Source organism: Streptomyces similanensis, from assembly GCF_039543625.1.
Lineage (GTDB): Bacteria > Actinomycetota > Actinomycetes > Streptomycetales > Streptomycetaceae > Streptomyces > Streptomyces similanensis.
The window spans coordinates 143,029-258,371 of record NZ_BAABKC010000049.1 but is presented as its reverse complement, the minus strand read 5'-3'; the positions used below and the strand labels follow the sequence as shown (position 1 = coordinate 258,371).

Below are 115,343 nucleotides of genomic sequence, written 5' to 3'. Positions count from 1 at the left end.
GTCGGTCAGCGGGATGGAGACGGCCATCTATTGCAAGTTGCTTTTGACTTGGAGGAGTTGGGATCGCGTGGATTCCTTAGCCTCGATCTTGCATGACGGTCCGCCGACGGAGTCGGTGGACCGTTTCGCTTTCGGTGGCTGATGGCGGGCATTCCGATGGCCCGAGTGTCGCCTCGGGTGGGCGCCGGGTTCCACTGCTCCGGGCTGGGTCCTCTTTTCGTAGAGACGGGCGAACCCGCTGGTCAGCCGGGGTTGGGTAGGAGCGCGAGCCGTTCAAAGGCACCGGTGATCTCATAGGTCCAGGGCCAGTGGCGGGCGAGGCGGAGGATGCGGCGCCGACCGGTGGTGACGAGCTGGGCGACCGCGGAGAACAGGCGGAATCGCAGCCGGCGGGGCTCGAAGAGCCGGGCCTGGCCGGTCAGGGCGAGCATGGGCATCCAGGCCAGCAGGTCGAGCGCGATCTGGACGATCTCCAGCCAGACCTTGTTCTGGGCGGTGTGGTGCAGGGGCAGGTCGCGCAGTCCGGTCGCGCGGGCGGCCCGGATACGGTCCTCGGCCCGGGCCCGCAGGCGGTGGCGGAGCTCGAGCTCGGCGATCGGCCGGTCAGGGGTGTCGGTGGCGAAGCAGGTGATCCGTATGCCGTCCGCGTCGGTGATCCTCAACTGGGCACCGGGATACGGCCGTTCCTTGCGGACGATCAGCCGCATGCCCCTCGGCCGGCCCGCGAGCAGGTCGCCGGTGAGTTCGGCGACCCAGGCGCCGTCGCGGACCTCGCCGTCCGTTTCGACGGCCGGGGCCCAGGCCGATACCGGGATCCTGAGGACGTGGCTGTGGATGGCCTCGGTGATCACCATGCCGACCGAGCAGGACAGCCAGCGTCCTCGCTTCGCGAGCCAGGCCACGAAGTTGTGGGTGCCGCCGGCGGAATCCGTGCGGATCCGCGTCTGCCGCCCGCACCGGTACTTCTTCGGCGGCCGGGCCAGGGCGAGCTGGGCGGTGGTGACATGGTCGGCGGCCGTGTTCGAGCCCGCGTTCCCCGAACGGAGGAGGGCCGCGACGGGTTCTCCGGTGCCGCCCGGGCCGTGGTCGACGAAGGCCGTCAGCGGGTGACGGCCGTAGGTCTTCTTCCCGGTCGCGGCCGCGGCCTCCTTGTCGGAGTGGGCGATCACCAGGACGCCGTCGAGGTCGACCGTGACCTGTCCGTCGGCGTCCGGGGCGTTCTCCCCGGCCAGCACCCAGACACGCTGCCGGGCTTCGGACCGTGCGGCCCGGATGGCCTGCAAAGGTGCCTCGCCGGAGGCCGCGAGGGTGTCGATGAAGCGGGAGACGGTCGGGTCGGAGGCGACCGGGCAGAAGAGGGCCGGCTCGCACCGCAGCATCGCGACGTCTGCGAGGCAGTCCCCGCCCAGCGCGACCGCCAGGGCAACATCCAGCAGGATCTTGCCCGGATCACACACCGCCCGAGCCTTCCGCCACGGCGTCAGTGCCGCGGAAATCGCGGTATCCAAGCCGGCCTTGCGGACGGCCCCCACCAGCAGCACGCCCCCGGCCTGCGAGACCACCGCCCGGCCACCGCCCTCGATGCGGACACGCGGGTACGACCCGATACGCTTCTTCACCTGGAGAGTGCTTCTCTCCGTGCAGCCAACAGGACCCTAACGAGCTCGTGCACGGTAGGCGGTGAGGCGTCGAGGACTGCGGCGGGACTCAGTGTTCACATCTGCCGTGCGGAGGTCAGGTCCGCAGTTTGCTGGTGGGACAGCAGGCCGGCAATGGCTTGGACCGTGTCGCTGATGTGCTCGCGGCGGCCGAGGTGGCGGGCCAGTGCCCGCCAGTTCTTCAGGTGGGCGATGCCGTGCTCGACGCGAATGCGGCGTGAGGAGTGCGCCTTGCGCTGGCGCTCGTGCATCTCCTCGTACCAGTTCGGGGCGTTCTTCTTGAACTTGCGGTGCGGTGGCGTCACCACGCGCCCGCCGGTCTGGGCGCCCAGACCCTGGTAACCGGCATCCGCGAGGATCTCCAGTGCGGGCCCGCCGTCCAAGGGCCTGACCAGCCCTAATTGGCGGGCGTGGGTGATGTCTGCGCAGCTGCCGTGCTGAGCCGGACTGCAGTAGAGGACGCGTCCGTCGCCGTCCGTGACGACCATGGTCTTGACCGCGTTCTGCTTGCTCTTGCCGGAGATGAACTTGTCCCGGTCCGTGCGCCCGGCGCCCGGCGGCCGGGCGCCTGACGCGGATCTCGGTTCCGTCGATGATGCCGGTCGTCCCGCTGGTTCCGAGGTGGTCGACGACCTCGGCCAGTGTCCGCAGCCGCACATCCGGGCTGATGGTGCACCCTCGCTCGGCGAGCAGTGGCCGCACCTCGCCGATGGCGCGGGTGATGGTGGAGCGGTCCACACCGAACCAGCAGGCCAGCACGTCATGAGTGACGGCATGGCGCAGATGCACGAGCGTGGCCAGGAGCCGGTCGACGAACACCAGCCGGTGCTTCGCACCCGCGCCCACAGCCCGCTTCCGCGGCCTGGACGCGAGCTTGGCCTGGTGTCGGTCGTGCCACAACGGTCCCACCTCAGCAACGAGTTCAGCGATCACGTCAGCCGACAGGCCCGTGATCCTCCGGTCGCTGATGATCGCTGTACGAGACGCATTCCCCACCACACGACCATGATCGACGATCAGCAGCCAGACGCCTCACCGCCTACCGTGCACGAGCTCGTTAGGGGGATATCCCCAGCGCGATCGTGGGGTGTGCCGGATCGCGCCCCGTCAGAGGGCGAAACTAGCGTTCGGCCATGCCTTCGACTCTGCGAAAGTGCCTCGCCATGGCGGTGGGTGTCGCTACGTTGCTCGCCGCCGAAGTGACCACTGCCGTCGCCCGGCCCGCTGGCCCCTCTCCCATGGAGCAGTTACGCCAGGACACCGAGGCGATCCACGCTCTCGGTATCAGTGGTGTGCAGGCCCGCATGATCACGCCTGACGGTCGGCAGTCGGTCGCCAGCAGCGGCACCGCCGACCTGATCACCGGCCGCCCGGTCTCTGCCGACGGCTACTTCCGTATGGCCAGCACGGTCAAGACGCTGGTCGCCACCGTGGTCCTCCAGTTGGAGGCCGAGGGCAGGCTGTCCCTGGACGACGCGGTCGACCACTGGCTGCAAGGAGTAGTGCAGGGCAACGGCAACGACGGCAGCCGGATCACCGTCCGTCAACTGCTCCAGCACACCAGCGGCATCCACGACGACCTGCCCGGATACACCACGCCGGAGGAGTACTATCAGCAGCGCTACGACGTCTACAGCTCCGAGCAGTTGGTCGCCCGCGCCATGGCCCATGCGCCGGACTTCCGGCCCGGCGAGGGCTGGGGGTACTCCAACACCGGCTACATCCTGCTCGACATGATCGTCCAGAAGGCCACCGGCCACCCCGCCCACCAGGAGATCGAAGACCGCATCCTGCGCCCTCTCGGCCTCGACCAGACCCGGTGGGGCGGCACCTCGGCCACCCTGCCCCGGCCGCATGCCAGGGCATACCAGCTCTTCGGCCCCGGTTCCGTGGTGGATGTGACCGAGCAGATACCGGTGGAGCACGAGAGCCTTTCGTTCGTCACGACCACGCGGGACCAGAACCGCTTCCTCCGCGCGCTGCTCGGGGGCCGCCTGCTACCGACGCGGCAGCTGGCCGAGATGAAGCAGACCGCGCCTGTGAGCGGGGAGCTGCAGCAGTCGTGGCCCGGCGGCCGATACGGACTGGGCCTGGTCGAACGCCCCCTGAGCTGCGGAGGAACCTACTGGAGCCACGAGGGCGGGGACGGCGGCTACATCACCCTCAACGGCGTCACCGCCGATGGCAGGCGAAGCGCCGTGGTCGCCATGTCCGAGGCACGCGGCGACACCCCGGAACACATCCTGGAACAGGAGAACGCGGGCAGCGCCCTGATCGACCACGCACTGTGCGTCCGGGCCCCCAGCATCCCGTGAGCGAAGGCGTCGTCACGGTGGACGGCGAGCACCACAGCTGTTGCATGTAGCACTACCCAGACCAATGGCCCCCACCTGTGCCGGCACCAGCGTTACCCACGCAAGAACACCTCACATCCCCAAAGAACCCATGTCCTCCAGGTGGCACGGGTGGAAACGGACGCCGTGGTCCTCCGTCGCCGACTGGACGTGCACAGGCAGGGTAACCAGACCGAACGAGACCGCGCCGGACCAGATTGTTCGAGGCATACAGACAGCCCTCTCACCAGCCCCGAGCACCTCCAGGCTACGAGCCCGCCGCCACCGCAGCACCCGCAGGCCCCAACCAGTCCATGCCCAGGGTGCACCGCGGCGACGGAACCTTCCAGCACAAGGTCGGCCATCTCGTCCCGTGCTGAACGTGACGCCACCCTCCGATCCTGCTATGCCCGGCCCCGTGCCGGTGCGGGTCGTGCTGCCCGCAGCGGGCGCGATGACAGTGCCCTGGGGCTGGTCACAGGTATGTCAGGGGACCGCATTCCTTGAGCGGTGTGCTGTTACCGCGGCATACCCGGACCCATGTCGTACCCAGCCCTCCGGTCTTCTCGAAATACACCGGAGCCGTCCCGGTCCCGCATTGGGTGCCGATCTTGAAGGGTGGGGTCACGGTCATGTCGACCGTCCACTGGATCCAGACTGAGTAGCACTCCGAGCCGGTGTTCCGGAGCTCGCCCTCAACGGCGGTCTTCGGGTTGATGATGCTTTCGTCTTTCAGCGGGCGAGTTGTGCCCGAGGCGTTGACGGTGGCGTAAGAGGCGGACCATCCGGCCCCGCTCTGTTCACTTGCCCGGTTCTCGGCGGAGGCCGAGGAGACCCCGAGGACCAAGGCCGCCGAGAGGAGCGAGACGGCTGCCACAGCTCTGGTTTTTCCGAACACAAGGTTCCTTTCGGTTGACGAGTGTTATCGGCCAATCAGGCGGCGGTGACGCGTCCGCTGCTGATCTCCGGGTCTTCGCCCTCTGGGGCCAAGTCCTTGGAACGCGCGGGTGCGGGGGCGGTCGTGTCGTTTTTGCGGGAACGCAGCAGGACTGTGAAATCGGGGTCGTGGCCCAGCGGGGCCAGCAGGAGCAGCAGGCCCGCCGTCATGGCCAGGGCGAAGCTCCAAAGGCCCATGACGATGGCGATGCCCAGGTGAAACAGGATTCCGATCGGAAGCAGGATCCAGCGCACCTTCTGAGGGAGGAGCAATGCTGCCGCCAGGGACAGTTCGATGACCAGGGGGAGCCACGTCATCAGTGCGACCCCGAGTGGGTTCTGGACGACTGCGTTCAGTACGGGGTGAAGCCAGTCGGCCGCCCCGAACGCATAATTGTTGATCCAGTAGTACAGCGCTGTTCCGTCGGCCCACTCGGCGTGCGGCAGCTTGGCCACGCAGGCTTGGAAGTACAGCACCGACATCTGGAGCCGGGCCAGGACCAGGGCGCTGGTGCCGAGTAGCGCCAGGTACCGGCGGTGTGGCTTGGTGCCGGTCTGGTCGCCGGCGGTCCGGTCGGTGTTCGCCTGCCAGTGCCAGCGGCGGGTGTCGCCGAGTGCGACGAGGGCGATGAGAAGGCTGAGAAGCCAAGTGATCTGGTCGCCGCCGTCGGGGATGGCGATCCCTGTGAACACGCTGAAGGCGATGTAGGCGTGGGGGATGGCGGTCAGCGCCGGACGCCAGCCGCTGGCGACGAGCAGCAGGACGAGGCAGCACAGCCAGCGGACAGTGTCGTAGTCCTGTGTGGGGACGAGACACCATGCGCCAGCTCCGGTGACGCCTTTGCACAGCGGGTAGTGGCCGACGGTGGCGACTTCGCGGAACAGGGTCGCGGAGTCACTGAAGGCCAGGGTGCCCAGGGTGCCCAGCGCGAGCAGCGTCCTGGCCAGGCCGTATCCGGTGGTCCATGGGGATGGGATCTTGAGTTGGGGCATCAGCAGGTCACCCTCAGCACCATGACGCGCTCGGGAGTGTGTGTTTCGTCGACGAGGTCGCGCCAGGCCCACGGGGTGGGGCGCTCCTGCAGGAAGCCGACCGTTCCACACAGGGAAGGCTCGGGTGAGGTGCTCTTGATCGTGCGGACCGGCGCACCGAATTCGGTGAGGCAGCTTTCACGGTCCCGTTTACAGGGATGCCAGTCGCCCTTTTTGGCCGCGGAGAGTACCATGGCAATTTCCACCCCCTGTGCTCGCGAAGCCCGGTCGAAACCGAAGACATTCTTCGGCGACGAATGAGGCGTCATGGACAGCGGCTGCCAATGCCCGGATCGCTTTCCGTAGGGGACGACTTCCACATCACGGGGTGACTTCGTGAAGAAGGCCCATCCCTGCGGTGCGACATTGACGACGGTATGCCGGGCTTCCTTCTGTGCCGGCAGCGTGATGGCGTTCTTGGGTAGCTGCTCCTGCGCCACGTAGAGAATAGCAACGGCCCAGACGACGCAGACGGCAGCGATGGCCCGCCGTGAAACCGTGACGGTCCGGCCGCTGCTTCTGGTGAAACTGTCGCGGACTTTACGCAGTGAATTGTTCATGACTGTCGCGGCGTCTGCCCGGCCCTGGCCGGGCGGCCCGCGGGAAGGGCGAAGAGTCTGCAGCCTCCTCGCTCCTCCCGCAAGGCTCAGGCCTTGAGAGCCTCCGTCACCTGGGCCACGGCCTCGTCACGGGACAGCTGCGAGCCGTCGCCGGAGGTGGGTTCCGGGCTCCAGAACCAGTTCTTGCCCTTCACGAAGTTGGCCCCGACCGCGATGGTGACCGTGACGACGGCGCCGGCCGCGGTGACGACGGCCGCGACATGCACCACCGCGGCGCCCACGGCGACGGTGACCCCGCAGAGCTGGCCGTTCTCCACCGGAGTGGCGCCGGCGTCCGCCTTCTGCGCGACGGCCAGGAGCATGTCCTGCGCATCGACGACGGCCTGCTCGACCTGACGCGGGTTGCCGCTGCGAACGTTGTCGCTGAAATGGGCGAAGAAGTCCGGCGACTTCTTGTTGATCAGGTCTATGACCGCGTTCGCGGCGCGGATCTCCTCGTACGAGTCGTTGTCGAGGTGCTGACGAGCCTCGGCGAAGAGGTCCAATTTGGCGAGCTCCTCCCCCACCTTGCCCTGCGCGAAGAACAGGCCGCGGAACACGTTCTCACCGTCGTCCTTCGCGGAAACGGCGGTTTCCGCTGCGGTCGACACGGAGGCCTTCGTGGCCGGTTCCGCGGTCGCAGCGGGAGCGGCTGTCAGGCATACCGCGGCTGCGGTGATACCGGCGACGGCGAGCATTCCGCGCTGTTTGATACTCACTTGGATCCCCTCTTTTGGATTGAGTGCGCCGGAGGGGAATGAGCGCATAGTCAGTGCGTCCCCCCGGCGCCTGATCTTTCCGTAGAGATCCTCACATGATTCTTACCTGATTCCAACCTTTCTGTGGGTTGGATCACACGCACGCTACGGAATGTTTAGCTCCGATTCCCCTGAGATGATTAATTTTCAGCCACCATTCTCCGCACCGGAAAAACGCCTCATGGTCAGCGCGATTGAGGTGTACTCAGCGCGTTTAGCAGAGCAGCGCCGCGCTCAGCGTCGTCGATGCTGACGGCGAATTCCTTTCCCTCGCTCCTCGTGCGGATGACGAGGCACTGACCGCGGCGCAGCATGACCGTGGTGCCCAGCCCGCTGAGGCGGTACCCCCAGCCGCCCACCTGTGCGGGAGTGCGGTCCTCGGTACGGGCGGACTCGATGTCCGCCGCGTCCCAACGGCGCACGGGCCAGCCGAACGGTCCGAACGCCACCTCCAGACCCCGCTCCGACACACGGGCCTGAACGGCCGCGCAGCCGGCCACGGCAAGGGAGGCGAGCGCGAAGGGGATGAACAGCGCTCCGAACTGTGCCGGTTCGGCAAGCCCGCTGACGAGAGCGATGCCCGCGGCCACGGCTACCAGGCCGGTCATCGCGGCCAGCAGCTGGAGCCAGGGATTGACCGTCCGGGACAGCCATACCATGCGCTGCCCTTCGGGTATCTGCAGAACCGGCCCCTGCGGGCGTTCCTGTGCGGCGGGAGCAGCGGCCTGCCGTCGGCGAACGGTCACCAGCCATCCGGCGATACCCCCGACCACCGTCGCCACGAGGGTGGCCACGAGCCAGGGGGTGGGCTGATGCGCGTCGTGCCAGTCCGCGCGGTCGAGGTTCGCGCGGACGACGGACGCCTGTGCGCCGATCAGGAGCGCACCCGTGGACAGCAGTGCGGTCGCGGTCCAAGCCTCTCCTGGCGCAGGGGAGGAGCCTGCGCCGCGCCGGAGCATCAGCAGGACGACAGCCGCCAAACCCAGCCAGATGAGCGCGGGGAAGGTGGATGCTGCCCACAGTGGCATCGAACCGTCGGGCGCACCATCTCCGAGCTTCCAATGGGTGGCTAGTCGGTCGGGCAGGCGTCCACTCGCGCTCCACGGCAGGGCGGCGATCAGTGCGGCGGCGCCCACCGTCCACGCCACGCCGCCCCAGCGTGCGCCGCGGGAGGGCGCTGTGCGGTCGTTCACGGTATCCCCCTGATCATCTCGATGAGTTCGGTCCTGCTGTAACCCAGCCGGGCGGCGTCCCTCACCAGGCCGTGCACTCGCTCCAGCAGGCCCGACCGCTGGTCGGCGCCCTCGGCCACGGTCACTCCACGGCCCCTGCGGAACTCCAGCAGCCCGTCGTCCCTGAGACCGCGCAGGCCACGCAGGACCGTGTTGACGTTGACGTCGAGCACCTGCGAGAGGTGACGTGCCGACGGGAGGCGGTCCCCTGGCAGGCACTCCCCCTCGGCGATGGCGCGACGGATCGCGCCCGCCACCTGCTCGTGCAGGGGCCGAGTGTCTCTCTTGTCCAGACGCAGCAACATGGTGCTAATGACGATAGCACCATTGAAAGAATTGATGACATGCTGTTCCGGCCAGGACAACACTCCGGGTAGGGGTCCCTGGCCCCACCCGCCACCGGCAGCACGGGACTGGATACAGCGGCCGGCGCTCTGGTCGACCTCCTCAGTGCGTTCGCCCGCCGCCAGCACCAGCTCGCCGAGCAACTCCTCACCGGCCTCGACCTGCGCGCCACCCACCTCACAGTGAGGATCACCGAGCTCGTCCGCGACGCGGGCACCCCGCCCGGACTCGAAGCCGCCCGCGACCTGCGCGCCGAGACCCGCGATGCCGGCATCACCGCGGCCGAAGCCGTCCTGGAACTGGCCCCGGCCTTCCACCACGCCGTCCTCGGCGAGCAGGACAAGGCCTGCGCCGTCATCGACCGCCTGCACGAACTCGCCCGAACCGGCGACTACGCCTACTACGCCGACATCGCCCACTTGGCTTCAATCACGAGTCCTGGTTCTGGCGCAGATTCCGTGCAGCGGCCACTGTGAGTGACAGGTGAACGTCTCAGGACGACTTCGGAAGTCGCCCGAAAATCAACCGTCTACCCGGTGGTTGGGCTGAAAGTCCGGGCCATGGAAGAGGTCGTGCTCCGGCTGAAGGAGCTGCTGTTCCCGTCGATCGCGGACATTGCGGTGCTGTCGGTAGACGTGAATATCGAGATAGTGCGTGTTGAGGCGCAGTGCACCACGGTCGGCGCCGCCTGCCCCGGGTGCGGGACCTGGTCGACCCGGGTTCATAGCTCCTTCCTGCGGTCTCCCGCTGACGCACCGAGCGCCGGACGTGGAGTCTTGCTCCAGTTACGAGTTCGGCGGTTTCGGTGTCGCAGCACCATGTGCGCCCGCCGGACCTTCGTGGGGCAGAAACCCGGCCTGACCCGCAGGTATGGCCAGCGCACCGAGCGGCTGCGCTCCACTCTGGCCGCAGTCGGGCTTGCCCTGGCCGGACGGGCTGGCGCCCGGCTGGCTTCCGTCCTCGGCGTATCCATCAGCCGGAGCACGGTCTTGCGCCTGGTCGACGCGCTGCCTGAGCCGGAGATACCACCCCGCGAGTAGTTGGTGTCGACGAGTACGCCACCCGCAAGGGCCGCCACTACGGCACCGTCCTGGTGGACATCGAAACCCGCCGTCCGATCGATCTGCTCCCGGACCGGAGGCATCCAGCCTGGCCGCCTGGCTCGCCCAGCGACCCGGCATCGAGGTCGTATGCCGGGACCGAGCGCCGTTCTTCGCAGAAGGCATTTCGGTCGGAGCACCGCAGGCGGTCCAGGTCGCAGACAGGTGGCATCTCTGGCACAACCTGAGCGAGGCCGCCGAGCGGAGCGTCGCCCAGCACCGCCGATGCCTGCACGTTCTGACGCCGACAGCGCCTCAACCTGAACATCCGGCCGTCCCTGCCGCAGACTCGGCGGTGTCACCTTGGCCACGAGGACACCGGTTCGCCGACCGGACCCGGTCCCGGCACGCCGCCGTCCACGCCCTGCTGGAGCCAGGACACAGCCGACGCTCGGTCCAGCGGCAGCTCGGGATGACCTGGCGCACCGTGAAACAGCTCGCCGATGCCGTAACGCCGGAGGAACTGTTCACCGGGCAGCGGCAGAACCGACCCTCGGTCCTCGATGACTACAAGCCCCACCTTGATGACCGTTGGAACGAGGGCTGTACCAACGCGTGGAAGCTGTGGGAGGAGATCGTCCCGCTCGGCTACAAGGGCAGCTACCAGCCCGTTCGCGCCTACCTGCACGACAAGCGCACCGGACCACAGCCAGTGGCCGCCCGACCGCCCTCACGTGTCCGATTCACCGACCCCGAACTGCGGCCGTCTACGCCCTCCTCGCACCCACCGACACCGCCACACCGAGCGCCACTGCTGAAGACATCGCCGCCCGCGAGGGCCTGGACCTGGCGGCCGACCTGGCCGCAGTTCGCCGGCGCACCGCCCGTGCCGCCGTGTCCCGACGGCGCTCGGAGGATGGAGGCCGCCGCCGCGAAAACCGGCGTGCGCGGGAGGACTACGCCTTCGAGGTGCTCAGCCGCCGTGCAGGACACCCGCGCCGGGCCGAACTGCGGGACCTGGCGCAGGCATGGACTCGAGTGGGGCTGTGGCCCGCGGAGATGGAGGCGTGGATCGGTGCCGTCGGCGTCAACGGTGCCGCGATCGCCCGGGACTGCCTCACGGCGGGCATCGCCGTGTCTGCGATGGACATCGTCTTGGACGGCATGCGCGTCAAGCAGCGCCTGCGGGGCGGAGAGCCGGCCTTTTCCGTCCTGGCCCGCGTCACAGCCTGCGGGCGCTCACTGTCCGACTGAGCTGCAAGGGGTCTCGCAGGGTGCCGCCCCGGGGAGGGCGCTGAGGGGGTGCGGCGTGTCGCTGGGACGCAGCGGTGCGTGAAGGGCGAACCAGCGGCGCAGTCTCAGGGGCGGGTGCCGGTGACCGGCGCGGGTGAAGTTTCAGGCTCGGGCGGCCAGGGACGTGGCGCGGTCGTCGGCGATGGCGGCCGTCCACAGGGCGGCCACAGCGGTGCGTCCGCAGGCCCGGACCGCGGCGGCATCACAGGCTAGTTGTATTGCCCTGTGAGGTTGGGGACGCGGCTGGCGGGTGGTTGCCCTTTCAGCGCAGTGTGTCCGCGGTGGTGATTGTAGGTGTGCAGCCATTGCGGGAACGCTTCGCGGCGTTCGGCTTCTGAGCGGTAGGGGCGGGCGTAGGCCCATTCGTCGAGCAGGGTGCGGTTGAAGCGTTCGACCTTGCCGTTGGTCTGGGGCCGGTAGGGCCGGGTTCGTTTGTGGGCGATCCCGGATGCTGCCAGGGTGTCGCGCCAGTCGCGTGAGCGGTAGCAGGAGCCGTTGTCGGTCAGGACCCGTTCGACGGTGATCCCGGCCTGGGTGAAGAAGGCGTGGGCCCGCTGCCAGAAGCCGGTGGCGGTCTCCTTCTTCTCGTCGGTGAGGATCTCGCTGTAGGCGAGGCGGGAGCGGTCGTCGACGGCGGTGTGGAGGCAGCTGTAGCCCAGGTTGGGGCGGCCGTGGACGGTGCGGGGCCGGGCTCGGTCGCGGTGCGCGGAGCTGTTGCGGCTTTCCTGGGCCCTGCCGTGGGCCCTGTGCCCGCCGCCGTCGGGGATGTTGCCCAGCTTCTTGATGTCCACGTGGACGAGTTCGCCCGGCCGGTCGCGTTCGTAGCGGCGCACGACTCGGCCCGTGGTGCGGTCCAGATGGGACAGGCGGGCCAGGCGGTAGCGCGTCAGCACGCGGTGCACGGTGGAGGGCGCCAGGTGCAGGAAGTGCGCGATGCGGGCCGGCCCCCGCCTGCGCAGCAGCCGGACCTTGATGATCCGTCGCTCGGTGCGGGCCGGAGTGCGCCGGGGGCTGTGGCGGGGCCGGCTGGAGCGGTCGCTCATACCGGCCGCGCCGAGTCCCCGATAGCGGTCGGCCCACCGCTGGGCTGTGGTCGGCGAGACCTGGAAGCGCTCGGCGGCCCTCCGTAGCGGCCAGCCCTCCTCGACCACGCAGCGGGCCAGGCGCAGGCGGCCGGTCTCGGTCAAAGGTGCATTACGGTGGACCACGAGGGCCTTTCTGTCGGTGTTGACGTCGCAATCCACACCGAACCGGAAGGCCCTCACCTGTTCAAGATCCCTCAGCCGAGACCTGGCTCACCCGTCCACAACCTCCCCGAACAGAACAGCTGGTGCCGCATCAGACAACGTTCGCCTCGTTGTGACGCGCCGTCCGGGTGCAGGCCCGGACGGCGCGCGTCGTCGATGCTGTCCTGGTGGCTGAACGGGTGCGGGCGCGGGAGATTGATGACGATGAGGGCCAAAGGCTGCTGCGGATCATCCGCCGGGGCACCGGGTCCGTGGTGACCTGGCGGCGCGCCCAGATGGTGCTGCTGTCCGCGCAGGGCATGACCGTCGACAAGATCGCGACGGTGACGTTCACCAGCCCGGATCGCGTCCGCGACGTCCTGCACAACTTCAATGCCGACGGTTTCGACTCGCTCTACCCGAAGTACAAGGGCGGGCGCCCCAGGACGTTCACGCTGCCCGAGCGTCGCGAGATCAAGAAGATCGCCAAGTCCAAGCCGGCCGAGCACGGCCTGCCCTTCTCGACCTGGAGCCTGGTCAAGTTGGCCGACTTCCTGGTCGCCGAGGGGGTGGTCGACGACATCAGCCACGAGGGCCTGCGGGTCCTGCTCCGCAAGGAGGGCTTCTCCTTTCAATGCGTGAAGACCTGGAAGTCCTCGAACGACCCCGACTACTCCGCGAAGAAGGTTCGGGTCGAGCACCTCTACGCGATCGCCGACGGCGAGGTGGCACCCGAGAAGGGTGAGCCCGAAGTCATCTTATGCATGGACGAGTTCGGCCCACTCAACCTCCAGCCCCACCCCCGGACGCCAGTGGGCCGAGCGGGCGGCAAGCACAAGAACCCCGACCGCGAGCCGCGGCCCCGCCGCCGTGCGACCTACCCCGCCCGCACGGCGTCCGGCATCTGTTCGCCGCCTACGACCTGGGCAATGACCAGCTCTACGGTCACATCAAGAAGACCAAGAACCGCAGCAAGTTCCTGGAGTTCTGCCGCTACCTGCGCTCTCTGCACCCCATCGGGAACCGCATCGCGATCGTGTGCGACAACTACTCCCCGCGCCTGACCACGAAATGGTGCCGCCGGGCCGCGGACTGGGCCGAGGCGAACAACGTCGAGATCACCTACACCCCGACCAGCTCCTCATGGCTGAACCGGATCGAGGCCCAGTTCACCGCCCTGCGCTAATTCACCCTCGACGGCACCGACCACCCCACCCACAATGCTCAGGGCAGCATGATCCGCCGATACATCATCTGGCGGAACAAGTACGCCCAGGACGAGCGCCTACGCGCGGTCGTGAACAGGGCGAACGTCGCCTGTGGCGGCCGCACCACGACGGAAGCACGCTGCCCACAGGAACGTCACGCCGAACAGTGCCGACTCAGGGGGCTCTTCCCGCATGCGGCGCAATTCCACCTCCACCAGGTCAGAGAAGATCCAGCGCAGCGGTTCGGGAGTGTAGGCGAGGCCGCCCTGCAACTTGCGCTCACGGTAAAGGTCCACATCCGTGAGTTCCGACCCCATTCCCCCCTCGTCGGCAGCGAAGCTGGTGAGCGCGAGAAGGCCGCCAGGGGCGAGGACCCAGTCGAGGAGGACCAGGTAGCTGACCCGGCGATGCGGCGGCAGGTGATGGGAGCACCCTGAGTCGACGACCAGGTCGTACGGGCCGCTCAACTCAGCAGCGAGGAGAGCGAAAGCTTCGCCACACAGAAAACGGACGTTGACTCCAGCGTCGTGAGCCCGGTTCTCACCCCAGCCGACGGCCGCCGGGGAGAGGTCGACGGCGTCCACGTCGAGACCGCGCGAGGCGAGGTACACGGCATTGCGGCCCGCCCCGCATCCCGGGTCCAGGGCCCGGCCGGGAGCGATCAGGCCCTGGTCGAGGTAGGCGGCCAGATTCTCGTCCGGCTTCGACACGAAGAACGGAATCGGCCTTGACCGGTCGGCATAGAAGCGGTCCCTGAAGCCCTTACCGTCGCCCGTCACCAAGCGGCCGGCCTCGGATTCAGATGCGAAGAGCCCGTCCAAAAGCGCGAGAACGTCCTCGACGGTGCGTACGATCCGGTCCACCCGGCCCTCCTTTCGACCGATGTCGATCGTAGGAGCGAGAATGACAAAAGACCAGGTCATAAGGCATAAGAGGTTGTCTCACGTGGCAAGTTTCGCGAGATTCTTGGGGCAGGTCAGGGCGGCGGCCATGGCCGGGCCTCGGCTCTGCCAGTCGTTGCAGACCGCGTACGTGATCTTGAGAACTGGGGAGGCCCGTGGCAGGCTCGTGCCGCATGATCGATGCATTCGCGAAAGACAACCTGCACGGGAGACTGCGGCGGGACCGCGAGGCGCTGCTCTGGAAACTTGACGGCCTGTCCGAGTACGACGCCCGCCGGCCTCTGACGGCGACCGGGACCAACCTCCTCGGCCTCGTCAAGCACGTGGCCACGGTCGAAACCAGGTACTTCGGCGAGGTCTTCGGCCGTCCTTCACCGAAACCGCTGTGCCGGTGGCAGGACTCCGACGGCAGCGATCTGTGGGCCACCAAGGACGAAACCCGTGAGCAGATCATCGGGTTCTACCGGCGCACGTGGGAACACTCGGACGCGACGATCGAGGCGCTTGCCCTCGACGCCTCCGGCCGCGTGCCGTGGTGGCCTGAGCCCTATACCGACACGAACCTGTTCGCCGTCATGGTCCATGTCCTCGGCGAGACCGTCCGGCATGCCGGGCACGCCGACATTCTGCGCGAGGGTCTCGACGGCCGGACCGGGCTGCGCCCCGAACACGAGAAGCAGATCGGTGAGGAAGCCCGCGCGGCCTACTGCGCGAAGATCGAGCAGGCCGCCAGGTCGGCGGTACCAAGCGAGGCGTAGAGGTTGTCTCACGTGACGTGATGTTCGTGCGGCATGATGCCGGGCGTGGGTGCTGACCTGTCGAAGCGTCTGGTTCCTGATGAGCTCTGGGAGCTGGCTGCCCCGTTGTTGCCGTCGTTCGCTGCTCGTCCGCAGGGTGGTGGGGCCGCCCCGCGTGACGAGCGGGCCGTGTTCGCGGCAGTGGTGTACGTGCTGACCAGCGGCTGTGCTGTCGGCATCTGCCGCCGACGTTCGGCACGTCGCCCGCCACCGCGCATCGCCGCTTCACGGTATGGACCGAGGCTGGCCTGTGGCGTCGGCTGCACCGGGCTGTGCTGGACGAACTCGGGGCCCGGGGTGAGGTGGACTGGACCTCGGCGATCGTCGACGCGGCCTCCGTTCGTACCAAAAGGGGGGATCGTTGACCGGGCCGGTTCGAGCTGGACATGAACTTCCACCTTGCCCTCGCCGCCGCGGCGGCCACGGTGCCCGGTCCTCGTACGGCGTCCGACTCGCAGGACCCTCAACCGGCACCGTGTGGCACGACCTGGCCGGAAGCCTGAGCGCGGGGCGGAGCCGTCACACTCCCGCCCGGCACCCGGCGAGTACGGACCAAGAGCCTGCTGCAATGGCCCGGTGTACATCTTTGGCGGCCAATCCCTGCGGGCTCACGGATCGTGCCGGTGGACGGCGACCACAGCGACGACTGCTGCGGCGAGGGGCCAAACCGCGTATACGATCCACGACCCGCTGGTGGTCGCCGGGTAGGGGGCCGATTTGAAAGGGTCGCCCATCTGGACCAGTCGTTCCCAGGCGCTGCGGGGCAGTGCGTGAAGGATGGCGGATGACCAGCGGTGGCGGTCGTTGAGGAGGAACGGCAGCAGCAGAAGGATTCCGGTGAACGTCACGAGGGTGGTTGCGGTGTGCCGGATGAGGGTGCCGAGGCCCATGCCGACGAGCGCGCACACCGGAGCGAGCAGGGCGGACGCCGCGACGGCGCGGAGCGCGCCGGAGTAGCCGAGGGACAGGCCGATGCCCCGACCCGACAGGATGGCCTGTGTCACGCCGAACGAGGTTCCCGCGACGACAGTGCCGTAGACGAGCATGACTGTCGTCACGACGGCCATCTTGGCCGCGACGACCGATCGGCGGGCCGGTACTGCCGCGAAGGTCGTGCGGATCTGTCCGGTGCTGTACTCGCCGACGACCGTCAGGGCGCCGATGCTGCCGGTGGCGAGGATCAGGACCATGCAGGCGCCGACGGTGAAGGCGTCCCGCATGGCCCAGATCGGAACGAAGAGGGCCCGGATCCCTTCGTTGTAGGTCGGCCAGTTGTTGTAGTCCGCGACGGCCGCACTGATGTTGATGGCGATGATGATCAGCGCGCTGGCCCCGAACGCCCAGGAAATGGACCGCAGCGACCAGAGTTTGATCCACTCGGCGGCGAGGAGGTCCCGGAAGCGGGCGGCGCGCACGGCCGTCGAGACGGCCGTCTGCTGTGTGGTGGTCGAGGTCATCGGGATTCTCCTGCGAGGTATTCGACACTGTCGGCGGTGAGTTCCATGAACGCTTCCTCCAGCGAGGAGGTACGGGTGGTCAACTCAAGGAGCACGGTGCGGTGGTGGGAGGCGAGTTCCCCGATGCGGGCCGCGCTCAGGCCGGTCACGGTGAGCCACTCCTCTGCGCCCGAGGCGTCCGGCTGTACCGAAGCGCCCTCGGCTTCGAGCACAGCTGCCAGCGCGGTGGGGTCGGGTGTCCGCACGGTCACGCTCTGGCGGGTGCCGCGGGCCGCGAACTCCGTCACGCTCTCGTCGGCGACGAGCTTGCCCCGGCCGATGACGATCAGGTGCTCGGCGGTGTTCTGCATCTCGCTCATCAGGTGGCTGGAGACGAACACGGTGCGCCCCTCGGCGGCCAGTCGCCGGAACAGGCCGCGTACCCACCGCACGCCCTCCGGGTCCAGGCCGTTGACCGGCTCGTCGAACAACAGCACCGGAGGGTCGCCGAGCAGGGCCGTGGCGATGCCGAGCCGCTGCTTCATGCCCAGGGAGAAACCGCCGATGCGACGCCGGGCCGCAGGAGCCAGTCCTACCTCCTCAAGAACCTCGTCCACCCGCCGCCGCGGGATACCGTTGCTGCGGGCCAGGGCGGTCAGGTGGGCCGCTGCGCTGCGACCGCCGTGGACGTCATGGGCGTCGAGCAGGGCACCGACGTGACGCAGGCCGCGCGGGTGGTCCCGGAACAGGTGACCGTCGACGGTGGCGGTGCCGCTGGTGGGTTCGGTCAGGCCGAGGAGCATGCGCAGTGTGGTGCTCTTGCCGGCGCCGTTGGGACCTAGGAACCCGGTGACGTGCCCGGGGCGCACGGTGAACGTCAGGCCGTTGACGGCGGTGGTCCTGCCGTATCGCTTGGTCAGTTCGTTGACTTCGATCACCCGGCCAACGGTGCCGGGGAGAGCGTCCGTCCGGCATCGGCCCGTCGGCCGCACTCGCGGGAGGGCTGGTATCCCGTGGGCGTACGCCCACGGGCCAATGTTCCGCCGCTGATCAGGCGATTACGATCGCCCCATGTCCGCCAAGCCGCGTCCCCTGCTGTCCTGGCACCCGCGGCCGGCCGCGCGGGCGGCTCTGGCCTGGTGCGGGGCGATCGTCTACCCCTTCGCGCTGTTCCTCGCGGCACGCGGCACACCTTTCGACTCTCCCGGCTTGCCCTTCGTCTCGGCGGCCGCGGTCACGGTCCTGCCTCTCGCACTGCTGCGCCGCCGCCCGCTGCCGGCCCTGGCACTGATGCTCCTGGGTACGTACGTCACGGCGACGACCACCCCGTTCTGGCAGGTCGTGTATCTGCTGGTTCTGGCGAACGACCTCGCCGCCGGATGCATCGTGGCCACCCGGCCTCGCCGCATCGCGGTCACCGCTGCCGTCACGACGCTCGGCGTACAGGTCGCCTTCGCCGCACGCCTCGGGACCGGGACGGACGGCTTCGCCCGCACGGTCGTGGTCCTCGTCCTCGCGCTCGCCGCCGCCTGGATGACCGGCCATTCGATTCGCGAACGCCGAGAGCACGCCGCGGCACTGCGTTCACAGACCGCCGCCCAGGCCGCCGCTGCCGAACGCCTCCGGATCGCCCGTGAGCTGCACGACATGATCGCGCACAGCATCGGCGTCATCGCCATCCAGGCAGGCGTGGGCCGCAGGGTCATCGACACACAGCCGGACGAAGCCCGCAACGCGCTGGCCACCATCGAAGACACCAGCAGGGAAACCCTCGCCGGGCTGCGGCGCACCCTGGGCGCACTGCGCCGCACCGAACCGGGCCCCGGGGCGCAGGCCGCACCGCGCGAGCCTGCCCCGGGGCTGGCCGACCTCGACCGGCTGACCTCCTCGGCGAAGGACGCGGGCATCCATGTCGACATGCGATGGCTCGGAGAACGACGGCCCCTGCCCCCCGATATCGACCTGGCCGCCTTCCGGATCGTCCAGGAGGCCCTCACCAACGTCGTACGCCACGCGAACACCCCCGACTGCCGTGTCACCATCGGCTACCAAGGCGGTGAACTGACCCTAGAGGTCGCCGACGACGGCCGCGGCGGTCCCACCTCCGGTGCCGGATACGGCATCACCGGAATGAGGGAACGCGTCAATTTGCTACGCGGCCAGTTCACCGCCGGGCCGCGACCCGAGGGCGGCTTTCGCGTGGCAGCCCGGCTCCCCCTCTCCGAAGGAGTGCACATCTCATGACGGTCCGCGTCGTGCTCGCCGACGACCAACCACTGGTCCGCAACGGCCTGCGTGTCCTGATGGCCGACGCCCCCGACATCGACGTCGTGGGAGAGGCCGGAACCGGCGCCGAAGCGGTCCGTCTGGTCCGGGACACCGAGCCCGACGTGGCGGTGATGGACATCCGCATGCCAGGCATGGACGGCATCGAGGCCACCGGGCTGATCACGGCAGCCGCTGGAGCGACGCGCGTCCTTGTCCTCACCACGTTCGACGATGACGATTACATCTACGGCGCTCTCCGAGCGGGTGCGAGCGGATTCCTCGTCAAGGACATGGCACTGGACGACATCCTCGGGGCGATCCGCGTGGTCGCCGCCGGAGACGCCCTGATCGCCCCGAGCGTCACGCGCCGCCTGATCGCAGAGTTCGCCGCCCGCCCCGAACCAGCCCCGCACCCACGACCGGTCGGGAACATCACCCAGCGGGAACGCGAGGTACTGACCCTCGTCGGACGCGGCATGTCCAACAGCGAGATCGCCGCCCACCTCTACATCAGCGTGGCCACCGCAAAAGCACACGTAGCGCGACTACTCACCAAACTCGAAGCCCGCGACCGGGTCCAACTCGTCATCACCGCCTACGAGATCGGCCTCGTAACGCCACCTCGCTGAACACCAAGCACCTCAGTTGCCGTAACCCGCCGACCGAAGCGACGTGGCCCGAACTCTCATCAACGGTCCTTTGCGCGAGCAAGATCAACAGCAGGCCACCGAAGCTTCGCCGGACCCGGATTCGTTCTCAGAACCCGCCTTCGCCCGCACTTTCGCGCTGAGTTCGCCCTCACGCGAAGTCGTAGCGGGCGAAGTCCGACACCGGGCGGTAGCCGATGCGCTGGTAGAGGCTGTTGCTGGTGGGGTTGGCGAGGTCGGTGAAGAGGAGGACCTCCGTCGCACCCGCCGCCGGCGCGGAACGGCTCACCTGCGCCGTGACGGCCCCGGCATATCCGCGTCCGCGCAGATGGGCGGGGGTGTAGACCCCCAGCACCCGGACCTGGCCGGCGACCTCAGGGGACAGCCCGGCCATGGCGGCGGGGGTGCCGTCCGGTGTCTGCCAGAGCAGCACGTCGCCCCGCCGGATCCGCCTGTCGGCCCAGTCCTCCGCGCGCTGGCCGGCCCGCTCACCTATGGCGGTGTGGAACTCCCCGAACCACCGGCCCAGCAGCTCGCGGTCGCTCCCGTCCGCCGTCCGCGCGTGTCCGGGCGTGGCCGGCCGGGGGGCGGTGAGTTCACCGAGGCGGTAGAGCCGCATCCGCCGGGCGAGGACGGCGCCGGTGCCGGTACGGCGCTGCCAGGCCACGGCGAACGCGGCGGCGGTGTCACGGTCGGCGTTGACGCCGGGCAGCTCGTGCCCCGCCCCGGCCAGCCGGTCGGCGAGGTCGTCGGCGTCCCGTGCGGTGAGGGCGGTGAGTGTCAGCGGGTGCGGCGGGGTACGGATGAAGACGGCCCGCGCGCCGGGCCCGCCGCCCTCGCGCAGGACGCCGAACTCAGGTGGCCGGTCGCCGTAGAGGCCGGCGCCGGCGGTGCGCAGGTTCTCCGTCACGGTCAGGGGGACGGTGTGCTGCACGGGCCGCGAGTGCAGGAACTGCCTTGCCCGCGCGAGGAAGTCGTCGAGATCCGCGGTGAGGTACCAGCCGTCGGAAGCCATGCCCCATGATCCCGCCCGCCGCGCACGGTCGTCCGGCTGCAAGGCGCGGGCGCTATTCGGCGTCGGAACGCTCCCTGCGGTCCCATTTCCATGTCCAGAACGCGTGGAGACGGTGGTCGTGCTCGAAGCCGGGCAGGGAGAGCGGGCCTACCCGTTCGATCGCCTCCCCAGTGCGCGGGTCGTCCCGCAGAAGGAGACCATAGGCGGCGTTGAGCCGCGTCCCGAGGTCGTCTTCGTCGAGCAGGGCGAGGAGGGCGTCGGCGACCGCCGCTGTACGGGCCGTGCTGTGCGCGACGGCCTCCGCGGTACAGGCCCGCACATCGGCCACCGGATCCCGGAGCAGCCCGACGATGATGTCCGTGAACTCGGAGCTGCCGTCGTGAGCCGCGGTCAGCGCCCCGCCAGCTTCGGCACGTACCCCCCAGTCCTCGTCCCTGGCAAGCACTAGCAGGGCGGCCCGGGCCGCCGCGCTGAGGGAAGGGCGAGGGGTGTTCCAGCTGAGCAGCAGGCCGGGGACCCGGGCTCGGACGCGCGGGTTCGGGTGACCGGCGTGCCGCAGCCCCACTGCCTCAGATTCCCGGTGCGGCGTCTCACTCTGCGGACACCCGGGCCGGGCGCCACGCCCGAAGGCTGTTCGAAGCCGTGCACGCCTCGACCCACACAGGCCGGAGTCACAGCTCCGTTGCCCGGGAACTCGGCCTGGACCGCCGCACCGTCCGCAAGTACGCCCGAGCCCGTACCTGGCAGGAAGTGATGCGCCGCCTGCCCCGCAAGCCCTCCACCTTGGACCCCTACCTCGCCGACCTGCAACAACGCTGGGGCGAGGAACAGCACAGCGCCAAGATCCTGCACGAGGAACTCGAGACCAAGGGCCATCTCGGCCACTACCAGCGAGTGAAAATGGCCGTCGCGCCTCTACGACGAGGTCTGCCGATGGACACGCCCCACGAGCGACCGCCCTCCCCACGAGAAGCCGCCCGCTGGATCACCACCCATCCGCCCCGCCGAAGTCCACACATCAACGACCGCCTGCCCCGGCTCCTCGACCACTGCCCTGAGCTCACGCACACTCACGACCTGGTCCGTCGATTCGCCGACATGCTCGACAACCGCGACGCCGCACCCCTCCCGGACTGGCTCGACGAGCTTACGAACAGCGGACTGGCCCCTCTCAAGGGCCTCGCCGGAGCCCTGCGCGAAGACCGGCATGCCGTAACCCAGGGCATCACCACCCTCTACGACTCTGGGGTCAATGAAGGCCGCATTACCGATGCCAAGCTGCAAAGACGCCTCATGGCCGGCCGGGCCGGGGTCCCACTCCTCCGCCACCACGTCGTCCTGATCGCCCACCTCCGCCGACGCTACGCGGACCGGCCCACCGTGTCACCGTGTCACCGTGTCACCGTGTCACCGTGTCACCGTGATGATCTCCGGCTACGAAAATCTTGCCAGAGCCACGTTCACGTGTACGCCGACACCTGGTGGTGAGGGCGATCTCGTCGGCGTGACCGCCGACGTACTCGGCCGCCTCGGCGCACACGGTCCGCCACAGCTTGTCCTCTTCGCGGGCGAACATGTTGTCGTCGAGGAAGCTGTGCGGGAACGTGATGGCGTCACGGATGGGCGTCGGGTTGGAGGCGAGGTAGAAGTTGGACAGGTGCACGAGGTCGGGTGACAGGAGGAACTGCGCCCACACGGACTCGCAATCGCCTGGGTCGTAGGGCTGGGGTGCGGCATCCGCCGTGACGCGCGGGCGACTCGCGAAGTCGGAGTCGACGAGGTGTGCCGGGTTCGTCAAGGACACGATCACTCCTTGGGAAGGCGGTGGACCTGCATCGATGTGGGCGCGGACCACGGCCCGGGCCTGCCGTCGTAGGGCAGGGACCGGGGCGCCCTCAGAAGACCTCGGAGCGGTCCGACACCGGGCCGGCCCGCTCAGCGTCGTCGCTCCGCCGTTCCTCGACGCGGTGCGCGTCCGTGGTTCCGGCGCCGTCCCGCGGGGCGCCGACGCGCCGGCAGGCGTCGGTCGCCCAGACGATCAGCGCGCAGGTCGCGAACGCTACCCCGAGGAGGCTGGAGGCGCCCCAGCCGTGGGAGGAGAAGACGGAGGTGGTGGCGGCCGCGCCGAGGGCGGAGCCGAGGGAGTAGAAGACCATGTAGCCGCCGATGACGCTGCTGGTGCACTCCGGGTGTGCGGTAGTGAGCATGTGCTGGTTACTCACGTGCACGACCTGGACCGCGAAGTCCAGCGCCACGATGCCGACGGCGAGCAGCCACAACGACCAGGACAACTGCGCGGTGGCGGCCCAGGAGACGATGAGCAGCGCCAGCGCGAGGCCGCTGGCCTTGACCGCCCGTCCCGCGTCCGCCCACCGTCCGGCGCGTGCCGCGCCGAGCGCGCCGGCCAGTCCGGCGATGCCGAACAGTCCGATCTGGCTCTCGCTCAGGTGCCAGGGCACATCCGCGAGCGGCAGGGACAGGCCACTCCACAGGGTGCCGAACGAGGCGAACAGGAAGAACGCGATGAGGCCGCGCGTCAGGAAAAACCGCTCCCTGAAGAGGCCGCCGAGCGAGACGAGGGCCTGCCGGTAGCCGGCGGGCCGGCGGGTGTCGCCCTCGGGTGGCAGGGCGCGCCAGACGAGGGCCGCAAGGGCGAGAGCGAGCACGCCGAGCACGATGTACATGCTGCGCCAGCCCCACGCCTGCGCGAGCACGCCGGTGACGAACCTCGCGCCCAGGATGCCCACCACCACGCCGGAGGTCACGACACCGATGGTGCGTCCGCGCTCGGCGGGCGGTGAGACCGTCGCGGCGTAGGCCACCGTGGTCTGGACGACGACGGCGAACATGCCGGCGAGGGCGAGCCCCGCGAAGGCCGTCCAGGCGACCGAGGCCGCTGCCGTCACGAACAGGCCGGCCGCGGTGACGGTCATGTGCACCGCGATCAGCCGGCGCCTGTTGGTGACCACGTCGCCGAGCGGCACGAGCAGTACCAGACCGACCAGGTAGCCGAACTGGCCAGTGGAGACGATCCACCCGGCGTACTCCGCCGACACCCCGAGGCTGTCCCCCATCAGCGGCAGCACCGTTTGCGCAGAGTAGATGCTCGCCACCGCGACACCGCACACGGTCGCGAGGAGTAACCGGCGCCAGACGTCCATCGCACTCCCCATCGAAATAAGTAGCAAAGTGAAACTGTTTCGACCGTAGGGCATGATGGTCTCAATCCGCAACTCATCGGGAGGTGTCATGCCGAGCACTTCCACCGGCCTGCCGAACGCCGTCTGGACCGATCCCGACTGCCCGGTGGCCCGCACGCTCGACCTGGTCGGCGACCGGTGGAGCCTCCTGGTCGTGCGGGACGCGATGGACGGGGCGCGGTCCTTCACCGAGTTCCAGCGACGGACCGGCATCGCGCGCAACATCCTCACCGACCGCCTGCGCAAGCTCACCGACCACGGCATCCTGACCCAGCGGACCGCGCCCTCGGGCCGCCGCCGGCAGTACGTGCTCACCGACGCGGGCCGCGCCCTCTTCCCCGTCCTGCTCACCCTCCGCCAGTGGGGGGAGCACCACGCCTTCGCGCCCGGCGAACCGCACTCCACCCTGGTCGACCAGCACGGCGCACGCGTGCCGGAACTGAAGCCGACCGGCGCCGACGGCGTCCCGCTGGACGCCGACGCCATCCACGTGCGGAAGACCGGCGGTCCGCCGCCCGGATGAGGCGGCGGCCGCCCGCGGGACGCTCAGGACACGCGCACCGACGCGGCGTGCCTGGCCCGTTCACGCGCGGCCCCCGCGGGCCAGACGACGTCCACGGCGATTCCGCGGGCACGGGCGTAGGCGATCATGTGGGCCGTGGCGTCATGGCCGCTGGACGGTGAGCCGTCCCAGACGGCCAACAGCCAGCTGCACCCGGCGACCAGCCGTTCGTCCGCGCTCACACAGGTGTCCCGGCCCAGCGGGTCGAACGGCAGCTGAGGTGACCCCGGCGGTGTGGACACACTGACAATGGATCTTGCAGATCCGAGGAAGGGTGTCCTGGTGGGACGGAAGTCTCCGTACCCGGAGGAGTTCAGGAACGATGCCGTCGCGCTGTACCTCTCGGCGGGCGGGAAGCGCACGTATGCAGCGGTCGCGGCGGACGTCGGAGCGACCAGCGAGACGCTGCGGAGCTGGGTGCGCCAGGCCGACGAACACGCCGGCCGCGATCACGGTCGCGGCGAGCAGAGCGTGGAGGGCCGGGAGGAGGAACTGGCCCGGCTGCGGGCGGAGAACGGCCGACTGCGCAAGGCCGAGAAGGAGTGGGAGCTCGAGCGGGAGATCCTGCGCCGGGCGGCGGCCTATTTCGCCAAGGAGATGAAGTGAAGACCCGCCGCTGGGACTTTGTCTCCGCCCATGCCGAGACCTTCGGCGTCCAGCGGATATGCCGGGTCCTTCGGGTCTCGCGCTCGGGCTACTACCGCGGTGGCTCGCCGGGGCGAAGACACGCCAAGAGCGGCAGGGCCGCCGACGACGCCCTGCTCGTGGAGATCCGTGAGGTCCACACCGAGCACAAGGGAACCTACGGTGTCCGGCGCGTCCATGCCCAACTGCGCGGCTTCGGACGCACCGTCAACCGCAAGCGCATCGAGCGGCTGATGCGACAGCACGGCATCGAGGGACGGCACCTGCGGCGCCGCAAACGCACCACCGTCCCAGGCCGGCTCGCACCGCCCGCCGCGGACCTCGTCCAACGCCGGTTCACCGCCGCCCGGCTGGACGAGAAGTGGTGCCACGACATCACATACGTGCAGGTCGGCGGGACATGGTCGTATCTCGTCTGCGTCATCGACATCTGCTCACGCCAGGTGCTCCGACTGGGTCTTTGAGAAGTGCCGAGATGGGCGGTTCGCCTGCTGAGTGCCGGTTGTGGTGGCTTGTTGACTTCTGTCGACGTCCGCCCGGGACGCAGAACAGGCATGGCCGCTGGTGATCACGTGGGTGTCTAGTCCGTATGAGCACCGAGCGAGTCCATGCCTGCGCACCCATCTTCCCGCATGCCCTCATGCCCTCATGCCTTCGGCGGTTGGGGGGCGCCTCCGGCCCAGCCCCGCTGGAGGCAGCCGTTGACCTGCGAAGTTATCTGGCCACGGTGCCTGATCCACGGGCCCGTCGCGGCATCCGGTATCCGTGGACGGCCCTGCTCACCGCTGCGGCCGCCGCTGTTCTGGCTGGCGCCGTCTCGCTCACGGCGATCGGTGAGTGGGTCGCCGACGCGGCGCAGCGCGTCCTGGCCCGGCCCGGGTTCCGGCCCGACCCGCTGACGGGACTGGTCCGCCCGCCCCATGCCACGACCGTCCGCCTCGTCCTGGCCGCCGCCGACGGTGACGCCCTTGACCGCGCCATCGGACGCTTCCTCCGGGAACGCCAGGCCCCGGCACCGGACGGAAGGCCATCGCCACCGACGGCAAGACACTCCGCGGCTCCCGCACCGCCGGCCGGACGGCCACGGCCCTGATCGCCGCCATGACCCACAGCGGCCAGGTCCTCGCCCAGCGGCAGATCGACGGCAAGAGCAACGAGATCCCGGCCTTCGCCCCGCTCCTGAACGACATCGACCTGACCGGCGCCGTCATCACCGCCGACGCCCTGCACACCCAGCACGACCATGCCGCCTACCCGCACGAACGCGGGGCTCACCACCTGGCCGTCGTCAAGCGGAACCATCCCGGACTCCATGAGCGCCTCCGCCGCCCTCCCTGGCGCGACATCCGCCTGGACCACATCGAGCGCACCCGGGCCCACCACCGCGACGAGATCCGCCGTCAGAAGACCGCCGCCTCCGCCCACATCGACTACCCGCACGCCCGCCAGGCCCTCCAAGCCGTGCGCTGGAGACGCGACCTGGGCACGGGCAAACTAACGATCGAACGGATCCACCTGGTCACGAGCCTGCCGCCCGGCGCGGCCGGCGGCAGCGAACTCACGGCCCGGATCCGCGGCCACTGGCGCATCGAGAACCAGCTCCACCACGTCCGGGACCGCACCTTCCAGGAGGACGCTTCCAAGATCCGCACCCGCAACCTGCCCCGCGTCATGGCCGGCCTGCGCAACCTCGCCATCGGCATCCACCGCCAGGACGGCCACACCAACATCGCCGCCGCCCTCCGCCGCACCGGCCGTGACCACCAGCGGCCCCTCACCGCCCCCGGACTGACCTGACGAACCCGGACACAAGATCACTTCTCAAAGACCCTGGGGTTCGGCGTATCCGTCGGCACCGCCCACGCCTACACCACCGCTGTCGTGCGACTCCTCGCCGACCGGGCGCCGGGCCTGCTCAAGACTCTCCGCGAGCACGACCCGGACTGCGTACTGCTGGACGGCACGCTCAGCGAGTGCGACAGCCTGGTGACGGACGCGCCGACTACTCCTACAAGCACCGACGCCACGGCGTGAACGTGCAGGTCGTCACCGATCCCGAAGGCCGGCTTCTGTGGATCTCGCCGGCCTTGCCGGGCCGCGCCCACGGTCTGACCGCCGCACGCACCCACCGCATCATCCGAATCCGCGAACGTCAGGGCGTCCCGATCGTCGCCGACCGCGCCTACATCGGCGCCGGCCCCTGGACCACCACCGCCGTCCGCCGGCCGCCCAACGGTGAACTCACGCCGACCGAACGGACGCTGAACCGCGCTCTCGCCCAGACCCGCGCTCCCGTCGAACGAGGCGTCGCCCGCCTGAAGTCCTGGCGGATCTTCCGCCGGAGCCGCTGCAGCCCGAATCGCATGACAGCCATCGCCGCCGCTGTCCTCACCCTGGGCAACGCTGAAGAGGCTCACTGACCGACATCATCGCAACCGGCCGGATCAAGCAGATCTGGACGGTTGGCACCGAGGTCACCCACAGGCAAGATCCAGCCATATTTCGTTGAGTCGATATCGGCCACATCCTCGCTCTGCGCACAGCGGACACACAGAAAATCCATGGGATGTCGGGCTGTCCGGGCAGCGGTCGCCGCTGATCCGACCGGCAGAGGAGGCCGGCCAGGGCCGACAGTCAAGATCAAAGCCCTGTACGGGCACGAGGGGACCCGCGTAAGGTGGCGCCGCGCTTGGCGGGAACCTGACCATTCCACTTCGGGCCGGGCGCATGTCACTCAGCGACCGGGGGACTGCCGTCGCTCACGGGGAGGAGGGGTGGTTCGTCATGCCACGGCATCGGGGAACCACGCACGTCGACTCGGCCGGTGCCACGAGGCCCTGAACTCCTTTCAGGTCCGTGTGCATCGCCCTCGCCCGTGCGGCCGTTCGACGGCCCTGGCGTCACCCCGCCGAACGTAGAAAGGGATGCTCCTTGCACCCCAGACCGTGGTTCCGCATGCCCGGATCACGCAGATCCGGCCGAGCGGGCGGGCTGACCGCCGCCCTCACCACCGCCGTCACCTCCCTCACCGCGCTGGCGTTGTTCACCGGTCTCGCGGTGCAGCCCCAACTCGCCGCGGAACTGGCCGGCGCCCACTCCAGCGACCGGCCGGACGACTGGTTCGAGACCACCGGCGACGAGCAACTGCGCTTCGACCAGTGCCTGATGACCGACGCGCTGCGCCTCGGCGGCACGGGCATGTACAGCTTCGCGCAGAACGCCCTCAACCAGACCCCGGAGAAACTGCGGGAACTGGCCACGCTCGACGGGGCGTACAACGGCCCGCTGCACGACGCCTACAACCGGGACAAGGCCGCCACCACCGCCAACTGGGAGCGTCTGTACGCCCGTGAGGCGGCGTGGGAGAAGCCGCTGAACGGCCTGCCCGATCCGGGCGGCTTCACCCACACCGGGTTCCACTGGGTGCGCGGCGGCGAAGAGGGCGGCGACTTCTACGACCAGACCGGCCTCGGCAAGTGGGCGAGCCCCGACTGGAGCGACAAGTTCACCTTCTACGATCCCACCCCCGAGGCCGACGCGAAGACGCTCAAGGCCGTGGACGACCTGGGGACCCCCCTCTACGGCCAGGACCCGGATCCGAGCCTGCCCTCCGACCAGTGGAACCGGGCGCTGAACGAGCGCGACGCCTTCAAGTAGCTGCACGGTTTCGCCACGGAGGACGCCGGCGCCGACAACGCCCGTCTCTTCCTCGCCTCGGGCGGCTGGCCGCGTACCGCGCCGGAGCCGGGCAGCACGGAGTACCGGATGGCGGTCGAGGACCTGAAGACCCGCTTCGCCACCTGTGCCTGGCGTGACCCGATCGACCCGAACAAGACGCTCCGCCAGGCGGAGGACGTCGCCGCGCAGGAGTGGCAGCAGGAGATCTCCTCCCAGGCCACCCAGCGCAACCAGATCCTCAACGCCAACCGGGACGCGACCGCGGCTCTCACCAAGGGCGCCGAGACGATGGCCGAGATGCTCGGCCAGTCCTGGATCGCCGACCACCTCACCCGCTGGCAGGACTACTGGAGCGCCGGCGGATTCGGCTGGATCGGCGACGGTCAGCTGGAGATCCAGGTGCCGGGGGCCAGCGGCAAGTGTCTTGATGTGGCCGGCGGCGCCAAGACCAACGGCACCCCGGTGCAGGTTTACACCTGCAACAGCGGCGCGGCCCAGAAGTGGCAGCTGTGGGGGTCGGAGAACGGCGGCTACCGCCTGATGAACCCCAACGCGAGCATGAAGTGCCTGGACGTGGCGGGCAGCAGCGGCGCCGAAGGCGCCAAGATCCAGATCCGGGACTGCGCTTCCACCAAGACCCAGTTCTGGGCCTTCGACGTCCGCAACCCCGGTGCGCTGCGCAACACGGTGACCGGCAAGTGCCTGCACCTGCCGACGTTCGACAACAGCAAGGACGCCGTGCAGTCGACCTGCAACGGCTCCAGTGCGCAGAAGTTCCGTGTCGTGCCCAAGACGCACACCGGGGACGGCACGCTCTCCTACCCGACGAAAGCCAACTTCGACCAGGCCAAGGCCGGCGTCACCGCCGCGCAGACCGCGGCGAAGTCGCAGCTGGCCATCCTCAAGACGCAGCTCGCCACCGCGCAGAAGGCCGCGACCACCTCGGACACCGCGCTGCAGGCCGCGTACGGCGTCGCGGACGCGGGCGGTGCTCCCCGGGGCCGTGGTCTGCTGGTGGGGCAGCAGAAGGACCAGGTGACCAAGGGCGCCGCCGCCGCGCTCCAGGCGCTGGAGAAGGCCGGTGAGACGGCGGAGGCCGCCACCCGTGCCTCGGCCGGTGACAGTCAGACCATCGCGCAGCGGGCGCTGGCGCAGGCCGCGCAGTCGAAGGCGGAGTTCCGCAAGAAGGCCGCCGAGGCGGCCGAGTTGCAGGCCAAGGCCGCGGCCGACGCGGCGAAGATCCATCGGGACAACGCCAAGAAGGACAAGGAGACCGCGGAGGCCAAGCTCGCGGTCGCGGTGCAGGCGGAGGCGGACGCGAAGGCGGCCGCGGCCGACGCGCACGCCAAGCGGCTCGCCGCGGAGGCCGAGGAGAAGACGGCCAAGGCGGAGAAGGAGAACGCCGCCGCCAAACGGGCCGAGGCCGCCGACCACCGCAAGAACGCCGAGTCCGAGGCGACGAAGGCGAAGGACGCGAAGGCGCGGGCCGAGGCCGCGGAGAAGACCGCCGGGGACAGGCGGGACGACGCGGTCAAGGCGAAGGACCACGCCGCGGCCATGCGCGACGACGCCCTGGACGCCGAGCAGAAGGCCCAGGCGGCGCGGGCGAAGGCCGCGGCCAAGCAGTCCTACGCCGACTCCCTGGACTCCGGCAGCGCGGCCGACGCGGCCCGTGCCGCGGCGAACGACGCCGACAAGGCGGCCGACGACGCCGAGGCTGCCGCGACCAGGGCGCGTTCGGAGGCGGACGCCGCGACCAAGGCTGCGGCCGACGCCGACGCCGCGGCCACCCGCGCCGAGGCCGCCGCGAAGCGGGCCCGCTCGGACGCGGACGCCGCGCAGGCGGACAAGCTGAAGGCCGACGCGGCCGTGCGGACCGCGACGAGCGCCGTCGCCGACGCCATCCAGGCGTCCAAGGACGCCTCGGCCGAGGCCAGGGCCGCGGTGAAGCTCGCCGACGAGGCCGAGGCGCACGCCAAGGACGCCAAGACCCAGGCCGACGCCGCGAACAAGGAGGCCGTCACCGCGGTCGCCGCCGCCGCGAAAGCCGCCGGTTTCGCCCATGTCACCGCCCAGGCCGCCGTGGACGCGGGCAAGGCCGCCGAACAGGTCGCCGACCCGGCCAACGACGCCGTCCAGCTCGGCTCCCCCTATGTCGACACCGACTCCGCCGCCGCTCTGGTCGTCCTGACCGGACAGGGTTCCAAGACGATCGCCGAGCAGCAGCAAGCGGTCGCCGACGCCCACGCGAAGAACGCCGCCGCAGAGGCCCAGGCCGCCAAGAACATCGCGGACCAGGCCAAGGGCGACGCCAAGGAGGCCTACACGCACGCGGCCAATGCCGCCAAGTACGCCGCCGACGCCCGCACCTACTCCAAGGAGGCGCTCGGCTACGCGGCCGATGCCGCCAAGGCCGCGTCCGCGGCGGCGGCGTCACTGACCCGCACCATCGGCTACGACAACCAGGCCGCCGCCGACGCCGCGGCGGCCGACGAGGCGGCCGGCAACGCCGAGGGCTACGCCAAGCAGGCCCGCGACTCCGCCGACGCCGCCGAACTCGACGCGGCGGCGGCCCGCTCGGCGGCCGCCCAGGCCGAGCAGGACGCCAAGGACGCCCGCGCGGCGGCCGACCGCGCCGACACTGCCGCGACCGAGGCCGAACAGGCGGCCAAGGACGCGGCCAAGTACGCCGAGGAGGCGCAGGCGGCGGCCGACCGCGCCGAGAAGGCGGCGAAGGCCCAGCAGATCGGCACCGGCACCGTCCCCGACGGCAACGGCGGCTCGATCGGCAACGTGTTCTACGTCGTCGACCACATCGAGAAGGTCGGTGACCCGCAGGTCGTCAGCAAGACGGACGGCTGCGACGGCATCATCGACAAGCTGTTCTACCGGGGCGACTGCACGATCACCTCGAAGATCCGGTACGTGGCCGTTCTCGACCTGTATCTGTGCAGCGCGCAGGACCTGGACCCGCAGAAGTACTCCTGCCCGGCCGAGGCCACGGACTACATCGGACAGATCCGGACCAAGGAACTGTCCCAGACGGTCACGCACACCATCACGATGGAGGAGTACCAGAGCAACATCGACCCGGTCGACATCCTCTTCGGCAGCTGGATCAAGTGCGCCCAGAAGCTCACCCCCGGCGGGCAGAGCGGAAGCTGGGGCGGCTGCGCGTGGGCGGCCGTGGACGTGGCCTCGATGTTCGCGGGCAAGGCCGTCCGGCCCATCGCGGACGCGCTGCGCGCCGTGGACGCCGCCTTCGTCACCGGCGTCGGCGTCCGGGACGCCCTCCAGGCGCTCAAGGCCATCGACGGCATCGACGCGGTGACGGTCGCCGCGATCGAGCGCGAGGTGTCGATCTACGAGGAGCTGGTGACCGCCTGCAAGGTCAACAGTTTCCCCGGCGCCACCCAGGTGGTCCTGGCCGACGGCGGCCGCAAGGCGCTGCGCGACGTGCACGCCGGCGACCTGCTGCTGGCCACCGACCCGGCGACCGGACGCACTCGCGGCGAGCCCGTCACCCGTACCTTCCGGCACAGCGCCCAGGACCTGATGAAGGTGACGCTGGCCGACGGCGGCCGGCTCACCAGCACCCCCGGGCACCGGTTCTTCGTGGCCGACCGCGGCTGGACCCTGGCCTCCGCCCTGCGCCAGGGAGACGTCCTGCGCACCCCGGGCGGCGCCCGCACCGTGTCCGCGGTGGCCGAACGGCACGAGACGACGCCGCGGACGGTGTACGACCTGACCGTCTCCGGTCTGCACACCTTCTACGCCGTGGCGGGCGACAGCCCGGTCCTGGTCCACAACTGCGACGACCTCGTCGCTGACGCGCAGAAGTTCTCCGGGCAGGCCCACACGCTCGACGAGCACACGGCCGGGATCGTCAGCCCGCAGCGGGCCGAGGAGCTGGCCGAGGCGAAGACACTCAAACTCGGCAGGCCCACGCCCAACAGCCTGTTCGTCGACCAGCAGACCGCCCAGCAGGTCGTGGACTACGCGCTGGCCAACAACGCGAACCGGATCAAGAACTGGCTCCAGAAGAGCACCAGGTCGGATCTGCAGTTCGAGGGCACCTTCGGAGCGAGGAACTCGCTCGGCAAGGTCTACTATGCGGACGGGAGCGCCGCGACGGAGGCGGGCAACAGGTTCTACATCAAACTCGTGCGCGCCAAGGGCCACAAGGCCGGTTTCTACGTCCAGACGTGCTACCCGAAGTAGGGAGGTGGGTTCCGATGGCACGCTTCGACCCGTTCGACTTCGGGGTGACGAACGTCATGGGCCTCTTCCATCAAGACTGGATCTACGACGGGGACACGGCTGCCGACGTCGTCGCCAAATACCTCGCCCAGTCGCAGGACGAGGAGGTTCTGGCCGTACGCCGTGACGCACGGCTCCTCGCCGTCCTCTCCTCCGCGACGCTGGAGGTGTTGTGGGAGGCCGGGTCCCAGTACATGCCGGCCTTCCACCTTGTGGGCGGCGGAGCGGAGTGGACGCGCACGGTCGTCGGTCTGTGTGATGCCCGGCTGTCGGCCGGCGCCGAGGTGCACGCGCTCACGGGGGCGGACGCCGAGGAAGGCGCCGCCTGCCTCGACGCGGTCGTCGCCGAGATCGAGGCGGTACGGCTCCTCCCGGCCGAGGTGCGCTCCGCACTCACCGAGTGCGCGCGCCGCTGCAGCCCGGACCTGGCGTTCCGGGTGCTGCTGAGAGCCATGAGATGCGCCAGCCCCGAGGTCTCGCTGACCCCGGCGCAGTACGCGAGGATGGAGGCCATCGGTTCGGCCCTGCAGTACGGCGAGTTCGTCGTCGACACGGTCGAGTACCTGGTCGAGGAAGCCTGACGCGGAAAACCCCGGGGGCGGACGGAGCACGACTCCGGCCGCCCCCCGGCGGCATGTCCGGCGCGCGGTCCGGCTCCCCGTGGCGGAGCACGACCACGGCCGCGGCCTCCTCACCCGGCTCGGTGTGCGGGACACCCAGCACCGCGGCCATGCCTCCGGCCGGGTGCTCGTGGAGCACTTCCTCTGACGTACGGTCGCACTTATGCCGCGCACCCTGGAGTCCCGGTTGGTGGCCCCGTGGAAGACCGTGACCGGGGGCCTGGGCGGAGCGCGGAGGCTTCAGGGAAGCGAACTCAGCTGTCGCGGGTGAAGGTGACGAGGTCGCAGTTGTCGGGGTCGCCGACGAATGCGTAGAGACGTGGACTCTCTCGGCTGCCGCTGACCATGAGACCGTCCCCGTAGTACCTGCCTCGGACATCGCTGTCCCAGTAGCCGCTGATCTTGTGAAAGCTGAAGGAGACAGGCCAGTCCGCGTCGTTGGCGACGGTCAGTTCCCAGGTTCCGCTTCCGGTCCTGCTACGCGGGTCGACGGTGGCGCCCTCCAGGTCTGTGGGCCACCCGACCGTCGTGAACGTCCCGTCACTCTTGAGGATCAAGCGTCCGGCAGAGTTCCGGTAGGCGCCGACCATGTCCCGCGTGCCGAGTCCTTCCGGCCGTTCACCCGCCCCCGGACATGAGGAATTCGGGCTGCCGTAGCAGCCGGTCGTACTCGCTGACGTCACCAGGATCAGCGCGCATGCCAGGCCGGACAACCGTCGGTTCACAACTCACCCCCAGGACAGTTCAGTTGTTTCAGTGTCCCAGTGAGCCGCTCAAGCCGTGTGTGCGGTATCCGTCGCCGACTGCTTCCAGAAGGCCCAGGCTTGGTCCTCCGGCGCCCGGCGCAGTGAGCGGCCCCGCCGGGACACCGTCCGGCGGGGCCGCTCGTCGTGCTGCCGTTAGTTGCTGCGGCCCGCGGGATCGTGGGCGACGTCGTCGTGGCTCTCGCTCTCGTGGGCCGGGAGCGCGGCGGCGGAGCCGGTTCCGGCTGCCCGGTCACCGTGCCCCGGCCACCAGGCCGCGTGCCCGATGAGGGCGGTGAGGCTGGGCGTGAAGAACATCGACATCACGAAGGCGGCGACCGCGATGCCGAAGGAGACGGCGAAACCCATCTCCGTGAGCAGCGAGTTGCCCGCCAGCATCATCGTGGCGAAGGTGGCCGCCAGGATGAAGCCGGCCGCGGCGACGGTCGGCCCGGCGTGCCGGAGTGCCATGCCGGCGGCCTCGCGCGGCTCGCGGCCCTCGCGGGCCTCCTCGCGCAACCGGGCGATCATGAGGATGTTGTAGTCCGTGCCGATGGCGACCACGAAGAGATACATGATCACCGGCAGCATGAACATCAGGCCCGAATGCCCCTGGCCGTTCTGGAAGATCCAGACGGTGGCACCGAGGGTGGAGCCGAAGCCCAGGCCCACGGAGGCCATCAGGTACCAGGGCGCGACGACACTGCGCAGCAGCAGTCCCAAAATGATCATGATGAGGATCGCTGCGACGGGGAAGACGGTGCGGTAGTCGTGGTTGACCGCGGCGTCGATGTCCTTGTAGATCGAGGACATGCCGCCGACCAGGGCCTCGGTGCCGTCGGGGGCGTCGGCGTGCGCGACGTCGCGCACCCGGCCCACGGCGTCGATGGCCTTGTCCGTCGATGCCTCGTACTTCAGCGTGACCGTGAAGTCCGCGGTGGTGCCCGTCTTGTTGACCTGGTTCATCCGGGCGTCCGCGACGCCGTCCACGGCGCCGAGCTTGCGGGCGTAGGAGTCGAACGCGCTCCGGTCCAGCGGCTTGCCGTCGGCGCTGGAGAGGTAGACGTCGGTGGGAGCGGCCGCGCCCGCCGAGTACGCCTTCTGCATCTCGTCCTGGGCGACCATGGACTCCTTGGTCTTGGGCATGGAGCCGGACGCCAGGTCGAAGGTGGCGTGGAAGTTCAGAATGCCCAGCGACAGCACGACCAGGACGAGTCCGGACAGTCCGGCGGTCAGCGCCGGGCGGCGCTGCACGCCGCGGCCCAGGGCGGCGAAGCGGGCGTTCTCCGGTTCCCGCTGCCAGGACTTGGACGGCCAGAAGACCTTCGGCCCGATGAGCGAGACCACGGCCGGGATCAGGGTCAGGCCCGCGATCAGCGTGGCCGCGACCGCGATGGCGAGCGCCGGTCCCATCTGCTTGAGGAAGCCGAGCGTGGACAGCACCAGTGCGAGGAAGGCGATGATGACCGCCCCGGCGGCCGAGGCGATGGCCTCACCGACCCGGTCGACCGCGTTGATCATGGCCAGCTTGGGTTCGTCGCCGGCGCGCAGACGTTCGCGGTAGCGGAACATCAGGAACAGGAAGTAGTCCGTGCCGACGCCGAAGAGCACGACGATCAGGATCGACGAGATCGAGCTGTTGGCCTGGAGGCCGAACAGCTTGGTGGCGTAGGCGATCAGCCCGTTGGCGACGGCCGACACCAGGCCGATGAGGATCAGCGGCAGGATGGCGAGGATCGGCGCCCGGAAGATGATCAGCAGCGTCACCAGGATGATGACGAAGGTGCCGATGCCGATCAGTGCCTGTCCGCGTTTGGACGAGTCCTGCTGGTCGAGTGCCTGGGCCGCGGAGCCGCCCAGTTTGACCTCCAGGTGTGTGCCCTTGGCGAGTTGCTTGACGTCGTCGCGCAACACCTGTGCCGCGTCGGCCTGTTCGGGCTGACCGGCTTTCTTGCTGTCCATCTGTACCAGGGTCAGGTCGTACCTGCCGTCCTTGGACGGCTGGCCGGGGACGACCTTCTGCACCTGGTCGATGTGCTTCTTGCCCAGTTCGGTGGTGATCCGGGCGACGTCCTTCTTGTCGGCGTCGGTCAGCCGGCCGCCGTCGGTGCGCTGGTACAGCGCGATCGCGGACGGCGTGAAGGCGCTGGGGAACGCCTTCTGCTGCAGGTCCGCCGCCTTGATGGACTCGTAACTCTTCGGCAGGAAGCTGCTCTCGTCACTGTTCGAGGGCAGGCCGGGAGCGGTGGCGACGATCGCCACCGCGGCGATGAGCCAGGCCACGATCGTCCAGACCGGATGTCGGACGACGGCGTTGCCTATGGTTCGGAACATGCGGGGGGTCCTCCTGGACAGGAAGATCACCGCAGCCCGGGGAGCGGACCCCGGCATCGGCGACCCCGGCCGACGCGCGTCCAACGCACCGGCCGAATGGTTGTCTTAGGGTCACATGGTAGTGACCGCGCGACTGGATCATTCCAGCAGGCGCGCCCTGGCACGACCGGATATCAAGTGCTCGCCGCCGGTGGTCCGGACTGAGTGCCGGACACGACCGCGGTCGCGGCGGCAGGGGACTGTCGGTGGCTGGTGAAAGGATCACCGGCATGGGTTTCGTACGCACTACTCCGCCGCGGCCCGTCGAGGTGGCCGCGGTCTTTCCCGAGCTGGCTCCGTCGGCGCGACCCGCCATCCGGCTGCATCCGCGTCCGGGGTCGCCGTCGATCAGGGACAGCTCGGTCGGCGGGCCGTTGCTGTGGCCGGCGCAGGAGCCGTGGCCGCACTGCGAGGACGCGCACCTGCATGTGGACACTGGTTTTCGCCAGTCACCGACCGAAGTACGGCTCCAGAGACGCCTGCAGTCCCGGTGGCGTCCCGACGACCGGCCTCCCACGTTCACGCCTGAGGAGGAAGCGCTCAAGGAGCGCAATGCCGCCTGGCTCGCCGAACGGTTCGACGCCGGCCCTCCATGGCCCTCCGAATGCCCGGTTCCGATGGTGCCCGTGGCGCAGCTGTTCCTGCGGGACATACCCCTGTTGCGGCCGCCCGGGCAGGCCGATCTGCTGCAGATTCTCTGGTGCCCGTACGAGCACGAACCGGATAACAAGCCGGCGACCGCGCTGTTCTGGCGGGCGGCCGCGGACGTCGTCGACGTCCTCGCCGCCCCGCCGGAGCCGTACGAGGCGGACTGGCCGGGGTATGTGCCAGAGCCGTGCGTGCTGGCGCCGGAGGCGATCACCGAGTACCCCAACAGCCTGGATCTGAGCCCGGAGCTGGCGGAGATGCTGGCGGACTGGAGCAGGTGGCAGGCGGCCGGCGCCGGTGTGGACGGCTCCTACGCGGAGTCTCCGTGCGACTTCTACTCCATTCATCTGGGCAACGCGCCCGGCTGGAAGGTCGGCGGCTGGCCCCCTTGGGGCCGTACCGACCCGAATCCTCGGTACTGCGCTGTGTGCCAGGTGCCGATGGTGCCGCTGCTGACGGTCGCTTCCTGGGAATGGGACGGCGGCGAAGGGCACAGCTGGGCGCCGGAGGAGGACCAGGCCGCCGCTCTGGCCGGCTCCCACTACGCGGGCCAGGATCCCTCGCAGCCGACGAAGGTGGAAGTGGGCAGCGCGGACAACCTGCAGATCTACGTCTGCCCGACGTCCCCCGAACATCCGCACACCGACCTCGTCCAATGAACGGCCGCCCCTGTCGCGCACCCTCCCGTGACCGGGGTGGCGGCGATGCGGGAGCCGGTCAGCGGGGCCACTTCCACGACATGCCGTGCACGCCGGGTGGACACTTGTGCAGCAGCATGTGCGAGGTGTGCGACACGTCCAGGGCGACACGGCGCTCGTAGCGCGCGGGTGTGTCGATCTGCTCCTTGAAGTAGCGGTGGCAGCTGGTCGGCAGCGCGTCGGGGTGGAAGCAGATGTGCAGCAGGTACTCGTGCGGGCTGGTGCGTACGCGCCGCTCGTAGTGCGGGCATTCCGCCGGTTCGGGGCCGTAGCGAAGTGTGTAGGCGATCAGCGCGCTCTCGTCGCGGGCCAGGGGCCTGCCGAAATGGATCTCCGCGACGACGGTCCGCAGATCCGGCAGCCGGCGTACGGGGCCGAGCCGACCGTAGTGAGCGGTGAGGGTCGCGGTCTGCGCGGCGATCTCGTCGTGTACGACGGTGATGTGGCGCGCCCCGTCCCGTGTCGCCCGTATCACCTGCTTCACGGCGACGGCTCGGCAGCGGCGGCGCGCGTCGATCCGCACCGTCTCGTGGATGGACAACGAGACGAAGTCGTTGTTGAACTGGGCGAATTCGGCGCCCAGGGCGCGTTCGACGTGGGACCGCTCTCCGTACACCTGGCGCGAGGCGTCCAGTCCAGGGGCCTCGCTGGTGGTTCGGCCGCGGGGGCGACTCGGTCCGATGAGGGATCTCAGGGTGCCCGCCGGCAGATCGAGGATGGTTTCGAGGGCGTCCACGGCGCGCAGGGAACGCGCCTGTTCGGGCTGGCTGCGCCCGCGTTGCCAGTAGCTGAGGGTGGCGAGGCTGACGTTGATTCCTTGGGCGGCCAGTCGTTCTCGGACCCGGTCCAGGGAGAGTCCTCGCTGCTGGACGCAGTCGCGGAACACCGCCGCGAACGGGCCGGCGGTGTCCGCGGCGGTCTCCCGCCCGGCAGCGGCGGGGACCCCTTCGGTGGGTCCGACCGGGTCCGGCCTTCTCATGGGGCCTCCGCATCGCTGGTGCGCGTCGTGTGGTGCGGGATCATACGCGCGGGGCGGGCCCGCCGTGAGCGGACCCGCCCTCTGCCTTGCGACCCGGTGGTCAGTTGGTGTTCAGCGTCAGACCGTAGTACGACAGGGCGTCGTCGAGGGGCTGGAAGTACGACGAGCCGCTGGAGTTGGTGCCGCCCGAGCACTGCTGGTCGGTGGGGCCGCCCGAGGTCATGCCCTGCGCCTGGTTGCCGGAGATGTACGCGCCGCCGCTGTCACCGCCTTCGGTGCACACCGACGAGCTGCCCAGACCGGTGACCACGGTGTCGGGACCGCCGTGCTCGTCGATGTAGGTGACGGAGACGTTGTACGACTTGACCGCGCCGCAGGTCCAGCCCGTGGTCTGGCCCGACTTGCACAGCGAGGCGCCGGAGGCCGCGCGCTTGCTGCCCTTGACGGCGATATTGGCTCCGGTGCCCCAGGTTCCGACCTGGGTGGCGATGGAGTCGTCCGAGTCGACCTGGGCGAGGCCCATGTCGACGCTCCGGGTGCCCAGCTTGTAGCGGCTCGCGACGCCCTTCGCGAAGTGCGACTTGTTGTTGTACAGGTCGGTGAGGTCGGCCACGCAGTGACCGGCGCTCACGAGGTACTGACGGCCCGAGGAGTCGTGGGCGCCGTAGCCGACGGAACAGACCCAGCTGCCTTTGTTGTTGGTCCAGGTCATGGGGCTGCCCGGGTAGATCGTCGACTGGGGGCCGAGGCTCTGCCCGTCACGGACGACCCGGACCGCGCTGCCGTGCGAGGCGGCCGCCTTGAGGAACGACTTCGCCGCAGCGGACGTACGACTCGGGTCGACGTGCACGGTGACGGTGTCGCTGGGCAGGTCCACCGACCACGAGGCGACGCCCTCGGGCGCGTTGCGCAGGGCCTGCGTGTCGAGTGACGCCTTGATGCGGTTCAGGGCGTGCTCGCCGCGCTGCGGTACGCGTGCCGCCAGGCCGTGCTGTCTGACCTGCGCGGCCGCGGCAGCCGAGGAGACGTTCACCGTCAGCTTGCCGTCCGCGGTGAAGTAGGCGCCGTCGGTCGCCACACCCGCGTGGTTCAGCTCGCCCAACTCGGCCTGCTGGGCTGCCTGGTGGTCGAGCCGGGCCACGGCGGCGGTCTCGCTGACGCCGAGGGAGTGGGCCAGGGCCGCGACCATCGCCGGCTGGTAGCGGGGCGCGGTGGGGGAAGGGGCGGCCTGAGCGGTGGCGCCCGTGGCGACAGCCGCCGACAGCAGCGTGCCTGCCGCGGTGGCCACCAGGGTTATCCGAGAAACGCGCACGACTTTCCTTTCTGCATGGGCATGTCATGTCCGCATATGGGGTTCCGGCGGGTCTCCTTGAACAGGAGGCGGCCGTCTGCGGTACGCGAGATGCCGGTCCAGCGGCGCAATGGGGGGTGCCGCTGCCCCGAACTCTGACCCATCCTCCGGCGCCGGTTCAAGAAGCGGTCACCGATCCTTTTTCAACAGGAAGCGGAACACTGTTGAATTCAGCGGTGACCGCGGTGGGCATCCTGAACTGAAGGCGAAAAAACGGATAAGGGCGCCGCGTTTTTTACGTATCCGGAATCCGGCGGCACGGTATTGTGCGCGTGCCGCCCGACGCCGTCCTTTTCCTTTGACCGCTGCATCCTCCTGGGAGAACTACGGCCGGTCTCTTGACCACGCCGCTGCCCGAGGCGTGCTCAGTCCGGCAGTTCCCACAGCAGCCGGTAGTACATGACCGGCAGACGGCGACGAGGAGCCCGGCGGGCGCGGCGGGCCGAGCGGGTTCGGCGGTCCGTGGTGCGAAGGCGGAGCGCCGGCGGGACATCGGGGCCGACGGCGAACTCACCGGTCCTCCGCCGCCCGTGGCGCGCTGGTCTCGTGGTCGCGGGTGAACTGGACGTTCGCGGCCGTGGCCGGTGGGGTGGTATGGCGGCCGGGGCCGGTCGGGGCGGTCAGCGCAAGTCGGTGTCGTGGCTGAGCCGGTGGTGGTGGGCGTCGTACTGGTCGACGGCGGTGATGGTCCGCCCGTCGGGGACGGGCGCGGCCCAGGCGCGGTAGACGGTGCCCGGGACGGTGACCGTGGCCGCCTTGACCTGCGTACCGTCGGACAGGGACACCACGCCGTAGGCGACGGCGGCTTCGGGGTTGGAGACCAGCAGGCGGGTGCCGCTGAGGCCCTTCTCGTGCAGGCCCCACAGGCCCATCTCCCCCGACGCCCGGGGGTCCTGGGCGCCGTTGACCTGCTGGCAGTCGGACCAGGGGCCGCCCTGGTGGTCGATGCGGACCCCACCGATGACCATGCGCTGGCACAGCAGCGACGCGCTCGGCGCCGTGGCCGCGCCGGGTGGCGTGGGCGGCGCGTAGTCCTTGGGCAGGGTGCGGTGGAACTCCAACGCCACCGACCAGCGGTGGCCGTCCGTCGTCCCCTCGGCCACCCGGGCGCCGACCGTGTCGGGAGCGGGGGCGGGTGTGGGGGTTGCGGAGCGGGTCGGGAGGGGCGAGGGCCGGTCCGCGGCGCCGACGGCGTCGGGCGCCGGCTTCAGGAAAGGGACCGCCAGGCCGACGCCGAGGACGCAGGCGGCGCTCGCCACGGCGGCCGCGGCCCGGCGGCGTTTCCTGCGGGCGCGCGCGGCGGTCAGGATGCGGTCGACGGGAGCCTGGGACGCGGGATGCGCGTCGCGTGATCGGGCGGCGGCGGCGCGCAGCCGGTCTTCTTGGTCGTGGTCAGGAGTCATCGTGCCTCTGCGGGGCGGCTGGGGCGGTGGGTGCGGGCGAGAGCCGAGCGGCTGCGCAGTTTGGCCAGGGCCCGGGACGCCTGGCTCTTCACGGTGCCGACCGAGCAGCCGAGGAGGTCCGCCACCTCCTCGACGGACAGGTCCTCGCAGTAGCGCAGCACCACGACCGCGCGCTGCCGCTCGGGCAGTTCGGCGAGCCCGCGGGCCAGTGCGTCGTGCACCTCCGAGCCCCCGGCACCGGCCCCGTCGTCGTGGACGGGACCGGTGTCGGGCAGCGACGGGAGAAGGAGGTGGGTGATCCTGCGGCGGCGGTACCGGCTGCGGTTGGTGTTGACCAGGGCGCGCCGGACGTAGTGCTCGACGCGCTCCGGTTCCAGGCGCCGCCAGTGCGGGTACACCTTCGCCAGCGTGGTCTGCACCAGGTCTTCCGCCTCGTGGAAGTCGCCGGTGAGGAGGTACGCGGTGTGGGTCAGGGACCGCCAGCGGGCGGTGACGAACCGGGTGAAGTCCGCGTCCGGTCCGCTGTCCGCGGCCCTGCGGTCACTAGGCTGCACGGCAGGATGCGCCCGTCCTTCGTCTCAGTGGTCAGTGCCAGTTGGTGTCGTGGCTGAGCAGGCGGTGGCGGGCGTCGTACTGGTCGACCGCGGTGATGGTCCGCCCGTCGGGTATGGGCGCGGCCCAGGCGCGGTAGACGGTGCCGGGGACGGTGACCGTGACCGCCTTCACCCGCGTGCCGTCGGACAGGGACAGCACACCGTAGGCGACGGCGGCTTCGGGCTTGGCCACCATCAGCCGGCTGCCGCTGACGCCCTTCTCGTGCAGGCCCCACAGGCCCAACTCCCCCGCGACGCGGGCATCGTGGGCGCCGTCGACCGGCTGGCAGTCGGCCCACGGGCCGCCCTGGTGGTCGATGCGGACGCCGCCGATGTACATGCGCTGGCACAGCAGCGACGAGGCGACGGGCGTCGTCCCGTCCGGGAGGGTGGGCAGGGTGTAGCCCTTGGGCAGCGTGCGGTGGAACTCCAGCGCCACCGACCAGCGGTGGCCGTCCACCGTGCCGCGGCCGATCATCTGCGTGACCACCTGCGGCGGGCGCGGCGTCCGCTGGTGAGCGGAAGCGGTTCGTGCGGCGGCGGAGGCGGGCGCCGACGCCTTGTGGGCGGCCGGGCCCGGCGTCGCCGCGATCGCGGAGGCGCCGAACGACATCCCGCCGAGAGCGGCGACGGCGACGGCCGCTCTGGCCGCCTTCCTGCCAGGACTGAGAGCCATGGAGTACTTTCCCTTCGGAGCTGCCGCCCGGCACCGCGCCGGGCGGTCCTCGACGGCCGACACGCTGGGCCCGCGTGCCGGCCTGCCGCGATCACCGGGACGGCGTCGCGGCTCGGACATCCGCTCGTAGGTACTCCCGAACCCGCGCGGTGGGTTGCACGACCGCGCGAGATCACTTCACACGGACCGATTCGTCACGGTTGCGGGGTGTTTCCTCGTTCGTGTGAAGGGGCTCTGGCTCCCTGTCTGTGAAACGCGGCCCTTCGGGTCACTCCCCCTCGCGCAGCTGTGTCGCCAGGGAGGTCAACGGCTTGGCCTCCTCGGTGTGGCCCAGCGCGGTCAGGCGGGTGACCGCCGCGTCGAGGCGGGGGAGGGCGGGTGCGGGGCGCTTCAGGTAGATGCCCTCCACCGCCCCGGCGAGCCGGACGCACTCGGCCCACTCACCGGCGTGTCCCTGCTCCTCCCCCGGTTCGCCGAGCAGGGCGAGCGCCTCGTCCAGGGCGGTCAGGGCGGCCTCGTACTCGCCCGCGTAGGCGTTGACCCGTCCGTGTTCGTAGGCCAGTGCGCTGTCCAGGGAGCGGTCGCGGGCCTCGTAACCGGCGGCGCGGGCCTCGTCGGCGATCCGGCCGGCGTCGGCGAGGTGGGCGAGGGCTCCGGCCAGGCCCTCCGCGCCCTGCTGCTGGGCCTGGAGCCGGGCGAGTTCGCGCAGACAGCTGCTGAGCTGCTCGTAGCGCGGGGCCAGGGCGTGGGCGGCGAGCGCCTGCCGGGCGGCCTCGCGGGCGCGGTCGAACTCGCCGGACTCGCCGAGCAGTACGGCCGTCTCCGCGGCGATCATGGCGTGGCTCGACGGGTCGTCGTCCCAGCCGGCCGACTCCGCCGCGAGGGAGACGAACTCCGCCGTGGCGGCCTTCAGGTCCTCGCCCGCGTGCAGCGCCCGGGCGCGGGTCAGCCGCAGCTGCGCGACCAGTCTGTCGTCCAGCTCGCCGGCGACGACGTCGGGTTCGAGCAGGAGCGAGTCGAGCAGGGCGATGCAGTCCTCGACACGGCCCAGGTCCAGGGTGAGCTGGGCGGCGTTGCTGTAGGTGCAGTACGCGGCGGTGCGACTGCCGCGACGCAGGTCCAGCTCGGCCGAGCGCGTCAGGTGCCGCAGCGCCTCGTCCGGGCGCCCCAGCCGCATGCAGGTCTGGGCCAGCAGGGCGTGCACGCGACCGGTGTCGGTCGCGTGCGCCGGCCAGTCGGCGGCCAGCCGCAGCGCCTCGGTCAGGTCCGCGTGCGCGGCCTCCGCGTCCCGGAGACCGAGGTGGATCTGGCCGCGGAGCACGAGTGTGCGGGGCAGGTGCCAGGCGGGACCGTCCGCCCGCAGCCGCTCGACGAGGGCGTCGGCCTCGGCGACGGCGGCGGGCAGGTCACCGGTGAGGGCGTGGGTGCTGGCCCGCAGCAGCCGGGCGCCGGAGACCTGTCCGACCTCGTGCCGGACGGCGTGTTCGTGCAGCAGGTCGACCTCGGCGAACGCCGGCGCCGCGTGCTCCTCGTTTCCCGAGGTCTGCAGGCGCAGGCCGAGTACGCTCGCCCGCAGCCTGAGCAGACGGGCCTCCTGGCGCGGCGCGAGGTCCGGTGTCTCCTCGTGCAGCCGCACCATGGCGGCGTGGGCGTCGGTGAGCGCGGCGGCCTTCTCGGCCGGGTCGGCGTCCTCGCCGGCCTTCTCGGCGGTGGCGAGCAGCGCGGCGGCGCGGGCGAGCGCGGCGGCGCCCGGCAGGCCCGCTTCCTCGTAGCGGGCGGCGGCCTGCTCGTACAGGGCCGTGGACCTGGCGAAGTCGTCCCGCTCCCCCGCCGTTCCGGCCTCGTCGGCCAGTAGGTCGGCGCGCAGTCGTGCGAGCGGGCCCACGGCCGGGTCGTCGGGGTGGGTGTAGTCGGGGGCGTCGAGCAGGGTGCGCAGCCGGGCCCAGCGGGCCTTGGCGTCCGGGTGACCCTCTTCGTCCAACGACCTTGTCCGGACGATGAGTTCGGTGAGCGATTCGGGGAGGGCGGCGGGCGCGGGGGTGGACGTGGCCGCGGTGGGCGCGGGTGCGGCCGGGGTCACGTCTTCGAGGGTGCGGACGCGCAGGGTCAGTTCGAGCGCCGCCAGGAGCGGGGCGCGTTCCAGGCGGGCCCGGCGGCGGTCGGCGTGGGCCGTGGTTCCGTTGCGGGCGTCGAAGCGGGCGGCGAGGTCGTCGGCGCGGTCGCGGACCTCGGCGCGCAGGGCGGCCGCGGACCAGGTGCGGCCGGCGTATCCGGCGGCGGGCAGCTCGCCGTGGCCCAGGAGCTCGACGCGCTGGAGGAGGACCTCGACGCCGGTGAGGAAGCTGAGCAGGTCGAGCGGCGAGTCGACCTCGTCGAACAGGTTCCGGTTCTCCGCGAGCAGTTCCAGGCCGCGCGCCTCGTTGCCGGTCAGTGCGCAGAACTCCAGGTGCCGGCCGACCTCTCCGGACATGGCGGGGTTGCGACGGCAGGCGCGGTACCCGGTGAGATGCAGCGTGCGGGCCTCGTCGGCGCGGGCGGCGCGCAGCAGGGGCAGCAGCGCGTACGAGGCGGAGCGGGCCGGCTCCTCCTGGCAGGACTGCTTTCCGGCGAGGACGGGCTCCCAGGTTCGCAGCGCCCGCTGGTCGTCGCCGGCCGTGAGGTGGTGGCGGGCGCGCTCGCAGATCTCGCAGGCCTCGCAGTCGCTGTACGGGGTGCGGGCGCGGGCCGCCCACAGTTCGTAGGCGGCGGTGGTGTCCTCACCCAGGTGGTCGGCCAGCTGGTAGACCTGCCCGTAGTAGGGCTGGAGGCCGAGGCCGGCCTTCTCGTACCGGTCGCGCATCTCCGTCAGCCACTGGCGCAGGCCGGACAACGGGACCTCGGGCAGGGCGCGCAAGGCGTTGGCCACCCACTTGAACCGCCAGAAGAGCTGGTTGCGCTGCCGCTCGTCGAAGACGTCGGGCTGCTCGTCGAGGAGGGTGAGCAGGCGGGCGAAGACGACGGGCGACTTCCGCGGTTCGGAGCCGTAGGTGTACGCCTCCTGGAGTTCGAGGAGCGCGTCGATGAGCGGCTCGGGATCGTCGAACTGCTCGGCGGCCTCGGCCAGTTCCTCGGCGGTGACGGTGCGGGTGCGGCCGTAGGGGCGGCGGTCGTTCTCCCGGAGCTCCTGGTACAGCTCGTCGGTGGTCTGGGGTGCGGTCGGCATCGTCAGCTGTCCTTGCGGAGGGCGTGGGCGAGGAGGTCGAGGAAGGAACGGTTGATGAGGCTCGACTCGGCGGGCCGGAGCGGGCGCCGGGACAGCATCGCGGCCTGTCCGTAGAGGGCTTCGGCGCTGGTGCGGGCGAGTTCGGGCTCGTCGATGGCGACGGCGGCGCGGACCAGCGGGTTGAGCTGGTTGAGGATCAGCTGGGCGCGCGGCTCCTGCCGGCTGAGGTGGCCGAGGATGTCGCCCCACAGTCCGCCCTCCTGCTCACGGGCGAGCCGGGAGCGGGTGCGCTCGTGCCGGGCCTCGCGGCTGTCGACGAGGAGCGCGGGCGCGGAGGCGGGCTGGAAGGTGCGCAGCGCGACGTCGCAGTCGAAGACGGCGAGGGCGTCCCGGGCCCGGGCGAGGTAGGCGGCGGCGGCGAGTTCCGTCTCGCGGTCGACCGGGTCGAGGTGGGCGGTGAGGGTCGCCGGGTCGAGGTCGGCGACGACGGCCTCCGGGCGGATCTCGGGGAGCCGGTGGACCAGTTGCCGGTCGTAGGTGTAGCCGCCGTTGACGACGCCGAGCCCGGCGGCCGAGGCGATGGCCGCGACCTGGCGGAACTCCTCCACGCTGGAGGTCACGAGCACGGTGCGGTGGGTGCGCGCGAACTCGTCGAGGGTGGTGTGTCCGTCGGTGGTCTCGAACGGCAGCCACGGCAGCAGCATCCGCAGTATCTCGTCGTCGTGCACGGCGAGCGACTTGACGGCCAGGTGGTGGACCTGGAGGAAGCGGGAGAGGAGTTCGGGGTCGCTGGCGGCGGTGCGGGCGATCCATGCCCTGAGCCGTTCGGCGAGGGCGTCGCGGACCGCGGCGAGCGTGTCGTCCTCGTACAGGGACTCGCGGGACGCGGTCGGGCGCAGGCTCTCGGCGTCGATGACGCAGCGGACGAAGAACGCCCACTCGGGCAGGATCTCCTCGGCCTGCTCGGACAGCAGCATGCCCTTGACGTGCACCCGGTGGCCGTGGCGGCGTCCGGCGGGCACGGCTTCGGACAGTACGCAGGCGATGCCCTTCAGGCCCACGGCGGGCAGGTCGAGCTCGATGGTGTCCAGCGGCTTGAAGCCGAGGACGTCCTCGCCGTACGCGGCCAGTGCGCGCGAGCGCGTGCCCGGCGTCGGATAGGTACGGGCCCAGGGGGCGGGCTCGGGGTTGACGGGGTCGGCCGGGCGGTCCCTGCCGTCGTCGAAGGTCACCGGGTGCCGCAGCAGGGAGCCGAAGTGCTGTGCCAGGGCGTGCACTTGGGTCGGTGCGGTCCACTCGGCAGCGTCGGCGCGCGGCGTCAGGGTGACGGTGGTGCCGGGCCGGGGCCGGGCGGAGGCGGGCAGGGTGCGGACGCGGTAACTGCCGTCGCCGCGTCCTCGCCACTCGACGGCGGGTGCGTCGGGGGTGTGGGCGGTGCGGCTCACCACGTGGATCTCGTCGGCGACCAGGAAGCAGGAGAGCAGGCCGATGCCGAACTGGCCGATGAAGTCGCCGCGTTGCTCGGCGATCTTCCCCCAGCCTCGAATGGGCTCTTCCTCGGGTCCCCCGGTGGTGCGCTTGCTGCTGCGGCCGATGGTGGCGAGGAAGGTGTGCACGTCGGCCTCGGTGAGACCTACGCCGTCGTCCTCGACGCGTACGACCGAGCCGTCGGCGTACAGGCGGATGCCGAAGGCGTCGGCGGGGGCGTCCGGTTCGAGGCGGTGCCGGGCGGTCAGGGCGTCCACCGCGTTCTGCAGGAGTTCACGCAGGTAGACGCGGGGGCTGGAGTAGAGGTGGTGGGAGAGCAGATCGACGAGGCCGCGCAGATCCACCTGGAAGGCGCGGTCGGCGCCGGTCGGGTTCGCGGGGGTGTCGGGCAGAGTCATCTCGGAGTCCGGGGTCGGGTGTTTCGACGGGCGACGGGCGACGGGTGACGGGTGGAGCGAGGTGCTTTCGGGCCGCGGGTGGGTGGGGCGCCGTGGGACCGCGGGTGCGGTGCGCGCTGCCGTGGAGCCACGAGCGCGGCCAACTGCCGTGGGCTGTCGCCGGCTGCCATTGGCTGTCGTGGGGACGCTGAGCGCCGGAGGTTCACCGGCGGGGTGATGTGCCGTGGGGGCACGGGCCCGGTGGCGGCTCAGGCGTGTCGTCGGAAGTGGGCGTACATCTTCTCCGGCTGGGCCATGAACTTCCAGGGCCATGCGGTGTACGCCCCGTCCAGTTCGTGGAAGACGCGCGGGGCCACGACGCTCTCCTGGGCCAGCGACAGGGCCATGGCGAAGATGTTGAAGTCCTCCTGCCAGCCGGGGCGCCGCTCGTAGGCGGGGTGGAGGATGCTGTGCCTGGCCGCGTCCTTCAGCTCGTTCTGGATCGCCGGGGTGTCGAGGCAGTCCTTGTCGTCCGACTCCACCCAGTCCTCGATGTGGGCCAGGGCGACCACGCAGCCGAGACGATGGCCCTCGGGCGCGGCGGTGACCGCCTCCCGCGCGAACTCCATGGCCTGGCCCGGTTCGCCACTCCACCGGGGCTGGAGGTACGACACCCACTCGATGTGGGTCTCCAGGTCCAGCGGGTCGCGGCGCAGGGCCGCGTCGAGCCGGGCCTCGTTGACGTCCAGGCCGAGCGACATGCCTCGGCCGGACGTGAGGAGGCGGCGCCACGGCGTGACCCACTCAGGGCGCAGCTCGGCGGCCTCCAGGAGCTGGTCCTCGCCGATACGGAGCCGCTGGTAGAAGACCTGCCACTGTTCCCGGGAGACGTCGACGGCACGTGCGCTGGTGCGCGCCTCCCAGCCCCAGAGGACGTGGCGCGCCCCGGATATCAGCAGGGCCGTCGCCCGGTACTCCTTGTCCTCCTCGGCGGCCTGGACGATCCAGTCCTGCACCCCGTCCACGTCGGCCAGTTCGGCCAGAACCCGGTGCTGACGGCCGAGATCGAAGGGGGCCAGGCCGGCCTTGACCGCCTCCCAGTCCCCCGCCTCGGCCGCCTGCACGAGCGCGAGCACCCGCACGTCGCCGAGCGCGTCCACTGGGTACACGCCGTTCTTGCGCCGGGCGGGCAGGGCGTACGGATCCACCGCCGGTCTCTTCTCGCCCCCGCCGAACAACTTGCGGAACATGCCACACCCTCCCCTGGTTTCGCATGATCGTCCGGTGCAGCATAAGCGGCCCCACCGACACTGTCGTCACAGGGCCTTCACGATCGCTCCACGGGCTCACGCCGACACATGCGATGGTCCGGTGCGCGGTGGGGAGAGGGCGCCGTACGAGGCGGCGGCCGCGTGGCGCGTGGATTCCAGCGGTGCGCGTGCGCCTGGGTCTCGGTGCCATGGCACCGGGTGGCACTGCCGGGACTTCGGGCGTCCCGGCATGCGAAGACCCCGTCTCCGATGTACCGGAGACGGGGTCTGGATGGAGCGCCGGGCAGGCCTTGCACCTGCATCTCCCCGCAGGAAGCGGGACGTCTTTCCTTGGACCACCGACGCGCGACCGGCCCACCGGACTTCCGGCGGCCAGATCGAGATCAACTATAGCGCACGTGTTCGCAGTCGGGCCCCGAGGAGCCTGCGCCCCACCAGAGGTAATTCGTAGGCGGCCCTGGTCGACGGCTGCCTACGCTCCCCCCATGCCGAACTCTGAACTACAGCGGATCAACTCCTTCCTGTCGGCCTTCGCCCGCCGCCAGGCCGCGCGCGTCGTCGACCTGCCAGGCGGATTCGCCGTACATGACGATGCCTTCGCGCATTCCCACGCGAACAACCAGGTCGTCATCGACGCGGCCGTTGCCCCCGAGGCGCTCGTCTCCATCGCGGAGGAGGCGCTGGGGCATCTGCCGCACCGAATGGTCTCCGTCCTTGACGACGAAGTCGGAATGGCGTGCGCAGAGCGGCTGACCCGGGCGGGCTACACCCACTCCACCTATCTGGTCATGCTGCACGCCGGCCCGGCGCCGGCCGGCGGGCCCGCGGCGGAAGTGGACCTCGACACGATCCGCGTCCCACTCACCCGGCGCTGGCGGGGCTTCCTTCCGGATGCCGACGACGAGGTCATACGCCACCTCGTCGACCGACGCGAGGCGCGTCGCCGCGGGGCCGATGTCGTCCACTTCCTCGGTGCCCGCACGGAGGAGGGCGAGGTCGCCTCCTGGGCCGACCTCTATCTGGACCCGGCAACCGGAACAGCCCAGATCGAGGACCTGATCACCTCGGAGGCCCACCTCGGGCGCGGTTACGCGGACGCCGTCCTCACCACCGCCTTGGGCCTGGCCATCGGCAACGACTGCGGAACCCGGTTCCTGATCGCCGACGCGACGGACTGGCCACGACACTGGTACGAGCGTCGCGGCTTCTCCGTCATCGGCCACTCCCACTGCTTCGAACGGAGCTGATCGTGAGCAAGGACTGGGGCAGCGGGACCGAGCGGGTGGGGCAGCACGTCCACCGCCCGCTTCCCCCTTGCGGGTGCCGGTCCGAGCCGCTCACAGCCTGGATCGGAAGAGGGCCATGTCAGTGGCTGCCGGCAGGGTGCGGGCATGACGGATGAACAGGGCGCCCGCATGACGGGGATCTTGAGCGGGTTGCCGACGGCGGCCCGAGAGCTGCTGGTGGAGACGGATTGGCACTCCCTCCATCACGCCTACGGCCCCGCCGAGGACATACCTGTCTTTCTGTGCTCCCTCGTGGACGAGGACCCCGGGGCGCGGTTCGAGGCGCTGGCCGCGCTGGACACGGCCGTGTCGCATCAGGGCTCGCTGTACACCGCCACCGCGCCCGTGGCGCTGTTCGTCGCCGCGATTCTCGATCATCCCATGGGCTCTGCCGAGCACGAGGGGTACTTTCCGTGGGACGGTGGGCCGCCGCGCACCCTGCGGGCCGCCCTGCTCGGCCGGCTGGGGGAAGTGGCCGCGTCGGCCGCCTACGGGGAAGATCCGGTGCGGGACCGAGCCGACTGGCAGTGGGAGCCCTGGCACGACGCGGCGCGACGCGAGCACGACCCTGACGAGCGCGCCGCACTCCACGCGTGCCGGAGCATACGCCCGGCCCTCTACGACTCCGTCGAGCCGTTCCTTTCCTCTGCCGACGCCCACGTTCGTGAGGCCGCGCTCGGCGCGGCACTGCCGCTCCTGTGCGCCCCAGGGCTCACCGACCGGGTGCCACGGGCCGTCGCGCTGCTGCGGGCCCGGCTGGGCACCATGGAGACCCGGCGGGAGCGGGCGGGTGTCGCGCGGGCGCTCGGTGTGTGGGGGACGGACACCTCCGATCTGCTCGCCGACTCCGATCCGGCCGTGCGGGTCTGCGCCGCGCTCGGTCCCGCCCAGGTCGATCGGCCACGCGCTCTCGCCGTCCTCCTCGACGCGCTGCGGGAGCCGCGGACGACGGACGGCTGGTTCTCCGAGCCGCTGCCCGGGCTGGACGGGCGGTTCCGGTTCACCGTGCTGCGTTCCGCGCTCGCCCTGGCCGAATCGTTCGAGGAGGTGGCACCGGTGGCTGTCGCCATCGTGGCCTCCCACACGTCGATCGTTGACTTCGAACGCGGGCCGATCCTGTTCAGAGCCTTCCCCGGTGGCTACGACCCGGCCCGCCCGCTCACTCCGGCCCAACGCGATCTGCTACGGGCCTTCGTGCGCACCGACGGCGCCACGGGCGGCATCGCCGGGAACGGGTCGTGGTTCCGTGCGGCCGGGCTGCCCGGGGATCGGGACGGCGTCGTGGCGTTGCTCTGACATCGCCCGCTGTTGCGTCGTGCCGGGCTTCGGGGGCATGGTGAGTTGCCCCATGAGGCAGCGTCGGTGCGTCGTGTGGCCCGCCCCGGTAGTAGGGCGCGGGCGCACTCGGTCGAGATCGCTGGGTCGTCGCTGCCGGCGCCGTCAGGGTTTCGGCTGTCGTGGTCCGACCAGGCCCTGGTAGAGGGCCAGTCGTTCCTTGGATCCTTCCTCCGTCTCGGCCAGTGCGGCGTCCCACTGCTTCTTGACCTCGTCCAGGAAGACGCGCCAGTCCCCGCTGGCGTGGCGCTTGCCCAACTCGGCGAGTTCGACGAGCCGTTCGTTCTTGCTCAGTCCGCCGGAGCCGACCTTGTCGCCCTTGTGGCCGTGCAGGACGGACTCCGGGTTGGCGGTGGCCTCGGTGGAGCGGAAGTCGTGCTGGTAGCCCACCGGACTGGTGGCGTGGGGCGCGAGGGTCTCGATGCCGATCTGGAGCGAGCCGTCCTTCCGCGTGGTCGGCCGGTGGTGGACCAGCAGCATGTGGCCGTGCGATCCGTCCGGCAGCACCACGTCGCCGTTCCAGTCCTTGGAGCCGAGACCGCCGCCGGAGATGTTCTGGCCCCACAGGTCCGGGCGGTCGGCGCCGACGGACACCATGTTGGTGAGCGACGCGACGGGGCCGCCCTTCTCCTTGAAGGTACCGGGTTTGCCCTCCTTGTTGGCCCCGATGGAGGTCCGGTGCGTGGCGAAGCCCCGGTCGACGACGTCTCCCGCGCGGGTGTTCGTCCGGTCGTCCTGGGTCACTCCCAGGAACTCCGGCAGCGCGTAGGCCGGTGCGCTCGCGGAACTCAGCGCGGGGATACGTATGTTGACCCGTCCGCCGTGGGCGAGGGCACGGATGACGTCCTTCTCGTAGTCGGCCACGTGCGCGCCGGCCTTCGGGTCGTACAGCTTCAGCCCGTGCTGCAGGATGAGGAGCACTCTGGTGAGCATCTCGCGGGCGCGTGCGTCCTGGCCCACGAAGTCCGGCGCCGTGCTGCCGCCCTTGTCCTTGCCCTTGCCCTGTGTCGGGGCCGTCTCGGGGATGCCGTCCGGGTGCAGGCGCTCGGACGCGATCCCGGCCGGGTACAGGGTGTCGACGGCCGTCGCCCGGATCTGCTGGTCGCGCTCGCGCTCCAGTTCCCGCTTCTCCTCCGGCGCGGTGGCGGGTCCCTGCGTGAGCATGAACCGGCCGAGCGTGTAGTCCGGCGAGATCGGCGTGTCCCGGCCCGCCTCCCGTACGGTGGGGTGGTTGGCCCGGACGGCGAGGGTGGCGGTGAGCACACGCTTGCCCGCGGGAAGTTTGAGCCAGTCGTCGAAGCGTCCCTTGGTGTAGGTCGCGGCCTGCTCGTAGGTGCCGATGCCCACCTCGTCGAGCCACCGCGCGTTCACTTCGGAGAGGTGCTTGATGTCGGCCAGTTCCTGGTCGTTGAACACCTCGCCGCGCATCACCCGCCGGTCCAGGGTCTTCCTGAGTCGTGCCGGCCCCGCGGTCATCCACTGCTCGGGCCACCAGGTGCCCGGCGCGACGACGTTCTTCTTCATCTTGCTCTGGGTCGTGTGCTGCTCGATCGACTGGCTGAGCCGGGCGATGAGCTCCGCGCCCGCGGGCTGCGGCGCGACCTGGTCGGGGGTTCCGGTCTCCCGGTCGGCTCCAGTGGGCGGCGAGGTGGTTCCTTCCGTGGCCACCCGCTGGAGGTGGCGCACCCAGGCACTGCTCATGGTCGTCGGCGGCTGTGTCCGGCGCGCACCGCCCGGTGTCCGCTCGCCGGCCTTCGGGCGCTCCCGATCGACGGAGTGCACAGGCGGTCCTCTCTGACGACTAGGCTCCCTTGCCTCCTCGTTGTAGGCGATGCACGCGTCGCCGAGGAAGGGTCTAAGGGGCAGGATTCGGTGTCCCCGATGCCTCGTCCGCGGCAGTCGGCCGGTTTCCCAGCATGCCCAGGACGGCGGCGTTCCCCACCGCGCACTGGAGATGGGCGAGCCGGGCGACCACGGAGAGTTCCGGAGCGGACCGCGCGATCCGCGCGAGTCTCTTGTGCACACCCGTCCGCTTCGCGGTCTCGGCCGTCGCGCCGTCCATGACCTCCCACTCTCCGTGCCGCGCCCGCCGTGGGCCACTTGAACGGCACGGGCGGGATCCACGGCCGCCGCGTCACAGCCGGCGAGAGCGGCCGCCGATTCCCGCGCGCCGCGTCCCCGAGACCGTACCCCTCTGGCCGCTCGCCAGCGTATCGCTCCGGGCGACCACGAGTTCGAGAGCTCGGAGCAGGTGTGGGCGGTGTGTGAGCACACGTGGGCGATACTTCATGGCTGTGACGAGCGAAGACATTGCGGCGGTCCCTGTGGTGGAGCCTCCGGCCGGACGCCGGATCCAGTCCTGGCAGGAGGCCGAGCACAATGCCGCGGCCTGGATGCGCCACTGGGGGTTCGAGGACGCCCGTGCCCGGCCCGGCGGCAGCGACGGTGGAGTCGACGTACGCTCGCGACGGGCGCTGGGGCAGGTGAAGTACCAGGGGGCCGCGGTGGGGCGGCCCGAGGTGCAGCGGCTGTTCGGCGCCCGCGGCCGTGCCATGGACAAGGACCTGCTCTTCTTCACGGGCAGCAGCTACGCCGCCCCCGCGGTCGCGTACGCCGCCGAGAACGACATCGCGCTGTTCGTCTACGGGCTGGACGGTTCGATGAGCGCGGTCAACGCCCCGGCCCGCCGGATCGCCACGGCACCGGCTCCGCCGCCTCCCGCGGCGCCGGCGCCGGTCCCCGCCGCCGCGCCGCCGCTCGGCCCCGTCCGGGAGAAGCGGCCCGGCAGGGGCCGGATCCTGCTCGGTCTGGTCCTGACCGCCGTGGCGCTGTTCATCCCCGGCGGCGAGGACTTCGACCCGCGTCCCGACCGGGCCCTGGTGACGGCGCTGATGCTCGTCGTCCCGGCAGTGCTCGTCGTCTCGGGCGTGCGGGAGAGGTCCCGCCGTCGCTACTGGCCGACCGGCCTGGGCCTGCTCCTCGTGGACCTGCCGGTGGCCTGGCTCGGCAACGCGCGGCTGTGGCGAGGAGGGGCCGCCGGGGTCGCGCTGCCCGCGGCGTTCACGGTGCTGTCCCTCGTGGCCGCGACCCTGCTGATCAGGTGGAACGCCCGCGGCACGGCCGCTCCCCCGGGCCCGTCGGCGACCTAGGCCGGCGTCCGCTCTCGCTGGGCGCCGTCCTGGCGGTGGGGCTTTATATGGCAGGAGTTGAGCGGAGCGAGCGATTCGCGGGGCATTCACTCGTTTACGTGAACGGACCGAACGTATGACCGTGGGAGCTTTCCTGCTGGGTAATCTGCGTGATCGGCCGGCCTGATAGGGCCGGATCGGGGCGAGTCGTGGGGGTGCGGGGAATGACGGACGGTCCTTCGGAACAGAGTGGCGGGCTGTCCCGGCGCAGGCTGCTCGCGTCGTCGGCCGCCGCGGGCGGCGGCGTTTGGCTGCTGCGCGGGCTGGTGCGGCCGGGCAGCGCCTACGCGGCCTCGGCGTCGCCGCCCGGCTTTCCGGCGGGGATCGACGTCTATCAGCGCGCGTACGAGAACTGGGCCGGTGAGATCCGTACCGACCAGCTGTGGACGTGCGCGCCGCGCGGCCCGCAGCAGGTGCTCGACGTCGTCAACTGGGCTCACGGCGCGGGCTGGACGGTACGCGCGCAAGGACAGCGGCACGGCTGGGCGCCCCTCACCGTGGCCGACGGCACCCCCGCCGCGACCCGGGTCGTCCTGCTGGACACCACCGCGCACCTCACCGCCATGTCGCTGGAGCAGCGGGCCGCCGACGGTTCGGCCGCCGTCCGGGTCCAGGCGGGCGCGTCACTGGAGACGCTGCTCAGGTTCGCCGGCGCGAGCGGATACGGGGTGGCGTCCGCGCCGGCCCCCGGTGACCTCTCGGTCGGCGGCGCGCTGGCCATCGGTGCGCACGGCACGGCCGTCGCGGCCGTCGGCGAGCGCCCGTCGGCCGGTCACGGCCTGGGCTCGCTGAGCAACCTGGTCACCGAGCTGACCGCCGTCGTCTGGGACGGGCAGGCCGGCCGCTATGTCCTGCGGACCGTGGGCCGGGCCGATCCCGACTGCGACGCGCTCCTCACCCACCTCGGCCGCTCGCTCATCACCGAGGCCGTTCTGCGGGTGGGGACCGACCACCATCTGCGCTGCCAGTCCTTCGTGGACATCCCGGCCGCCGAACTGTTCGCCGCGCCCGGCGCCCCGGCGGGCACCCGGACCCTGGCCGGCTTCGTGGACCGCACCGGGCGGGTGGAGGCGATCTGGTTCGCTTTCACGGACCGCCCCTGGCTGAAGGTCTGGAGCGTCGCCGCGAACCGGCCGCTTGCCTCCCGCGCGGTCGACGGGCCGTACAACTACCCGTTCTCCGACTCGCTGCCCGAACCGGTGGCCCGGCTGGCCGGAGACCTGGTCTCCGGGGCGTGGGCGAGCGCGCCGCTCTTCGGGCAGGTCCAGTACCTGCTGACCAAGGTCGCGCTGACCGGCGACATCACCGACGTCCTGCTCTCGGGCAACCTCGTACGGGACGTGCTGACCGGTGACGTGCTCACCCACCTGCTGGCCGGCGGCCTGCGCTCGGACCTGTGGGGCGCCTCCCGCGACCTGCTCCAGTACGTGCGGCCCACCACGCTGCGCGAGACCGCCAACGGCTACGCCGTGCTCACCCGCCGCGCCGATCTGCAGTGGGTCGTCAGCCAGTTCGCCGACTTCTACCGCACCCTGCTGGCGCAGTACGCGGCGCGCGGCGAGTACCCGGTCAACGGCCAGGTGGAGATCCGGGTGACCGGTCTCGAGGACCCGTCCGTGAGCGGTGTCCCCGGCGCGCGGCCCCCGCTGCTGTCCGCGCTGCGGCCGCGCCCCGACCGGCCCGACGTCGACACCGCCGTGTGGATCGACGTCCTGTCCCTGCCGACGACGCCCGCTCTGCACCGCTTCTACCGCGACATCGAGCGGTTCCTCCTGGCCCTGGACGGGGAGCGGGCCACGGTGCGGGTGGAGTGGTCCAAGGGCTGGGCGTACACCGACACCGCCGCGTGGTCCGACCCGGACGTCCTCGCCCGTGCCGTCCCGGCCAGCCACCGCGCCGGCGGCGGCCCCGGCTGGGACCAGGCGGTCGCCGCTCTCGACCGGCTCGACCCCCACCACGTGCTGTCCAGTCCGTTCCTCGACGCGCTGCTGCGCTGACCGGGCGGACGGGCAGCGCCCCGGGCCTCGTGCGGGGGCGCTCCCCGCACGAGGCACGGTCACGCCGAGGACAGCTGTTCGGCTATCTCCTTGACCCAGGCGGCCGTCTTCTCGGGGGTGTTGAGGGAGTCCGCCCACTCCTCGGGCGTCAGACGCTGGTTGGCGGGGCCTGCTTTGAGGGCGATGAGGAGGGCTCGGGCCGAGTCCCGCATCTCGGCCGTCGTGTGGCCGCTCCCCTTGATGTCCGGACCCGCCGCCAAGGCGTAGATCTTGCGCGCCATCGCCTGGCGTTCGCCGTTCTCCACCTTCTTCCAGAACTTCAGGGCCTCCTTGAGCGCGTCCTCGCGGGAGGCGGGCGCCGCCGGGGTCGCGTCCTGCGCCGCCCAGCGTTCGGGGTGGCGGGCCCCGTCGTAGCGTTTCATGCCCGCGCGGGTCGCCTTGTAGGCGGTGACGCCGAGGATGAGGCCGGCCGCGCCGGCGGCGAGGCCCCAGCCGACCGGGTTGCTCGCCAGGCCGGCCCCGCCCGCCGTCGCGGCGACCGCGGTCACGACGCCGCCCGCGGCCTTGGTGGACTCGCCCACGGCGGTGAACGCCTGCTTGCCCATCTTGTTGCGCTGCTTGGCGAGCGCGTACGTGAGCACCGTGTTCATCGAGTTCACGTCGTCGGCGCGCTGGAAGTCCCGCGCCGCGTCGCGGGCGTCGCCCATCGCCGCCCAGGCCGCGTCGATGGCGTCGGACACGCGCTCCAGCCGGTCCTCGCCCTCATGGTCCCAGTGGGCGTCCAGCGCGACGTACGCCTCGGCGGCGGCCCATTCGGCGTTCTCCCGCGCCTGGCTCAGCCGGGTCAGTGCGCCCTCGGCGGTGCGGTCCGGCTTCTCCAGGCCCTTCAGGGCACGGTATTTGCGGGCCGTCAGGCCGAAGCGGCGGGCGGCCCGCCCGCCCTTCGCCGCGCCGACGACGCTGGAGCCGATGCCGCTCGCCTCGGCCGCCGCCATGGCGTGTGCCGCCTTCTCGGCCTTGGTCAGCTCCTTGGCGATCCCGAGGGCGTAGTTTCCCGCGCTCGCGGCGCTGATGACCGCCTCGCTCGACTTGGAGGTGTACTTCTTGTCCGCGCCGTGGAAGGCGGCCCCGCTCTTGTGCTTCTCGGCGTCCTTCCTGGCCTTGGCCGCTTCCATGCCGTCGAGTGCGGCGCCGACCGCCTCCGCTACGAGGCTCTCCGAGCCGGCGGCGCCGCCCGAGGCCGCGGCGGAGTGCTTGAGGCCGGCGTCGACCGTGGCGGAGGCGTGCTGGGAGAAGCCGGCGTTGGCGGGCACCTGGACGCCCTTGACGAAGGTGTCGATGAATTCGAAGTTCTTCTTCAGCCGGTCGAGGACCGCGGCGATCCGGTCACGGTAACCGCGCGATCCGGCGGCCGCTCCGCCGTTGCCGGGCGCCTTCTCCTGCGCCGTGTTCCTGGCGCGCTGCACCATCGCGGTCGCCGCTCGGTTGCCGGCGCCGGCCTGGACGGCGAGGAGGGCGCGCTCGGCAAAGTCGCCGGGCAGGTGTCCCGTCCTGCTCGGAAGCAGGCGCTGCCGGCGCGGCGGCACAGCGGCCCCGGGCCGCTGTGCCGAGGTGCGGTGGACCGGGGTGCTCATGGACGTACCTCTCCTGTACCGGGCTGGGCGGGAGGAGAGTAGCGAGGCAAAGCGAACGCGGGAGGAGCAGCGGGAGAATGTTGTCAGCCGGTCAGGCCGTCCCGGTGACGTCGTTGGCGCAGCGGAAGCCGAGGTTGGCGCACGAGGACTCCGGTGTGTTGGAGGAGCGTGCGGCCACCCGGTAGCGGTTGCAGTAGGAGTCGTGGCACAGGTAGGAGCCGCCCCGCAGGACGCGCGCGGTTCCGGACTCCGGGCCGCGTGGGTCGGCGGAGGGGGACTCGGCGTAGTAGGTGGGCGAGAACCAGTCGGAGCACCATTCCCACACGTTCCCGGCGGTGTTCCACAGTCCGAAGCCGTTGGGGCGGTAGGACTTGACCGGGGCGGTGGTCAGGTAGCCGTCCTCCTCGGTGTTGGCGTGGGGGAAGCGGCCCTGCCAGATGTTGCAGCGCCACCGGCCCCCGGGGGTGAGTTCGTCTCCCCAGGGGTAGCGGCGCCCCGCCGGGCCGCCGCGTGCGGCGTACTCCCACTCGGCCTCGGTGGGCAGGCGCTTGCCGGCCCATCGCGCGTAGGCGGTCGCGTCGTTCCAGGAGATGTGGACGACCGGGTGGTTCTGCCGGCCGGTGACGTCGGAGCGCGCGCCCTCGGGGCGGCGCCAGTGGGCGCCGCGGACGTTGATCCACCACGGGGCGCCGGCGGCGTCGCCCAGGATGTCGGAGGAGGGCGCGGCGACCACGAGGTGGAAGACCGCCGAGCTGCCGTAGCGTTCGGCGTCGGTCACATGGCCCGTGGCTTTGACGAAGGTGGCGAACTGGGCGTTGGTGACGGCCGTTTCGTCGATGTGGAACGGCCGGAGGCGTACCGCGTGGACGGGTCCCTCGCCGTCGGCCGGGTAGCCCTCGCCGAAGGCGTCGCCCATGGCGAACTCGCCTCCCGGCAGCCGGACCTGGCCGCGGGTCGAGCGCGGACGGGCGGCCGTGCCGCCCGTCCGCGTCGTCGGCGGGGTGGCCGTGGCGGCCGGCGCGTCGGTCGGCGGAGCGCAGCAGGCGCGTCGCTCGGCGGTCATGAGCCGAGGTCCCCGGGGGCCGGTGCGGATTCCGGCGTGGCCGGCCGGTAGGTGGACTCGTCCAGGCCGCTCAGGGTCGGATCGTGGCCCACCTCGCCCACGTCGTACATCGACGTCATCCAGTGGTAGAAGTTGTCGCCGCGGTCCCGGAGCACGTCGTAGAGGCGGCGCAGCATGCGCGTGCGGACGTCGGCCCGTTCCGGGTGGTCGTAGACGTTGTGGAGTTCGTCCGGGTCGGTGTGCAGGTCGTAGAGCTCGTTGACCGAGTCGGGGTTGACGACGAGTTTGTACCGGTCCTCGCGCAGCATGCGCTGGGGGTAGGGGAAGTGGTGGCCGTGGAACTCGCAGACGATGTCGTCGTCCCACTCGACGGCGTCCTCGTGGACGAGGGGCAGCAGGCTGCGTGAGTCGACCGCCGGTTTCGGGTCGATCCCCGCCAGTTCGAGGATGGTCGCGGTGCAGTCCAGCAGGCTGACGAACTCGGATCGTACGACGCCGCCCGGCGCGCCCGGGACGCGCAGCAGGCCGGGTGTGCGGTAGATGTCCTCGTACATCGCCGGCCCCTTGTCGTGCAGCCGGTGCGAGCCGGTGAACTCGCCGTGGTCGCAGGTGAAGAAGACGGCGGTGTCGTCCACCAGGCCGAGGCGTCGCATGGCGTCCATGACACGGCCGATCTGCATGTCGATCAACGCCACGTAGCCCCAGTAGACCGCGATGAGTTTGCGGGTGGTCTCGATCGGCATCGTGTCGAAGGTCCAGTGCGCGCTGTAGTTGCGCTGGACCGGTGGTTTGCCGTGGAAGGTCTCGGCGATGGAGCGGGGCAGTTCCACGTCCGCGGGGTCGACGAGGTCGTAGTACGCGTCGGGGAGGATGTAGGGCAGGTGCGGGCCGAAGAAGTGCAGGGCGAGGAAGAAGGGTTGTCCTTGCTCGCGGGAGTCGGTGGCGTACTGTTCGAGCTTTTGAATGGCGCGGGTGGCCAGGTAGTGCTCGAAGGTGGCTTCGACCGGCTGGTGCAGCCGGGCGGCGAGCAGGTTGCCGGGGCCGCCGTTGGGCAGTGTGCCGCGGACGCGGTCGCTGATCCGGTAGGGCGGCAGGCCGTGTTCGTCCAGGTAGGCCAGGTAGTCGGGGTGGTCCACCGGGTTGTGCCAGCCCGCGAGGTCGGGGCCGTCGAAGCCGTGGTCGGCAGCCGTGCGGAGGTGGCCGGCGTGCCACTTGCCGATGAGTCCGCAGTTGTAGCCGTGTTCCCGCAGGGCCCGGGAGAAGGTGAACTGCTCCTCGGGCAGGTCTTCGAGGTAGCCGACGTTGCGTTCGTGGTTGGCGAGCACCTTGTGCCGGAAGGGCGCCTGGCCGGTCAGCAGGCTGGCCCGGGCGGGGGTGCAGATGGCGGTGGGGGTGTACCAGCGGTCGAAACGGGTTCCGGTGGCGGCGAGTTCGTCGAGGACGGGGGTGTGTCCCGCGGGGTTGCCGTAGGCGCCGAGGGTGTCCGCCCGGTGCTGGTCGGTCATGAGGAAGAGGATGTTCTTGCGGGACGTGGGGGAGGCCGTGTCCGAGGGGGACGAGGTCACTGGGCCGCTCCCGTGAAGAGGTCGCCGGTGTAGTAGGTCTTCGGGTCGGCGGGCTTCTTGAGTTTGCCGGCCGCGACGAAGTAGTCGTTCATGCCCGTCAGCCACTTGTCGACGGTGCCGTCCTTGGTCAGCGCGTCGAGTTCGTCGACGCCGAGCAGCTTGTTGTTGGCGGCGTCCGCCTTGACCTGTGCGACCGGGACGTGGAGTTTGTCGGCGGTGAGGGCGATGGCCTCGTCGGTGTGCCGGGACCGGAAGTCGATCGCGTCGCGCAGGACGGCGAGGACCTTCTTGACCTTCTCCGGGTGGTCGGCCACCAGCTTGTTGCCGGCCACGAAGGCGGTCGGGAAGGAGACGCTGTCCTCGAAGTCGCTGTTCTTGGCGAGTTCGACCAGGTCGGGGACCTGCTTCTTGATGGTGGCGGCCGCGGGGTACCAGAAGCCTGCCGCGTCGACCCTCTTGGCGGAGAAGGCGGAGACGATGGTGGACGGGTCCATGGGGACGATTTTGACGTCGCTCTTGGTCATGCCCGCCTTCTTCAGGGCGAGGGTGAGGATCATGTCGCCCGAGGTGCCTTCGGGGACGGCCACGGTCTTGCCCTCGAGCTGTCGCATCGAGGTGATGCCGGGCTGGGCGATGACGCGGTCGGAGTCGCCGAGGGTGTTGATGGCGACGACCTTGGCCTGGCCCGAGGCGGGGAGCCACATGGCGCCCGGGCCGATGTAGCCGAAGTCGAGGTTGTCCGTGCCGAGGGCCTGGATCTGGAGCGGGCCGTTGGTGAAGACCCTGCTCTGCGCCGTCAGTCCGTGCTTCTTCCACAGGCCCTTGGCGTCGGCGATGGCAATCAGGCTGGCACCGTTGAAGTCGCCGATGTAGCCGAAGCGCACCTTGTCGCCCGAGGCGCCGGAAGACGAACCGCCGCCGCATCCGGTCAGCAATGCCGCCGCGGTGAGGCCGGCGAGGACGAGACAGAGCTGTCTCCTGGTGCGGGTGGCGTTCATGGTGGTGGGGTCCCTTCTGGTCACGGCGTCGGGGTGTGAGCGGCGGAAGGGACGGCGGTGCGGCCCTCCTGGTGGTAGACGGAGTGCCATACGCGGTTGCGCAGGGCGGCGAATTCGGGGCTGAGGCGGAACTCCTCGGTGCGCTCGACGGCGGGGTCCACGTCGATCACGTCGTAGACGCGGCCGGGGCGTGCGGCCATGACGATCACCCGGTTGGCCAGGAACACCGCCTCGTCGACGTCGTGGGTGATGAACAGCACCGTGCGCTTGTCCTGGCTCCAGGTGTGCAGCAGTTGTTCCTGGAGCTTGACCCGGGTGAGCGCGTCGAGGGCGCCGAACGGTTCGTCCATCAGCAGGATGGAGGGGTGGACGGCGTAGGCGCGGGCGATGGCGCAGCGCTGGCGCATGCCGCCGGACAGCGTCTTGGGGAGCGCGTCGGCGAACCGTTCGAGTCCGACCAGCTCGATGAAGTGCTCGGCCCTGGCCCGGCGTTCCTTCTTGGGCACGCCGGTGGTGCGCAGACCGAACTCGACGTTCTGACGTACCGTCAGCCAGGGGAAGAGGGCGTACTGCTGGAAGATCACTCCTCGCTCGGGGCCCGGTCCGTCCACCGGGGCGCCGTCCACCAGGGCGCGGCCCGCGGTGGGCGTCTCCAGTCCGGCGAGGATGTTCATGAGGGTGCTCTTGCCGCAGCCCGAGGGGCCGACGACGGTGACGAACTCGTGGTCCGCGATGTCGAGCGAGACGTCGTCCAGGGCGGTGAAGGTCTCGCGGCCCAGGGCGAAGGTCTTGGTGACGTTCTGGACGGATATCTTGGCCGGCTTGCTGGTCATCGGCGTTCCTGCCATCCGGTGAGCTTGTGTTCCGCGAGCAGGAGGACGCGGTCCATGAGCAGACCGAGGATCCCGATCGAGATGAGTCCGACGAAGATGGTCGGGAGGTCGTAGTAGAGCTGGGCGTTCTGCATGCGGTAGCCGAGTCCCTGCTGGGCGGCGATGAGTTCGGCGGCGACCAGGGTGGCCCAGGCCGAGCCGAGGCCGACCCGCATGCCGACGAGGATGAACGGGGTGGAGGCGGGCACCACCACACGGGCGAAGATGACGAGATCGCCGGCGCCCAGGACCCGGGCGGCGTTGATCATGGTGCGGTCGACGTTCACCACGCCCTGGAAGGTGGAGATCACGCACGCCAGGAACGCGGCGAGGAAGATGACGAATATCTTCGGCGTCTCGTCGATGCCCATGACCACCACGGCCAGCGGGATGATCGCCAGCGGCGGGATGGTGCGGAAGAACTGGATCCAGGGTTCGATGAGGCCGCGCAGGACCGTGTACCAGCCCATCAGGAAGCCGACCGGGACGGCGACGGCGGTGCCGAGGGCGAAGCCGATGAGCACCCGGGTGAGGCTGGCGACGACGTCTCCTTCGAGCGTTCCGTCGCCGATCAGCGTCCCGGCTCGTGCGACGACCTCGGGCGGCGTCGGCAGTTTGAAGCCCGACGCGGCCAGGACCCACCACAGTCCGATGCCCAGCGCGATGGACACCGCGTTGAGGAGAAGGGGCAGGCGGCTTCGTCCGGACCGCCGGCGCCGCGGCGAGCTCTCGTCGCCGGTCCCGGCGGCCGGGCCGTCCGACGCCTGGTGCGCCTTGCGCGGTACCGGGTCCTGCGGTTCGGTGTCCTGCTTGTCAAGGACGGACATGGGCGGCTCTTTCTGTGGTGGCGTCGGGTGCGTCCGAGCGGCCCTTCACCTCGGCGGTTTCGGGGTAGCGCGCCAAGAGCGGGGAGTTGTGGAAGACGGCGGCCAGGGCGCCCAGGGCGCCGTCCTCGTCCGAGAGCCGCGCCGCCTCCACGGCGGGGCCGGCCGAGGCGGTCGGGAAGATCTCCGCGGCGAGCGTGGCGGCGGCCTGCTCCACGAGGACGGGGGCCAGCCGGGTGATCTCGCCGCCGATGACGACCTTGGCCGGATTCAGGATCATGGTCGCCGAACCGATGACGCGCCCCAGGGTCGCCGCGGCCTCCCGGAGCACCCGGTCGGCGACGGGATGCGAACGGGCCACGGCGGCGGCCAGGTCGTCGAGGTTCTCCAGGCGCAGGCCGAACTCCCAGCAGGCGGCGAGGATTCCGGGGACCGAGGCGACGGTCTCCAGACAGCCCCGCTTGCCGCACCGGCACGGGCGGCCCGCCGGGGCGACGGTCACGTGTCCGAGTTCCCCGGCCAGTCCGCCCGAGCCGGTGACCAGCTGGCCGCCGACGACGAGGCCGCCGCCGACGCCGTCCGAGAGCCGCACGTACACCAGGTCCGACACGCTGTCGGCGCCGGTGATGGCCTCGGCGAGCGCGGCCAGGCGGGTGTTGTTGTCCACGATCACCGGTGCGCCGAAGCGTTCCGCGAACGCCACGTCGACGCCTTCCGGGGCCGGGTGCAGCACCGTCGCGCCGCGGCTGTCGCGGGGCCATGCCGCTCCGTCCGGCGCGGGGTAGGGCCCCGGTACGCCGATGCCGACGCCCTGGAGCGCGCCGTAGTGGACCCCGGCGCCGGAGCCCAGCCGTTCGATGAGTTCCAGGGCCAGTCCGGTCCGCGTCTGCCAGGACGCGGTGTCGTCGTAGCGCACCGCGCCGGAGACGAGGATCTTGTGCGATGCGTCGGCGACGGCGACGTGGACCCTGCGGTGCCCGAAGTCGACGCCCATGAACTGCGCCGACGACGGGTCCAGCGCCAGCCGTTCGGCCGGCCGGCCGCTGCCCTCGCGCAGGGAGGCGTCGGTGTCCACGACGACGATGGCGCCTCGTTGCAGGAGGTTGCCGGTGATCTCGGAGAGCGTCGTGCGGGACAGGCCGACGACGCGGGCGATCTCGCCGCGGCTCATGGCGCCGTTCTCCTGCAACGCACGCAGCACGCGGTCCTCATGGGTCCGCCTGACCAGTGCGTGCACTCCCGTGGGCTTCTGCATGTCGGCCAAGGTAGGGACGGCCGCGCTTTTCCGTCAACACTCCGACGGAAAGAGGTGACCTGACTGTGCGTTCGTTGCGTAACGCCGACTGCGTTACTCGATCGTGACATTGCGGTCCGGACGAGGCGTTGAACCTTGTGAACTGCGTATACCTGGCCGAGCGCGCCGAGTTGGCGGTGGCAACGCCTACGGATTATTCGTCCGGGCTGTTGACCTAATTGAAGTGTCCTTCCCATGCTGTGCGCCATGCCGAACCAAGGACGGTCCTCCGGCCCGGTGCGGACACCCGGCACCCGGACGACGAAAGGGACCTGAGCGATGACCAGCAACGAGAAGCACCCCGTGCGGCGGAGGTCCCTGCTGGCCGGCGCCGCCGGTCTGGGAGCGGCCGCCGCCCTGCCGGTGACCGCCGCACCCGCCCAGGCCGCATCCGCTCAGGCGGCGCCCGGCCGGCCGAAAGCGCCCGGCAGGCACCGCGCCCCGGCGAACTGGCCCGACCCCACCCCCTACGGCCTGGCGGACACCCGGACGGACCTGTGGCCGCGGGAGGACAACTCCTTCGTCCTCCCGCTCCAGTTGCGCCCCCGGGACAAGGAGCGCGGGCAGGTCTGGATGCGGGACACCTACGTCAACCGCTTCGTCGTCGGCGGCCGCACGGTCTACGTCGCCACCGGCACCACCCGGGTGCCCGGACTGACCGCGGCCGCCCCGTGGAACGACGGGATCTTCGTGTGGACGGCGCCCTCCCTGAAGGGGCCGTGGCGGCTGGCCGACACGACCGGCGTCCGGCCGGGCGCCGAGAAGGGCAAGGTGTGGTCGCCCGAGTTCACCGCGGAGAACCGGCCCGGGCGCACGGTCGTCGCGCCGTGGCAGGAGTACTGGTACGACGACCAGTTCGGCAAGCGCGGTGAGGTCTGGGCGCCGGAGGTGCACCGCTTCCGCGGCAAGTGGTACATCGTCGCGTGCATGGGCGACCACTCCCGCAAGGTCGGGTCCTTCATGCTGGTGAGCGACGGCGGCGTAGAAGGCCCGTACCGGCTCGTCGAGGGCAACCACGAGAAGCCCTTCGGCGACTCCTTCATCGGGGGGCCGAAGTTCATCGAGCCCGGCGCCTACCACCACATCGACGGCGGCCTCTTCACCGAGGGCGACGACGCCTGGCTCGTCCTGCACAACAACCTGTACGCCAAGTTCCGCGACGACATGGAGGACATCGTCCCGACGACGAATCTCCCCGCGTTCCGGCAGACGCCCTACTCCCCCGAGCCGTATCTCGAGGGAGCGTACGTGTTCAAGCACCGGGGCAAGTACTACCTCGTCCAGACCGCCTGGGACTGGGCCTCGGTCGACGCCTACGGCAGCACCCGGCACGCCTACGACAATCCCGGTACCGGCCGGGTGCAGTACCAGTACGACGCCGTCGTCGCCGTCTCGGACTCCTTCGAGGGCCCGTACTCCAAGCGGTGGACCGCGGGTGTCGGCGTCGGCCACAACAACATCTTCGAGGACGGCGGCGGTCAGTTGTGGTCGACGTTCTTCCGCAACCCGAACGCCGGCTACTGGGCGGATCCGTCGCGCGTCGCCGACGCCGCCGTGCCCGGTGTCGTGCGGCTGGAGTGGACGGGCCCGGCGGACGGTCGCCTGTACGTGGAGCGGCGCCGCCACACGGACGGCGGGTGACCGTCGCGCGGTGAGGGGCGGTCACGGCGGGCCGTACCGTCGCGCGTAGAAGGCCGCCTGCCCGTCGGCGTCCACGTCGGCGGGCAGGCGGCCCGTGGCGATGTCGGCGCGGACGCGGGAGGCGACCGCGACACCTCTCAGTCCTGGGTCCGCAGCGCCCGGCGTGCCGCCGCCTGGAAGGCGCTGCCCGGTGCGCGCTCGGCCTGTCGTCACCCGTGGCGGGCGGGGCGGGGCGGCCGTGTGTCCGGCCGGTCAGTCCTTCACCGCTCCGGCGAGGCCGGAGACGAGTCGTCGTTGCACGAGGACGAAGAAGACCAGCACCGGGATCGTCATCACCGTGGACGCGGCCATCACCCCGCCCCAGTCGGGATCGTCCGGCTTGTAGAAGACGAGCAACGCCATGGGCAGGGTCGACTGGGAGGTGTCGCTGATGAGGAACGACTTGGCGAACAGGAAGTCGTTCCAGGTCGAGATGAAGGAGAACACGCTGGTCGCCACGAGCCCCGGCAGGACCAGCGGGAAGAGGATCTGCCACAGGAAGCGGGCCCGGCCCGCCCCGTCGATGGCGGCGGCCTCCTCCAGGGCCTCCGGTACGGCCTTGACGAAGCCCCGCAGCATCCAGATCGCGAACGGCAGCGAGAAGGCGATGTGCGGCAGGATCAGCGAGCCCAGCGTGTTCAGCTGGCCGAAGTCCCGCATCAGGAAGAACAGCGGGATGGTGAGCGCCTCCACCGGCACCATCTGGGCCACCAGGAACATGATCAGCAGGGTGGTCCGGAAGCGGAAGCGGAACCGGGTGACAGCGGTCGCCGCCAGGAACGCTATCAGCGCGGAGGCGATCACGACGGCGCCCGCGACGACCAGGCTGTTGAGGAAGTAGCGGCCGAACTCCTGCTGGCCGAAGACACGTCGGAAGGACGCCAGCGAGGGGGACGTCGTCCAGGGGCGCGGCTCGGACGACTCGATCTCGCCGGCCGGTTTGAAGGCGCTGAGCACCATCCAGTACAGCGGGAAGGCGACCACGACCGCGATCAGCAGCGCTGCCGCCTCGGCCGCGAGCCGTCCCGGACGGCGCACCCGCGCGCGTGCGAGGTTCACAGCTCCTCCCCTTGGCGGCGCAGCAGCCGCAGATAGACCAGCGTCACGGCGAGCAGGATCAGCAGCATCACGACGCCGATGGCGGAGCCGAGGCTGTACTGCGAGGACGCGAACGCCTTCTGGTAGGCGTAGACGTTCAGGACGAGGTTCTGGCCGGCGATGCCGCCGCCGTTGGTCATGACGTAGATCTGGGTGAAGACCTTGAAGTCCCAGATCACCGACTGGATGGTGACCACGACCAGGATCGGCCGCAGGATGGGCGCCAACACCGAGCGCCAGATCCGCCACGGGGAGGCGCCGTCCAGCGCGGCGGCCTCCAGTACCTCGGCGGGTACGGCGCGGATGCCGGCGTAGACGGTGACCATGACGAACGGGAAGGAGCACCAGACCACTTCGAGCAGGACGAGGAGGAAGGCGCTGCAGCGGCCGTAGGTCCAGGAGTGGTCGCCGAGCCCGAGGAGCCGGTTGACGGGCCCGAAGTCGGCGTCGAACAGCAGCAGCCAGACCGTGGAGCCGGTGACCGCCGGGGTGGCCCAGGCGCCGAGGGCGGCGAGCATCAGCGCGAGACGCGGCACGGCCCGCACCCGGGTGAGGAGCACGGCGAGCGCGCAGCCGACGGCGAGGGTGCAGAGCACGCAGGCCGCCGCGAACACCACGGTGGCCAGCAGCACCCGCCAGAACTGGTCGTCCGTGAACAGTTCGGTGTAGTTGCCCAGGCCCTCGAAGGTGGTCGGTTCGCCGCCGCTGACCTGGGCCTGGGTGTAGTGCAGGAGGGAGATCAGGCCGAGTTGGTAGACGGGGTAGACGAGCAGTGCGCCGAGCACGAGGAGGGCGGGGGCGAGGTACAGCCAGGGGACGGCGGTGCGGGCGAAGGGGCGCGGTGCGGTGCGCGGCCGGCCGCGGGCGGCCCGCGGCCGGCCGCGCACCGCGTCCTGCGGGCTGGTGGGCGGAGCACTCATCCGGCGGCGCCGAACGCGTCGTTCATCTTCTTCGCCGCGTCCCCGGCGGCCGCCTCGACGTCCTTCTTGCCGCTGACGATCTCCTGGAACATCGTCGGCAGCACCTGAGCGGAGTCGATCTGGGCCCACGCGGGTGTGGCCGGCACGAACTCGGTGCCCGCGGCGAGGGTGTCGACGAAGGGCTTCACGAACGGCTCCTTCGCGGCGACCTGACCGCGCACGTCGGTGAAGGTGGGCAGGAAGCCCATCGCGTCGAACATCTCGGCCTGGGTCTTCTTCGAGGCGAGCCGCTTCATCAGGTCCACGGCGAGGGTGCGGTGCGCGGTGCTCCTGAGGACGCCGATGTTGTTGCCGCCCGCGAAGGCCGGCGCGACCGAGCCGGGCGTGACGCCCGGCAGCGGCACGACCGCGTACTCGCCCTTGACCTGACCGGACTCCACGGCCTGGTGGCTGAAGTCGCCGGCGATCGCCATGGCGGCCTTGCCGGAGGCGAAGGCGGTGACGGTGTCGTTGCCGGTCATCCCGGCGCACTTGGCGGCCGGACAGTTGTCGTCGCCGAACAGGGACGTGTACGCCTCGATGCCCTTGCGGGCCGCGGGGCTGTCGATCGCGGCGGTGTAGGAGCCGCTCCTGCCGGTGGCGAGCGCGCCGCCGTCGGCCCAGATGAAGGGCATGGCGCCGTAGGTGTAGGCGCCGCCGACGGCGAGGCCGTACAGACCGGGCTCGGCGGCCCGTATCTTCCGTGCGGTGGCGGCCAGTTCGGCCATGCTCCGCGGCGGCTTCAGGTGCAGCTTCCGGAAGACGTCCGTCCTGTAGTACAGGGCGCGGACGCCGACGAAGTAGGGGGCGCCGTAGACCTTGCCGTCCACGGTGACCGACGTACGGGCGGTGGGGTCGGTGTCCTTGGCCTCGGGCCAGGCGCCGAACTCGTCGCTGACGTCGGCGAGTCCGCCGTCCTTGACGTAGCCGGCGGTGTCGGTGTTGCCGTACTCGACGACGTCGGGGGCGCTCTTCGGGTCGTTGAAGGCGGCCTTGATCCGCTGGGCGCGGGTCTCCACGGGGATGTACTCGACGGTGACCTTCGTGTCCTGGTGGGCTTTCCGGAAGTCGGCGAGGACCTGGTCGACCACGCGTTCCTTCGGTGTGTTGTCGACCTCCTGGAACAGCCACAGGCGCAGGGTCCCGGACTTCTCGTCCTTGCCCGGCGAGTCGTTGCCGGAGGTCTGCGGGGCGCAGGCGGTGGCGGTGACGACGGCCGCGGCCAGCGTCAGCGCCAGTCGGCCGGAAAGTCTTGCGGAGAGCTTCATGGAGCGATCCTCCGGTCAGGGTGTTGCAACATATGCAATGACGGTTTTGCTCTGCACAACACCACGGAGGCTAAGTACTCCACGAACGTGCCGACAAGAGGTCTCAACCACTCTGTGACCGCCGGACGCACCCTGCGCAACGCCGGGCAGCACAAAGGCCCCCGAAGCACGCGAACGTGCTCGGGGGCCCGGGACAAGGCACGGCGCTTCACGACGGCCTGGAACTCCGCGCGTGAGCGGTCGAGTTCACGCCTCCGTGAGCGTGCGTTCGGAAGCGGGCCGGACCTCGGGCCGGAGCTCTCCCCCGGCGCCGCCCCTCCGGCGTCCCGGGGCGAGCGTGGTCAGTGCCACCCCGCCCACCAGCAGCACCGCCGCGCACCACCGCAGGGGGCTGACCGACTCGCCGAGGAACAGAGCCGCGGCGGACATCCCGAAGACGGGGACGAGGAGCGAGAACGGCGCGACCGTGGACGCCGGGTGGCGGCGCAGCAGCCAGCCCCAGGCGCCGAAGCCGAACACGGTCGCGCCCCAGGCGACGTAGAGGAGCGTGCCCGCCCCCGCCCAGTCGAAGCCGCGCAGCGCGGCCAGGTCGGCGGAGGGGCCCTCGGTGAGGAGGGAGAGGAGCAGCAGCGGCAGGACCGGCACCGTCGACACCCAGACCATCCAGTTGAGGGCGTCGGGCGGGGCCGCCTTGCGGGTCAGGACGTTGGAGAGGCCCCAGCAGGCCGCCGCGGCGATGACGACGAGGAAGGCGCCCAGCGGGCCCGACGCCCCTTCGTCCACGGCGGCGGCGCCGATGCCCGTGAGGGCGATCAGCATGCCCAGGAGCCGTATGCCGGTGGGGCGTTCGCCCAGGGCGACGGCGGCGAACAGGGCCGTGAAGACGGCCTGGATCTGGAGCACCAGCGAGGACAGCCCGGCCGGCATCCCCGCGTCCATGCCGATGAAGAGCAAGCCGAACTTGGCCACGCCCAGGGCCAGTCCCACGGCCACGATCCACTTCCAGGCCACCTTGGGGCGGCCCACGAAGAACACGGCGGGCAGCGCGGCCACCAGGAAGCGCAGGGCGGAGAAGAGCAGCGGCGGGAAGTGGTCGAGGCCGATCTCGATGACGGTGAAGTTCACGCCCCAGACGGCCGCGACGAGCACCGCGAGGAGAAGGTGGGAAGGTCGCATGGGTCGAGGATCACCTCGGACGACCGTGTAGCACCAGCGATGATTGCTGCATGGTTGGATGAAGCATCACTACTCGGTTGACCTCGGTGAGGAGTCCGTCGTGCTCGATCTCCAGCGTCTGCGCGCCCTGCACGCCGTCTCTGTGCACGGCACCGTCGCCGCGGCCGGCGTCGCGCTCGGCTTCACCCCCTCCGCGGTGTCCCAGCAGATCGCCAAGCTGGAGCGGGAGACCCGCACCGTGCTGCTGGAGCGGGAGGGGCGCGGAGTGCGGCTCACCGACGAGGCCCATCAACTGGTCGAGACGGCGGCCGAGTTGCTGGCCCTCGTGGAACGGGCGGAGACCCGTCTGGAGGAGCGGCGCGGGGTGCCTGCGGGCCGGCTGACCGTCGCCGCCTTCGCGTCGGCGGCGCGCGGTCTGCTGCCCTGCGTCCTGGCCGATCTCGCGGTGCGCCACCCCGCCCTGGACACCCGGCTGAGCGAGGTCGACCCGCATCTGTCGGTGGACCTGGTGGCCAAGGGCGTCGTCGACCTGGTCGTCGCGCACGACTGGGACATCGCCCCGCTGCCCGCCCCGGCGGGTGTGGAGCAGGCGGTGATCGGCGACGACCCGTGCGACCTGATCGTCCCCGCGGGGCACCCCTTCGCCGGGCGGACGGCCGTGACGCGCGAGGAGCTGGGCGGGCAGCGCTGGGTCTGCCAGCCGCCCGGGCGGGTCTGCCACGACTGGCTGGTCCGCACGCTGCGCTCCGCCGGGCACGAGCCGGAGATCGTCCACCAGGCCGAGGAGAACCCGACGCTGGTCGCTCTGGTCGCCGCCGGGCTCGGCATCTCCCTCATCCCCCGCCTGGGCCGGGGTCCGCTGCCGCCCGCGGTGGCGGAGGTGCCGCTCGACCCGATGCCGGTGCGCCGCCTGTACGCCCTGTGGCGCGCCGGCGCGGCCCGCCGTCCGGCCATCGCCGAGACGGTCCGCACCCTGCGCGCGCACTGGCCGCGGGTCTCGCCGCACATGTAGGCCCTCTCGGCCGGCGCGCGGCCGCACACGGACACGCCCCCGGCGGCCGCGCGGCCGTAGACCGTGCCCGGGTGGCGCCGGCCCGGCGCGCGTACGGGGCGGCAGCCGACGGCGTTCTCCTCGCCGCCGCAGCGCCCGCACCCGCACCTCCTCCGCCGCCACCGCCGTCTCCGCCGCCACCGACGCTCCGCCCGAGCGGTGAGCGGTCGTGCGGAGGGCCGCTGGAAAATCCGTTTGTACGTTGATCATCCCCACGTCTATCGTCAGTCGTCATCGGCGTGTAGCTCAGCAGGAGAGCACCGGGCTATGCACCCGGAGGGCGCAGGGGCGGAACCTGCCACGCCGGCTTATGAACGACAACGCTGAGCAGCAGCCCCTCGTCGTGGCCTCCTCCTCCCCGCAGGCCCAGCCGGCCAGGGCCTTCACTACCGCGCTGACGCACGAGGACGCCGGCACACGGCGTCGGGCCGACGTGCGCGGGCAGCGCTGGCGGCAGGTCCTCGCCGCAATGGCCGCAGGCCGGCTGACCATCGGCTCGCGTACTCCCGTGGGCGGTCTTCCGTCCTGGGTGACGCCGGAGGTGGTGCGGGGCGGCTTCGCCACCGGGACGGCGAACGCGGGCGGACCGCTCCAGGCGTACGAGACCGAGGCCGCGCGGAGTCTCGGGGTGACCCCCGAACGGCGCGCGCTGTTCGTGCACTGCCTCACCGAGCCCGGACTCGCCTGGCTGTGGGACCGGTTGGACAGCGGCCACTACGAGATCGGTGTGCCCGAGGAGGCGGCGCTGCTCACCGTGGCCTGGCTGGTGCGGCACGGGGAGACGGACGCGGCGCTGGATCTGGTGGCGGAACTGGAGCCGTTCGCCGACCGGCTGCGGTTCCTGCCCCGGCCGGCGGCCGGACCCGCGCCGGACACCACCGCGGCCGTCCACCGCCGCACCGTCTCCGACACCGTCGGCGCCCTGAAGCGGCGGCGGCCCCACCCGGCCGTCGAGGCGCAGCGCGAGGCGCTCGCGGTGTGGCAGCCGTTCGGCGACGAGCTGCTCGTCCACTGGCTGCGGACGGCGCGTGACGGACGAGTCCTCGAACTCGCCCCGGGCGAGGACTGGTTGGCGCGGGGCGAGGCTCTGCTCGGCCGGTACCGGCTGCTCGCCGCGGAGCACACCCGCTGCGCCAAGCACCGCAAACCCAAGGAGAATCTGGGCATCCTGCGCGGCGCGCTGGAGGAGACCGTCGCCGGGCGGCCGCTGGACGCGCGGCGGCTCGGGCTGCTGCGGCACGCGGTGGCCTCCATGGTGCGGCGGCGTGGTCTGCCGGGCTCGGCCGCGCACACGGCCCTGCGCCGGCGTCAGACCGCGCAGGCGGCGCTTCCCTCGCACCACGCCCTGGCACAACTGGTGCTGCGCCGGCTCGCCGTGCTGCCGCAGCAGACGGGCGTCGGCGAGGTCGGCCCGCTGCTGGCCGCGGTGAGCGAGGAGGAGAGCCGCGCGAGCGGGCTGCCCGCCGGGGCGGCCGTACCGGCCACGATCGGCCAGGTGGTCGAGTCCGCGCTGAGCGCACCGCTCGGCACGCTCGTGGAGCGGGGCGTCGTCCCCTCCGCCGAGGTGCTGGCCGAGCTGGTGCCGCAGCTGGTCGCCGCCACCACCGCGCAGGCGTACGGCGAGGAGACGCTGCGGGCGCTGATGACCGCGAACTACCGGGCGTTCCGCGACCGCCGCTCGCTGCTCCTGCTCAACCTGGAGCGCCAGGTGCGCGTCGAGGAACTTCCCTGGGTGCGGGCCGTGTCGGGGCAGCGGTCAGCGGCGGCGGGCGAGCCGGACGACGAGGGCGCGCTCGCCGTGCTGCGGCAGCTGGGCGAGCTGGCCGTGCGGGCCTTCCCGGGCACCATCCTGCCCAACCCGCTGGTCCGCGAGTTCGGCGTCCTCGAACGGCAGGGTGATCTGGGCGCTCCGTTCGTGGAGGAGCTGGCCGCCGACATCTTCATGGGGACGTTCACTCCGAAGTTTCTCAAGGCGGCCCGGATCGCGGGCGAACTGCTACGCGGCTCGCTCTACGAGCGCTATTACGGCGTCGACTACGCGGCGATCCGCAACCTGGCGATCGTCGAGGGCGGCACGGCCCTGACCCGTGCCCACGGCGCCCGCACCTCACCCGGTTTCGCACGGCTGTGCGCCGAGCGGGCCGGGACGCGGCCGCGGTCCTGGTCGGTCGCGGCGAACGGCACGGTGATCGAGCAGGCCCAGATCCTCACCACGCACAACCTGGCGACGCTGGTCCACCGGGTGGGGGTCGCCCCGCGGCCCGGCTGGGCCGACCTGGCGCGCCGCTGCTTCGTGACGGTGTGCCGGCTGACCGCACGTGTGCAGCACAATCCGCGGCCCCTGGGCACGATCAAGGACGCCGCGTACGCGTGGCGGCAGATGGTGTTCCACCTGTCGCTGTGCCCGTCGCAGGAGCAGCGGCGGGTCGTCGCGGGCCTCGCGGAGGAGACGGCTCGCCACCCCGCGCACGTCGCGGCCCGGCTGGCGCCCGCCCTGCGGGGCCTGGCCCTGGTCGCCGGGGGCGGCGCCTTCGGCGCTGACGGAACGGCGGACGGCGGGCGCGCCCGGCGTCTCCTGGGGTGGAGCACCGGCGGACACTGGATGCGGTGAGGGCGCGGGGTCCGTCCCGGCGGCGCGGGCCGGCCCGGGTGGCGTCGGCCTGGGTCGGTCCGGGTGGCGTCGGCCTGTGTCGGTCCGGGCGGTGTCGGCCTGTGTCGGTCCGGTCCGCGCCGCAGCCGGAGGTCATGTCCGCGGGACGAGCGCCGTGGTCACGATGCGGGCCGCCTCGGCGATGGTGTGCTGACCGGTGGTGGACCTCGGATCGTCCGGGGCGGTGAAGACCGCGAGGACGAGGGGGGCGTGGCGGGGCGGGCGGATCACCGCGATGTCGTTGGACTCCGCGTGGTTGCCGCTGCCGGTCTTGTCGCCGATCCGCCAGCCCTTCGGGCACCCGGCCCGGATCGCCCGGTCGCCGGTGGTGTTGGCGTCGAGCCAGGCGAGGAGCTGTCCGCGCCCGCGTGGTTCCAGCGCGTCGCCCAGCGTGAGGGCGCGCACACTCGCGCCGAGGTGCGCGGGGGTGGTGGTGTCCAGGACGCCGTCGGCTTCGTTGACGTGCGGTTCGTCGCGGTCGAGACGGGTCACAGGGTCGCCCAGCGTCCGTACGAAGCGGGTCACGGCCGCCGGGCCGCCCACCGTCCTCAGGAGCAGGTTCGCCGCCGTGTTGTCGCTGCGGGTGACGGCGGCCCGGCAGAGCGCGGCGACCGTCATCCCCTCCCCCACGTGCCGGGAGGTGACGGGCGCGTGGTCGAGCAGGTCCGAACGCCGGTAGTGGATCACCTGGTTCAGCAGGCCCGGCCGGTCCTGGTGGGCGCGCAGGACCGCGGCGACGGTGAGCGCTTTGTGCGTCGAGCACATCAGGAAGCGCTCGTCGGCGCGATGCCGTACCTCCTCGCCGGTACCCGTGTCCACGGCGTACACCCCGAGCCGGCCGCCGAACCGCCGCTCCAGCTCGGTCAGTTCGGTCTCCGCCCGGGGCGTGCCCGAGGCCGCCGTCCGGGCGGACGGGGAGGCAGCGGGCGGCGGGCGGTCCGCGCCGCAGCCGATCAGCGCGGCGCCGACGCCCGCCAGGCCCCCGGCCAGCACGGTCCGGCGCGTCCGGCGGTCCGCTGTCCGCGGGGGCGGCACCGGCGCCTCGTCCGTCGGCGGCGTTCTCCTGTGGTTCTCGATGGTCATGGTGGGAGCATTCCCCGCGATGCCCGGCCCGACGTCCGCTTCCGGGGGCTGCTACGGCTCCCTCGGCATCGCCGGTACGCACCGCCACGCCAGAGCCGCGGCCGCGAGGAAGGCGAGCGCGCCGACGGCCATGCCGGTGCGGAGCCCGCCGCCGGAGCCGCCGCCCGTGGAGAGCAGGCTGCCGCCGAGCGCCACTCCGGTCGCGCTGCCGATCTGCCGGGTGGTGTTGAACAGGGCGGAGGCCACTCCCGGGCGCCCCGGCGGCGCGGCCCCCATCACCGTGGCGGTCGTACCGGTCAGGGCGAAGGAAGTGCCGAATCCCGCGGCCATCATCGGCGGGACCAGCAGCGGGTAGCCGGGATCGGGCCCGGCCGCGGCCCAGCCGGCCAGCCCGAGCGCCGCCAGCAGCATGCCGCAGACCACCAGCGGCCGGTCGCCGGTGCGGCGGGTCAGCCGTCCGGACAGGGCGGAGGCGAACATGGTCATGGCGACCGCCGGGAACAGCGCGAGTCCGGTCTCCAGGGCGCTCAGGCCGCGTCCGCGCTGGAAGTCGAGACTGGCGGTGAACACCATGCCGTAGAAGCCGAAGTTGAACAGCAGGCCGATGACGGCGCCGCCGGTCATGGCCCGCGAGCGCAGCAGCCCCGGCGGCAGGGCGGGAGATCCGGCGAGCCGCTCGCGCAGTGCGAACAGCGCCGCGGCCGCGGCGGCGAGGCCGATCCCGGCGAGGACGGCGGGGTCGGTCCAGCCGCGCCGGCCGGCCTCGTTGAGCGCGGCGGTCAGCAGGGCCACCGTCGCCACCACCGCGCACTGCGCCGGCCAGTCGAAGGACCGTCCGGTGTGCCGGGCCGAGGGCGCCACCCGCCACAGCGTCAGGGCCAGACACGCCGCGCCCACCGGAAGGTTGACGAGGAAGACCCACCGCCAGCCCACCGTGGAGACCAGCAGGCCGCCCAGCAGCGGCCCGGCGGAGGCCGCGACGCCCGCCATCGAGCCCCACAGTCCGAAGGCCCGCGCGCGGGCCGCCGCAGCCGGGTACTCCTGCTGGAGCAGGGCGAGGGAGCCGGGCACGATCAGCGCCGCGCCGACGCCCTCCGCCATGCGGGCCGCGATGAGGAAGAGGGCGTCCGGCGCGAACGCGCACGCGGCCGACGACACGGTGAACACCACGACGCCCGCACAGAAGACCCGCCGGTTGCCCAGCCGGTCGCCGAGCACGCCACCGGTCATCAGGAACCCGGCGAAGGCGAGGGTGTAGCCGTCCGCGATCCACTGGATCCCGGTGACGGAGACGGACAGTTCGCGGCCGACGACCGGCACGGCCACGTTGATGATCGTCACGTCCAGGATCACCATGAAGTACCCGGCGCACACCGCGAGCAGCGGCGCCCAGGGCCGGTGTCCCCGCTCCGGGCCCGGCCGGGCGGCGGGTGCCAGCCCCTCGGCACCGCCCGACCGCGCGAACGTCACGAGCCGAACTCCTCCCCGCCCGCGGACGAACCGCGTGGACACCGGACCAGCGACACATATCCCACATCGGGTCGCGTTCTCGGCCGCCGATCCCGCCCCGCCACGCGCAAGATGCGCCGTCCGGGTGCCCTGCCGGGCCCGCTCCGCGTCGGCGCCGGCCGCCGGGCTCTCCCGCCGTTCCCCGCGTGCGCCGGTGGCGGAACCGGGCGGGGGCGCGCACCGTCCGTCCAGGTGTCCGCAAGATCGATCGGCCTCGACCGGAGGGCTCGTCCATGCCGGGAACCTCTGCCCGCTACCTCTATCTCACGCGCCACGGTGAGGCCTCACCGGACGAGAGCAGACTGACGGACCGGGGCCGCCGTCAGGCCGCTCTCCTCGGGGAGCGGCTTCGCGGGGCGCCCCTCACGGCGGTCCACCACGGCCCGCTCGCACGGGCCGCCGAGACGGCGCGCCTGGTCTGCGAGGTACTCGACACGGTCGCCCCGCAGCCGTCCGAGCCGGCCGGCGACTACGTCCCCCACCTGCCGCGGCGCGCGGAGCTGCCGCCGGAGTCGGCCGACGCCATGCTGGCCCGCCTGGCGCTCTTTCCGGCGCAAGAGTGCGAGCGCGGGCCGGAGTTGGCCCGGGCGGCCGTCGCGCGATTCACCGGCCCCGTCGACGGCGACGTGCCGTGTCACGAACTCGTCGTGACGCACAACTTCCTCATCGGCTGGCTCGTGCGGGCCGCGCTCGACGCCCCGAAGTGGCGGTGGATGGGCATCAACCACGCCAACGCCGCACTGACCGTGATCCGGTACGCGCCCGGCCGCCCCCCGGCCGTCCTCCTCTTCAACGACACGGGCCACCTTCCCGCAGATCTCCGCTGGACCGGCTTCCCGCCGGAACTTCACGTCTGACGGCGGCCGACGGAGGCCGCTCGACGGGAAAAGCGTTGTGGGAGCGCTCCCGTGCGGTGCAGCATGGTCCTATGACGACGTCTCGCGCACGCATCCGGCCCTACCGGCCCTCCGACCGCGACGCCCTCTTCGACATCTGTGTGCGCACGGGCGACGGCGGCGGCGACTCCCGGCACCTCTATCCCGACCCGGAGCTGCTGCCGAACATCTTCGCCGCGCCCTACGCGGAGCTGGAGCCGGAGCTGGCGTTCGTCGTGGACGACGGCGACCGTGCGGTGGGGTACGTCCTCGGCACCGCGCACACCCCGACCTTCGTACGGCGCTTCCGGGACACCTGGCTGCCCCGGCTGGCCGACCGCCATCCCGACCCGGCCGGCGAGCCGAGCACACCGAGCGAGGTGATGCTGCGGCTGATGCACACCCCCGAGCGGATGCTCGTGCCCGAGATCGCCGACCACCCGGCCCATCTGCACATCGACCTGCTGCCCAGTCACCAACGCTTCGGCTACGGGCGCGAGTTGATGAACGTCTTCCTGGCCGCGCTGGCCGCTCGGGGGGTGCGGCGGGTGCACCTCGGCATGGTCACCGCCAACACCGGCGCCCGCGCCTTCTACGACCGCCTCGGCTTCTCGGTCCTCCCGGTGGCGGACCCGGGGCCGCTCACCTATCTCGGCCGAACGACCGGGCCGCTCACCGATCGGGACGCGGGAGGTCTTCCGGGTCCGCGTGCCGGCCGATGAGCGGACCGTCGGCGAGACGGTCGGGGCGCTACCCCTCGGGCCGGGTCACAGGAGATCGGCCAGGCGGTCCACCTGGGCCGGGTCGAGGCCGTAGCAGTAGAGCATGACCTCGTCGGCGCCGAGGTCGGCGAAGGCCGTGACGGCGTCCCGGATCTCGGACGGCGTGGTGAGCATGGAGGCCACCATGCGGTCGGCCATACCGGTGAACGTGTAGTACGCGTGCATGGTGGCCCGGGCCTGCTGGATCACCTCGTCGGGGCCGAGCGCGACGTTGACCTGGGCGACGATGCGCGGTTCGCCGTCGCGGCCGTACTCCTTCCAGAAGCCGCGGGCGGTCTCGAACAGGCCGCCCGCCCAGGAGGGCGACGCGGCGGCGAGGAAGCCGTCGCCCCAGCGGGCGACGCGTTCGATCGCGGCGGGCTTGAAACCGCCGAAGAGCACCTCGGGCCCGCCGGGCCGGGCGGGGGCGGGACCGATCGGGCCGACGCCGTCGCCGTACGGCTCGCCGGACCACAGACGGCGCAGCACCGCCATCTGCTCGTCGAGGCGCCGGCCCCGGCTGCGCAGGTCCACCCCCGCTGCCCGGTGGTCGTCGTCCCGGCCGCCGACGCCCAGGCCGAGGACGAGACGGCCGCCCGTCATGCGGTCCAGGGTGGCGGCCTGCTTGGCGAGCAGGGCGGTGTCGCGCAGGGGGGCGAGCAGCACCTCGGTCTGGACGCGGATACGGGAGGTGGCGCCCGCGAGGACGGCGAGGGCCATCAGGGGTTCGGGGTTGTCGTAGACGAGCCGGTCGAGCAGGCCGAGTGTGCTGAAGGGCCCGGCGTCGGCGCGCCGGGCCCAGGTCAGCAAGGTGGCGGGGTCGCCGATGGGCAGGCCGATTCCGATGTTCATGAAGGAGACCTCCGAAGGGAAGGGTCGACAAGGACTGCTGCCGCCCCTCCGGCACCTCGGCGAGGTGGGACGCTCCCGCTCTGCGGCGTGGTTCCGGGGGAACGTCTCATCGAAGTGTCCTCCACCCTAGGGCGATGCGACGCGCACGGACAAGCCGATTACGGGCCGGGTGCGCCGTCACTCGAAGGCGGCCGCCGCCTCCCGCAGAGCCGTGGCGACCGCTTCGGGCGCGTCGGGGCCGGGAGGGCCCGGGCGGTAGGTCACCGAACGCAGCCGCCCGGTGAAGCGGAAGACGCGGTGGCGCTCGTACAGGGGCCAGGAGACAGGTGACTTGCGGTCGATGCCGACGCTGATGCCCTGGAAGGGCGCCATGCCGATCAGTTGGTGGACGCTGTCGGACACCGCCCGCTCGATTCCGTCGACGCTGATCGTGAACCGCCAGCGCAGGCCCTCCTCGGCGGTGGCGGCCAGGACGATCCGGTGCGCGTCCGGGCCGAGGGGGCCGGCGTCGGTCTCGTGCAGCACGCCGTACTCGTTGTAGGCCAGGCGCAGCCGGCCGTCCTCGACGTGCAGGTTGTAGCCGCCGCCCTGGTCGCCGTGCGAGACCAGCACGCCCTCCCCGGTCTCCTCGACCAGCACCTCGATGTCGAAGGAGCGCAGGGAGACCAGGCGGGAGGAGCGGTAGCGCTCCAGTTCCGGGGTGCCGGGCAGCAGGGTCAGCGGCCGGGCGAGCCGCTGTTCGGCGGGGTTGCGGCGGGCCAGCGCGCCGCTGCCGTCCGGCAGCGGGAAGACGCCGTTGCGCCAGGCCGCCCGCTCCCACGCCTCGGACAGCTCCTTGACGAGATCGGGGTGTTCGGCGGCCAGGTCGTGGATCTCGGTGGGGTCGGCGCGGATGTCGTACAGCGCCCATTCCGCGTCGTCGTAGGGTGTGCCCGGCCGGTGGAGGGTGACGAGTTTGCGGCCGTCGCGGTAGTAGCTGCGGTTGCCGCTCATCTCGCAGTACTGCTCGCCGTGGGTGGAGGGGTGGTCGGTGTCGGCGAGGACGGGGGCGAAGCTGGCGCCGTCGGGTTCCTGGAGGGTGACGCCGCGCCGGGCGTCGGGGCGGCGCAGGCCCGCGAGTTCGAGGAGGGTGGGCGCGATGTCGGTGACGTACTGGTACTGGGTGCGCAGGCCGGGGGTGAGCCGTCCCTCGCGGGCGCCCTCGGGCCAGGACAGGACGAAGGGGACGCGTACGCCGCCGGCGTAGGTGTGGCCCTTGTAGAGGCGGAAGGGTGTGTTGGAGGCCATGCCCCAGCCGCGCGGGTAGTGCACGAGGCTGCGGGGGCCGCCGATGAGGTCGTGTGCGCGCTCGACGTCCGGGTCCCAGTCGCCGGGCAGGCGCGGGTGGTGGACGAAGCGGCTGAAGTAGGAGCGGGTGCCCTCGGCGCCGCCCTCGCCGGTGCCGCCGTTGTCGGAGGTGAAGACGATGATGGTGTCGTCGAGTTCGCCGAGTTCCCGGAGGGTGTCGGTGAGCCGGCCGAGGTTCTGGTCGATGTTGTCGACCAAAGCCGCGTACACCTCCATGTAGCGGGCGTAGAGACGCTGTTGCTCCTCGGTCAGGCTGTCCCAGGCGGGCACGTCGAGTCCGGCCTCGCTGTTGCGGGCGGGCAGCTCCGTGCCGGGCGGGAAGAGGCCCGCGGCCCGCTGGGCGGCGAAGCGGGTCTCGCGCAGCGCGTCCCAGCCAGCGTCGTAGCGTCCGCGGTGGCGTTCGATGTCCTCGGCCCTGGCCTGGAGGGGGCCGTGGACGGCGTTGTGGGCGAGGTAGAGGAAGAAGGGTTTGTCGGGGTCGTGGGCGCGCAGCGACGTGACCATGTTGACGGCCTGGTCGGTGAGGTCGTCGGTGTAGTAGTAGTCGTCGGGGAACTCGTCGATGTCGAGCGGGCTGTTGTCGCGGACGAGCTGGTGCGGGTGGAAGAGGCTGGTGAGTCCTTCCAGGACGCCGTAGTACTGGTCGAAGCCCTTCTGCAGGGGCCAGTTGGCGCGGTCGTCGGCGGCGTTGGAGGCGGAGTCGCGCACCAGGTGCCATTTGCCGACGGCGTAGGTGGCGTAGCCGGCGTCGTGCAGGAGTTCGGCGAGGGTGGGGATGTCGTCGGCGATCTCCATGCCGTAACCGGGGAAGCCCGGGTCGGAGTTGGCGACCATGGCGTAGCCGACGCGGTGCGGGTTGAGGCCGGTGAGCAGCGCGGCGCGGGCCGGCGAGCACAGCGGCATGGTGTGGTAGTTGGTCAGGCGGACGCCGTCCTCGGCGAGCCGGTCGAGGACGGGGGTGGGGATCTCGGCGCCGAAGGGGCCGATGTCGCTGTAGCCCATGTCGTCGACGAGGACGACGACGATGTTGGGGGCCTTGCCGGTGCGGGCGGGCGCGGGCCAGGCGGGCTCCGACTCGGCGAAGGTGCGGCCGATGCGGCCGGGGAAGCCCGCGTAGGGGTCGCGTCGGGTGCTGTCGCTCATGCGGGGATCTCCGCGTCCTGTGCGGTGGCTCGGGTGGGGTCGGGGGTGTGCGGCGCCGGGAAGATGCGGGCCAGCTCGTGGGCCAGTTCGGTCAGTCGGGCGCGGTCGGGCTGTCCGGTGAAGGCGGCGAGGTGCAGCAGGGAGCCGCCGCCGCGCAGGGTGAGCAGTTCGCTGTCGAGCAGTCCGGGCACGATGCGGCGCACGGCGTCGGCGGCCCGTGGGTCGGCGAGCAGCCGGGCGAGCGGAGTGCGCAGGTTCAGGGCGCCCTCGGGGAACTCGTCGGCGCGGGCGGCCGGCCGGCGGGCGGCGTCGGCGCGCTCGCGCTGGGCGGCGACGAGCAGGTGGCCCTCGTGGACGTCGTGCGGGTCGCGGGGCAGGCCGAGGCGCGTGTACTGGTCGTCGGGGGCGTCGTTGGCGCGCAACTGCTCGACCAGCAGCCGGATCATGCGCAGTTCGGTCGCGTCGTCGACGATCGGATTCTCCTGGTGCGGGTCGGCGGCGAGGTCGAACAGGAGGGTGCCGAAGCGCTGCGGTCCGAGGAGGGCGGGGGCGGGGGCGGGCACGCGCAGGGTCGGCGCGCCCTTGGTGAAGGAGAAGGGTTCGGCCAGGGTCGCCGCAGCCAGCTCGCGCGGGGTGAACAGGCCGCGCATCCGGGTGGGCATCAGGGTGTGTTCGTACAGGGGCTGGTTGGTGTCGTCGTGGCAGGCGCGCAGGTAGACGTGGCGGCCGTCGGTGATGTTCACGTGGCCGCCGAACATGCCGAAGAGGGCCGAGGTGCGCTCCGGGGCGGTGCCGGGTGTCTCGCCCAGCGGGCGGCCCCGCATGTCGGGTGTGCACTCGGCGCCGAAGAACTCCAGCAGGGTGGGGGCGAGGTCGATGGTCTGCACGAGCGCGTCGTCGCGCTCCGGGCGGCGCGGGTCGTGCACGAACAGCGGGGTGTGCACCAGTTCCTCGTACCAGGGCTGGACCACCTTGGCCCACCAGCCCTTCTCGCCGAGCAGGAAGCCGTGGTCGGTGCAGACGATCAGCAGGGTGTCGTCCCACAGGCCGTGGGCGTCCATGGCGTCCAATACGCGGCCCAGGGAGTGGTCGCACATGGACAGCAGTGCCGCGTACTCGTAGCGGGCGTGTGCGACCTGTGCGTCGGACTCGGTGACCCGGTTGTAGTCGGGCCAGTCGAAGTGCGGGCCGTCGTAGTCGTGCGGGTAGAGGGCCTTGTAGTGGGCCTGGGCGAAGAAGGGTTCGTGCGGGTCGAACGTCTCGATCTGGAGGAACCAGCCGTCCTCGGCGTGGTTGACGCGCAGGAAGTCCAGGCCGGCGTCGAAGGTGAGGGTCTGCGGCTGCTTGTCCTCGGTGTCGAGGTACTGCCGGTTGATCCAGTCCTGGCGCCACAGCTCGCCCCGCCCGGCGCGCAGGTCCTCGGGCGGCGCCGGGTCCGCGACCTGGCCCTTCCAGGGGTCGCCCTCCTGGCCGCGGAAGAACTCCCAGGTGTTGTAGCGGCCGTGGTAGGTGGCGCCGCCGTCCTCCCAGTAGTGCTGGTGGTCGCTGACCAGGTGGGTGTGGACGCCGTGCTGTTTGAGCAGTTCGGGCATCGAGTCGTCGAAGGGCTCCAGCGGGCCCCAGCCGCGGTGCAGGAAGTTGTGCCGTCCGGTGTGCAGTTCGCGGCGGGCGGGCATGCAGGGCAGCGAGCCGGCGTAGCAGGTGTCGTAGGTGACGGTGCGGGCGGCGAGGCGGGCGAAGTTCGGGGCGTGGACCCATTCGGGTGCGCCGTAGGGCGGCAGCATGTGCCGGTTGAGGCTGTCGAACATCACCATGACGGCCTTCACGGTGCGGTACGTCCTTCCGGTGCGGGTGTCCTCGGGTCGCGGGCGCAGCGGAAGCCGCCGTGGCCGGTGGAGGAGTCGGGTGTGTTGTGGGAGCGGGCGGCGACGCGGTAGCGGTTGCAGTAGGAGGCGTGGCACAGGTAGGAGCCGCCGCGGATGACGTACTCGCCGGGGCCGTAGGGGTCGGCGGCCCATTCCCACACGTTTCCGGAGGTGTTGTGGAGGCCGAAGCCGTTGGGTTCGTAGGCGGTGACGGGCAGGGTGCCGGTGCGGCCGCCGGGGCGGTCGGAGCGGTGCGGGAAGCGGCCGAGCCAGGTGTTGCACATCTCCCGGCCGTCCGGGGTGAAGTCGTCGCCCCACGGGTAGCGGGCGCCGTCCAGGCCGCCGCGGGCGGCGTACTCCCACTCCGCCTCGGTGGGCAGCCGCAGTCCGGCCCAGGCGCAGTAGGCCAGGGCGTCGTTGTGGGAGACGTGCACCACCGGGTGGTCGGCGCGGCCGTCGAGGTCGGAGCCGGGGCCCTCGGGGGCGCGCCAGGACGCGCCGCTGACGCCGAGCCACCAGGGCGCCTGTGCGACGCGGCCCTGTACGTGGCGCCGGGCGGCGGGGTGCAGCAGGAGGTGGAAGACGTAGGAGGAGCCGAAGCGTTCGGCGTCGGTGCGGTGGCCGGTGGCGGCGACGAAGGCGGCGTAGCGGGCGTTGGTCACGGCGGTGGCGTCGATGGCGAACGGGGCGACGGTCACCTCGCGCACCGGGCCCTCGCGGTCGGCGTGGTAGCCCTCGCCGAAGGCGTCGCCCATGCGGAAGGCGCCGCCGGGCAGCTCCACCATGGCGGGGTGGGCCTCCGGGGCGGCCGGGCGCACCCGGGGCAGCGGGAGCAGGCCGGTGGCGGACGCGAGGGTCGCGGACGCGGGGCCGGCCGCGGTGCAAGGGCGGCCGGGGGTGCAGCAGGCGCTCATGCCGGCACCTGCGTGTTCCGGGGCCGCGGGAGGTGTGCCGCGGGGACGGGTTCGGGTGCGGCGGCCAGCAGGGCTCGGGTGTAGGGGTCGGCGGGGTTCTCGCACACCTCGTCGGCGGTGCCCGTCTCCACGATGCGGCCCCGGTGCATGACGGCGATGCGGTGGCTGACCTGCCGTACCACGGCGAGGTCGTGGGCGATGAAGATCAGGGCCAGGCCGAGGTCGCGCTGGAGGTCGGTGAGCAGGCCGACGATCTGTGCCTGGACGGAGACGTCGAGCGCGGAGACCGGCTCGTCGCAGACGAGGACGGAGGGTTCGGGGGCGAGGGCGCGGGCGATGCCGATGCGCTGGCGCTGGCCGCCGGAGAAGGAGCGTGGGCGGCGGTGGGCGGCGCCCGGTTCGAGGCCGACGAGCAGCAGCAGTTCCTCGACCCGGCGGGCGCGGCCGGCGCGGTCGCCGATGCCGAAGGCGTGCAGCGGTTCGGCGATGATCTCCCCCGCGGTCATGCGGGGGTTGAGGGAGGCGTACGGGTCCTGGAAGACCATCTGGACGCTGCGCCGGACGGTGTGCAGCTCGCGCCGTGCGGGACGGGTGACGTCCCGGCCGCCCAGCCGCAGGGTGCCGGAGTCGCTGGGGTGTGCGTGGGCGAGGACGCGGGCGAGGGTGGACTTGCCGGAGCCGGACTCGCCGACGATGCCGAGGGTCTCGCCGGCGGCCAGGGTGAGGGAGACGCCGTCGAGCGCGGTGACGGTGCGCCCGCGTCTGCCGCGGCCGCGGTAGGTCTTGCCGAGTTTCTCGGCGGTCAGGACGACGGCTCCGGGGCGGGGCCGGTCGATGGGGACGGGCGGGGGTGCGGCGGGCAGCGGTTCGCGGCGTTCGGCGGCGGGCCAGCAGGCGGCGCGTACCGTGCCGCTCTCCTCGCCGGGGGCGGCCGGTGTCGGCGCCAGGGGCGGGGTGGCGGTGCGGCAGCGGTCCTCGGCGAGGGCGCAGCGGGCGGCGAAGGCGCAGCCTTCGGTGAGCCGGGCGAGGTCGGGCGGGGCGCCGGGGATGCCGGTGAGCCGGGTGCCGGAGGGGGCGGAGAGGCGGGGCACGGCGGCGAGCAGTCCGGCGGTGTAGGGGTGCCGCGGGCGGGTGAGGACCTCGGCGGTGGGTCCGTCCTCCACGACGGTGCCGCCGTACATCACCAGGACGCGTGCGCAGGAGCGGGCGACGACGCCCATGTCGTGGGTGATCAGGAGCAGGGCGGTGCCGGTGCGGCGGTTGAGGTCGCCGAGCAGGGTGAGGATCTGGTCCTGGACGGTGGCGTCGAGGGCGGTGGTCGGCTCGTCGGCGACCAGGACGTCCGGTTCGCCGGCGAGGGCCATGGCGATGAGGATGCGCTGGCGCTGGCCGCCGGAGAACTGGTGCGGGTGGTCGTCGAGCCGGGCCCCGGCGCCGGGGATGCCGACGAGGTCGAGGAGTTCGGCGGCGCGGGCGCGGCGGGCCGCCTTGTCGCGGCCGCGGCCGTGGGCGCGCAGTGCCTCGTCCAGGTGGGCGCCGGCGGTGAGCACGGGGTTGAGGGCGGTCATGGGGTCCTGGAAGACCATGCCGATGCGGGCGCCGCGGACCTGGCGCAGTTCCTGCGGGCCGGCGGTGGCCAGGTCCTGTCCGTCGAGCAGGACCTGGCCGGCGCGGATGCGTCCGGTGCCCGGCAGCATCCGCGCCAGGGCGAGGGCGGTGGTGGACTTGCCGGAGCCGGACTCGCCGACCACGGCGAGGGTCTCGCCGCGGCGCAGGGTGAAGGACACGTCGCGCACGGCGCGTACGGCGGCGCCGTCGGGGGCGGTGAACTCCACGTCCAGGCCGCGTACTTCGAGCAGCTCGCTGGCGGTCATCGGCGTATCTCCCGGTTCAGTGCCTCGGCGATCAGGGACAGGCCGAGGACGAGCGCGGTCACGGTGATCAGGGGGCCGGCGGCGAAGTGCGGCGCGTCGGACAGGTAGGGGACGGACTGGCTCAGTACGGAGCCGAGGGTGGGCTGCGGGGGCCGGACGCCGACGCCGAGGAAGCTCATCGCGCCCTCGACGAAGACGGCCACGGTCAGCGAGACGGCGATCTGCACGACGAGCGGGTCGGCGGCGTTGGGCAGGATGTGCCGGGTCAGGACGCGGGTGCGGGAGGAGCCGCCGACGCGCGCGGCGGTGGCGTACTCGCGTTCCCGCTCGACCAGGATGCCGCCGCGCAGCAGCCGGCCGAAGGCGGGTATCTCGGCGAGCGCGATCACCAGGACGACGGGCAGCCGGCCGGGGCCGAGGATGGCGGTGACGGCGAGGGCGAGGATCAGCCCGGGGAAGGCGAGGATGAGGTCGAACAGCCTTTGTACGGCGGTGTCCAGGACCGGGTGGACGGCGGCGAGCAGGGCGAACAGGCAGCCGAGGAGGGCTCCGAGGGGCACCGACAGGGCGATGATGCCGAGGTCGGCGCGGGTGCCGTAGAGCAGCCGGGCGAGCAGGTCGCGGCCCAGGTCGTCGGTGCCCAGCGGGTGGCCGGGTGTGCCGAGGGGGGCCAGGGACTGGCTGGACTGGTCGGTGGGGCTGTGGCCGGCGAGCAGCGGGGCGAGCAGCCCGGCGAGCACGACGAGGGCGACCAGGACGAGTCCGGTGCGGCCGCGGGCGGAGGCGAGGGCGGCCCGGTAGGGGTGGCGCGGCGCGGTGCGGGGGCGTTTCCCGGTGGCCGGGAGGGGTGCGGTGGCGGTCATGGGGTCACTCCCACCTGATCCGGGGGTCGAGCCAGGCGTAGACGAGGTCGGTGATCAGCTGGACGACGACGAAGACGGTGACGAGCAGCAGGAGCAGGTCCTGTACGACCGGGTAGTCCCGGCGGGTGAGGGCCTGTTCGGCGAGCTGGCCGAGGCCGGGCCAGGCGAAGATGGCCTCGACGAGCACGGCGCCGCCCAGCAGGTGGCCGGTCTGCATGCCGAGCAGGGTGACGGCCGGCGGCAGCGCGTTGGGCAGGGCGTGGCGCCACAGCAGCCGGCGGGGGTGGACGCCGGCCGCGGTGGCCGTGCGGACGTAGTCCTCGGCCAGGGCGCGTTCGATGCCGTCCTTGAGGTAGCGGCCGAGGACGGCGGCGCTGGGCAGGGCGAGGCAGAGGGCGGGCAGCAGCAGGTACTGCACGGCGAGGTCGGGGGCGGTGAGCAGGGAGACGTGTCCGCCGGGCGGCAGGACCTTCAGCAGCACCGCGAACAGCAGGACGAGCAGGACTCCGGTCACGAACGGCGGGACGGCGAGCGCGCCGGTGGTCAGGGCGCGGACCGCGGCGCGCACCCAGCCGCGGCGCGCGGTGGCGCCGAGCACGCCGAAGGCGGTGCCGAGGGCGATCACGAACAGCAGGGCGGCCGCGGTGAGTTCGACGGTGGCGCCGAGGCCGTCGGAGATGAGGTCGGCGCTCTGGCCGCCGATGGCGTAGGAGGGTCCGAGGTCGCCGGTGAGCAGGCCGCCGATCCAGTGCAGGTACTGGGAGGGCAACGAGTCGTCCAGGCCGAGGCGTTCGCGGATGGCGGCGACGGTCTCGGGGCCGGCGTCCGGTCCGGCCAGGGAGGTGGCGGGGTCGCCGGGCACCAGCCTGAGCACGGCGAAGATCACCAGGGAGGCGACGAAGAGGATGAGGAGGGCGGAGGGCAGCCGCCGCAGGAAGTGGCCGCGCATGTCAGCCCGCCAGGTAGGCGTGGTCGAGGTCGAGGTAGGAGAACTTGTTCAGGGTGACCCCGTGCAGTCTCCTCGCGGCGATCTGGACGTTGCCGCGGATCACGAGGTCGATGATGAACGCCTCGTCCAGCAGGATGTCGGAGATCTCCTGGCGCAGCCGGCCCGCGGCGGCGCCGGTGGCCGGGCTGGTCCACGCCTGCTGGACGACCCGGGTGTACTCGGCGGAGTGGAACTTCGAGGTGTTCCTGGCCTCGTTGAAGGGGTAGGCGCTGACGGCCAGGGTGGAGGGCTGGACCTGGGCGAAGCCGTGGCTCATGGTCCACAGGGCCGGCATCTTCTGGGAGATGAGGTTCTTCTGCGCGGTGGCCGGGTCGGTGGGCTGGAGGGTGACGTGGACGCCGGCCTGCTTGAGGTCGTACTGGAGGGACTCGGCGACGGCGGTGTCCCCGGGCAGGGCGAGGTGCAGCAGCGGGAGGTCGAGCCGGGTGTGACCGGCGGATTTGAGCAACTGCCGCGCCTTGGCGGGGTCGTGGGTGTAGTGGGTGCGGCCGGTCTCGGTGAAGGCGGGCGAGGACTTCGGCCAGGGCGCCGCGGAGGCGAGGCCGTAGCCGCCGAGCGACTGGGCGAGCAGGCGGTCGCGGTCGACGGCGTAGGCGAGGGCCTGGCGGACCGTCCTGTCGTTGAGCGGGGCGATCGTGGTGTTGACGCCGAGGTAGGTGGCTCCGGCGCCCGTGTCGTAGGGGGTGATGGTCAGGTCGGGGTGGTCCTTGAGGACGGCGAGGTTGCGGCCGGGCACCTGGAAGGACAGCTGGGACTGGCCGGTGCGCAGCGAGGAGACGAGGGCGTCGGCCTGGGAGACGACGCGGAACTCGACGGCGTCGAGGTAGGGGCGGTCCTTGAGCCAGTAGGCGTCGTTGCGTACGAAGCTCAGTCCCGAACCGGGGCTCCACTTGGTGAGTTTGAAGGGTCCGGTGCCGTTGAGCCTGGTTCCCTTGAGGGCTTCCTCGACGGAGTTCCGGTCGGTGATGATCATGAATTCGAAGAGGTCGAACAGGTTGTTGACGCGGTGGGCCAGTCTGAGGACCAGCTCGTGGTCGCCGCGCTTGTCGAATCCGGTGATCACGGCCGCCGTCGAGCGCAACTGGGCGGCGCGGGCGGGGTTCTGGAGGTTCTTCACGGCGAAGATGACGTCGTCCGCCGTGAACGGGCGGCCGTCGTGGAAGGTCACGTCCGACCGCAGACGCAGGGTGATGCTGCGGCCGTCCGCGGCGTAGTCCCAGGAGGTGGCCAGTTCGGGGTGGGGGGTGAGCCGGTCGTCGTAGCGGGTCAGCGTGTTGTAGATCAGCCGGTGCTGGTAGGACTGGCTGCTCTGCGCGAACAGCAGGCTCGGGGTGAAGTCGCTGTTGATCGCGACGCTCACGGTGCCGCCGCGCCGTGGCCCGGCGGGGCCCTCCTGCCCGGCGGAGCCGGTCTCGGAGACGGCCGAGCGGCAGCCCGCCAGCCCGAACCCGAGGAGCAGGGCGCCGCCGCCGGCGGACCTGAGGGCGCTGCGCCGGGAGAGCCGCCCGGGCATGGAAGGGTACAACTCGGTCATCAAATGCCTGCCTGTGACAGATCGGAGAGGGAAGGGGCGCCGGTGAGCACCCGCGCGCCGGCCGGCGGCGGATTCGTTCCGCTGCGAGAGCAATGGCGCGAGGAATCGAGCCCGCGTCTCGGTGCCCCGAGGCGTCAGCCGACGGGTGTCACCGGACGAAGGCGTGTACCGGAGGAGGAACCGGCGATCCCGCGGGAGTCAGGGGAGCCGGAGGGAACGGAGAGGGGCGCGCCGGGGCGTCAGCCGGCGGGCAGCGCCCGGGCCCGACCGCGGTGATCAGAGGCGGACGGCACAGACCGCGCTGGCCTGTCGACACAGGTCGACGTGCCTGCGGGAGACGAGGCGCTTGTCCGGATTCACGGCGCCAATATGACAGTGATGTCGTGCGCTGGTCAACGACAGCGTCCGGGGAATGAGATCGGATCAGCCCTCCCGGCCGCCGTCGCGGATCTCCCGCATGGTCTGCAAAGGCGCTCTGAACAGGGGGTTCAGCAGCACGGTGCCGGCCGCGACGGGGAGGGTGGCCGGTCCGGCATGCGGACTGACGATGCGTTCGGGGTCGTCGCAGACGTGTGACAGGTCGATCGCCGCGCCCCGGATCTCCTCCAGATAGCCCGCGTCCAGGACGCTGGCGTGCTCGGTGACGACCACCAGGTCCGGGTTGAGGACATCGAGCAGCAGGGCCACCGCCCGGCCCACCGCACGGGCCCGCTCGCGCAGCAGCCGGTCGGCGCGGCGGTCGCCCGCGGCGGCCGCGTCCACGACCAGGAAGACGTCGGCCTCCGGCACGATGCCGCGGCGTACCGCGGTCGCCGCGACGGCCGTGTTGGAGGCGGTCGCCTCCAGGCAGCCCGAACGGCCGCACGGGCAGGGCGCGGTGGAGTCGGGTACGGGCAGGTGGGCGACGTCGCCGGCCGCCGAGCCGGGCCCCTGGTGCACCACGCCCGCCACCCCCACGGCGGCGTCCACGACGTTGCCCACGAAGAGGTGGACCAGGCTCCGCCGGGCGGCGCTCCGGCCGAAGAGGATCTCCGACTGGGCGACGGCGCGCGCGTGGTTGTCGATCCGCACCGGCAGGCCGCCGAGCGCGTCGGTGAGTTCGGCGGCGAGCGGCCGTCGCCGCCAGCCGAGCGCGTCGTGCCGGACCACCGTGCCGGTCCCCGGATCGATCCAGCCGCCGAGGGCCGCACCCACCCCCAACAGGGGTCTGCCCGCCACGTGTTCGGCGAGGAAGGCGCGCAGCTCGGCGGTGACGAGGGCCGGCAGGCGGTCGCGGGCCAGTCCGTCGTGCCGGACGAGCCGCCGGGCCAGCACCCTTCCGCGCAGATCGACCAGGCCCAGCGTCGAGGCGGGCACGCCGAGGTGCACTCCGCCGGCCACGGGACCGGCGACCGCGCCGAGGTCGAGGTCCACCGGGATCTGCGGGCGGCCCACTCCCCCGCCCTCGGCGAGCTGGGGCAGCTCGCGCAGCAGGCCCAGCGCCGAGAGGTCGGTGGCCTGCCGCGACACGGCGGCCGGGCTCAGTCCGGAGAGCCGGGCGACGGCGCTGCGGGCGACGGGGCCGTGGTCGAGGACGGTCCGCAGCACCAGGGCGGCGTTGGCGTCGCGCCGGCCGTCACCGACCATCCGCGACGTGTGGGGGGCGGACGTCATCGACGCCTCCTTCGACATTGCGGGGACATGAATTCCCGGACGCGGCTCACGCGCCGGTCCGCTGCCGGTCACACGCCCGCTCTCCGTCCACGTTCGCGCTGTTCACAGCGGGTACGCGAGGGGAGCGCCGGGGTGTGCCCAGGCGCAGATTGAACCACCGCCGGGCGCCGGCCGGGCAGCATGGCCGTCCTTGACGGACCGCACGGCGGCTGCCAATGTCCACAGACATGTTCGCCACGGCCGCTTCCGGGCCGCGGCCCGGCGCGGCGGCACGGAACACCGTGCCGGCACTCTGTACGACCCGCTGCCCGGCCGCCGCCGACGCCTGACCCGCAGGACCGCGGGGGCACGTCCGCCCGCACCGGCCTTTCCCGGCCTTCCTGTTCGTGACGGTCCGCGCACCACGACGCACACCCGCGCCCTGGTTTCTTCCGCTCCGGAAGCAACCCCGCCGGCCGGCCTCCCCGCCCGCCCTCTCCCGGCCCGCCTCTCCGGCGTACTGAGCCGTACGGAGACCCACCGAAAGGACTCCCCCGTGTCCACCACCGCCCCCTCGCCCGCCACCCTCACCGTGACCAAGCTCGGCGGCCGCCTCGGCGCGCTCGTCTCCGGCGTCCGCCTCGGCGGCGATCTCGCCCCGGAGACCGTCGCCGCGATACGCGCCGCCCTGCTCGCCCACAAGGTGGTGTTCTTCCGCGGCCAGGACCACCTGGACGAGGACCGGCACGAGGCGTTCGGCCGGCTGCTCGGCACCCCGGTCGCCCACCCCACCGTCCCCTCGGCCGACGGCCGTTACTCCCTGCCCATCGACTCCGACCAGGGCGGCCGCGCCAACCAGTGGCACACCGACGTCACCTTCGTCCCCGCCTATCCGGCGTTCTCGATCCTGCGCGCCTCCGTCATCCCGCCCTACGGCGGAAACACCCTGTGGGCCAACACCGCCACCGCCTACGCCAACCTGCCCGCGCCGCTGCGCCGGCTGGCCGACGAACTGCGCGCCGTGCACTCCAACGACTACGACTACGCGGCCCTGCGCCCCGGCGCGCTGCCCGAGCAACTGGTGCGCTACCGGGAGGTGTTCGCCTCGACGAAGTTCCTCACCGAGCACCCCGTCGTGCGCGTCCACCCGGAGACCGGTGAGCGGGTCCTGCTGCTGGGCGGCTTCGTCCAGCGCATCGCCGGGCTGACCGCGTCCGACTCCCGCACCCTGGTCCAGCTCCTCCAGTCGCACATCGAGCGGCCGGAGAACACCTTCCGCTGGCAGTGGCAGGTCGGCGACGTCGCCATCTGGGACAACCGCGCCACCCAGCACTACGGTGTGGACGACTCCGACGACCACGACCGCAAGCTGCGCCGGGTCACCATCGACGGGGACGTTCCGGTGGGCGTCGACGGGCGGCCCTCCGTGCTGCTCGCCCCCGAGTCGGTGCCCGAGCCGTCGTTCGGCCCCGCGTCGGGCGCCTCGACGCGGGAGGCCGCCGCCGTATGACCGCCGCCCGCAGGCCCCAGGTGATCGTGGTCCTCACCGACCAGCAGCGCTGGGACACCGCGGGGGTGCACGGCAACCGGGCGGGGGTGACCCCGGAGTTCGACCGGCTGGCCCGCGAGGGCACGCTCGTCGAGCACGCGATCACCCCCAACCCGGTGTGCGCGCCGGCCCGCGCCGCCCTGCAGACGGGCCGGTACCCCACCGCCACCGGGGTGTTCCGCAACGGGCTGCCGCTGCCCGCCGGCATCCCCACGCTCGCCGACGTGTTCGCCGCCGCCGGGTACGCGACGGGCTACATCGGCAAGTGGCACCTGGCGGGCGAGGACGGCCCCGACGGGCCGGTGCCCCGCGAGCGGCGCGGCGGCTACCGCACGTGGCTCGCCTCCGACCGGCTGGAGTTCACCTCGGACGCCTACCGCACCGTGGTGCACGACGAGGCGGGCGAGGCGGTGCGGCTGCCGGGCTACCGCTCGGACGCCCTGATCGACGCGGCGATCCGGTTCGTCGCCGACCACCACGACCGGCCGTTCCTGCTCTTCCTCTCCCTGCTCGAACCCCACCACCAGAACCCCGCGGACGACTACCCGGCGCCCCGCGGCTACCGGGAGCGCTACGAGGGCCGCTGGACGCCTCCCGATCTCGCCGCGCTCGCGCCGGGCGCGCCGCACGGCGGCCCGCACCGCCACCTCGGCGGCTATCTGGGGCAGATCAAACGGGTGGACGAGGGGGTGGGCCGGCTGCGCGACGCGCTGCGCGGCCTGGGTGTCGAGGACGACACCGTGCTGGCCTGGACGGCCGACCACGGGTCGCACTTCCGCACCCGCAACGGCGAGTACAAGCGCTCGGCGCACGAGGCCTCCGTACGCGTCCCGTTCGCGCTGACGGGCGCCGCCTTCCGCGGGGGCGGTCTGATACGGCGGCCGGTGAGCACGCTCGACCTGATGCCGACGCTGGTCGACGCCGCCGGCCTCACCGTGCCGGAGGGCGTGCACGGCCGGTCCCTGCTGCCGCTGCTCGGCGGCGGCCGTGATCCGGGGCGCGCGGCGTCGGTGTTCGTCCAGATCAGCGAGGACCACATCGGCCGCGCGGTGCGCACCGCGCGCTGGAAGTACGCGGTGACGGCCGCCCGCCCGGACGCGGACCCGTGGCGGGAGCCGGCCGCGGACCGCTACCGGGAGACGGAGCTGTACGACCTCGACGCCGACCCGTACGAGCTGGACAACCTGATCGGGCTGGACGCCTACCGCCGCGTCGCCGACGAACTGCGCGGGGAACTGGCCGGGTGGCTGGCGCGGGTGGAGGGCGCCCAGCCCGCGATCGAGGCGGCGGCCGTGCGCACGCGCGCCCAGCGCAGCCCGGACTCCCTGCCCGGCACGGTGCCCTGGGAGGGGGTGCGCTTCGGTCATCAGCGGCCCTGACCACCGCGCGGGCGGCGGACCGCCGACGCCGCGGCATCGTCACGTCGCGGCATGGTCTCCCGAAGGGCCGTGTCACGTTCCCGTCGTGTCCGGCCCGCTCCGGCGCCATTCGGTGACGTAGCTGTCGAAGATGTGCCGCAGGTGGTGGCCGATCCGCAGGTAGTCGAGGTCGTCGAGGTTGGCGAGGGAGACGCGCACCGACCATTCGGGGCCGTCGAAACCACCGCCGTTCAGGAGGACGACGCCGGTCTTCTCGGCCAGGCGCAGCAGCGGGTCGATGGGCTCGTAGGCGGTGGTGAGGAAGTGCGCGAAGTCGGGGCCGTGTTCGCGTTCGGCCTCGGCGAGCAGGTCGAGTTCGACGTAGTAGCTCGCGCGTCCGGGATCGTGCGCGATCTTCATGCGGGCGCCTTCGAGGAGCAGGGCGAGGCGCCGGCGGACGATGCCGCGGACGCGGTGCTTGTACTCCCGGCCCTCCTCCAGCAGGCCGAAGAGGGAGAACAGCACCATCATGACCTGCTGGGGCAGGGACAGGCCGGCGGTGTGGTTGAGCGCCACCTGGCGGGAGTCGGCGACCATGCGGTCGATGAACCGCATTTTCGCCGGTTCCAGCGTCAGGGTGCCGTAGCGCCGGTCCAGGCGGTCCTTCTCCGCCTGGGGCAGAGCGGCGATCATGTCGTCGACGACGTTGTCGTCGTGCAGCCCGATCACACCGAGCCGCCAGCCGGTGGCGCCGAAGTGCTTGGAGTAGGAGTACACCAGCAGGGTGTTGCGCGGCAGTTCGGCGGCCAGGGAGCGGAAGCCCTCCACAAAGGTGCCGTAGACGTCGTCGGTGACGACGATCAGGCGGGGGTTCCTGGTCCGGACGATGTCCTTGATCTGCCGGGTGACGCGGTCGCTGAGGGCGAGGGAGGGCGGGTTGGACGGGTTGACGAGGCACACCAGCTTGATGGCGGGATCCTCCAGCTTGGCGACCTCCTCGGGCGGGTAGCGCCACTCGCGTACGCCCGCCTCGGCGAACCTGCTCGCCTCGACGTAGGTGACGTCGAAGCCGTAGGTGTCGAGTTCGGGGATCTCGATGTACGGGGTGAAGACCGGCACCATCAGGGCGATGCGGTCGCCCCGGTGCAGCAGTCCGTTCTTCGCCAGGGAGTCGAAGACGTAGCACATGGCGGCGGTGCCGCCCTCGGTGGCGAACAGGCTCAGGCGGTCGCCGGGCGGCGGGTCGCCCGCGAACAGTTCGTCGGCCAGGTAGGCGCGGACGATCTCCTCGGCGTGCGGCAGCATGCGGTCGGGGACCGGGTAGTTGTCGGCCGTGACGGAGTCGGCCAGTTCGTGGACGAAGGAGTCCTTGTCGAAGCCGAAGCGCTCCAGGGCGTAGGACACGCAGGTGGCGAGGAGTCCGATGCCGGGCATACCCGGGTGCTGGGCGACGAAGGCGTCGAAGCGGTCCCCGGCGCGGTGTTTCTCGGGCATGCCGCCGAGGTTGTCGGCCGTCCACACCCGCTTGGACTCGGCGAGGGCGAAACACCCGAGGGCGTGGAATGCCTCGCGCGGCCCGGTCGCCACCCAGTTGGGGTTGCCGCGGCCGGCGTTGAGCATCTGGACCTGCGACTTGTCCTGCTGGCCGGGCCGCTCCCGCTGGGCGTGCTCGGCCAGGGAGATGAACAGGTTCTTCAGCTCGAACGGGGAGAGCCGCGCGTAGGCCTGGATCTGCTCGCGGGACAGGCTCGCCTCGGTCATGGGGCCTCCAGGTGTGCGGGCGCGGGCGCGCCGGCCGGCGTCAGGCTCCGAGGACGCCGACCAGGAGCGGGCCGGTCAGCGGGAGCAGGAAGTTGGAGAGGGTGTAGGTGATGGTGTAGCCGAGCATGGGGACGGAGCTGCGGGCGACCTGGGTGATGGAGGTGATGGCCGGGGTGGAGCACTGCTGGCCCGCGATGGCGCCGATCAGCAGGGGTTTCTCGATGTTCAGCAGCTTGCGGCCGATGATCAGCGAGACGGTCGCGGGCACGAGCACCATGGCGATTCCCGCGATCGGCAGCAGCGCGCCGTACTGCTTCAGCAGCGGCAGCGCCTGCGGTCCGGAGGTGAGTCCGGTGCAGGCGATGAAGACGGCGAGACCCATGTCCTTCAGCGTGGTCGCGGCCTGCGGCGGGAAGGCGCCGAAGGTCTGGCGGCGGGAGCGGAACCAGCCGAAGAGCAGGCCGGAGACGAGGCAGCCGCCGCCGGTGCCCAGCGACAGCGGGACCGCGCCGAAGCGGACGACGACCTGGCCGAGCAGCGAGCCGGCCGCGATGCCGAGGCCGATGTAGACGAAGTCGGTGGTGTCGTTCTTGACGACGGCGCCGAGTTTCGCCGTGACCCGGCTCAGCCCGGCGCGGGCGCCGACCAGGGTCAGTACGTCGCCTCGATGCACGGCGGTGTCGGCGGAGGCGGGCAGGCGCAGGTCGCCGCGCACCACCTCGGTGACGTAGACGCCGTCGCGGGAGAACTCCGGGTGGTCGCGCCGCAGTTCGCCCAGGGTGCGGCCGTCGGTGGCCTTCTCGGTGACGGCGACCTGGCCGGTGGCCAGGTGGGTGTCCAGATCGGGCAGGCCCGCGGTCTCCGGGCCGGTGACACGGCCCGCCTCGATCATGTCGGCGCGCCGGCCGACCAGCAGGACGAGGTCGGACAGGGTCAGCTCGAAGCCGGGCGGGGGCGCGGGGACGACCTTGCTGCCGCGTTTGACCGACTCCACGGTGACGAGGCCGTCGAGCTGCCGCTCCAGGGACTCGACGGTGCGGCCGTCGGCGTGGGTGACGAAGAAGGTGCGGCCGACCAGTACGGGCAGCGCCTCCCGCTCGTCCGCCTCCAGTCCCCCACCGCCGCCGCGCATCCGCTCCCACAGGTCGCGGGAGGCGTCGGCGAGATTGATCCGCATCAGCATCGGCATGAGCTGACTGGTGTAGATCACGATGGTGATCAGGCCGAACAGGTAGCAGACGGTGTAGGCGGTGGCCACATGGCCCTGGTACTGGCTCACCTGCGCCGGGGTCAGTCCGCCGAGCTTGGCGATCGACTCGGTCGCGGTGCCGACGACGGCGGACTCGGTGGCGGCCCCGGCCAGGATGCCGGAGGCGGTGCCCACGTCCAGGTCGAAGGCTGCGGCCAGCCCGAACGCGATGCCCAGCACGCACACCAGCTCGATCAGGCAGAGGCAGAAGAAGCGCAGGCTGCGGCGGTTGAGGTGAGCGAAGAACTGCGGCCCCGCCAGGTAGCCGAGGGCGAAGATGAAGATCGCGAAAAAGACGGTCTTCACGTCGTCCGAGACGGTCACCTTCGCCCAGGCGCCCAGGAGCAGGGACACGATCAGTGTGCCGCAGATGCCGCCCAGGGTGATCGGGCCGACGCGCAGCTTGCCGAGGAGGTAGCCGACGGCGAGGCACAGGAACAGCGCGAGTTCCGGGTGGTCGCGGAGCACGCCCATACACTCACCCGCCGCATCTGTGGGGGAAGGTACCGATCGGACAGGGCAGCCGGATCCGTACACATGCCGAGCAGCAACCTAACCTCGCGCGGGCGGCGCCGCGCGGCCGGACAGCCAACCGGGTGGGGTGCGCTCCGCGGGCGGGCGGGTGGGGTGCGCGCTCCGGCCGGCTGGGTGGGGTGCCTCCTCGGCCGCCTGGGCTGGGGCCTTCGTGGCTGGCCGGGCCCGGCGGGACACGGTGTCGCGCGGTGGGACATGTCGTCGTACGGTCGCCGACGGTCCGGGAGCCGGTGGGCCGCCGCGGGGCGGAACCGTTCCGGCCGGGGCGGGTGGCTGGCGAGCCCGGTGGCCTGGGATGAGGCGGAAGGCCGGCCGGCGTGGTGGACGGGAACCGAACCGCCGTCCGGCGTATTGGCCGAGAACCGGGCGGTCGGCCGGCACAGCGGCTGGGAGCGGGGCTCGGGAGCGGGCGGCGTTCGGCGTCGGTGGGGGCTCGGGGAAAGCGTGCCGGGGATTGACGTCCCCGCGTCTACTTAGACTAGCCTTCCCTAAGTTGACCGTTTCCGGAGGGTGGCCGGTGGGATCTGGGGAACTGTCGGGGCGGGACGTCCTGACGCGCTCGGTCAGGGGACAAGGACGGCGCGTCGCCGTGGGCGCGGTGCTCGGCTGTGTGCACCAGCTCGGGGAGGCGCTGGTACCCGTGCTGATCGGCGTCGTCGTCGATCAGGCGGTGGCCGGGCGGGACGCCGGGCGCCTGGCGCTCTGGCTGGCCGTCCTGGCCGTCCTGTACGTGTGCCTCTCGTGGAGCTTCCGGCTGGGCGCGCGGATCGGCGAGCGCGGCGCCGAGGAAGCCGCCCACACGCTGCGGCTGGCGCTCGTGCGCCGCGTCCTGGACCCCAGGGGCGGAGCCGAGGACGACCGGCTCGCCGGCGAGCTGGCCAATGTCGCCACCGAGGACGCCAAACGCGTCGGCGCGGTCAACATGGCGCTGATGAGCGGCGTCTGGGCCGTCGCGGGCCTCGCCGTGAGCGCCGTGGTACTGCTGCTGACGTCCGTGCCGCTCGGTCTGATCGTGCTGGTCGGCACTCCCGTACTGCTGTGGCTCGGGCATCTGCTGAGCAAGCCGCTGGAGCGGCGCAGCGAGGCCGAGCAGGACCGCGCGGCGGGCGCCGCGGGTGTCGCGGCCGACCTGGTGGCCGGGCTGCGGGTGCTCAAGGGGCTCGGCGCCCAGCAGGCGGCGGTGGAGCGCTACCGCCGTACCAGCAGGGTGTCCCTGGCCGCCACCCTGCGCGCGGCGCGGGCCGAGTCGTGGCAGACCGGGCTCGTCCTGGCCCTCACCGGCGTCTTCATCGCGCTGATCGCCTGGGTGGGCGGACGGCTGGCACTGGAAGGCTCGCTGTCCCTGGGGCAGTTGGTGACGGCGGTGGGTCTCGCGCTGTTCCTGCTGGGCCCGTTGGAGACGTTCGCCTGGGTCAACGCCGACCTGGCGCAGGGCCGCGCCTCCGCCGCCCGGATCGCCCGGGTGCTCGCCGCCGGGCCCGCCGTCGTCGGCGGCGACGAGCCGGTGCCGGCCGGTGTGCGCGGGGAGTTGCGGCTGCGCGGGGTCCGGATCGGCGGGCTGGACGGCGTGGACCTCGACGTGCCCGCCGGGCGGCTGACCGGGATCGCCGTGACCGATCCCGCCTGCGCCGAGGCGCTGCTCGGGTGCCTGGGCCGGGAGGTGGACCCGGAGTCCGGGTCGGTCGAGCTGGACGGTGTGCCGCTGACCCGGCTGGCGCCGGCCGAGCTGCGGGCCGCGGTGCTGGTCGCCGCGCACGACGCCGCCCTGTTCGAAGGCTCCTTGGCCGCGAACGTGAGGCCCGCGCAGGGGACGGCGGACGGCGGGCCGGACCCGCGGACCGCACGCGCCATGGCGGCCGCCGATGCCGACGAGGTCGCCCGCTCGCTGCCGCACGGCGCGGCCACGCAGGTGGGCGAAGGCGGGCGGTCGCTGTCCGGCGGGCAGCGCCAGCGCGTCCTGCTCGCCCGGGCGCTGCGCGCCGAACCGCCCGTCCTGGTCGTCCACGATCCGACGACGGCCGTGGACGCGGTCACCGAGGCCCGGATCGCCCAGGGCCTCAGGGAGATCAGACAGGGCCGTACGACGGTCGTGGTGACCAACAGCCCCGCGCTGCTCGCCGTCACCGACCGGGTCGTGTTCCTGGACGGCGGCCGGGTCGGCGCCGAGGGCACCCACGGCGAGCTGGCCCGTACGCACGCGACCTACCGCACGGCGGTGCTGGCATGAGCGTGACCGCCGCGCCGAACGGCTCCGAACGCGCCCTGCTGCCCATGGCCACGCCCGCCCGCACCCGGGCCGCGGTGCGCGAACTGCTGCGCCCGCACCGCGCCCTGGCGGTCGCCGGCTTCGGCACGATGATGCTGGCCACGGCCGTCGGGCTGCTCACCCAGCCGCTGCTCGGCCACATCGTGGACGCCGTCGCCGAGCACCGTTCCCCCGACGCGCTCACCTGGCCGGTCCTCGCGCTCGCCGGGGTGGCCCTGGTGCAGGGCCTGACGACCGCGCTGGGCATGTCCCTGGTGTCCCGGCTCGGCGAGACCGCCCTGGCCCGGCTGCGCGAACTGTTCGTGGCCCGCGCCCTGTCGCTGCCCCTGGAGCGGCTGGAGCGGGCCGGCTCGGGCGACCTGAACGCCCGGGTCACCCGCGATGTGTCCCGCGTCGCCGACGCCGTGCGCGGCGCACTGCCCGAACTGGCCCGCTCGGGGCTGTCGATCGTGCTGACGCTGGGCGCCCTCGCGCTGCTGGACTGGCGGTTCCTGCTGGCCGCGCTGGCCGCCGTACCCGTGCAGGCGCACACCGCCCGCTGGTACGTCCGCAACGCCGTCCCCCTGTACGCCAAGGAGCGGATCGCCGCCGGCGCCCAGCAGCAGCAACTGCTCGACACCATCGGCGGGGCGCGCACCGTGCGGGCCCACCGGCTCCAGGAGGGCCACACCCGGCAGGTCACCGAGCGTTCGCGGGCGGCGGTGGAGCTGACGATGCGCGGGGTGCGGCTGGTGCTGCGCTTCTACAGCAGACTGCACATCGCCGAATACGTGGGCCTGACCGCCGTCCTGGTCACCGGGTACTGGCTGGTGCGGTCCGGCTCCGCCTCGATCGGCACCGCGACCGCCGCCGCCCTGTACTTCCACAGCCTCTTCGGACCGGTCAACACCGCGCTCGTCCTGCTCGACGACGCCCAGTCGGCGACGGCGGGGCTGGCCCGGCTGGTCGGCGTGGTGGACGAGCCCGCGCCCTCGCCCGGCGACGGCGCCGGGGACCGCGCGGCCGCCGTGCCGGGCGCGCCCGCGGTGACGCTCACCGGCGTCTCGCACGCGTACGCGCCCGGCCGTCCGGTCCTGGACGGCGTCGATCTCCAGGTGCGGCCCAAGGAGCGCGTGGCGCTGGTCGGCACCACCGGCGCCGGCAAGACGACCCTGGCCAAACTGGTGGCGGGACTGCACCGCCCGACGGCCGGACGCGTCGACGTCGGCGGCACGGAACCCGACGGCTCCGGCCGCCTGGTGGGCCTGGTCACCCAGGAGGTGCACGTCTTCGCCGGACCGCTCGCCGACGACCTGCGGCTGGCCCGCCCGGACGCGGGCGACGACGAACTGCGGGAGGCGCTGGCCGCGGTGGGCGCGCTCGGCTGGGCGGAGCAGCTGCCGGACGGTCTGGACACGGTCGTGGGCGACGGCGGCCACCGGCTGACCGCCGACCGCGCGCAGCAACTCGCTCTCGCACGCGTGCTGTTGGCCGATCCGCCGGTCGTCGTGCTCGACGAGGCGACCGCGGAGGCGGGCAGTTCGGGCGCCCGGCTGCTGGACGAGGCCGCCGAGCGGGCGCTGCGCGGCCGTACGGCCCTGGTCGTGGCCCACCGGCTGAGCCAGGCCGCCGCGGCCGACCGGGTGGTCGTGCTGGACGGCGGCCGGGTGGTCGAGCAGGGCACGCACGACGAACTCCTCGCCGCCCGGGGCCGCTACGCCGCTCTGTGGCGCGCCTGGTCGGACAACCGCTCCGCCTCCCCCACCGGACTCACTGACCGCACCGGACTCACTGAACTCCCTGCACCCGCCGAGCCCGCCGCCGGCGGTTCCCCGGCCGCTCACTGAGCCGCCCCCTCCGAGCCGGCCCACCCGCACCGTCGACACGAACCGAAGGATCAACCGATGCCCCGCGCCACCAGAGTCTCCAGGCTCACCGGCCTGTTCGCCTCCGTACTGCTGCTGACGGCCACGGCGGTCGCCTGCGGCTCCTCGCGCTCCGACAGCGACTCGTCCTCCTCCGGTTCCTCGGGCTCGTCGGCGTCCGCCGGCGCGTTCCCCGTTACGATCGACCACAAGTTCGGCAGTACGACGGTCAAGTCCGAGCCCCGGCGGATCGTGACCGTCGGGCTCACCGACCAGGACGCCGTCCTCGCCCTCGGGAAGGTGCCCGTCGGCACGACCGAGTGGGTGGGCGGCTACCCGGGCGCGATCGGGCCGTGGGCGAAGGACAGGCTCGGCGGCGCGGCGGCGCCGACCGTGCTCAAGGACAGCGGCACCGGCCCGCAGGTGGAGAAGATCGCCGCGCTCAAGCCGGATCTGATCCTCGCCGTCTACTCGGGGCTCACCAAGGCCCAGTACGAGAGCCTGTCGAAGTTCGCGCCGGTGGTGGCCCAGCCCAAGCAGTACAACGACTTCGGCGTGCCGTGGCAGCAGCAGACCGAGGAGATCGGCAAGGCGCTCGGCAAGCCCGGCCAGGCCGAGCAGCTGGTGTCGGGGGTGGAGGCGAAGTTCGCCGCGGCGAAGAAGGCGCATCCGGAGTTCGCCGGGGCCACGTCGGTGATGGCGACGCCCTACGAGGGCACGTTCGTCTTCGGCAGCCAGGACCCGCGCTCCCGTCTCCTGTCCGACCTCGGCTTCGGGCTGCCGAAGGACCTCGACAAGGTGATCGGGGACGAGTTCGGCGCCAACATCAGCAAGGAGCGCCTCGACCTGCTCGACCAGAAGGTGGCCGTGTGGATCGTGCCGGACCTGACGGGCGCGGTGACCAAGCTGCACAATGACCGGATCTACGCCGACCTGAACGTGGTGAGGCAGGGCCGGGAGGTCTTCATCAAGGAGACCAGCGACTACGGCAACGCGGTGTCCCTGTCGACCGTGCTGAGCATCCCCTACGTGCTGGACCGCCTGGTGCCGCAGCTCGCCGCGGCGGTGGACGGCAAGCCCGCGACGAAGGTGGCGCAGCCCGCCTCCTGAGCGAGCGGCGGGAGGAACGCGGAGAGGGGCGGGCCCGGCGGGCGCGCCCCTCTCCGCTTCGTCGTGCCCTGTCAGGAGCCGTCGACCAGGCTCTTGGGGCGCATGTCCGTCCAGTTGGCCTCGACGTGGTCCAGGCATTCCTGGCGGGCCGCCGGACCGTGGACGGCCTTCCAGCCGGCCGGTACGTCCACGAAGTCGGGCCACAGGCTGTACTGGCCCTCGTCGTTGACGAGGACGGAGTAGAGGCCTTCGGGGTTCTCGAACGGGTTGCTCATGTCGGTGCGGTCCTTGTCAGGTGGGGTGGTGGGTGGGCTGTGGGGGGTGCGCTGTGGGTGGTCAGTTCCGTTCGTCCGCTCGGCGTACCACCGCCTCGAGCGCCCGGAACCAGGTCTCGGCCAGTGCGCGGACCGCGTCCTCGGTGAGGAGCTCGGCCGCCCAGGCCCAGTGGGCGCTCAGCCGTGGCCCGTCGGGGTGGTCCTCGGTGAGCGCGTTGAGGGTGAGCGCGTGCGACATCGGCATGCCGGGGTCGGCGTCGAGGTCGGCGGCGTCCTCCTCGGGGGCGTAGGACCAGTCGGCGGCCTCGGGGCGCTCGAAGCGGCCCATGTAGTTGAACTCGATGTCAGGCTGGCCGAGTTCGGCGAGGAGCGGGCCGGTCGCGGGGTTGAGGTGGCGCAGCAGGCCGTGGCCGATGCCGGCCGTGGGCAGGGCGGTGAGGTGGCCGCTCACGCGGGCCACGGCCTCGTCCAGGGCGGGTCCGCCGGCGAGGGCGTCCGGTGCGTTCGGGCCCGGGTCGAGGCGTACGGGGACGACGCTGGTGAACCAGCCGACGGTGCGGGACAGGTCGGCGGCGCCCGCGAGTTCCTCCTCGCGGCCGTGGCCCTCCAGGTCGACCAGGACCGGGCCGCCGGCCGTCGCCGCGCCCAGGGTGCGGGCCCGCCAGTCGCCGACGGCGAGGGCGAACGCGGTGAGCAGGACGTCGTTGACGCTCGCGCCGAACGCGGCGGGCGCCCGGCCGAGCAGGGGTCCGGTGAGGTCGGCGGGCAGGGTCAGGGAGAGGTAGCGGGTGGTGGCGACGGTGTCGTGCGCGGGGTCGAGGGGCCGGGGCAGGGGCAGGCCGGCGCCTCGGGCGAGGGCGGAGGTCCACCAGGGCAGTTCGTCCTCGGCGGCCGGGTCGGCGGCCCGGGCGCCGAGGAGGCGCGCCCAGCGGGCGAACGACATCTCCACCGGGGCGAGTTCGGGGGCGCGCTCGCCGCGGACGGCGGCCCAGGCGGTCGCCAGGTCGGGCAGCAGCACCCGCCAGGAGACGCCGTCGATCACCAGGTGGTGGACGAGGATCAGCAGCCGTCCGGGGCGGTCCGCTCCGGCGTCGAACCAGACCGCCCGCACCATCGCCCCGGCGTCCGGGTCGAGGCCGCTTCGTGCCGTGCGGGCGTGGCGGGCGATGGCGTCCCGCAGCGCGCCCTGGTCGTCCGCGACGTCCCGCACGTCGACGCGGGTGAGCCAGCCGCGTACGTCGGCGTCGTGGGCCGGCGGGATGCGCAGGACGGGTTCGGGGGTGCGGACGAGGCGGGCGCGGAGCATGTCGTGCCGTGCGGCGAGCGCCCCGAGCACGGTCAGCAGAGCGGGTTCGGACAGGCCGGCCGGGGTGCGGACCAGGGCCGCCTGGTGGTAGGCGGCGAGGGGGCCGCCGCGGTCGAGCAGGGAGCGCATGATCGGGGTGAGCGGGGCGCTGCCGGTGCCGTCGTCGTGCGTGGCGTGCCGTTCCCCGGCGCCCAGCGGGACGGCGACGGCGGCGAGCGCGGCTACCGTGCGGTGCTGGAACACCTGGCGCGGGGTGATGCGCAGTCCGCCCGAGCGGGCCCGGGCGACGAGTTGCATGGCGATGATGCTGTCGCCGCCGAAGGAGAAGAAGTCGTCGTCGGCGCCGACCGCTTCCGCGGGCAGGCCGAGAGCGTCGGCGAACAGGTCGCGCAGGGTGTGCTCGGTGGCGTTGCCGGGCGGCCGCCCGCCGCCCGTCGCGGTGAAGTCGGGGGCGGGCAGGGCGGCCCGGTCGAGCTTGCCGTTGGACAGCAGCGGCAGCCTCTCCAGCACGACGACGGCGGCCGGGACCATGTAGTCGGGCAGCGTGGCGGCGGTGTGGGCGCGCAGCGCGGCCGGTTCTGGGCTCTCAGCGGCGCGCGGCACGGCGTAGGCGATCAGCCGCTTGACGCCGGGACGGTGTTCGCGGGTCACGACGACCGTCTCGGCGACGGCGGGGTGGGTGTTCAGCGCGGCTTCGATCTCGGCGAGTTCGATCCGGTAGCCGCGGATCTTGACCTGGTCGTCGGTGCGTCCGGCGAACTCCAGCAGGCCGTCCTCGCGCCGGCGGGCGAGGTCGCCGGTGCGGTACATGCGCTCCCCCGGCGCCCCGTACGGGTCGGCGACGAAGCGTTCGGCGGTGAGGTCGGGGCGGCCGAGGTAGCCGCGCGCCAGGCCCGGTCCGGCCAGGTACAGCTCGCCGGTGACGCCGGGCGGCACCGGGTGCAGGGCGGTGTCCAGGACGTAGGCGCGGCCGTGGTGGACGGGGCGGCCGACGATCGGGCGGTCGCTGTCGCGGACCCGTCCGACGAGTGCGTCGACGGTGGCCTCGGTGGGGCCGTAGAGGTTGACCGCCTCGGTGTCCGGGAGCGCGGCCAGCCGGGTCCACAGCGACTCGGGGACGGCCTCGCCGCCGAAGCCGACGACCGCGAGGGGGCAGTCGCCGCCGGGGCCGATCAGGCCGCTGTCCGCCATCCGGGCGAGCAGGGACGGGGTGACCTCGATGAAGTCGATGCGCCGGTCGCGGACGAAGGCGGCGAGGAGTTCGGGGTCGCGGCGGGTGTCGTCGTCGGCGATGTGCAGGGTGTGCCCGTCCAGCAGCCACAGCTGCGGCTGCCAGGAGGCGTCGAAGGAGAACGACCAGGCGTGTCCGACGCGCAGGCGGCGGCGTCCGGTGCGCCGCTTGGCCGCCTCGTGCAGGTCGTGGCGGTGGCTGTGGAAGAGGTGGGCGAGGCCGCGCTGGGTGACGACGACGCCCTTGGGGCGGCCGGTGGAGCCGGAGGTGTAGATGACGTAGGCGGGGTGGTCGGGGCCGGGCGGGGTGGGTTCCGTCTCGGGGAGGCCGTCCGTCGGGGCGTCCAGGCGCAGGACGGGGACGTCGGTGGCGGGCAGGGCGCCGGCGGTGTCCTCGGTGGCGAGGATCAGCACCGGGTGGGCGTCGTCGAGCATGCCGGTGAGGCGGGTGGCGGGCAGGTCGGGGTCGAGGGGCAGGTAGGCGGCGCCGGACTTCATCACGGCGAGGATCGCGGCGATGTGGTCGGCGGTGCGCGGCAGGGCGAGGGCGACGATCCGCTCCGGTCCGGCGCCGTGTCCGGCCAGTACGCGGGCCAACCGGTCGGTGCGGGCGTCGAGTTCGGCGAAGGTGAGGGTCGTCGTGGCGTCGGTGACGGCGGGCGCGCCGGGGTCGGCGGCGGCCTGGGCGGTGAACAGGGCCGGTACGGTGCGCAGGCGTTCGGCGGGCGGGAGCGCGGTGTCGTTCCAGGTGTGCAGGACGGTGTGCCGGTCGGCGGCGCCGAGCAGGTCGAGCCGGCCGACGGGGCGGTCCGGGTCGGCCGCCATGTCGGTGAGCAGGCCGGTCAGGGCGTCCGTGATCCGCCGTACGGTGGCGGCCTCGAACAGCTCGGGGCGGAACTCGGCGGTCAGCCGGAGTCGTTCGGCGGGCTCGATCGCCCAGGCGAACGGGTAGTGGGTGGCGTCCTGGTGGTCGAGGACGGTGACGCGCGGCGCGTCGTCCCCGTCGGCGTCCTCCTCGGCCACCGGGTACGACTCGAACACCACGAGGGTGTCGAAGAGTTCACCGAGTCCGGCGGCGCGCTGGATGTCGGCCAGGCCGAGGTGCTGGTGGGCGATGAGCCGGGACTGCTCGTCCTGGAGCCGGTCCAGCAGGGCGGCGGCGCTCTCCTGCGGGCGCAGCCGCACCCGGACCGGCACCGTGTTGATGAACAGGCCGATCATGGCCTCCGATCCGGCGAGTTCGGGCGAGCGGCCCGCGACGGTGGCGCCGAACACCACGTCGTCGCGTCCGGTGAGCCGGCCCAGCAGTACGCCCCAGGCCGCCTGGACGAGGGTGTTGAGGGTGATGCCCCGGGCGCGGGCGAAGGTCTCCAGGCGCGCGGTGCGGCCGGCGTCCAGTTCCACGGTGTGGGTGTGCGGGAGGACGGCGGTGCGGTCCGGGTCGGCGGGCGCGAGCCGGGTGGGTTCGGCGAGGCCGGACAGGGCCTCGGCCCATGCGGCGGCGGAGGCGGCCGGGTCCTGGGCGGCCAGCAGCCTGAGGTGGGCGCGGTAGGAGGCGGGCGGGGCCGGGGTGCGGCCCGTGTAGCGCGCCCACAGTTCGGCGGTGAGCAGCGGCAGCGACCAGCCGTCGAGCAGCAGGTGCTGGTGGGAGAGGACCAGCCGGTGCCTTCCCTCGCCGAGCCGGGCGAGCAACAGCCGCAACAGCGGCGGGCGTTCGGGGTCGAAGCGGCGGCGTTCCTGGCCGAGCAGCCGGGTCAGTTCGGCCTCGGTGTCGTCGTTGCCGGTGAGGTCCAGCTGCCGCCACGGCAGGACGGCCGTGCGCGGGACGACGGCGACGGGCCGGCCGGAGGACAGGTGGGTGAAGCCGCTGCGCAGGTTCTCGTGGGCGTCGAGCAGGTCCTGCGCGGCGGCGCGCAGCCGGCCGGCGTCCAGGGGGCCTTCGAGGTCGTAGGAGACCTGGACGGTGTAGACGTCCGGTCCCTCGTCGCCGGAGTCCAGGGCCGCGTGGAAGAGCAGTCCGGCCTGGAGGGGCGAGACCGGCAGCACCTCGGTTCCGGCGGGCAGCGCGGTCAGTTCGGCGCGTTCGGCGGCGGTGAGGTCGAGCGGGACGGTGTCCTCGCCCGTCCGCTCGGCGGTGGCGGCCGCCGTGGTGACGGCGGCGAGTCTGGCCACCGTCTTGTGCCGGAAGACGTCGCGGGGGCTGAAGGCCAGGTGGGCGGCGCGGGCGCGGGCGACCAGGCGCATGGCGACGATGCTGTCGCCGCCGAGGGCGAAGAAGTCGTCGTCGACGCCGACCCGTTCGAGGCCGAGGACGTCGGCGACGAGGGCGGCGAGGGTCTCCTCCAGCGGGGTGCGCGGCCGCGTGCCGCCCACCTCGGCGGCGAAGTCGGGCGCGGGCAGCGCCTTGCGGTCCAGCTTGCCGTTGGCGGTGAGCGGCAGGGCGTCCAGGACGAGCACGGCGGCCGGGACCATGTGGTCGGGCAGCGCGGCGGCGGTGTGGGCGCGCAGCGCGGCGGGCTCCGGCCTGGCTCCGGCGGCCGGGACGGCGTAGGCGACGAGCCGGTCCTCGCGCAGGACGACGGTGGCGTGCGCGACGGCCGGGTGGGCGGCGAGGTGGTGCTCGATCTCGCCGGGTTCGATGCGCAGGCCGCGCAGTTTGACCTGGTCGTCGGTGCGGCCGAGGTATTCCAGCTCGCCGTCCGCCGTCCAGCGGGCCAGGTCGCCCGTGCGGTACATGCGGGCGCCGGCGGGGCCGTGCGGGTCGGCGACGAACCGCTCGGCGGTCAGGTCCGGGCGGCCGAGGTAGCCGCGGGCCAACTGGATGCCTGCCAGATAGAGTTCGCCGGCCACACCGGGCGGTACCGGGCTCAGTGCGGCGTCGAGCACGTAGGTGCGGGTGTTCCACACCGGGCGGCCGATCGGCACGGTGGCCGGGTCGGCGCCCACCTCGTGGGCGGTGACGTCGACGGACGCCTCCGTGGGGCCGTACAGATTGTGCAGGCGGCTGCCCGGCAGCACCCGGTGGAAGCGGGCGGCCAGCGGCGCGGGCAGGGCCTCGCCGCTGCACATCACCTGGCGCAGGACGCCGCAGCCGGCGGCGGCGGGCTCGTCGAGGAAGGCGCGCAGCATCGACGGCACGAAGTGGGCGGTGGTGACGTACTCGCGGCGGATCAGGTGGGCCAGGTAGGCGGGATCGTGGTGGCCCTCGGGGCGGGCGACGACGAGGGTCGCGCCGGTGATCAGCGGCCAGAAGAACTCCCACACCGACACGTCGAAGCCGGCCGGGGTCTTCTGCAGCACGCGGTCCTGCGCGCCGAGCCGGTAGGCGTCCTGCATCCACGCCAGGCGGTTGGCGATGCCCTGGTGGGGAACGGTGACGCCCTTGGGGCGGCCGGTGGAGCCGGAGGTGTAGATGACGTAGGCGGGGTGGCGGGGGTCGTAGGAGGCGGGCAGGGGGGCGGCGGACGGGTGTACGGGTGTGCCGTCGGCGTGGACGGCGAGGGTCGGCGTCCCGGTGCCGGGCAGGGCCGTTGCCTCGGCGTCCTCGGTGGTGACCAGGCAGACCGGGCGGGCGTCGGTGAGGGTGTGCGCCAGACGCTCGGCCGGGTGGCCGGTGTCGAGGGGGAGGTAGGCGGCGCCCGCGCGGTGCACCGCGAGCAGGGCGACCACGAGGGCGACCGAGCGGGGCAGGGCGACGGCGACGGTCGTCTCCGCCTGCGCGCCGTGTGCGGCGAGGGTGCGGGCGAGGCGTTCCACGCGCTGGTCGAGCTCGGCGTAGGTGAGCGAGGCGTCCTCGCACACGAGGGCCGTGGCGGCGGGAGTGCGGGCCGCCTGGGCGCGGAACAGCTCGGGGAGGGTGAGGCCGGGCACCGGCCGGGCCGTGTCGTTCCACCGGGTGAGGACGCGGGCGCGTTCGCCGTCGCGGAGCACGTCCAGGGCGCCGACGCGCCGGCCGGGGTCGGCGGCGACCTGCTCCAGCAGCATCTCCAGCCGACGGGCGAGGAGTTCGGCGCTCCCCTCGTCGAAGAGGTCGGCGCTGTACTCGATCCAGCCCTCGATGCCCGCGCCGTCGCCCAGCTCCACGAAGTCGAAGCTGAGGTCGAACTTGGCGCCGTCCTGGCCCAGCGTCTCGCGGCGGACGGTGAGGCCGGGCAGGGCGGGTCCCTCGCTGCGGCCGGCGAGGTGGACGACCATCACCTGGAACAACGGGTGGCGGGCGAGGGAGCGTTCGGGGTTGAGGGCCTCCACCAGGCGTTCGAAGGGCAGGTCCTGGTGCTCGTAGGCGGCCAGGTCGGTCTCCCGGACCCGGGCGAGCAGGTCGGCGAAGGTGGGGTCGCCGGACAGATCGGTGCGCAGGACCAGGGAGTTGACGAAGAAGCCGACCAGATCTTCGAGGGCCTCGTCGGCGCGTCCAGAGACCGGCGCGCCGAGGGGGATCTCGTCGCCGGCGCCGAGCCGGTGCAGCAGCGCGGCCACGGCCGCCTGGGCGACCATGAACACGCTGACCCCGTGGTCGCGGGCCAGGCCGCGCAGCGCGCCCGTCAGGCGGGGCGGCACGGTGAAGGCGACGGCGCCGCCGCGCCCGCTGGACTCGGCCGGGCGCGGCCGGTCGGCGGGCAGGTTCAGCTCCGCCGGGAGTCCGTCGAGGACGCCGGTCCAGTGTGCGAGCAGGGCGGGACCGGCCTGTGCCAGCAGGTCGCGCTGCCAGAGCGTGTAGTCGGCGTAACCGGCGGGCAGCGCCGTCCAGTCGGGCGCCCGGTCCTGGACGCGGGCCGCGTAGGCGGTGGAGAGGTCGGCGAGGAGCGGCCGGTCGGACCACTCGTCGGTGGCGATGTGGTGCAGCAGGAGCAGCAGGACGTGCTCGTCGGGGCCGGTCCGGGACAGCACCGCGCGCAGCGGGAGGTCGCGGGCGAGGTCGAAGGGGCGGGCGGCCTCGGCGGCCAGGTCCGCGCCGTCGGCCGAGGCCAGTTCGAGCCGTGCCCGCGCCGGGTCCAGGACGTGCTGGTACGGCTCTCCGTCGATGGCCGGGAAGACGGTGCGCAGCGGTGCGTGCCGGGCGATGACGTCGTTGAGGGCGGCTTCGAGGGCCGCCCGGTCCAGGGCGCCGGTGAGCCGCCAGGCGGAGGGGACGGTGTAGGCCGGGTTCGGGCCCTCCACCTGGTGCAGCAGCCACAGCCGCCGTTGGGCGGAGGAGAGCGGGAGCCGCTCGGGGAGCGGGCGTCCGGCGTGCAGGGCGGGGCGGGCGAGCGCGGTCGCCGTGCCGAGGCGGGCGGCGAGCCGGGCGGGGGTCGGCGCGTCGAAGACGGTGCGCAGCGACACCTCCTCGCCGAACGCCGCCCGGATCCGGGCGGCCAGCCGCATCGCGATCAGGGAGTGGCCGCCGAGGGCGAAGAAGTCGTCGTCGGGGCCGACGCGTTCGACGCCGAGGACGGCGGCGAACGCCGCGCACAGCAGTTCCTCGCGTCCGGTGCGCGGCAGGCGTGCGCCGCTCGCGGTGGCCGCGGCGGGGTCGGGGGCGGGCAGGGCGGCGGTGTCGAGCTTGCCGTTGACGGTGCGGGGCAGGGCGTCCAGGGCGACGAAGGCGGCGGGGACCATGTGGTCCGGGAGCGCGGCGGCGGTGTGGGCGCGCAGGGCGGCCGGTTCGGGGGCGGCGCCGGTGCGGTCGGCTACGACGTAGGCGATGAGGCGGGGCGCGCCGGGCCGGTCCTCGCGGACAAGGACAGCGGCGGCGGAGACGGCGGGGTGCGCGGTCAGGACGGACTCGATCTCGCCGGGTTCGACGCGGAAGCCGCGCAGTTTGACCTGGTCGTCGGCGCGGCCGAGGAACACCAGGGCGCCGTCGGGGCGGCGGCGCACGAGGTCGCCGGTGCGGTACATGCGCTCTCCGGGCGCGCCGAACGGGTCGGCGACGAAGCGTTCGGCGGTCAGGGCCGGGCGGCCCAGGTAGCCGCGAGCCAGGCCGTCCCCGGCGAGGTACAGCTCGCCGGGGACGCCGACCGGAGCCGGGCGCAGCCGCTCGTCGAGGACGTGGGCGCGGATGTTGTCCAGCGGGGCGGCCCAGTCGGCCGCGTCCCGGGCGGCGGCGTCCTCGGTGCCGGCCCGCGGTCCGGTGGGGCCGTGGTGCCAGCCGTAGGCGTCGACCGCGCACTCGGTGGGGCCGTACAGGTCGTGCACGGCGGTGCCGGGCAGGGCGGTGAGGCGGCGCCAGAGGGCGGGCGGGGTGTGCTCGCCGCCGACGGCGATGACCGCCGGGACCGGATCGGCGCCGTCGGGGGCGAGGAAGCCGTGGTGGAGCAGTTCGCGCAAGTAGGTGGGGGTGAGGTCGAGGAAGTCGATCCGGGACGCGGCCAGGCGGCGCAGCAGGGCGGCCGGGTCGAGCAGGGTGGTCTCGTCGACGACGTGCAGTTCGTGTCCGGCGAGCAGCCACAGCAGCGGTTCCCAGGAGCCGTCGAAGCTGAACGAGGCGGCGTGGATCGCGCGCAGCGCGTCGCGGCCGGTGGCGCGGACCGCCGGTTCGATCAGGTCGCGCAGATGGGCGGCGTAGAGGTTGCTCAGTCCGCGGTGGGTGCCGATGACGCCCTTGGGGCGGCCGGTGGAGCCGGAGGTGTAGATGGTGTAGGCGGCCTCGGCGGGGTGGGGCGGCGGTCCGGCCGGGGCCGTCGCGGCGGCCGGCCACGGGGCGTCCAGCAGCAGGCGCGGTACGGCCGGGGTGTCGGGCAGGCGCCGGGCGAGCGCGGTGGTGGTGAGCAGGCACACCGGGGCCGCGTCGGTCAGCATGAACTCGACGCGTTCGGCCGGGTGTTCGGGGTCGAGCGGGAGGTAGGCGGCGCCGGAGGCGAGGACGCCGAGCAGGGCGGGCACCATCGACCGGCGGGGCAGGGCGAGGGCGACGACGGTGCCGGGGGCGGCGCCGTGGGCGCGCAGCCGCGCCGCCACCTCGTCCGCGTATGCCGTGAGTTCGGCGAAGGTGAGGTGTGCCGGGTCGTCGTCGGGGCCGGTGACCAGTGCGGTGCGGTCGGGGTGGCGGCGGGCGGTGTCGGCGAGGATCTCGGGGACGGAGCGCGTCTCGGCCGGGTGGGCGGTGTCGTTCCAGGCGCCGGTGGCGTGCGCGCGCTCGCCGGGGGTCAGCAGGTCGAGTGCGGCCAGGGGGGCGTCCGGGGTGCGGGCGGCCTGGTCGAGGAGCAGGACGAGGCGTTCGGCGAGGAGCGCCGCGGTCGCCGGGCCGGCCAGGTCGGTGGCGTACTCCAGCAGGAGCGTGACGCGGCCGCTCGCGTCGGACTCGTCGACGAAGGTGAAGTCGAGGTCGAACTTGGCGGTGCCGGTGTCCATGTCGTACCAGTCGGCGGGCAGTCCGAGCAGGGTGCGGGCGTCGCCGTCGGGGCGGTGGTGGTAGCCGAGCATGACCTGGAAGAGGGGGTTGCGGCCGGCCGCCCGGGGCGGGTTGACGGCCTCCACGACGCGGTCGAACGGCACGTCCTGGTGCTCGAAGGCGGCGAGCGCCGACTCGCGCACCCGCTCCACGAGTCGGCGGAACGTCAGCTCGCCTCCGTCGGGCGCCGACAGGTCGGTGCGCAGGACCAGGGTGTTGACGAAGAAGCCGACCAGGTCGTCCAGCGCGCTGTCGGTGCGGCCGGCGACGGGGGCGCCCAGGGGGATGTCGTCGCCCGCGCCCAGCCGGTGCAGCAGCGCCGCGGTGGCCGCCTGGAAGAGCATGAACATGCTGGCGCCGGTCGTCGCGGACAGCTCGCGCAGCGCCCGCCCGGTCGCGGCCGGTACGTCCCGGCGCACGACGGCGCCGGCTCCGGTGGGTTCGGCCGGACGCGAGCGGTCCAGGGGCAGTGCCAGTTCCTCGGGCGCGCCGCGCAGGGTCTCGGTCCAGTGGGCGAGCTGCCGCGCGCCGACCTCGTCGAGGAGCTGTTCCTGCCACAGCGTGTAGTCGGCGTACTGCACCGGCAGGGGCGCCCACTGGGGGGCGGCGCCGGCCGCGCGGGCGGCGTAGGCGGTTTCGAGGTCGGCGAGGAACGGCCGGTCGGACCACTCGTCGGTGGTGATGTGGTGCAGCACGAGGGCGACCACGTGGTCCTCGGGCGCGAGCCGGAACACCTCCGCGCGCACCGGGATCTCGCGGGTCAGGTCGAACGGGCGGCGCTGTGCGGACTCGATCAGCGCG

The 115,343-nt window shown here is 72.1% G+C and carries 87 protein-coding genes, 1 tRNA gene and 4 pseudogenes (1 of these 92 running past the window's edge); 34 read left to right on the top strand and 58 right to left on the bottom strand.

The window, feature by feature from the left end:
* Positions 1-242 precede the first annotated feature (242 nt).
* The 3 genes and pseudogenes from ABEB07_RS18450 to ABEB07_RS18440 all read right to left on the bottom strand — a co-directional run.
* Positions 243-1,619 (bottom strand): IS1380 family transposase, encoded by a 1,377-nt coding sequence (locus ABEB07_RS18450; RefSeq protein ID WP_345669338.1) that lies wholly within the window; start codon positions 1,617-1,619, stop codon positions 243-245.
* A gap of 95 nt (positions 1,620-1,714) precedes the next feature.
* On the bottom strand, positions 1,715-2,146 hold the full coding sequence (locus ABEB07_RS18445; protein ID WP_345669337.1) for a transposase family protein: 432 nt from the start codon (positions 2,144-2,146) through the stop codon (positions 1,715-1,717).
* A 244-nt stretch (positions 2,147-2,390) separates the two neighbouring features.
* Positions 2,391-2,447 (bottom strand): annotated as a pseudogene (locus ABEB07_RS18440) (transposase family protein); the annotation flags it as partial.
* A gap of 344 nt (positions 2,448-2,791) precedes the next feature.
* On the opposite strand from ABEB07_RS18440, the gene ABEB07_RS18435 reads away from it, so the two are divergent.
* On the top strand, positions 2,792-3,973 hold the full coding sequence (locus ABEB07_RS18435; RefSeq protein ID WP_345669335.1) for a serine hydrolase domain-containing protein: 1,182 nt from the start codon (positions 2,792-2,794) through the stop codon (positions 3,971-3,973).
* 126 nt (positions 3,974-4,099) lie between these two features.
* Here ABEB07_RS18435 and ABEB07_RS18430 read toward each other — a convergent pair.
* The 7 genes and pseudogenes from ABEB07_RS18430 to ABEB07_RS18400 form a co-directional block, all read right to left on the bottom strand.
* Positions 4,100-4,222 (bottom strand): annotated as a pseudogene (locus tag ABEB07_RS18430) (Ku protein); the annotation flags it as partial.
* 244 nt (positions 4,223-4,466) lie between these two features.
* A complete protein-coding gene (locus tag ABEB07_RS18425; protein ID WP_345669334.1) occupies positions 4,467-4,868 on the bottom strand; it encodes a hypothetical protein in 402 nt (133 codons plus the stop codon).
* A 56-nt stretch (positions 4,869-4,924) separates the two neighbouring features.
* Entirely contained in the window at positions 4,925-5,920 is a 996-nt protein-coding gene (locus ABEB07_RS18420) for a sporulation-delaying protein SdpB family protein (RefSeq protein WP_345669333.1), read from the bottom strand.
* Positions 5,920-6,519: an SdpA family antimicrobial peptide system protein gene (locus ABEB07_RS18415; RefSeq protein ID WP_345669332.1), complete on the bottom strand. Its 600-nt coding sequence runs from the start codon at positions 6,517-6,519 to the stop codon at positions 5,920-5,922. Before ABEB07_RS18415 ends, ABEB07_RS18420 begins: the two co-directional genes overlap by 1 nt.
* A gap of 86 nt (positions 6,520-6,605) precedes the next feature.
* On the bottom strand, positions 6,606-7,256 hold the full coding sequence (locus ABEB07_RS18410) for a sporulation delaying protein family toxin (protein ID WP_345669331.1): 651 nt from the start codon (positions 7,254-7,256) through the stop codon (positions 6,606-6,608).
* Between the two features lie 245 nt (positions 7,257-7,501).
* Positions 7,502-8,509: a DUF1648 domain-containing protein gene (locus ABEB07_RS18405; RefSeq protein WP_345669330.1), complete on the bottom strand. Its 1,008-nt coding sequence runs from the start codon at positions 8,507-8,509 to the stop codon at positions 7,502-7,504.
* Positions 8,506-8,853, bottom strand: coding sequence for a GntR family transcriptional regulator (locus ABEB07_RS18400; RefSeq protein WP_345669329.1), 348 nt, complete (start codon positions 8,851-8,853; stop codon positions 8,506-8,508). The genes ABEB07_RS18405 and ABEB07_RS18400 overlap by 4 nt, the downstream gene beginning before the upstream one ends.
* Positions 8,854-9,075: 222 nt before the next feature.
* On the opposite strand from ABEB07_RS18400, the gene ABEB07_RS18395 reads away from it, so the two are divergent.
* From ABEB07_RS18395 to ABEB07_RS18385, 3 genes are all read left to right on the top strand, one after another.
* The gene (locus ABEB07_RS18395; protein WP_345669327.1) at positions 9,076-9,369 is read left to right on the top strand and encodes a hypothetical protein; all 294 of its coding nucleotides are present in this window, start codon (positions 9,076-9,078) and stop codon (positions 9,367-9,369) included.
* A gap of 84 nt (positions 9,370-9,453) precedes the next feature.
* A complete protein-coding gene (locus tag ABEB07_RS18390; RefSeq protein ID WP_345669326.1) occupies positions 9,454-9,933 on the top strand; it encodes a transposase family protein in 480 nt (159 codons plus the stop codon).
* Between the two features lie 894 nt (positions 9,934-10,827).
* A complete protein-coding gene (locus ABEB07_RS18385; RefSeq protein ID WP_345669325.1) occupies positions 10,828-11,187 on the top strand; it encodes a hypothetical protein in 360 nt (119 codons plus the stop codon).
* A gap of 248 nt (positions 11,188-11,435) precedes the next feature.
* Here ABEB07_RS18385 and ABEB07_RS18380 read toward each other — a convergent pair whose 3' ends face one another.
* On the bottom strand, positions 11,436-12,434 hold the full coding sequence (locus ABEB07_RS18380) for an IS481 family transposase (protein WP_345669324.1): 999 nt from the start codon (positions 12,432-12,434) through the stop codon (positions 11,436-11,438).
* Positions 12,435-12,640: 206 nt separating this feature from the next.
* Here ABEB07_RS18380 and ABEB07_RS18375 point away from each other — a divergent pair.
* Positions 12,641-13,770, top strand: a pseudogene (locus tag ABEB07_RS18375) (IS630 family transposase); the annotation flags it as partial.
* On the opposite strand, the gene ABEB07_RS18370 reads toward ABEB07_RS18375, so the two are convergent.
* Positions 13,738-14,523, bottom strand: a complete 786-nt coding sequence (locus ABEB07_RS18370; RefSeq protein ID WP_345669323.1) for a class I SAM-dependent methyltransferase — start codon at positions 14,521-14,523, stop codon at positions 13,738-13,740. The pseudogene ABEB07_RS18375 and the gene ABEB07_RS18370 overlap by 33 nt on opposite strands.
* A gap of 212 nt (positions 14,524-14,735) precedes the next feature.
* Here ABEB07_RS18370 and ABEB07_RS18365 point away from each other — a divergent pair, with 212 nt between their 5' ends.
* Both ABEB07_RS18365 and ABEB07_RS39225 read left to right on the top strand, forming a co-directional pair.
* Positions 14,736-15,320 carry a DinB family protein gene (locus ABEB07_RS18365; RefSeq protein WP_345669322.1) on the top strand — a complete coding sequence of 195 codons (585 nt, stop codon included), beginning with the start codon at positions 14,736-14,738 and terminating at the stop codon, positions 15,318-15,320.
* A gap of 33 nt (positions 15,321-15,353) precedes the next feature.
* Positions 15,354-15,749: a transposase gene (locus ABEB07_RS39225; RefSeq protein WP_425589033.1), complete on the top strand. Its 396-nt coding sequence runs from the start codon at positions 15,354-15,356 to the stop codon at positions 15,747-15,749.
* 218 nt (positions 15,750-15,967) lie between these two features.
* On the opposite strand, the gene ABEB07_RS18360 is transcribed toward ABEB07_RS39225, so the two are convergent.
* Both ABEB07_RS18360 and ABEB07_RS18355 read right to left on the bottom strand, forming a co-directional pair.
* Positions 15,968-16,816: an ABC transporter permease gene (locus ABEB07_RS18360; RefSeq protein ID WP_345669321.1), complete on the bottom strand. Its 849-nt coding sequence runs from the start codon at positions 16,814-16,816 to the stop codon at positions 15,968-15,970.
* Positions 16,813-17,733, bottom strand: a complete 921-nt coding sequence (locus ABEB07_RS18355; protein ID WP_345669320.1) for an ABC transporter ATP-binding protein — start codon at positions 17,731-17,733, stop codon at positions 16,813-16,815. The genes ABEB07_RS18360 and ABEB07_RS18355 overlap by 4 nt, the downstream gene beginning before the upstream one ends.
* A 133-nt stretch (positions 17,734-17,866) precedes the next feature.
* On the opposite strand from ABEB07_RS18355, the gene ABEB07_RS18350 reads away from it, so the two are divergent.
* Together ABEB07_RS18350 and ABEB07_RS18345 are read left to right on the top strand one after the other, a co-directional pair.
* Entirely contained in the window at positions 17,867-19,039 is a 1,173-nt protein-coding gene (locus tag ABEB07_RS18350) for a sensor histidine kinase (protein ID WP_345669319.1), read from the top strand.
* Positions 19,036-19,692 (top strand): response regulator transcription factor, encoded by a 657-nt coding sequence (locus tag ABEB07_RS18345; RefSeq protein WP_345669318.1) that lies wholly within the window; start codon positions 19,036-19,038, stop codon positions 19,690-19,692. Before ABEB07_RS18350 ends, ABEB07_RS18345 begins: the two co-directional genes overlap by 4 nt.
* A 169-nt stretch (positions 19,693-19,861) precedes the next feature.
* Here the strand turns inward: ABEB07_RS18345 and ABEB07_RS18340 are convergent, their stop codons facing one another.
* From ABEB07_RS18340 to ABEB07_RS18320, 5 genes are all read right to left on the bottom strand, one after another.
* The gene (locus ABEB07_RS18340; RefSeq protein WP_345669317.1) at positions 19,862-20,725 is read right to left on the bottom strand and encodes a GNAT family N-acetyltransferase; all 864 of its coding nucleotides are present in this window, start codon (positions 20,723-20,725) and stop codon (positions 19,862-19,864) included.
* A gap of 52 nt (positions 20,726-20,777) precedes the next feature.
* The gene (locus ABEB07_RS18335; RefSeq protein ID WP_345669316.1) at positions 20,778-21,290 is read right to left on the bottom strand and encodes a HEAT repeat domain-containing protein; all 513 of its coding nucleotides are present in this window, start codon (positions 21,288-21,290) and stop codon (positions 20,778-20,780) included.
* A 350-nt stretch (positions 21,291-21,640) separates the two neighbouring features.
* Positions 21,641-22,075 (bottom strand): hypothetical protein, encoded by a 435-nt coding sequence (locus ABEB07_RS18330; RefSeq protein ID WP_345669315.1) that lies wholly within the window; start codon positions 22,073-22,075, stop codon positions 21,641-21,643.
* Between the two features lie 49 nt (positions 22,076-22,124).
* The gene (locus tag ABEB07_RS18325; RefSeq protein WP_345669314.1) at positions 22,125-22,529 is read right to left on the bottom strand and encodes a hypothetical protein; all 405 of its coding nucleotides are present in this window, start codon (positions 22,527-22,529) and stop codon (positions 22,125-22,127) included.
* 91 nt (positions 22,530-22,620) lie between these two features.
* Positions 22,621-23,886, bottom strand: a complete 1,266-nt coding sequence (locus tag ABEB07_RS18320; RefSeq protein WP_345669313.1) for an MFS transporter — start codon at positions 23,884-23,886, stop codon at positions 22,621-22,623.
* A gap of 88 nt (positions 23,887-23,974) precedes the next feature.
* Here ABEB07_RS18320 and ABEB07_RS18315 point away from each other — a divergent pair, with 88 nt between their 5' ends.
* Complete coding sequence (locus ABEB07_RS18315; RefSeq protein WP_345669312.1) at positions 23,975-24,448, top strand: winged helix-turn-helix transcriptional regulator; 474 nt, start codon at positions 23,975-23,977, stop codon at positions 24,446-24,448.
* 23 nt (positions 24,449-24,471) lie between these two features.
* On the opposite strand, the gene ABEB07_RS18310 is transcribed toward ABEB07_RS18315, so the two are convergent.
* Positions 24,472-24,729, bottom strand: coding sequence for a hypothetical protein (locus tag ABEB07_RS18310; protein WP_425589032.1), 258 nt, complete (start codon positions 24,727-24,729; stop codon positions 24,472-24,474).
* Positions 24,730-24,769: 40 nt separating this feature from the next.
* On the opposite strand from ABEB07_RS18310, the gene ABEB07_RS18305 reads away from it, so the two are divergent.
* From ABEB07_RS18305 to ABEB07_RS18275, 8 genes and pseudogenes are all read left to right on the top strand, one after another.
* The gene (locus ABEB07_RS18305; protein WP_345669311.1) at positions 24,770-25,093 is read left to right on the top strand and encodes a transposase; all 324 of its coding nucleotides are present in this window, start codon (positions 24,770-24,772) and stop codon (positions 25,091-25,093) included.
* Positions 25,090-25,596 carry an IS3 family transposase gene (locus tag ABEB07_RS18300; protein WP_345669310.1) on the top strand — a complete coding sequence of 169 codons (507 nt, stop codon included), beginning with the start codon at positions 25,090-25,092 and terminating at the stop codon, positions 25,594-25,596. Before ABEB07_RS18305 ends, ABEB07_RS18300 begins: the two co-directional genes overlap by 4 nt.
* 125 nt (positions 25,597-25,721) lie before the next feature.
* A complete protein-coding gene (locus tag ABEB07_RS18295; protein ID WP_345669309.1) occupies positions 25,722-26,225 on the top strand; it encodes a transposase family protein in 504 nt (167 codons plus the stop codon).
* Positions 26,162-26,929 carry an ISAs1 family transposase gene (locus ABEB07_RS18290; protein WP_345669353.1) on the top strand — a complete coding sequence of 256 codons (768 nt, stop codon included), beginning with the start codon at positions 26,162-26,164 and terminating at the stop codon, positions 26,927-26,929. Before ABEB07_RS18295 ends, ABEB07_RS18290 begins: the two co-directional genes overlap by 64 nt.
* Positions 26,930-26,965: 36 nt before the next feature.
* Positions 26,966-27,552 (top strand): annotated as a pseudogene (locus ABEB07_RS18285) (transposase family protein); the annotation flags it as partial.
* 535 nt (positions 27,553-28,087) lie between these two features.
* Complete coding sequence (locus tag ABEB07_RS39220; RefSeq protein ID WP_425589031.1) at positions 28,088-28,789, top strand: hypothetical protein; 702 nt, start codon at positions 28,088-28,090, stop codon at positions 28,787-28,789.
* A gap of 108 nt (positions 28,790-28,897) precedes the next feature.
* Positions 28,898-33,031, top strand: coding sequence for a ricin-type beta-trefoil lectin domain protein (locus ABEB07_RS18280; RefSeq protein ID WP_425589030.1), 4,134 nt, complete (start codon positions 28,898-28,900; stop codon positions 33,029-33,031).
* Positions 33,032-33,045: 14 nt separating this feature from the next.
* Positions 33,046-33,651 carry a contact-dependent growth inhibition system immunity protein gene (locus ABEB07_RS18275; RefSeq protein ID WP_345669308.1) on the top strand — a complete coding sequence of 202 codons (606 nt, stop codon included), beginning with the start codon at positions 33,046-33,048 and terminating at the stop codon, positions 33,649-33,651.
* A 293-nt stretch (positions 33,652-33,944) separates the two neighbouring features.
* Here ABEB07_RS18275 and ABEB07_RS18265 read toward each other — a convergent pair whose 3' ends face one another.
* A complete protein-coding gene (locus ABEB07_RS18265) occupies positions 33,945-34,280 on the bottom strand; it encodes a hypothetical protein (protein ID WP_345669306.1) in 336 nt (111 codons plus the stop codon).
* 309 nt (positions 34,281-34,589) lie between these two features.
* A complete protein-coding gene (locus ABEB07_RS18260) occupies positions 34,590-36,767 on the bottom strand; it encodes an MMPL family transporter (RefSeq protein ID WP_345669305.1) in 2,178 nt (725 codons plus the stop codon).
* A gap of 269 nt (positions 36,768-37,036) precedes the next feature.
* Here ABEB07_RS18260 and ABEB07_RS18255 point away from each other — a divergent pair, with 269 nt between their 5' ends.
* On the top strand, positions 37,037-38,113 hold the full coding sequence (locus tag ABEB07_RS18255; protein WP_345669304.1) for a hypothetical protein: 1,077 nt from the start codon (positions 37,037-37,039) through the stop codon (positions 38,111-38,113).
* Positions 38,114-38,171: 58 nt separating this feature from the next.
* Here the strand turns inward: ABEB07_RS18255 and ABEB07_RS18250 are convergent, their stop codons facing one another.
* The 8 genes from ABEB07_RS18250 to ABEB07_RS18215 all read right to left on the bottom strand — a co-directional run bounded on the left by ABEB07_RS18250 (position 38,172) and on the right by ABEB07_RS18215 (position 49,471).
* The gene (locus ABEB07_RS18250) at positions 38,172-39,131 is read right to left on the bottom strand and encodes a helix-turn-helix domain-containing protein (RefSeq protein WP_345669303.1); all 960 of its coding nucleotides are present in this window, start codon (positions 39,129-39,131) and stop codon (positions 38,172-38,174) included.
* Between the two features lie 100 nt (positions 39,132-39,231).
* Complete coding sequence (locus ABEB07_RS18245) at positions 39,232-40,419, bottom strand: S1 family peptidase (protein ID WP_459115380.1); 1,188 nt, start codon at positions 40,417-40,419, stop codon at positions 39,232-39,234.
* A gap of 683 nt (positions 40,420-41,102) precedes the next feature.
* Positions 41,103-41,885, bottom strand: coding sequence for a hypothetical protein (locus ABEB07_RS18240; RefSeq protein ID WP_345669302.1), 783 nt, complete (start codon positions 41,883-41,885; stop codon positions 41,103-41,105).
* Positions 41,882-42,439 (bottom strand): SigE family RNA polymerase sigma factor, encoded by a 558-nt coding sequence (locus tag ABEB07_RS18235; protein WP_164587669.1) that lies wholly within the window; start codon positions 42,437-42,439, stop codon positions 41,882-41,884. The genes ABEB07_RS18240 and ABEB07_RS18235 overlap by 4 nt, the downstream gene beginning before the upstream one ends.
* Positions 42,440-42,470: 31 nt before the next feature.
* A complete protein-coding gene (locus tag ABEB07_RS18230) occupies positions 42,471-43,154 on the bottom strand; it encodes a hypothetical protein (RefSeq protein ID WP_345669301.1) in 684 nt (227 codons plus the stop codon).
* Between the two features lie 268 nt (positions 43,155-43,422).
* Positions 43,423-46,356 (bottom strand): hypothetical protein, encoded by a 2,934-nt coding sequence (locus ABEB07_RS18225; protein ID WP_345669300.1) that lies wholly within the window; start codon positions 46,354-46,356, stop codon positions 43,423-43,425.
* Positions 46,357-46,358: 2 nt separating this feature from the next.
* Entirely contained in the window at positions 46,359-48,242 is a 1,884-nt protein-coding gene (locus tag ABEB07_RS18220) for an HSP90 family protein (RefSeq protein WP_345669299.1), read from the bottom strand.
* A 248-nt stretch (positions 48,243-48,490) separates the two neighbouring features.
* Positions 48,491-49,471, bottom strand: coding sequence for a hypothetical protein (locus ABEB07_RS18215; RefSeq protein ID WP_176147725.1), 981 nt, complete (start codon positions 49,469-49,471; stop codon positions 48,491-48,493).
* 506 nt (positions 49,472-49,977) lie between these two features.
* Here ABEB07_RS18215 and ABEB07_RS18210 point away from each other — a divergent pair.
* A complete protein-coding gene (locus ABEB07_RS18210; protein WP_345669298.1) occupies positions 49,978-50,739 on the top strand; it encodes a GNAT family N-acetyltransferase in 762 nt (253 codons plus the stop codon).
* Between the two features lie 144 nt (positions 50,740-50,883).
* Complete coding sequence (locus ABEB07_RS18205; RefSeq protein ID WP_345669296.1) at positions 50,884-52,074, top strand: HEAT repeat domain-containing protein; 1,191 nt, start codon at positions 50,884-50,886, stop codon at positions 52,072-52,074.
* 144 nt (positions 52,075-52,218) lie between these two features.
* On the opposite strand, the gene ABEB07_RS18200 is transcribed toward ABEB07_RS18205, so the two are convergent.
* Positions 52,219-53,814, bottom strand: coding sequence for a PE-PGRS family protein (locus ABEB07_RS18200; protein WP_345669295.1), 1,596 nt, complete (start codon positions 53,812-53,814; stop codon positions 52,219-52,221).
* Between the two features lie 587 nt (positions 53,815-54,401).
* Here ABEB07_RS18200 and ABEB07_RS18195 point away from each other — a divergent pair.
* Both ABEB07_RS18195 and ABEB07_RS18190 read left to right on the top strand, forming a co-directional pair.
* Entirely contained in the window at positions 54,402-55,262 is an 861-nt protein-coding gene (locus ABEB07_RS18195; protein ID WP_345669294.1) for a restriction endonuclease, read from the top strand.
* Between the two features lie 203 nt (positions 55,263-55,465).
* The gene (locus ABEB07_RS18190) at positions 55,466-57,298 is read left to right on the top strand and encodes a cholesterol oxidase substrate-binding domain-containing protein (RefSeq protein ID WP_345669293.1); all 1,833 of its coding nucleotides are present in this window, start codon (positions 55,466-55,468) and stop codon (positions 57,296-57,298) included.
* A 59-nt stretch (positions 57,299-57,357) separates the two neighbouring features.
* Here the strand turns inward: ABEB07_RS18190 and ABEB07_RS18185 are convergent, their stop codons facing one another.
* The 7 genes from ABEB07_RS18185 to ABEB07_RS18155 form a co-directional block, all read right to left on the bottom strand.
* Complete coding sequence (locus ABEB07_RS18185; protein ID WP_345669292.1) at positions 57,358-58,932, bottom strand: hypothetical protein; 1,575 nt, start codon at positions 58,930-58,932, stop codon at positions 57,358-57,360.
* 91 nt (positions 58,933-59,023) lie between these two features.
* A complete protein-coding gene (locus tag ABEB07_RS18180; RefSeq protein WP_345669290.1) occupies positions 59,024-59,995 on the bottom strand; it encodes a formylglycine-generating enzyme family protein in 972 nt (323 codons plus the stop codon).
* Positions 59,992-61,560 carry a sulfatase-like hydrolase/transferase gene (locus ABEB07_RS18175; RefSeq protein WP_345669289.1) on the bottom strand — a complete coding sequence of 523 codons (1,569 nt, stop codon included), beginning with the start codon at positions 61,558-61,560 and terminating at the stop codon, positions 59,992-59,994. The genes ABEB07_RS18180 and ABEB07_RS18175 overlap by 4 nt, the downstream gene beginning before the upstream one ends.
* Positions 61,557-62,558 (bottom strand): aliphatic sulfonate ABC transporter substrate-binding protein, encoded by a 1,002-nt coding sequence (locus ABEB07_RS18170; protein ID WP_345669351.1) that lies wholly within the window; start codon positions 62,556-62,558, stop codon positions 61,557-61,559. The genes ABEB07_RS18175 and ABEB07_RS18170 overlap by 4 nt, the downstream gene beginning before the upstream one ends.
* A 20-nt stretch (positions 62,559-62,578) precedes the next feature.
* Positions 62,579-63,391 (bottom strand): ABC transporter ATP-binding protein, encoded by an 813-nt coding sequence (locus tag ABEB07_RS18165; RefSeq protein ID WP_345669288.1) that lies wholly within the window; start codon positions 63,389-63,391, stop codon positions 62,579-62,581.
* Positions 63,388-64,257, bottom strand: coding sequence for an ABC transporter permease (locus tag ABEB07_RS18160; protein ID WP_345669287.1), 870 nt, complete (start codon positions 64,255-64,257; stop codon positions 63,388-63,390). Before ABEB07_RS18160 ends, ABEB07_RS18165 begins: the two co-directional genes overlap by 4 nt.
* Positions 64,244-65,509 (bottom strand): ROK family transcriptional regulator, encoded by a 1,266-nt coding sequence (locus ABEB07_RS18155; protein ID WP_345669286.1) that lies wholly within the window; start codon positions 65,507-65,509, stop codon positions 64,244-64,246. The genes ABEB07_RS18160 and ABEB07_RS18155 overlap by 14 nt, the downstream gene beginning before the upstream one ends.
* Positions 65,510-65,827: 318 nt before the next feature.
* Here ABEB07_RS18155 and ABEB07_RS18150 point away from each other — a divergent pair, with 318 nt between their 5' ends.
* A complete protein-coding gene (locus ABEB07_RS18150; protein WP_345669285.1) occupies positions 65,828-67,189 on the top strand; it encodes a family 43 glycosylhydrolase in 1,362 nt (453 codons plus the stop codon).
* A gap of 252 nt (positions 67,190-67,441) precedes the next feature.
* Here ABEB07_RS18150 and ABEB07_RS18145 read toward each other — a convergent pair whose 3' ends face one another.
* The 4 genes from ABEB07_RS18145 to ABEB07_RS18130 all read right to left on the bottom strand — a co-directional run bounded on the left by ABEB07_RS18145 (position 67,442) and on the right by ABEB07_RS18130 (position 71,729).
* Positions 67,442-68,287 (bottom strand): carbohydrate ABC transporter permease, encoded by an 846-nt coding sequence (locus ABEB07_RS18145; RefSeq protein ID WP_176147735.1) that lies wholly within the window; start codon positions 68,285-68,287, stop codon positions 67,442-67,444.
* The gene (locus ABEB07_RS18140) at positions 68,284-69,246 is read right to left on the bottom strand and encodes a carbohydrate ABC transporter permease (protein WP_345669284.1); all 963 of its coding nucleotides are present in this window, start codon (positions 69,244-69,246) and stop codon (positions 68,284-68,286) included. The genes ABEB07_RS18145 and ABEB07_RS18140 overlap by 4 nt, the downstream gene beginning before the upstream one ends.
* Complete coding sequence (locus ABEB07_RS18135; RefSeq protein ID WP_176147737.1) at positions 69,243-70,553, bottom strand: extracellular solute-binding protein; 1,311 nt, start codon at positions 70,551-70,553, stop codon at positions 69,243-69,245. The genes ABEB07_RS18140 and ABEB07_RS18135 overlap by 4 nt, the downstream gene beginning before the upstream one ends.
* 246 nt (positions 70,554-70,799) lie before the next feature.
* A complete protein-coding gene (locus ABEB07_RS18130; RefSeq protein WP_345669283.1) occupies positions 70,800-71,729 on the bottom strand; it encodes an EamA family transporter in 930 nt (309 codons plus the stop codon).
* A gap of 100 nt (positions 71,730-71,829) precedes the next feature.
* Here ABEB07_RS18130 and ABEB07_RS18125 point away from each other — a divergent pair, with 100 nt between their 5' ends.
* From ABEB07_RS18125 to ABEB07_RS18115, 3 genes are all read left to right on the top strand, one after another.
* Positions 71,830-72,741, top strand: coding sequence for a LysR family transcriptional regulator (locus ABEB07_RS18125; RefSeq protein ID WP_176151825.1), 912 nt, complete (start codon positions 71,830-71,832; stop codon positions 72,739-72,741).
* 274 nt (positions 72,742-73,015) lie between these two features.
* A tRNA-His gene (locus ABEB07_RS18120) sits at positions 73,016-73,087 on the top strand.
* Positions 73,088-73,090: 3 nt separating this feature from the next.
* Positions 73,091-75,391 (top strand): hypothetical protein, encoded by a 2,301-nt coding sequence (locus ABEB07_RS18115; RefSeq protein ID WP_345669282.1) that lies wholly within the window; start codon positions 73,091-73,093, stop codon positions 75,389-75,391.
* Positions 75,392-75,523: 132 nt separating this feature from the next.
* On the opposite strand, the gene bla is transcribed toward ABEB07_RS18115, so the two are convergent.
* On the bottom strand, positions 75,524-76,513 hold the full coding sequence (bla, locus tag ABEB07_RS18110; RefSeq protein ID WP_345669281.1) for a class A beta-lactamase: 990 nt from the start codon (positions 76,511-76,513) through the stop codon (positions 75,524-75,526).
* Between the two features lie 51 nt (positions 76,514-76,564).
* Positions 76,565-77,983, bottom strand: coding sequence for an MFS transporter (locus tag ABEB07_RS18105; RefSeq protein WP_425589029.1), 1,419 nt, complete (start codon positions 77,981-77,983; stop codon positions 76,565-76,567).
* Between the two features lie 272 nt (positions 77,984-78,255).
* On the opposite strand from ABEB07_RS18105, the gene ABEB07_RS18100 reads away from it, so the two are divergent.
* Both ABEB07_RS18100 and ABEB07_RS18095 read left to right on the top strand, forming a co-directional pair.
* Positions 78,256-78,879 carry a histidine phosphatase family protein gene (locus tag ABEB07_RS18100; RefSeq protein WP_345669280.1) on the top strand — a complete coding sequence of 208 codons (624 nt, stop codon included), beginning with the start codon at positions 78,256-78,258 and terminating at the stop codon, positions 78,877-78,879.
* A 71-nt stretch (positions 78,880-78,950) separates the two neighbouring features.
* Positions 78,951-79,619 carry a GNAT family N-acetyltransferase gene (locus ABEB07_RS18095; RefSeq protein ID WP_176147743.1) on the top strand — a complete coding sequence of 223 codons (669 nt, stop codon included), beginning with the start codon at positions 78,951-78,953 and terminating at the stop codon, positions 79,617-79,619.
* A gap of 45 nt (positions 79,620-79,664) precedes the next feature.
* On the opposite strand, the gene ABEB07_RS18090 is transcribed toward ABEB07_RS18095, so the two are convergent.
* The 10 genes from ABEB07_RS18090 to ABEB07_RS18050 all read right to left on the bottom strand — a co-directional run bounded on the left by ABEB07_RS18090 (position 79,665) and on the right by ABEB07_RS18050 (position 92,712).
* On the bottom strand, positions 79,665-80,510 hold the full coding sequence (locus ABEB07_RS18090) for an LLM class flavin-dependent oxidoreductase (protein ID WP_345669278.1): 846 nt from the start codon (positions 80,508-80,510) through the stop codon (positions 79,665-79,667).
* A 177-nt stretch (positions 80,511-80,687) separates the two neighbouring features.
* Positions 80,688-83,000, bottom strand: coding sequence for an arylsulfatase (locus ABEB07_RS18085; protein WP_345669277.1), 2,313 nt, complete (start codon positions 82,998-83,000; stop codon positions 80,688-80,690).
* The gene (locus tag ABEB07_RS18080) at positions 82,997-84,826 is read right to left on the bottom strand and encodes a sulfatase-like hydrolase/transferase (protein ID WP_345669276.1); all 1,830 of its coding nucleotides are present in this window, start codon (positions 84,824-84,826) and stop codon (positions 82,997-82,999) included. The genes ABEB07_RS18085 and ABEB07_RS18080 overlap by 4 nt, the downstream gene beginning before the upstream one ends.
* Entirely contained in the window at positions 84,823-85,779 is a 957-nt protein-coding gene (locus tag ABEB07_RS18075) for a formylglycine-generating enzyme family protein (protein ID WP_425589028.1), read from the bottom strand. Before ABEB07_RS18075 ends, ABEB07_RS18080 begins: the two co-directional genes overlap by 4 nt.
* A complete protein-coding gene (locus ABEB07_RS18070; RefSeq protein ID WP_345669275.1) occupies positions 85,776-87,653 on the bottom strand; it encodes an ABC transporter ATP-binding protein in 1,878 nt (625 codons plus the stop codon). Before ABEB07_RS18070 ends, ABEB07_RS18075 begins: the two co-directional genes overlap by 4 nt.
* A complete protein-coding gene (locus ABEB07_RS18065) occupies positions 87,650-88,516 on the bottom strand; it encodes an ABC transporter permease (protein ID WP_345669274.1) in 867 nt (288 codons plus the stop codon). Before ABEB07_RS18065 ends, ABEB07_RS18070 begins: the two co-directional genes overlap by 4 nt.
* A gap of 4 nt (positions 88,517-88,520) precedes the next feature.
* The gene (locus tag ABEB07_RS18060) at positions 88,521-89,465 is read right to left on the bottom strand and encodes an ABC transporter permease (protein ID WP_345669273.1); all 945 of its coding nucleotides are present in this window, start codon (positions 89,463-89,465) and stop codon (positions 88,521-88,523) included.
* 1 nt (position 89,466) lies between these two features.
* Complete coding sequence (locus tag ABEB07_RS18055; RefSeq protein ID WP_345669272.1) at positions 89,467-91,059, bottom strand: ABC transporter substrate-binding protein; 1,593 nt, start codon at positions 91,057-91,059, stop codon at positions 89,467-89,469.
* A gap of 276 nt (positions 91,060-91,335) precedes the next feature.
* The gene (locus ABEB07_RS39215; RefSeq protein ID WP_425589036.1) at positions 91,336-91,419 is read right to left on the bottom strand and encodes a putative leader peptide; all 84 of its coding nucleotides are present in this window, start codon (positions 91,417-91,419) and stop codon (positions 91,336-91,338) included.
* A gap of 63 nt (positions 91,420-91,482) precedes the next feature.
* Entirely contained in the window at positions 91,483-92,712 is a 1,230-nt protein-coding gene (locus tag ABEB07_RS18050; RefSeq protein ID WP_345669271.1) for an ROK family transcriptional regulator, read from the bottom strand.
* Positions 92,713-93,247: 535 nt separating this feature from the next.
* Between ABEB07_RS18050 and ABEB07_RS18045 the strand changes: the two genes are divergently transcribed.
* Together ABEB07_RS18045 and ABEB07_RS18040 are read left to right on the top strand one after the other, a co-directional pair.
* Positions 93,248-94,201: a TauD/TfdA dioxygenase family protein gene (locus ABEB07_RS18045; protein WP_176147753.1), complete on the top strand. Its 954-nt coding sequence runs from the start codon at positions 93,248-93,250 to the stop codon at positions 94,199-94,201.
* Positions 94,198-95,619, top strand: coding sequence for a sulfatase-like hydrolase/transferase (locus ABEB07_RS18040; RefSeq protein ID WP_345669270.1), 1,422 nt, complete (start codon positions 94,198-94,200; stop codon positions 95,617-95,619). The genes ABEB07_RS18045 and ABEB07_RS18040 overlap by 4 nt, the downstream gene beginning before the upstream one ends.
* A gap of 72 nt (positions 95,620-95,691) precedes the next feature.
* Here the strand turns inward: ABEB07_RS18040 and ABEB07_RS18035 are convergent, their stop codons facing one another.
* The gene (locus ABEB07_RS18035; RefSeq protein WP_345669268.1) at positions 95,692-97,359 is read right to left on the bottom strand and encodes a bifunctional aspartate transaminase/aspartate 4-decarboxylase; all 1,668 of its coding nucleotides are present in this window, start codon (positions 97,357-97,359) and stop codon (positions 95,692-95,694) included.
* A 40-nt stretch (positions 97,360-97,399) separates the two neighbouring features.
* Positions 97,400-99,082: an aspartate-alanine antiporter gene (gene aspT, locus ABEB07_RS18030; RefSeq protein ID WP_345669267.1), complete on the bottom strand. Its 1,683-nt coding sequence runs from the start codon at positions 99,080-99,082 to the stop codon at positions 97,400-97,402.
* Between the two features lie 592 nt (positions 99,083-99,674).
* Between aspT and ABEB07_RS18025 the strand changes: the two genes are divergently transcribed.
* From ABEB07_RS18025 to ABEB07_RS18015, 3 genes are read left to right on the top strand one after another with little or no spacing between them, the layout of a single operon-like run.
* Entirely contained in the window at positions 99,675-101,369 is a 1,695-nt protein-coding gene (locus tag ABEB07_RS18025; protein ID WP_425589035.1) for an ABC transporter ATP-binding protein, read from the top strand.
* On the top strand, positions 101,366-103,234 hold the full coding sequence (locus ABEB07_RS18020; protein WP_345669265.1) for an ABC transporter ATP-binding protein: 1,869 nt from the start codon (positions 101,366-101,368) through the stop codon (positions 103,232-103,234). The genes ABEB07_RS18025 and ABEB07_RS18020 overlap by 4 nt, the downstream gene beginning before the upstream one ends.
* A 57-nt stretch (positions 103,235-103,291) precedes the next feature.
* Entirely contained in the window at positions 103,292-104,362 is a 1,071-nt protein-coding gene (locus ABEB07_RS18015) for an iron-siderophore ABC transporter substrate-binding protein (RefSeq protein ID WP_345669264.1), read from the top strand.
* Positions 104,363-104,433: 71 nt separating this feature from the next.
* On the opposite strand, the gene ABEB07_RS18010 is transcribed toward ABEB07_RS18015, so the two are convergent.
* A complete protein-coding gene (locus ABEB07_RS18010) occupies positions 104,434-104,637 on the bottom strand; it encodes an MbtH family protein (protein WP_176147758.1) in 204 nt (67 codons plus the stop codon).
* Between the two features lie 61 nt (positions 104,638-104,698).
* Positions 104,699-115,343, bottom strand: the 3' portion of a protein-coding gene (locus ABEB07_RS18005) for a non-ribosomal peptide synthase/polyketide synthase (RefSeq protein WP_345669263.1). Its footprint extends 11,543 nt past the window's final position; only the last 10,645 of its 22,188 coding nucleotides appear in the window; its start codon lies beyond the right edge, outside the window; its stop codon occupies positions 104,699-104,701.

Coding starts and splice junctions, on each gene's coding strand:
- ABEB07_RS18055 (WP_345669272.1), bottom strand. CDS start 91,059: ATGACCGAGTTGTACCCTTCCATGCCCGGGCGGCTCTCCCGGCGCAGC.
- ABEB07_RS18255 (WP_345669304.1), top strand. CDS start 37,037: ATGGGTTTCGTACGCACTACTCCGCCGCGGCCCGTCGAGGTGGCCGCG.
- ABEB07_RS18115 (WP_345669282.1), top strand. CDS start 73,091: ATGAACGACAACGCTGAGCAGCAGCCCCTCGTCGTGGCCTCCTCCTCC.
- ABEB07_RS18035 (WP_345669268.1), bottom strand. CDS start 97,359: ATGACCGAGGCGAGCCTGTCCCGCGAGCAGATCCAGGCCTACGCGCGG.
- ABEB07_RS18265 (WP_345669306.1), bottom strand. CDS start 34,280: ATGGTCGGCGCCTACCGGAACTCTGCCGGACGCTTGATCCTCAAGAGT.
- aspT (WP_345669267.1), bottom strand. CDS start 99,082: ATGGGCGTGCTCCGCGACCACCCGGAACTCGCGCTGTTCCTGTGCCTC.
- ABEB07_RS18435 (WP_345669335.1), top strand. CDS start 2,792: ATGCCTTCGACTCTGCGAAAGTGCCTCGCCATGGCGGTGGGTGTCGCT.
- ABEB07_RS18220 (WP_345669299.1), bottom strand. CDS start 48,242: ATGACTCTGCCCGACACCCCCGCGAACCCGACCGGCGCCGACCGCGCC.
- ABEB07_RS18215 (WP_176147725.1), bottom strand. CDS start 49,471: ATGTTCCGCAAGTTGTTCGGCGGGGGCGAGAAGAGACCGGCGGTGGAT.
- ABEB07_RS18100 (WP_345669280.1), top strand. CDS start 78,256: ATGCCGGGAACCTCTGCCCGCTACCTCTATCTCACGCGCCACGGTGAG.
- ABEB07_RS18010 (WP_176147758.1), bottom strand. CDS start 104,637: ATGAGCAACCCGTTCGAGAACCCCGAAGGCCTCTACTCCGTCCTCGTC.
- ABEB07_RS18205 (WP_345669296.1), top strand. CDS start 50,884: ATGACGGATGAACAGGGCGCCCGCATGACGGGGATCTTGAGCGGGTTG.
- ABEB07_RS18210 (WP_345669298.1), top strand. CDS start 49,978: ATGCCGAACTCTGAACTACAGCGGATCAACTCCTTCCTGTCGGCCTTC.
- ABEB07_RS18415 (WP_345669332.1), bottom strand. CDS start 6,519: ATGAACAATTCACTGCGTAAAGTCCGCGACAGTTTCACCAGAAGCAGC.
- ABEB07_RS18345 (WP_345669318.1), top strand. CDS start 19,036: ATGACGGTCCGCGTCGTGCTCGCCGACGACCAACCACTGGTCCGCAAC.
- ABEB07_RS39225 (WP_425589033.1), top strand. CDS start 15,354: ATGATGCCGGGCGTGGGTGCTGACCTGTCGAAGCGTCTGGTTCCTGAT.
- ABEB07_RS18200 (WP_345669295.1), bottom strand. CDS start 53,814: ATGAGCAGTGCCTGGGTGCGCCACCTCCAGCGGGTGGCCACGGAAGGA.
- ABEB07_RS18180 (WP_345669290.1), bottom strand. CDS start 59,995: ATGACCGCCGAGCGACGCGCCTGCTGCGCTCCGCCGACCGACGCGCCG.
- ABEB07_RS18065 (WP_345669274.1), bottom strand. CDS start 88,516: ATGACCGCCACCGCACCCCTCCCGGCCACCGGGAAACGCCCCCGCACC.
- ABEB07_RS18195 (WP_345669294.1), top strand. CDS start 54,402: ATGGCTGTGACGAGCGAAGACATTGCGGCGGTCCCTGTGGTGGAGCCT.
- ABEB07_RS18225 (WP_345669300.1), bottom strand. CDS start 46,356: ATGCCGACCGCACCCCAGACCACCGACGAGCTGTACCAGGAGCTCCGG.
- ABEB07_RS18075 (WP_425589028.1), bottom strand. CDS start 85,779: ATGAGCGCCTGCTGCACCCCCGGCCGCCCTTGCACCGCGGCCGGCCCC.
- ABEB07_RS18365 (WP_345669322.1), top strand. CDS start 14,736: ATGATCGATGCATTCGCGAAAGACAACCTGCACGGGAGACTGCGGCGG.
- ABEB07_RS18150 (WP_345669285.1), top strand. CDS start 65,828: ATGACCAGCAACGAGAAGCACCCCGTGCGGCGGAGGTCCCTGCTGGCC.
- ABEB07_RS18240 (WP_345669302.1), bottom strand. CDS start 41,885: ATGACTCCTGACCACGACCAAGAAGACCGGCTGCGCGCCGCCGCCGCC.
- ABEB07_RS18275 (WP_345669308.1), top strand. CDS start 33,046: ATGGCACGCTTCGACCCGTTCGACTTCGGGGTGACGAACGTCATGGGC.
- ABEB07_RS18015 (WP_345669264.1), top strand. CDS start 103,292: ATGCCCCGCGCCACCAGAGTCTCCAGGCTCACCGGCCTGTTCGCCTCC.
- ABEB07_RS18295 (WP_345669309.1), top strand. CDS start 25,722: ATGAGCACCGAGCGAGTCCATGCCTGCGCACCCATCTTCCCGCATGCC.
- ABEB07_RS18160 (WP_345669287.1), bottom strand. CDS start 64,257: ATGTCCGTCCTTGACAAGCAGGACACCGAACCGCAGGACCCGGTACCG.
- ABEB07_RS18085 (WP_345669277.1), bottom strand. CDS start 83,000: ATGAGCGACAGCACCCGACGCGACCCCTACGCGGGCTTCCCCGGCCGC.
- ABEB07_RS18190 (WP_345669293.1), top strand. CDS start 55,466: ATGACGGACGGTCCTTCGGAACAGAGTGGCGGGCTGTCCCGGCGCAGG.
- ABEB07_RS18155 (WP_345669286.1), bottom strand. CDS start 65,509: ATGCAGAAGCCCACGGGAGTGCACGCACTGGTCAGGCGGACCCATGAG.
- ABEB07_RS18135 (WP_176147737.1), bottom strand. CDS start 70,553: ATGAAGCTCTCCGCAAGACTTTCCGGCCGACTGGCGCTGACGCTGGCC.
- ABEB07_RS18360 (WP_345669321.1), bottom strand. CDS start 16,816: ATGACCTCGACCACCACACAGCAGACGGCCGTCTCGACGGCCGTGCGC.
- ABEB07_RS18340 (WP_345669317.1), bottom strand. CDS start 20,725: ATGGCTTCCGACGGCTGGTACCTCACCGCGGATCTCGACGACTTCCTC.
- ABEB07_RS39220 (WP_425589031.1), top strand. CDS start 28,088: ATGCCCGGATCACGCAGATCCGGCCGAGCGGGCGGGCTGACCGCCGCC.
- ABEB07_RS18130 (WP_345669283.1), bottom strand. CDS start 71,729: ATGCGACCTTCCCACCTTCTCCTCGCGGTGCTCGTCGCGGCCGTCTGG.
- ABEB07_RS18170 (WP_345669351.1), bottom strand. CDS start 62,558: ATGAACGCCACCCGCACCAGGAGACAGCTCTGTCTCGTCCTCGCCGGC.
- ABEB07_RS18400 (WP_345669329.1), bottom strand. CDS start 8,853: ATGTTGCTGCGTCTGGACAAGAGAGACACTCGGCCCCTGCACGAGCAG.
- ABEB07_RS18090 (WP_345669278.1), bottom strand. CDS start 80,510: ATGAACATCGGAATCGGCCTGCCCATCGGCGACCCCGCCACCTTGCTG.
- ABEB07_RS18095 (WP_176147743.1), top strand. CDS start 78,951: ATGACGACGTCTCGCGCACGCATCCGGCCCTACCGGCCCTCCGACCGC.
- ABEB07_RS18050 (WP_345669271.1), bottom strand. CDS start 92,712: ATGACGTCCGCCCCCCACACGTCGCGGATGGTCGGTGACGGCCGGCGC.
- ABEB07_RS18250 (WP_345669303.1), bottom strand. CDS start 39,131: ATGAGAAGGCCGGACCCGGTCGGACCCACCGAAGGGGTCCCCGCCGCT.
- ABEB07_RS18420 (WP_345669333.1), bottom strand. CDS start 5,920: ATGCCCCAACTCAAGATCCCATCCCCATGGACCACCGGATACGGCCTG.
- ABEB07_RS18390 (WP_345669326.1), top strand. CDS start 9,454: ATGGAAGAGGTCGTGCTCCGGCTGAAGGAGCTGCTGTTCCCGTCGATC.
- ABEB07_RS18280 (WP_425589030.1), top strand. CDS start 28,898: ATGGCGGTCGAGGACCTGAAGACCCGCTTCGCCACCTGTGCCTGGCGT.
- ABEB07_RS18260 (WP_345669305.1), bottom strand. CDS start 36,767: ATGTTCCGAACCATAGGCAACGCCGTCGTCCGACATCCGGTCTGGACG.
- ABEB07_RS18230 (WP_345669301.1), bottom strand. CDS start 43,154: ATGGCTCTCAGTCCTGGCAGGAAGGCGGCCAGAGCGGCCGTCGCCGTC.
- ABEB07_RS18070 (WP_345669275.1), bottom strand. CDS start 87,653: ATGACCGCCAGCGAGCTGCTCGAAGTACGCGGCCTGGACGTGGAGTTC.
- ABEB07_RS18410 (WP_345669331.1), bottom strand. CDS start 7,256: ATGCTCGCCGTCGCCGGTATCACCGCAGCCGCGGTATGCCTGACAGCC.
- bla (WP_345669281.1), bottom strand. CDS start 76,513: ATGACCATCGAGAACCACAGGAGAACGCCGCCGACGGACGAGGCGCCG.
- ABEB07_RS18350 (WP_345669319.1), top strand. CDS start 17,867: ATGTCCGCCAAGCCGCGTCCCCTGCTGTCCTGGCACCCGCGGCCGGCC.
- ABEB07_RS18320 (WP_345669313.1), bottom strand. CDS start 23,886: ATGGACGTCTGGCGCCGGTTACTCCTCGCGACCGTGTGCGGTGTCGCG.
- ABEB07_RS18140 (WP_345669284.1), bottom strand. CDS start 69,246: ATGAGTGCTCCGCCCACCAGCCCGCAGGACGCGGTGCGCGGCCGGCCG.
- ABEB07_RS18040 (WP_345669270.1), top strand. CDS start 94,198: ATGACCGCCGCCCGCAGGCCCCAGGTGATCGTGGTCCTCACCGACCAG.
- ABEB07_RS18185 (WP_345669292.1), bottom strand. CDS start 58,932: ATGAGCACCCCGGTCCACCGCACCTCGGCACAGCGGCCCGGGGCCGCT.
- ABEB07_RS18165 (WP_345669288.1), bottom strand. CDS start 63,391: ATGACCAGCAAGCCGGCCAAGATATCCGTCCAGAACGTCACCAAGACC.
- ABEB07_RS18315 (WP_345669312.1), top strand. CDS start 23,975: ATGCCGAGCACTTCCACCGGCCTGCCGAACGCCGTCTGGACCGATCCC.
- ABEB07_RS18445 (WP_345669337.1), bottom strand. CDS start 2,146: ATGGTCGTCACGGACGGCGACGGACGCGTCCTCTACTGCAGTCCGGCT.
- ABEB07_RS18020 (WP_345669265.1), top strand. CDS start 101,366: ATGAGCGTGACCGCCGCGCCGAACGGCTCCGAACGCGCCCTGCTGCCC.
- ABEB07_RS18060 (WP_345669273.1), bottom strand. CDS start 89,465: ATGCGCGGCCACTTCCTGCGGCGGCTGCCCTCCGCCCTCCTCATCCTC.